Source organism: Pseudomonas sp. X10 (genome assembly GCF_054889225.1).
The window spans coordinates 4542297-4654925 of sequence record NZ_CM142677.1 but is presented as its reverse complement, the minus strand read 5'-3'; the positions used below and the strand labels follow the sequence as shown (position 1 = coordinate 4654925).

Below are 112629 nucleotides of genomic sequence, written 5' to 3'. Positions count from 1 at the left end.
TACGCCGAGCGCGCCGGGGCCGTGGCGGCGCCGACCGCTGGGTTGCACTTCGATGAGGCGCTGCTGGAGCAGATCGCCGTCAAGGGTGTGGAGCGCGCCTTCGTCACCTTGCATGTGGGGGCTGGCACCTTCCAGCCGGTACGGGTCGAGCGCATCGAAGACCACCATATGCATAAAGAGTGGCTGGAGGTCGGCCAGGACGTGGTCGACGCCGTGGCGGCCTGTCGGGCTCGCGGCGGACGGGTGGTCGCTGTGGGGACCACCAGCGTGCGCTCGCTGGAGAGCGCAGCGCGCGATGGCGAGCTCAAGGCGTTCAGCGGCGACACGGATATCTTCATTTACCCGGGCCGGCCCTTCCACGTGGTCGATGCCCTGGTCACCAACTTCCACCTGCCGGAGTCCACGCTGTTGATGCTGGTCTCGGCTTTCGCTGGCTACCCGCAGACCATGGCCGCCTACGCGGCGGCAGTCGAGCACGGGTACCGCTTCTTCAGTTACGGTGATGCCATGTTCATCACCCGCAATCCGGCGCCACGCGGCCCCGAGGATCAAGCATGAGTCGCACCTGTCGTATGTCCTTCGAACTGCTGGCCACCGATGGCAAGGCCCGTCGCGGCCGCCTGACTTTCCCCCGTGGCGTGGTCGAGACCCCGGCCTTCATGCCGGTCGGCACCTATGGCACGGTCAAGGGCATGCTGCCGCGGGATATCGAGGCCATTGGCGCGCAGATCATCCTCGGCAACACCTTCCACTTGTGGCTGCGTCCCGGTACCGAGGTGATCAAGGCTCATGGTGGCCTGCATGATTTCATGCAGTGGAAGGGGCCAATCCTCACTGATTCCGGTGGTTTCCAGGTGTTCAGCTTGGGCGCCATGCGCAAGATCAAGGAGGAGGGCGTAACCTTCGCTTCGCCGGTGGACGGCTCCAGGGTGTTCATGGGGCCGGAAGAGTCGATGCAGGTCCAGCGCGACCTGGGCTCGGACATCGTGATGATTTTCGACGAATGCACGCCATATCCGGCCGACGAGGACGTAGCCCGGGTGTCGATGGAGTTGTCGCTGCGTTGGGCACAGCGCTCCAAGAATGCCCATGGTGACAACACGGCGGCGCTGTTCGGCATCGTCCAGGGTGGCATGCACCAGGACCTGCGCATGCGCTCGCTGGAGGGCCTGGACAAGATCGGCTTCGATGGCCTGGCCATTGGCGGCCTATCGGTGGGCGAGCCCAAGCACGAGATGATCAAGGTGCTGGACTACCTGCCCGGGCAGATGCCGGCTGACAAACCTCGTTACCTTATGGGGGTAGGCAAACCGGAAGATCTCGTCGAGGGTGTGCGCCGCGGCGTCGACATGTTCGATTGCGTGATGCCTACGCGTAACGCGCGCAACGGCCATCTGTTCATCGACACCGGTGTGATCAAGATCCGCAACGCGTTCCATCGCCATGATGATTCGCCGCTGGATCCGACCTGCGATTGCTATACCTGCCAGAACTTCTCCCGCGCTTATCTGCATCACTTGGACAAGTGCGGCGAAATGTTGAGCAGCATGTTGAATACGATCCATAACTTGCGGCATTACCAGCGTTTGATGGCTGGTTTGCGCGAGGCTATTCAACAAGGTAAATTGGCCGCCTTCGTCGACGCCTTCTACGCCAAGCGCGGGCTGCCTGTGCCGCCCTTGGACTGAGTTCTTTCGAATACAGCAAACAATAACTTTGCGACTTTGCAACTGGAGTGCCAAATGAGCTTTCTGATTCCCGCCGCGTACGCGGACGCTGCTGCACCTGCTGCTGGCCCTGCTGGCACTGGCTTCGAGTGGATCTTCCTGGTCGGCTTCCTGGTCATCTTCTACCTGATGATCTGGCGCCCACAGGCCAAACGTGCCAAAGAGCAGAAGAATCTGCTGAGCAACCTGCAAAAAGGCGACGAAGTGGTGACCAATGGCGGTATCGCCGGCAAGATCACCAAGGTCACCGACGATTTCGTGGTCCTGGAGGTTTCCGACACTGTCGAGCTGAAGTTCCAGAAGGGCGCTGTTGCCGCGACCCTGCCAAAAGGTACGCTCAAAGCGATCTGAGTTACCGGTTTTCTACCATCGTCGGGGCGCGCAACGCGCCCCGCGTCTTGAACGGGCGGCGTGATGCTGAACAAATACCCTCTGTGGAAATACCTGCTGATCCTGGCTGTGCTGGCGATCGGTTTTATTTATTCCGCTCCCAACCTCTACCCTGACGATCCAGCGGTGCAGATCAGCGGTGCCAGCACGGCGCTGCAGGTCAACCAGACTGACCTGGACCGCGTCAGCAAAGCGCTGACCGAGGCCGGCATCACCGTCAAGGGCGCTGACCTGGGCGAGCAGGGCAAGGGTGCGCTGGTGCGTCTGGCGCATCAGGAAGACCAGCTTCCAGCCAAGGATGTGGCGCGCAAGGCGCTGGGCGATGATTACGTCGTGGCCCTGAACCTGGCCCCGACTACCCCGCAATGGTTGCGCAATCTCGGCGCCAGCCCGATGAAGCTGGGCCTGGACCTCTCCGGCGGTGTGCACTTCCTGCTGGAAGTGGACATGGACAAAGCCATGAGCGCCCGCCTCAAGGTCTACGAAGGTGAAGTGAAGACCCTGCTGCGCAAGGAGCGTATCCGCTACCGCAGCCTGCCTCAGCAGGATGGCGGCATCATGCTGGGCTTCTCCGACGACGCTTCCCGCGAACAGGCCCGCAGCCTGATCCGCAAGAATTTCAGTGATTTCGACCTGACCACCACCGAGCGTAACGACCTGGCGGTATTGCGCCTGGCCATCACTCCGGCGAAGGTCGCGGAAATCCGCGAGTACTCGATCAAGCAGAACCTGACCACCGTGCGTAACCGGGTCAACGAGCTGGGTGTCGCCGAGCCGCTGGTGCAGCGTCAGGGCGCCAACCGCATCGTGGTCGAGCTACCAGGCGTGCAGGATACCGCCGAAGCCAAGCGTATCCTCGGCAAGACCGCTAACCTGGAGTTCCGTTTCGGTGCCGAGCCGGGCGCGTCCCGGGCCACCACGGAGGTCTTCGAGTTCCGTGATGGTGGCCGCTCCGCTGCAGTCGAGCGCGGCCTGATCATCACCGGTGACCAGGTCACCGACGCCCAGGCCAGCTACGACGAGCACGGCCGCCCACAGGTCAACATCCGCCTGGATGGCCATGGCGGCGAGCTGATGAGCCGTGCTACCCGCAGCAACGTGGGGCGCAGCATGGCAGTGATCTTCATCGAGCAGAAGCCGGTGACCCGCTACGAGAAGCAGGTGGTCGACGGCGTCGAGAAGGATGTCCCGATACAGACCTTCAAGGAAGAGAAGCAGATCATCAGCCTGGCGACCATCCAGTCGCCATTGGGCAGTCAGTTCCGCATCACCGGCCTGAACGGCCAGGGCGAGTCCTCCGAGCTGGCCCTGCTGCTGCGCGCCGGTGGTCTGGCCGCGCCGATGTACTTCGCTGAAGAGCGCACCATTGGCCCGAGCCTGGGTGCCGACAACATCACCAAGGGTATCGATGCGTCGCTGTGGGGGATGCTGTTCGTCTCGCTGTTCATCATCGCCATCTACCGTGCCTTTGGCGTGATCGCCACTGTTGCCCTGGCGGGCAACATGGTGCTGCTGCTGGCGCTGATGTCGCTGCTGGGCGCGACACTGACCTTGCCAGGTATTGCCGGTATCGTCCTGACCATGGGTATGGCGGTGGACGCCAACGTGCTGATCTTCTCGCGTATCCGTGAAGAGATGAAAGGCGGCATGTCGGTGCAGCGCGCCATTCACGAAGGCTTCAACCGCGCGTACACGGCGATCATCGATGCCAACCTGACCAGCCTGCTGGTCGGCGGCATTCTCTTCGCCATGGGCACCGGCCCGGTGAAGGGCTTCGCCGTCACCATGTCCCTCGGGATTTTCACCTCGATGTTCACCGCCGTCATGGTGACCCGCGCAATGGTCAACCTGACCTGTGGTGGGCGTGACATCAAGAAGCTGTGGGTTTAAGGGGCTGCCATGTTACGTACCATCAACTTCATGGGCGTGCGCAATGTCGCGTTCGCCATCACCATGCTGCTCACCGTGCTGGCTCTGTTCAGTTGGTGGCAGAAGGGCTTGAACTTTGGCCTGGACTTCACCGGCGGTACGCTCATCGAGCTGACCTACGAGCGTCCGGCCGACCTGCAGAAGGTCCGCGGTGAGCTGCAAGCGTCCGGTTTCGAGGATGCCGTGGTGCAGAGCTTCGGCGCGACCACCGACCTGCTGGTACGCATGCCGGGTGATGACCCGCTGCTGGGCAACCGGGTGGCCGAAGCGCTGCAAAAGGCCGGTGGCGACAACCCCGCCGTGGTCAAGCGCGTCGAGTTCGTCGGCCCGCAAGTGGGTGAGGAGCTGCGTGACCGTGGTGGTCTGGGTATGCTCCTGGCCCTGGGTGGCATCCTTATCTACTTGGCCTTCCGCTTTCAGTGGAAGTTCGCTGTCGGCGCCATCGTCTCGCTGGTGCACGACGTGGTGGTGACGCTGGGTATCCTGTCGTTCTTCCAGATCACCTTCGACCTGACCGTGCTGGCGTCGGTGCTGGCGATCATCGGTTACTCGCTCAACGACACCATCGTCGTGTTCGACCGGGTACGTGAGAACTTCCGGGTCATGCGCAAGGCTTCCCTGATCGAGAACATCAACGTCTCGACCACCCAGACCCTGCTGCGCACCATCGCCACCTCGGTGTCGACCCTGCTGGCGATCGCCGCGCTGCTGTTCTTCGGCGGCGACAACCTGTTCGGCTTCTCCCTGGCGCTGTTCATCGGTGTCATGGCCGGTACCTACTCGTCGATCTATATCGCCAACGTGGTACTGATCTGGCTGAACCTGAGCAGTGAAGACCTGATTCCGACGGTCAAGGCCGAAGGTGTGGACGATCGTCCGTAAGTAGTTTTCCTACACCGTTTAGGGCAAAGAAAGGCGCGAGATTGAACTCGCGCCTTTTTTTTCGCTCCAAGGCTGGGAGAAGCGCGGGCACGAACCCGCAGGTACGATCAGGAGGTTCACGTGAACAAATCAATGCTGGTGGGTGCGGTACTGGGTGCTGTCGGTGTGACCGCCGGAGGTGCTGTGGCGACCTACAGCTTGGTGAACAAGGGGCCTGAATACGCCCAGGTCACGGATGTGCAACCCATCAAAGAGACCGTCAAGACGCCGCGTGAAGTGTGCAAGGACGTCACCGTGACCCGTCAGGCTCCGGTGAAGGACCAGCATCAGATCGCCGGTACCGTGCTCGGTGCCGTGGCTGGCGGCCTGCTGGGCAACCAGGTTGGTGGTGGCAGCGGCAAGAAGATTGCCACCGTAGCTGGTGCGGTAGGTGGTGGCTATGCCGGCAACAAGGTGCAGGAAGGCATGCAGCAGCGTGATACCTACACCACCACGCAAACCCGCTGCAACACGGTTAATGACCTAAGCGAGAAAGTGGTGGGCTATAACGTCAAGTACTCCATCGGTGACCAGGTAGGTCAGGTGAAGATGGATCGTGATCCGGGCTCGACCATTCCGCTGGACAAGAATGGCAAGCTGATCCTGACCCAGGCGCAGCCAGGGCAGTGATGGGATTGTCTCGATGATTGGGCTTGCGCCGCTCCTGATAGGTGCTGCGCTAGCCTTTGTCGTTATGCAAAGCCCAATAAAAAAGCACCCGGAGGGTGCTTTTTTATGCCTGGCAATCCGCGCTTAGCGCTTCATGTGCTCAGGCACGTGCGGCTGGATGGCGGTCAGCACGGCCTTGAAGCACTTGATGTTGCCGGCGACGATGTGGCCTTTCTCAAGGAAGTCGTGGCCACCGGTGAAGTCGCTCACCAGGCCACCAGCTTCCTGAATCAGCAGCACGCCTGCGGCCATGTCCCACTCGGACAGGCCCGATTCCCAGAAGGCGTCGAAACGGCCGGCGGCAACGTAGGCCAGGTCCAGGCTGGCGGAGCCGGCGCGGCGGATGCCGGCGGTTTGGCCTGTCAGGGCACGGAACATGCCCAGGTAGTTGTCTAGGTCGGCCATCTGGCTGTCGCGGAAAGGGAAGCCCGTGCCCAGCAGGGCGCCGTCGAGGCTGCTGCGGGAGCTGACGCGCAGGCGACGGCCGTTGAGCTGGGCGCCGCGGCCACGGCTGGCGGTGAATTCTTCCTGGCGGACCGGGTCGACGATCACGGCATGCTCGAGGCGGCCGCGGTACTTGCAGGCGATGCTGACAGCGAAGTGCGGGATGCCGCGCAGGAAGTTGGTGGTGCCGTCCAGTGGGTCGATGATCCACAGGTAGTCCTTGCCTTCTTCGCCGGAGCCAGCGTGCAGGCCGGTCTCCTCACCCTGGATGGAGTGGTTCGGGTAGGCTTTGCGCAGGGCGTTGACGATGGTCTGCTCGGCGGCGCGATCGACCTCGGAGACGTAGTCCTTGGCCTCTTTTTCGTCAACCTTGATGCTATCCAGGCGTTCGATTGAGCGGAAAATCAGTTCACTGGCGCTGCGGGCGGCGCGCAGCGCGATATTCAGCATGGGCTGCATGGACGTTTCACCTGGGTCGTTAAAGAAAGCCGGACATTCTAGCAGAAATCTCAGCGCGCAGAAGGGTGTCATTTGCTTTCGTGGCGTTACGCCTGTCGCTTCTGTAAGATTCAGTCCCCCCTTACTGCATCTGTGAGCACTTCACCTTGCTGCAAAATATTCGTGTTGTTCTGGTCAATACCAGCCACCCCGGCAATATCGGCGGCGCTGCGCGTGCCATGAAAAACATGGGCTTGTCGCGCCTGGTGCTGGTCGACCCACAGGATTTCCCCGCTCCGGACGCGACTGCCCGTGCCTCTGGTGCCGATGACGTGCTGGCCAATGCCCAGGTGGTGGCCACGCTCGAGGACGCGCTGGTGGGTTGCAGCCTGGTGCTTGGCACCAGTGCGCGTGACCGGCGTATCCCCTGGCCCTTGCTCGACCCCCGCGAATGCGGCACCAAGGTCATCGAGCACGCAGGGCTTGGTGAGGAAATCGCCCTGGTGTTCGGCCGTGAGCATGCCGGTCTGACCAACGAAGAGCTGCAGCGATGTCATTTCCACGTGCATATCCCTTCGAACCCTGACTTCAGCTCGCTGAACCTGGGGGCCGCCGTGCAGGTGCTCGCCTATGAGGTGCGCATGGCCTGGTTGGCCGCCGCTGGCGAGCCGTCGAAGGTCGAGAAGTTCGAGGCTACTTCGCTGCGTAGTAGCGAGGTGGCGACCATGGACGAGATGGAGCTGTTCTATGAACACCTGGAGAAGACCCTGGTGGAGATCGGTTTCCTTGACCCCGAGAAGCCCAAGCACCTGATGCCGCGCATGCGCCGGCTGTTCGGGCGCAGCGCGGTCAATCGTTCGGAAATGAGCATTTTGCGCGGCATCCTCACGGAAACCCAGAAAGTGGCCCGTGGCGAGCCGCATAAGCGGAAGGACCAATAGATGTTCGAGCGTCTGCGTGAAGATATCCAGAGTGTTTTCCATCGTGACCCGGCGGCGCGTAACGCCTTCGAGGTGCTGACCTGCTATCCCGGCATGCACGCCATATGGCTGCACCGTGCCGCCCATGCCCTGTGGGCGCGTGACTTCAAGTGGCTGGCCCGGCTGGTCTCGAACTTCGGTCGCTGGCTGACCGGTATCGAGATTCACCCCGGCGCCAAGGTCGGCCGGCGCTTCTTCATCGACCACGGCATGGGGGTCGTGATCGGCGAGACGGCGGAGATCGGCGACGATGTGACCCTCTATCAGGGCGTGACCCTGGGCGGCACCAGCTGGAACAAGGGCAAGCGCCACCCAACGCTGGAGGATGGCGTGGTGGTCGGTGCTGGGGCCAAGGTGCTCGGGCCGTTCACCGTCGGTGCCGGGGCGAAGATCGGTTCCAACGCGGTGGTGACCAAGGCGGTGCCGGCGGGCGCCACGGCGGTGGGGATCCCCGGCCGGATCATCGTCAAGTCCGAGGACAGCGAGGTGGAGGCCAAGCGCAAGGCGATGGCCGAGAAGATCGGCTTCGATGCCTATGGCGTCAGTGGCGACATGCCCGACCCCGTGGCCCGTGCCATCGGCCAGTTGCTCGACCACCTGCAGGCGGTGGATGGCCGCTTGGAAGATATGTGCGGCGAGCTGACCAAGCTTGACAGCAACTATCGCGCCAAGGAGCTGCCGGCCCTGCGTGACGAAGATTTTGCCGAGGTCAAGGCGGCGGCGCAGAGCGACACGCCGTCGCATTGACACGCATTGATAGAAGGGGCGTGTGCTCACGCCCCGTTCTTGCTATCATGCTGCCGCCTTTCAGGCGCAAACCCGACTAAAGCACTAGGTCTTATAGTTGACTTAAACGCTCGGGAATAGCATACTCGCACACACTCTGTAATTCCCGTGGTACCTACTAGCCATGCGACTGACTACCAAAGGCCGATACGCCGTGACCGCCATGCTTGATCTGGCGTTGCACGCGCAGCAGGGTCCCGTGTCTCTGGCCGACATTTCCGAGCGCCAGGGCATTTCCCTCTCTTATCTGGAGCAGCTGTTCGCCAAGCTGCGCCGCAGCAGTCTGGTTTCCAGCGTGCGCGGCCCAGGCGGTGGATATCAACTGTCGCGCGGAATGGAAACCATCCAGGTGGCCCAGGTCATCGACGCGGTCAACGAATCGGTCGATGCCACCCGTTGCCAGGGCTTGGGAGATTGCCACGCCGGTGATACCTGCCTGACCCACCACCTGTGGTGCGACCTCAGCCAGCAGATCCATGAATTCCTCAGCGGCATCAGCCTGGCCGACCTCGTCACCCGTCGTGAGGTGCAAGAAGTCGCCCAGCGCCAGGACCTGCGTCGTGTCGCAGGCCGGACTACGCAGCTGGACAAGATTGAGACGTCCGCCGTCGAATGACCGTTTCGACGAGCGGCGCGACCGCCTGATAGGAGATATTCAATGAAGTTGCCGATCTACCTCGATTACTCCGCGACCACCCCGGTCGATCCACGTGTCGCCCAGAAGATGAGCGAATGCCTGCTGGTCGACGGGAACTTCGGTAACCCGGCGTCGCGCTCCCACGTCTTCGGCTGGAAGGCCGAGGAATCGGTCGAGAACGCCCGTCGCCAGGTCGCCGACCTGGTCAACGCCGATCCGCGGGAGATTGTCTGGACCAGCGGTGCCACCGAGTCCGATAACCTGGCAATCAAAGGTGTCGCGCACTTCTACCACACCAAGGGCAAGCACATCATCACTAGCAAGATCGAGCACAAGGCGGTGTTGGATACCACCCGCCAGCTCGAGCGCGAAGGCTTCGAGGTCACCTACATCGAGCCCGGTGAAGATGGCCTGATCACCCCGGCCATGGTCGAGGCGTCCCTGCGTGAAGACACCATCCTGGTGTCGGTCATGCACGTGAACAACGAAATCGGTACCATTAACGACATCGCAGCGATCGGTGAACTGACCCGTTCGCGTGGCGTCCTGTTCCACGTCGACGCCGCCCAGTCCACTGGCAAGGTGGAGATCGACCTGCAGAAGCTCAAGGTCGACCTGATGTCCTTCTCGGCCCACAAGACCTACGGGCCAAAAGGTATCGGCGCACTGTACGTCAGCCGCAAGCCACGCGTGCGCCTGGAAGCCATCATGCATGGCGGTGGCCACGAGCGCGGCATGCGTTCCGGCACCCTGGCGACCCACCAGATCGTCGGCATGGGCGAGGCCTTCGCCATCGCCAAGGAGCTGATGGCTAGCGAGAATGCACGCATCAAGGCTCTGAGCGACCGCTTCTTCAAGCAGGTCCAAGGCCTGGAAGAACTGTACGTTAACGGCAGTCTGACTGCCCGCGTGCCGCACAACCTGAACCTGAGCTTCAACTATGTCGAAGGCGAGTCGCTGATCATGGCGCTCAAGGACCTGGCTGTCTCGTCCGGTTCGGCCTGTACGTCGGCGTCCCTGGAACCGTCCTATGTCCTGCGCGCCCTGGGCCGCAACGACGAATTGGCGCACAGCTCGATCCGCTTCACCTTCGGCCGCTTCACTACCGAGGAAGAAGTCGACTACGCCGCGCAGAAAGTCTGCGAGGCCGTGAACAAGCTGCGTGAGCTGTCGCCACTGTGGGACATGTTCAAAGACGGCGTTGATATCTCCAAGATCGAGTGGGCCGCCCACTAAGCAGTCGCCGGCAAGAGCGGCTCCCTGATGAGGAAGGAATTGCACCATGGCATATAGCGAAAAGGTCATCGACCACTACGAAAACCCGCGCAACGTCGGCAAGATGAATGCCGAGGACCCGGATGTCGGTACCGGCATGGTCGGCGCCCCGGCCTGCGGTGACGTGATGCGCCTGCAGATCAAGGTCAACGAGCAGGGCGTCATCGAAGACGCCAAGTTCAAGACCTACGGCTGTGGTTCGGCCATCGCCTCCAGCTCCCTCGCCACCGAGTGGATGAAGGGCAAGACCCTGGACGAAGCAGAGACCATCAAGAACACCCAGCTGGCCGAGGAACTTGCCCTGCCACCGGTCAAGATCCACTGCTCGGTACTCGCCGAGGACGCCATCAAGGCGGCCGTGCGCGATTACAAGCAGAAGAAAGGTTTGCTCTAAGTCGCCTGTCGCAGGTAAGGAGTCTCGATGGCTATCAGCATGACAGAAGCCGCCGCCAACCATGTGCGGCGCTCTCTCGAAGGACGCGGCAAGGGTGATGGCATCCGCCTGGGCGTCCGCACCACTGGCTGCTCGGGCCTGGCCTACGTGCTGGAGTTCGTCGACGAGCCGGGCGCCGAGGACCAGGTCTTCGAAAGTCATGGCGTGAAGGTGATCATCGACCCGAAGAGCCTGGTCTACCTGGACGGCACCGAGCTGGACTTCGTCAAGGAAGGGTTGAACGAGGGCTTCAAGTTCAACAACCCCAACGTGCGCGGTGAGTGTGGCTGCGGCGAAAGCTTCAACGTCTGAGGCCGCGCGTGGGTACTCCTTGTCATTTCGCCTTGTTTGACCTTCAGCCCGGTTTCCGCCTGGACCTCGACAAGCTGGCAACGCGTTATCGCGAGCTGGCCCGCGAGGTTCATCCGGACCGCTTCGCCGACGCTTCCGAACGTGAACAGCGCCTGGCGCTGGAGCAGTCGGCAGCCCTCAACGAGGCCTACCAGACCCTTCGCAGCGCGCCGCGGCGTGCCCGTTATCTGCTGGCCATCAGTGGCCACGAAGTGCCCCAGGAAGTCACGGTCCATGATCCGGAATTCCTGTTGCAGCAGATGCAGTGGCGCGAGGAGCTCGAAGACCTGCAGGACAGCGCCGACCTTGACGGTGTCGCCGTCTTCAAGAAGCGCCTGAAGCTTGCCCAGGAAGCGCTGAACGAGGAGTTCGCCGCCTGCTGGGACGATGCTGCGCAGCGTGACAGGGCCGAGCGCCTGATGCGCCGCATGCAGTTCCTCGACAAGCTCGCCCATGAAGTGCGCCAACTCGAAGAGCGCCTCGACGATTAACCCGGTGTCGCCTGTGGCGGCGCCTTTGGTATTCAGATAAGCATGGCCCTACTGCAGATCGCCGAACCCGGTCAGAGCCCCCAGCCGCATCAGCGCCGCCTGGCGGTGGGAATCGACCTTGGCACCACCAATTCGCTGGTCGCTGCCGTACGCAGCGGTCGCAGCGAGCCCCTGCCCGACACCCAGGGCAACGTCATCCTGCCATCCGCCGTGCGCTACCTCGATGACCGCATCGAGGTCGGCCTGTCCGCGCGCGACGCGGCCTCTTCCGATCCCTTGAACACCATCCTCTCGGTCAAGCGTCTGATGGGGCGCGGCCTGGCGGACGTCAAGCAACTGGGCGAGCAACTGCCGTACCGCTTCATTGGCGGTGAGTCGCATATGCCGTTCATCGATACGGTCCAGGGCGCCAAGAGCCCGGTCGAGGTCTCGGCCGATATCCTCAAGGTGCTGCGCCAGCGCGCCGAGGAAACCCTTGGCGGTGAACTGGTGGGGGCGGTGATCACCGTACCGGCCTATTTCGACGACGCCCAGCGTCAAGCCACAAAGGATGCCGCGCGCCTTGCCGGCCTCAACGTGTTGCGCCTACTCAACGAGCCGACCGCCGCCGCAGTGGCCTACGGCCTGGACCAGAATGCCGAAGGCTTGGTGGCCATCTATGACCTGGGTGGCGGTACCTTCGACATTTCCATCCTGCGCCTGACTGGCGGGGTCTTCGAGGTGCTTGCCACTGGTGGTGACAGCGCCTTGGGTGGTGACGATTTCGACCATGCTATCGCTGGCTGGATCATCGAGCAGGCCGGGCTGTCCGCCGATCTTGATCCGGCTGCCCAGCGCCAACTGTTGCAGACGGCCTGTGCGGCCAAGGAAGCCCTGACCGATGCCGATACCGTCGGTGTCCGCCACGGCGACTGGCAGGGCGAGTTGAGCCGTGCCGCCTTCGAAGCCCTGATCGAGCCGTTGGTCGCCCGCAGCCTCAAGGCCTGCCGCCGTGCCGTGCGCGACAGTGGTGTAGAGATCGAGGAAGTCGGCGCAGTGGTCATGGTAGGCGGCTCGACCCGCGTGCCTCGGGTACGTGAGGCGGTGGGCGCGCTGTTTGGCCGCACCCCGCTGACCGAGATCGATCCGGACCAGGTGGTGGCCATCGGCGCCGCTGTCCAGGCCGATACCCTGGCTGGCAACCGCCGTGATGGTGGCGAACTACTGTTGCTCGACGTGATTCCGCTGTCCCTGGGGCTGGAAACCATGGGCGGGTTGATGGAGAAGGTGATTCCGCGCAACACCACCATCCCGGTCGCCCGTGCCCAGGAGTTCACCACCTACAAGGATGGCCAGTCGGCCATGATGATCCATGTCCTGCAGGGCGAGCGTGAGCTGGTCAGCGATTGCCGCTCCCTGGCGCGCTTCGAGCTGCGCGGTATTCCGGCCATGGTTGCCGGTGCGGCGAAGATCCGCGTGACCTTCCAGGTCGATGCCGATGGCCTGCTCAGCGTCTCGGCCCGCGAAATGGGCTCGGGCATTGAATCGAGCATTCAGGTCAAGCCGTCCTACGGGCTGACCGATGGCGAAATCGCCCGGATGCTCAAGGACTCCTTCGAGCATGCCGGCTTCGACAAGCAGGCGCGCCAGCTGCGGGAACACCAAGTCGATGCCGAGCGCCTGCTCGAAGCGGTGCAGGGCGCCCTGGACGCCGATGGCGAGCGCCTGCTGGACGCCGAAGAGCGCCTGGCCATCGAGCACCAGATGCAAGAATTGCGTGATTTGCTCAACGGCACCGATGGCCCGGCCATCGAGCAACAGACCAAGCGTCTGTCGCAGGTGACCGATGCTTTTGCCGCCCGTCGCCTTGATTCGACGGTCAAAGCCGCACTGGCCGGGCGCAACCTGAATGAGATCGAGGAGTAACCGATGCCCCAGGTGATTTTCCTGCCCCACGAAAAATTCTGCCCGGATGGGCTGGTCGTGGAGGTGGAGCCGGGTACCAACATCCTGGAGCTGGCCCACGAGCACCACATCGAGATGGAAAGTGCCTGCGGCGGTGTCTGCGCCTGCACCACCTGCCATTGCGTCATCCGTGAGGGCTTCGACTCGCTGGAAGAGGCCGACGAGCTCGAAGAAGACATGTTGGACAAGGCCTGGGGCCTGGAGGCGCAGTCGCGCCTGGCCTGCCAGGTCATCGTCGGTGAGGAAGACCTGACGATCGAGATTCCCAAGTATTCGCTCAACCACGCTGCTGAAGCGCCGCATTGAGGAGTCGATCATGAGTCTGAAATGGGTTGATGTACTTGAGATCGCCATCCAGCTTGCGGAAAGCAAGCCGGAAGTCGATCCTCGTTATGTGAATTTCGTCGATCTGCACCGCTGGGTGCTGGCTTTGCCAGAATTCAACGACGATCCGCAACGTGGCGGTGAGAAGGTGCTCGAGGCCATCCAGGCGGCCTGGATCGAAGAAGCCGACTGAGCGTGTCTTGCAGGTTAGGCAATCCCCTGGAACCCGCGTATAATTCGCGGGTTTAATTTTTCGCAACACTCATTTTTCTGGAGTTATCCATGGCTGTTCAACGTACTTTCTCCATCATCAAGCCAGACGCCGTTGCCAAGAACGTCATCGGCGAGATCACCACTCGTTTCGAGAAGGCTGGTCTGCGCGTCGTCGCTTCGAAGATGGTCCAACTGTCCGAGCGCGAAGCTGCCGGTTTCTACGCTGAGCACAGCGAGCGTGGCTTCTTCAAGGACCTGGTTGCTTTCATGACTTCCGGCCCGGTCATCGTCCAGGTCCTGGAAGGTGAGAACGCTGTTGCCCTGAACCGCGAACTGATGGGCGCCACCAACCCGAAAGAAGCCGCTGCCGGCACCATCCGCGCCGATTTCGCCGTTTCCATCGACGAAAACGCCGTTCACGGTTCCGACTCCGAAGCCTCCGCTGCCCGCGAAATCGCTTACTTCTTCTCCGCAACCGAAGTTTGCGCTCGCATTCGCTAAGCGAAGGAGCAAGGTGAAGCCATGACAGCATCGACTGGCAAAGTAAACCTGTTGGGTCTGACCCAGCCGGAAATGGAAAAATTCTTCGACTCGATCGGGGAGAAGCGTTTTCGTGCCGGTCAGGTAATGAAGTGGATTCACCACTTTGGCGTCGATGATTTCGACGCCATGACGAATGTCGGCAAGGCCTTGCGCGAAAAGCTCAAGGCCGTTGCCGAGATTCGCGGTCCGGAAGTGGTCAGCGAGGACATCTCCAGCGACGGCACCCGCAAGTGGGTGGTGCGCGTGGCGTCCGGCAGCTGCGTCGAGACCGTGTACATTCCCCAGGGCAAGCGTGGCACCCTGTGTGTCTCGTCCCAGGCCGGTTGCGCCCTGGACTGCAGTTTCTGCTCCACCGGCAAGCAAGGATTCAACAGCAACCTCACTGCCGCCGAAGTCATCGGCCAGGTGTGGATTGCCAACAAGTCGTTCGGCAGCGTGCCGGCGACGATCGATCGCGCCATCACCAACGTGGTGATGATGGGCATGGGCGAGCCGCTGCTGAACTTCGACAACGTGGTCGCCGCCATGCACCTGATGATGGACGACCTCGGCTATGGTATCTCCAAGCGTCGGGTGACGTTGTCCACCTCCGGCGTGGTACCGATGATCGACGAGCTGGCCAAGCACATCGACGTGTCCCTGGCTCTCTCGCTTCACGCGCCGAACGATCCGCTGCGTAACGAGCTGGTGCCGATCAACAAGAAGTACCCGCTCAAGGTCGTGCTCGACTCGTGCATGCGCTACATGTCGGCGCTGGGCGAGAAGCGCGTGCTGACCATCGAATACACCCTGCTCAAGGACGTCAACGACCAGCTGCAGCATGCCGAAGAAATGGCCCTGCTGCTCAAGGACGTCCCGTGCAAGATCAACCTGATCCCGTTCAACCCGTTCCCGCACTCCGGCTACGAGCGGCCGAGCAACAATGCTATCCGCCGCTTCCAGGACTACTTGCACCACGCTGGCTTCAACGTGACGGTGCGCACCACCCGCGGTGAGGACATCGATGCGGCCTGCGGCCAGCTGGTCGGCCAGGTCATGGACCGTACCCGCCGCAGCGAGCGCTACATTGCCGTGCGTCAGGTGAACGCCGACGGTGACCTGCAAGACAGCGCCGTGCGCAACTGACGAGAGCCAGGCCCATGACCTTGCGCGCCGCGCTGTCGATCCTGTCGCTTTCGCTGCTGGCCGGCTGCGTGTCCAGTGGCGGGACCGACCCACTGGCCAGCCGCCAGGGACGGGAAGAGGCTGGGCGGGCGTATGTGCAACTGGGGCTGGGTTATTTGCAACAAGGTTTGACCGAGCGTGCCAAGGCTCCCCTGGGGCGCGCCTTGACCCTCGATGCGCGCAATGCCGACGCCCATGGGGCATTGGCCCTGGTGTTCCAGGCCGAAGGTGAACCCCGTCTGGCTGACGAGCACTTCCGCAAGGCCTTGGCCGAGCGCCCGGGTGACACGCGGATTCGTAACAATTACGGAAGTTTCCTATATGCTCAGGGGCAATATCTCCAGGCTAAGCAGATGTTTCGCCAAGCTGCAGCCGATACCCTGTATCCTGAGCGCTCGCGAGTATACGAAAACCTTGGCCTGACTGCCCTGCAGCTGGACCGTCGCGCACAGGCGCGAGAGCACCTCGAAAAGGCCCTGCAGCTCAACCAGCGGCAACCCCGCGCGTTGCTGGAAATGGCTGAGTTATCCTTTGAAGACAGGCATTATGTGCCAGCCAGGGACTACTACGATCGTTTCAGCCAACTGAGCGACCAGAGTGCCCGTAGCCTGTTGCTGGGCAGTCGGTTGGCCCGGGTCTTTGACGAACGCAGCACCGTGGCCGAGCTTGGCCAGCAATTACAACGACTTTATCCCGGTACGCCGGAATATCAGCAATACCTGTCGGAGCAATGATGAAAGCCGCGCACCCCGAAGTAGCAGCAGCGACTCGCCAGAATCCCGGTGAGGTCTTGCGCCAGGCCCGCGAAAGCCGGGACTGGTCGCAAGCCGAGGTGGCACGCAAGCTCAACCTTACCGTGAGTTCCCTGAACAACCTGGAAACCGGCGCCTTCGACAAGCTTCCCGGGCATACCTTCTCCCGTGGCTACATCCGGGCCTATGCCAAGCTGCTGGACATGGACCAGGCGCCGTTGGTCCAGGCTTTCGACCAGTACACCGGCACCCATGCCCAAGGCAGCGAAGTACACTCGCTCGGGCGCATCGAAGAACCGGTGCGCCTGTCGCACAACATTCTGCGCGTGGTCAGCCTGCTGCTACTGGTGGTGGTCATCGGTGGCGGCTTCTTCTGGTGGCAGGACCAGAGCAGCCAGCGTGGCAAGGACCTGGGCAGGATCGCCCTGGAACACGTCGAGGTCGAAAGCGCCGACGGCACGACCCAGATCCATCCGCTGGATGAACTGGAAGACCAAGCTGTCAGCGCGGCTCAGCAACCTCAAAGCGCACCCTTGTCCTTGGGCCAGGCCCAGGACGAGTCGGCCGAGGCCTCGGCCACCGACGTCGAGCTTGCGCCAGTCGCTCCCGTTGAGTCGGTGGTACCGCCGGTGGCCAGCAGCACGCCTGCCCAGGCCCCGAGCGCCGCCCCTGCACCCGTTGCCCCAGCGCCCGAGGCGCCGGCCACCCCTGTTGCGCCAGAAACTGCTGAGGCCCAGCCCGCCGCCCCGGCACCCGCTGGCAGCGGTCAATTGCACATTCAATTCACTGCCGATTGCTGGACGTCGGTTACCGACGGCAACGGCAAGGTGCTGTTTAGTGCCATCAAGCGCAAGGGCGACAGCCTGGAGCTGACCGGCAAGCCGCCATTCGCGGTGCGCCTGGGCTTTGCCCGGGGCGCGCAGGTCACCTACAACGGCCAGGCCGTCGACGTTGCCCCGTTTAGCAGTGGCGAGACCGCTCGCCTGAAGTTGGGACAGTAACTCATGCACGGCGAATCTCCGATCAAGCGTCGCGAATCCCGGAAAATCTGGGTCGGCAATGTGCCTGTCGGTGGGGATGCCCCCATCGCGGTGCAGAGCATGACCAACACCGATACCAACGACGTCGCCGCTACCGTGGCGCAGATCAACCGCCTGGTCGACGCTGGCGTCGACATCGTCCGCGTCTCTGTACCGGACATGGACGCCGCCGAAGCCTTCGGCCGTATCAAGCAGCAGGTCAGCGTACCGCTGGTCGCCGATATTCACTTCGACTACCGCATCGCCCTGCGTGTGGCCGAGTTGGGCGTCGATTGCCTGCGCATCAACCCCGGCAACATCGGTCGTGAAGACCGTGTGCGCGCCGTGGTCGATGCCGCTCGCGACCGTGGCATCCCGATCCGCATCGGCGTCAACGCCGGTTCCCTGGAGAAGGACCTGCAGAAGAAATATGGCGAACCGACCCCGGCAGCGCTGGTAGAGTCGGCGCTGCGCCACGTCGAGCACCTCGACCGCCTGGATTTCCAGGACTTCAAGGTGAGCGTCAAGGCCTCCGATGTGTTCATGGCCGTGGAGGCCTACCGTCAACTGGCCAGGCAGATTGTCCAGCCGCTGCACCTGGGCATCACCGAAGCCGGTGGCCTGCGTTCGGGAACAGTGAAATCCGCCGTCGGCCTCGGTATGCTGCTGGCCGAAGGCATTGGCGATACCATCCGCATCTCCCTGGCCGCCGACCCGGTCGAGGAAGTGAAGGTTGGCTACGACATCCTCAAGTCGCTGCACCTGCGTTCCCGTGGCATCAACTTCATCGCCTGCCCGAGCTGCTCGCGGCAGAACTTCGATGTGGTCAAGACCATGAACGAACTGGAAGGACGTCTGGAGGACCTGTTGGTACCTATGGACGTGGCTGTGATCGGCTGCGTGGTCAATGGCCCGGGCGAAGCCAAGGAGTCCCATGTCGGTCTCACCGGCGGTACGCCTAACCTGGTCTACATCGATGGCAAGCCTTCGCAGAAACTGACCAATGACAACCTGGTCGATGAGCTGGAAAAGCTCATCCGCCAGAAAGCGGCCGAGAAGGTCGAGGCCGACGCGGCACTGATCGCCCGTGGCTGACTACACAGAATCGTAAGGATTTTCCGTGAGCAAAACGCTGCAAGCCATTCGTGGCATGAACGACATCCTGCCCGAGCAGACTCCCCTGTGGCGCTATTTCGAAAGCACCGTGGCCGGGCTGCTGGACACCTACGGCTATAGCCAGATCCGTACGCCGATCGTCGAGTTCACCGAACTGTTCAAGCGTTCGATCGGTGAAGTCACCGATATCGTCGAAAAAGAGATGTACACCTTCGAGGACCGCAACGGCGACTCCCTGACCCTGCGTCCGGAAGGCACCGCAGCGTGCGTGCGTGCTGTGCTCGAGCACGGCATCAGCGGCAATGGCCAGGTGCAGAAGCTGTGGTACATCGGCCAGATGTTCCGTCACGAGCGTCCGCAGAAGGGCCGTTACAGGCAGTTTCACCAGATCGGCGTGGAGGTGTTCAACCTCGACGGTCCGGACATCGACGCCGAACTGATCATGCTGACTTGGCGCCTCTGGGGCCTGCTGGGTATCCGTGACGCGGTCAAGCTCGAGCTCAACAGCCTGGGCACCAGCGAAGCTCGTGCGCGCTACCGCGAGGCGCTGGTCGAGTTCCTGTCGGCACGCCTGGATCAACTGGACGAAGACAGCCAGCGCCGCCTGAAGAGCAACCCGCTGCGCATCCTCGACAGCAAGGATCCGAACACCCAAGCGGTGCTGGTCGAGGCACCGAAACTGGAAGACTACCTGGACGAGGAGTCGCGACTGCACTTCGAGGGCCTCAAGGCCCGTCTGGACGCCGCGGGCATCCCGTTCGTGATCAACACCAAGCTGGTGCGTGGCCTGGACTACTACAGCAAGACCGTTTTCGAATGGGTGACCGACAAGCTCGGCGCCCAGGGCACCGTCTGTGCCGGTGGTCGCTATGATGGCCTGGTCGAGCAGATGGGCGGCAAGCCGACGACGGGCGTGGGCTTCGCCATGGGGATCGAGCGCCTGATCCTGCTGCTGGAAACCCTGCAGCAGGTTCCGGAATCGATCAGCCGCCAGATCGATGTCTACCTGTGCGCCTTCGGCGAACAGGCGGAGTTGGCTGGCCTGGCCCTGAGCGAGCGCCTGCGGGATCGCTTGCCGGGCCTGCGCCTGCAGGTCAATGCCGGTGCTGGCAGCTTCAAGAGCCAATTCAAGAAGGCCGACAAGAGCGGGGCGCTGTTCGCCTTGATCCTCGGGGACGACGAGCTGGCGCAACAAGTGATAGGTTTCAAGCCCCTGCGTGGTCAGGGTGAACAACAGAACATTGCCTGGGATGCTCTTGCCGAGCACCTGGATGCTGCTCTCGCCCAGGCGTGAAGCGGGTCAACGGCCGAATTGCTGAAAAGGAGTATTGGGGTGTCGAGTACCGATGATGAACAACTGGTCGCGGTCAAGGACTGGTGGGATCGCAATGGCAAGCCACTGCTGACCGGTGCCCTGTTGGCAGCGGTGGTGGTGTTGGGCTGGCAGGGCTGGCAGAAGTACCAGACCAACCAGTCGCAAGGTGCCTCGAACCTGTACCAGGCCCTGCTGGAAACCACGCTGACACCGAGCGGCCAGCCTGACACGGCCAAGGTCGCTGAGCTGGCCGGCAAGCTGAAGAGCGAGTTCGGCGGTACGGCATATGCCCAATATGCCAGCCTGTTCGTAGCCAAGGTCGCGGTCGACAGCGGCAAGCTGGACGACGCCGCAGCCGAGCTCAAGGGCGTGATGGACAAGCCGGCGGACGCCACCCTGGGTGAGATCGCCCGCCAGCGCCTGGCACGTGTCCTGGCTGCCCAGGACAAGGCCGAAGAGGCCTTGAAGCTGCTCGAAGGTGATGCCGACAAGGCCTTCCTGGCAAGCCGCGAAGAGCTCAAGGGCGACCTGCTGGTCCAGCTGGGCCGTGGCGACGACGCTCACAGTGCTTATGAAAAAGCCAAGGCCGCGTTGTCCGACGACGCCGCGGTCGGTGGCCTGCAACTCAAGCTGGATGACCTGGCCAAAGGGGATGCCTGACGTGATCGGTTGGAAACATGCAGCAGTGTTGGCCCTGGCCGTTCTGGCCGCGGGTTGCAGCAGCAACAGCAAGAAGGAACTACCCCCGGCCGAGCTGACCAAGTTCACCGAAGAGGTGGTGCTGAAGAAGCAGTGGAGCCGCTCGATCGGTGATGGTCAGGGCGAGACCTTCAACATGCTGGTACCGGCCATCGAGAACGACCGCATCTACGCCTCTGATGTCACCGGGATCGTGATGGCCCTGGACCGCAACAACGGTGACGTGGTCTGGAAGCAGGACCTGGAGCTGCCTGTTTCCGGCGCTGTGGGCGTCGGTTATGGCCTGGTCATGCTTGGCACCCTCAAGGGCGATGTCATTGCCCTGGATGCCAGTACCGGTGAAGAGCGCTGGCGCTCGCGGGTGACCAGCGAAGTGCTGGCACCGCCTGCGACCAACGGTGATGTGGTAGTGGTGCAGACCCAGGACGACCGCGTGATCGGCCTGGATGCCGCGACCGGTGATCGCCGCTGGATCTACGAGAGCACCCCGGCTGTCCTGACCCTGCGTGGCACCGGCGCGCCGATCGTGACCAATCGCCTGGCCATCGCCGGCCTGTCCACTGGCAAGGTGGTTGCCGTGGATACCCAGAACGGTGTGCCGGTCTGGGAGTCGCGCGTGGCCATTCCGCAAGGCCGCTCCGAGCTGGAGCGGGTGGTGGATATCGACGGTGGTCTGTTGCTGTCCGGCGGTATTATCTATGTCGCAAGCTACCAGGGGCGTGTTGCCGGCCTGGACCTGGAAAGCGGCCGTGTGCTCTGGCAGCGCGACGCCTCCAGCTACGCTGGCGTGGCCCAAGGGTTTGGCAACGTCTACGTGAGCCTGGCTTCAGGCACCGTGGAAGGTATCGACGAGCGTTCTTCCAGTGCCCTGTGGAGCAATGACGCCCTGGCCCGCCGCCAGTTGTCGGCGCCGGAAGTGTTCTCCAGCTACGTGGCCGTGGGTGATCTGGAGGGCTACCTCCACCTGCTGAGCCAGGTCGATGGCCGCTTCGTCGGCCGTGAGCGTATCGACAGCGATGGCCTGCGTGCCCGGCCCTTGGTGGCCGGCGACACCATCTATGTCTTTGGCAACAGCGGCAAGCTCGAGGCGCTGACCATCCGCTGAGGCTATGCTTGAGGCCGTGCAGGCCTCGGGCAACGGCACTTCGGGTGCCGACCGAACTCCGGCCGCTGCAGTGCAGCGGCCTTTGTATTTTTCGAATTCAAGCAGTGGAGAGCCGCATGGTTCCCGTAATCGCCCTGGTGGGCCGGCCGAACGTCGGTAAATCCACCATGTTCAACCGCCTGACCAAGACCCGAGATGCCATCGTCGGTGACTTGTCCGGCCTGACCCGTGACCGCCAGTATGGTGAAGCGCGCTGGCAGGGCCGTTCCTTCATCCTGATCGACACCGGTGGTCTCACCGGTGACGAAGTGGGGATGGACGAGAAGATGGCCGAGCAGTCGCTGATGGCCATCGAAGAAGCCGACTATGTGCTGTTTCTGGTCGATGCTCGTGCTGGCATGACCGCCGCCGACCAGATGATCGCCGAGCACCTGCGCAAGCGGAACAAGCAGTCGTACTTGGTTGCCAACAAGATCGACAACATCGATCCGGACAACGCGCGCGCCGAGTTCTCGCCGCTGGGCATGGGCAACGCCATCCCGGTGGCAGGTTCCCAGGGCCGTGGCATCAATGCTCTGATGGAGATCGTCCTAGGCGAGGTGCCACGCGACAAGGAAGAGGAAGCCCTCGACGAGGACGTCGCCGAAGGCGAGGAAGCGGTACGCATCCCGGGCCCGAGCGAGAAGGATGGCATCAAGATCGCCATCATCGGCCGTCCGAATGTCGGCAAGTCGACCCTGGTCAACCGCATGCTCGGCGAAGAGCGCGTGGTGGTCTACGATCAGCCAGGCACGACCCGCGACAGTATCTACATTCCGTTCGAGCGGGATGAAGAGAAGTACACGTTGATCGACACTGCGGGTGTGCGTAAGCGCGGCAAGATCCACGAGGAAGTCGAGAAGTTCTCGGTGGTGAAGACGCTGCAGGCGATCAAGGATGCCAACGTGGTGATCTTCGTCATGGACGCCCGCGAAGGTGTGGTCGACCATGACCTGAACCTGCTTGGCTTCGCCCTGGAAGCCGGCCGTGCCATCGTCATCGCCCTGAACAAGTGGGATGGCATGCAGCCGAGCGAGCGCGACTATGTGAAGACCGAGCTGGAACGCCGGTTGTTCTTTGTCGATTTCGCCGATATCCACTTCATTTCCGCCTTGCATGGCACCGGGGTCGGCAACCTGTACAAGTCGGTGCAGGCTTCGTTCAGGTCGGCGGTGACCCGCTGGCCGACCAGCCGCCTGACCCAGATCCTCGAAGACGCGGTCAGTGAGCACCAACCGCCGATGGTCAACGGCCGCCGCATCAAGCTGCGTTATGCCCACCTGGGGGGCGCCAACCCGCCAATCATCGTGATTCACGGCAACCAGGTCGACAAGGTGCCGCGTTCCTACTCGCGCTACTTGGAGAATACCTATCGTCGGGTGCTCAAACTGGTCGGCACGCCGATCCGCATCGAGTACAAGGGCAGCGAGAACCCGTACGAGGGCAACAAGAACCAACTGACCGACCGCCAGGTCAACAAGAAGCGCCGGCTGATGTCGCACCACAAGAAGGCTGAGAAGAAGCGCAAAGACAAGCGCAAATAAAGCGGCAGGCTGCAAGCTGCAAGAAAAAGCTGATCGAGGTACGACCAGCTTTGTCTTGTAGCTTGTGGCCCCATCCTTTTTCCTGACCAGTCAATCCGCTATGCTCGGATTCCGTCCCGTGCCGCTGCGAGCCGGACGTACAGTGCAGGAAAGAGGGCTCCATGATCAGTAGCAAGTTGCCGAACGTCGGCACGACCATCTTCACCACGATGTCCCAGCTCGCCGTGCAGACCGGCGCCTTGAACCTCTCCCAGGGGTTTCCCGATTTCAACGGCCCTCAGGCATTGCTCGATGCGGTAGGCCGGCACGTTGCCGCCGGGCACAATCAGTATTCGCCGATGACCGGGTTGCCGGCCCTGCGTCAGCAGGTAGCGGCGAAGATCGCCAGGACCTACGGCGTGGCGGTGGACGCCGATCACGAGGTGACTATCACTCCAGGGGCGACCGAGGGCATTTTCTGCGCCATCCAGGCAGTGATCCAGGCCGGTGACGAGGTCATCGTCTTCGACCCGTGCTATGACAGCTACGAACCTTCCGTGGTGCTGGCCGGCGGCCGCTGTGTGCATGTGCAACTCAGCGATGGTGATTTCAGCATCGATTGGCAGAGGTTCAGCGATGCGCTTTGCCCGCGTACCCGGATGATCATCCTCAATTCGCCGCATAATCCCAGCGGCGCATTGATCAGCCGCGCCGATCTGGACAAGCTGGCGCTGCTGATTGCCGACCGCGATATCTACCTGGTCAGCGACGAGGTCTACGAGCACCTGGTGTACGACGGCGTCGAGCATGCCAGCGTACTGGCCCACGAGGCGTTGTATCCGCGGGCCTTCGTGGTCAGTTCTTTCGGCAAGACTTATCACGTCACCGGCTGGAAAACCGGCTATGTGGTGGCGCCACCGGCCTTGAGCGCGGAGCTACGTAAGGTCCATCAATACGTCAATTTTTGCGGCGTGACGCCGCTGCAGTGTGCCTTGGCCGATTTCATGGCCGAGCACCCGGAGCACGTCGAAGAACTGCCAGCCTTCTACCAGGCCAAGCGCGATCTGTTCTGCGACCTGCTGCAAGGGTCGCGTTTCACGTTCACCCGCACCGCCGGCACCTATTTCCAACTGGTCGACTATTCGCAGATCCGCCCGGACCTGAACGACGTCGACATGTCTCTGTGGCTGACTCGCGAGCATGGCGTTGCGACCATTCCGGTGTCGGTGTTCTACCAGCAACCGATCCCTGAACAGCGCTTGGTGCGCTTGTGCTTTGCCAAACGCGAGGAGACGCTGCGTCAGGCAGCGGAGAAACTATGCGCGATCTGAATGAACTGCCTAACCTGAAAATCGCCCTGGTTCAGACCACCCTGGCTTGGCATGACCGCTTGGCCAACTACGAGCATTTCGAGCAATTGTTGGCGCAAGTGGGCGACGTTGATCTGGTGATTCTGCCGGAGATGTTCACCACTGGTTTCTCCATGGATTCGGAAAGCCTCGCCGAGCCGGAAAACGGGCCGACCTACAAGTGGCTCAAGGGGCAGGCGAAGAAACACGGAACCGTTATCACTGGCAGCGTGATCATCCAGGCGGCCGATGGCAGCCACCGCAATCGCCTGCTGTGGGCGCGCCCTGACGGCGAGACCTTGCATTACGACAAGCGCCACCTGTTCCGCATGGCTGGTGAGCACAAGCACTACACCCCAGGCGAACGCCAGGTGCAGTTCGAGCTCAAGGGCTGGCGGATCCGCCCGCTGATCTGCTACGACCTGCGTTTCCCGGTGTGGAGCCGCGACGCCCAAGACACTGATCTGCTGCTGTACACGGCGAACTGGCCGGCAGCGCGCCGCCAGCATTGGAATCGGCTGCTGCCGGCGCGGGGGATCGAGAACCTGTGCTACGTGGCTGCGGTGAACCGGGTTGGCACCGATGGCAAGGGGTTCGCCTATTCAGGCGACAGCCAAGTCCTGGACTTCCAAGGCGAAAGCCTGCTCAGTGCCGGCGAGGCCGACGGCGTGTTCACCGTGGTGTTGAACGCGGCGGACTTGGCGGCGTATCGCGCGCGCTTCCCGGCGAACCTGGATGCCGACACTTTCGAGTTGCACTGAGGCACCTCGTGCCAGCACACAGTCGGTAGGAGCCAGCGTCAGCTGAAGCTGGCTCCTACCTGGTTTGTGTAACCGGCAATTCAGTACACGTCCCGCCGGTAGCGCCCGTCCTCGATGAGTTGCTGGACACCTTCGGCTCCTAGCACCTCTGCGAGCACCGCATCCACCCCTGACGCCATGCCCTGCAAGCTGCCGCAAATGTAGAGGCAGGCACCTTCGTCCAGCCAGCGGCGCAACTCGGCGGCCTGTTGGCGTAAAACATCCTGTACATAGACCTTTTCTGCCTGGTCCCGGGAGAAGGCCAGGTCCAGCCGCGCCAAGTCGCCGCTGGCCAGCCAGGTCTGCAACTCATCGGCGCAATGGAAGTCGTGAGCACGATTGCGTTCGCCGAACAGCAGCCAATTGCGCTGTTCCCCGGCGTTGATCCGTGCCTTGAGCAGGCTGCGCAGACCGGCCAGGCCAGTACCGTTGCCGATCAGGATCATCGGGGCTGGGGCGGAGGGCAGATGGAAGCCGCTGTTGCGGCGCAGGCGCAGGCGTAGGCTGCCTTGCAGTGGCAGGTGCTCGGTCAGCCAGCCGGAGCCCAGGCCCAGGCTGCCGTCATTGTGGCGCTCCTGACGCACGATCAGCTCCAGCACGCCATCACTGGCGATGGAGGCAATCGAGTATTCACGGGCGGCGATCGGGATCAGCGCATCGACCAGGGCCTGGGCCTGCAGGGCGATCAGATGTTCGCGGCTGCTGGGCAATTGGCGGCTGGCCAAGGCTTGGGCCAGGGTTTCAGCGAGCCCATCGAGTTGAACCTGTGTGCTGGCATCCAGGCCGAGCCCGGCAAGGAAGGTGTCGACCACGGCTTGGCTATTGCGTGGCAGGATTTCCACCAGGTCCCCGGCCTCCCAACTGGCCGGCTGGTCCGACTGGAGGCCGAGCAGGTAGACCGCCGAGCCCTGGCTGCCAGGGTTGAGCAGTTCGCGCTGGCGCAGGGTCCAGTTGCCATAGCTCGGTGGCTGCCAGGCGGCCACTGGTTGGCTGCCGGTCAGTTGTGCCAGCTCTTGTTGCCACAGGCGCAGGGCGGCCGGGTCGGCGCTGTCCACTTCGACTGGGCTGAAGGCGCAGGTCGCGCCACGTTCGCCCAGCCAGGCCTGCAGGCGCCGGGCAAAGCCGCAGAAATGCGGATACTGGCGATCACCGAGGGCAAGCAGCGCATAGTTCAGGTTGTCCAGAACCCAGGGTTGGCCAAGCACCTTGCGTTCGAACACGCGGGCGCTGTCCGGTGCTTCGCCATCGCCGAAGGTGCTGACTACGAACAGCGCGCGCTGTGCCTGGCGCAGGTCGTCCTGGCTCAGTTCGGCCAATGGGCGCACTTGCACTGGCAGTCCGGCGGACTGCAGTTGACCGGCGCTCTGCCAGGCCAGTTGCTCGGCAAAGCCACTCTGGCTGGCAAAGCCGATCAGCCAACTGCCGGCTTGCCCGTCCGTGCTGCTGACAGTACCTCGGGCGGCGCGGACCTGGCGCTTCTTACGCCGACGGTCGAGGTACAGCAGCCAGCCGGTGACGAAGAACACCGGCATGCTCAGGCTGGCAAGGGTCATCAGGATGCGCCCGGTGAGGCCGAAATAGCTGCCGACGTGCAAGGCATAGACACTGGCCAGCAGTTGCGCCTTGAACGACTTATCGTTGTACACCTCATGGCGGCGCACCTGGCCAGTGGCCGGGTCCAGTGTCAGGGTGTTGAACGCGCGTACGTGGGCGGCGTTGTCCAGCAGATAGAAGAGGGTCGCGGGTTGGCCGCCAGACGGGGGCAAGCGCAGGTTGTAGGCGGCAAGACCCGGGCCAGCGGCCTTTTGCAGGCTGCTCCAGACCGCCTCGTAGTCCACCTTCAAGGGGGGCGCGTCCTTGTCCACCTGTTGGGGGCCATGACGGCCCCGTTTTTGTTGCTGGCCTGCGGAAGGCGTGTCGGCCAGCAGTTTGTTCAGCCCGTCACGGTACCACTCGTAGGACCAGAACAGCCCGGTCAGGGCAAACAGCAGGTAGAACAACAGGCACCAGGTGCCGACCACGGCATGCAAGTCCCAGTTGAAAGCACGGCCTTTCTTGGCCCAGTCCAGGGTCAGCCAGGCGCGCCAGTTCAGGGCCTGACGCGGCCAGCGCAGGTACAACCCAGAGAGGCAGAAGAAAATCAGCATCAGGGTGCAGGCGCCGGTGATCTGCCGACCGGTGTCGCCCATGGCCAGGAAGCGGTGCAACTGCAGCATCAGGTTGAAGAAGTCCTGGCCGGCCACATCGCCTTTGAGTTCGCCGGTGTAAGGGTCGGCATAGCGCAACTGGCCACGCCGTTCGCCCGGTGGCGGGGTGAAGAACACCCTGGCGGCGTTGTCGCTGCGGGTATCGACCCAGAGCATGGAGACCTTGTCACCCTGCGCGGCCTCGACGCGGCGCACCAGTTCGGCCGGCGGCAATACGCCTTCCTGGCGTACCTCGACCTTCAGCACATCGGCATTGAACAGGCGCAGAAGCTCTTCCTGGAACGACCAGATGGCTCCGGTAATCCCCATCAGCGCCAGCACCAGGCCAGCGGTGATGCCAAAGAACCAGTGCAATTGGAACAACGACTTCTTCACCACATTGATCACCTTGTCTTGCCGCAGGTACTGGCGCGGCGTGCATTATGCCTTGATACGCGAAAGCCCCGCTCACCTAGGTGGGCGGGGCCTGTCGATCACTTGCCTCAGAAGTGGAAGTTCGCGCTCATCAAGGCGGTACGGCCTGCTGCCACGTGGGCATAGTGCGTCGAGAACACCTGATCGAAGTAGCGCTTGTCGGTCAGGTTCTGCAGGTTCAACTGCAAGTCCACGTTCTTGGTCAGGCGATAGGTGGCCATCGCATCGTAGCGCCAGTAGGACGGCACCTCGACCGAGTTGTCTTCGTTGCCGAAGCGCGAGTCGACGAAGGTGGCGCCGGCACCGATGGTCAATTGTGGGATCACGTCATAGGTCGACCAGAAGGTGAAGTTGTTACGCGGTGTGCTCGGCATATGGTTGCCTTCGTTGGCCGCGTTGCTGGTCTTGACGATCTCGCTTTCCATGTAGGTGTAACCGCCGTAGACCTTCCATTTCTTGGTCAGGTTGCCTGCGTAGGTCAGCTCCAGGCCTTCTACGCGCTGCTCACCGTCGAGTACCTGGTAGGTCGCATTATCCGGGTCGGTGATGCGGGCGTTGGTTTTGTCGGTACGGAAGAGGGCAGCAGTCAGCGACAGGTTCTCGTCGAAGAAGTCCCACTTGGTGCCAATCTCGTAGTTGCGGTTGCGTTCCGGATCGAGGTTGCTGTTGTTGTCGGCTAGCTCCAGGCCGCCGTTGCCACTGGTTTCGCCCGACGGGTTGCTGGAAGTCGACCAGGCGGCATAGATGCTGCCGTTCGGCAACGGTTTGTAGACCACGCCCACTTGGTAGTTCCACAGATGGGCATTGTTCTCGCGGGAGAAGTCACCTGCCGCCGAACCGCGTCCACCGGTGCTGTAGCCGCTGGATTTGGTCTGGTAATCGTCATAGCGCAGGCCCAGGTTCAGCGACCACTGGTCGTTGAAAGTCAGGGTGTCGAAAACATAGGCGGCGCTGGTCTTGGTGTCGGTATCGGTATAGGCCGCGCTGTCGGTGATGCTGCCGGACCAACTGTCGTTCGGCGAAGGGTCGTGGAGGCTAGTGCAGTCACCCGAAGCCAGCAGTGCCGGGTTGCAGGTGGAAGCATTGCCAGCATCGGAAGTGATCACATAGCCGCGGTTGTGGGTATCGCTGTAGGTGAACTCCAGGCCGGTGACCAAGTTGTGCTGGACGAAGCCCGTATTGAACTTGGCGCTCAGGTCGGTCTGGTTGACCCAACCCTTGGATGTCGAGTTACGGTTCTTGGTCGAGCGGTAGACCGTGCCGTTGGCGACGTTGCCCTTGCTGTCGTCAGGGTTGGTGACGATGTAGTCCAGGGTCGAACGCGACATGCGGAAGCTGTTGGACAGGGTCAGGTTGTCGTTCAGGTCGTGCTCGATTCTGATGGTGCCGCTGTCATTGCTGGTTTTGCGGTAATCGCGCCCATTCAGGCCATAGAAGTTGTCACGGTCGACATGGACTGGCTTGTCGACGTTGTACTTGCTGCGGTCGGCGCTGCGGGCCAACGGGATACCGTAGTCCGGCATATCGTCGGTCTTGAGGTGGTAGTAGCCGACGGTCACCCGGGTGTCGGTTCCCAAACCGAAAGCGAAGGACGGTGCAACGCCCCAGCGGCTGACATCCACGCCGTCGCGGCCGGCCACATTGGCCTCATGCTTCATCAGGTTGAGGCGGAATGCGGAGGTGTCGGTCAGTTGCTTGAGAAGCGAGCAAGCGTGGTGAACTGACAGCAGATGGCACGTATTGACGCGGCATGATGGGCCCTTCCCCAAGGATTGAAGGCCGCGGAATATAATGTAATCAAATGTTACGTACAATTGAGACTCGTTACTATTCGAGATTAATTTACAATCTTTACATCTTTTCTTGACGGTTTCTTCACTTCGGAGCGCCCGCTGGCCGGATGGGGGCTTGTGAGAAGTAAAAGGTAATCAATATCATTGGCGCCTCTTTCCGTTGCCAGGTCCCGCCGCCATGCTGCTACACATCCCAAGGCTGTTTAATGCCGATGAGATCTCGCGTATCCGCGAGGCCCTGGAGCAGGCCGACTGGGCCGATGGCAAGGTCACGGCGGGCTACCAGTCGGCCAAGGCCAAGCACAACCTGCAATTGCCCGAAGGTCATCCGCTGGCCAAGGAAATCGGTACGGCGCTGATCGAGCGGCTGTGGAGCAATCCGCAGTTCATGTCGGCGGCGTTGCCGCACAAGGTCTTCCCGCCGCTGATCAATTGCTACCGCGAAGGTGGCAACTTCGGCTTTCATATCGACAATGCCTTGCGCCAGCCACGGGGCAGCCATGAGCGGGTGCGTACAGACCTGTCCTCGACCCTGTTCCTCAGTGACCCTGACAGCTACGACGGTGGCGAGCTTGTGATCCAGGACACCTACGGTGTGCAACAGGTCAAGCTGCCGGCGGGTGACTTGGTGCTCTATCCCGGCACCAGTCTGCACAAGGTCAATGCGGTCACCCGTGGGGTACGTTATGCGGCGTTCTTCTGGACCCAGAGCCTTGTCCGTGAGGATAGCCAGCGTGCGCTGCTGTTCGAGATGGACAATGCCATCCAACAACTGAGTGCCGATGTGCCGGAGCATCCAGCCCTGCTGCAACTGACAGGGACCTACCACAACCTGTTGCGTCGCTGGGTCGAGGTTTGAGTCGTGAGTTTCAGTTTGCGCCGTGAAGAAGTGGTGAATGTCGAGCAACTGCGCGCGATGTTAGCGCAAAGCCCGGGTAAGGCGGCCCAGGCCATCCTGGCCGCGGCAGGGCAGGGGATCGTCGAAGCGCAGTTGCTGCTTGGGCAGATTCTGCTGGATGGGCGTGGCATCGAGCGTGACCCGCGTCTGGCCCGGCAATGGTTCGCCATCGCCACCACGGGCGGTAGCGCCATGGCCCACAACATGCTCGGTCGCTGTCTGGAGCATGGCTGGGGCGGTGAGCAGGATCTCGGCCAGGCTGCCACCCACTACCGCCGCGCGGCCGAGGCCGGGCTGGACTGGGGCCTTTACAATTACGCCAACATGCTGGGTACCGGCAGGGGTGTGGCGATGGACCAGCCAGCCGCCCTTGCAGCCTATCGGCAGGCGGCCGAGAGTGGTCATGCGAAGTCGATGAACCTGCTGGGGCGTTATCTGGAGCTGGGCATTGCCTGCGAGGCCAACCCCACACGGGCGCGCCGCTGGTACCGGCGTTCGGCCGAGGCAGGGGATTTTCGCGGGCAGTTCAGCCATGCGGCCGTGTTGGCCGAGCAGGGAGATGTCGATGAGGCGCTGGGTTGGTTGCGGCGGGCCTTGAGCCTGGGCAATGCCAACTTCCTGCGCAGCAGCATTCCGAGCCTGGAACAGGCGCCTGATCCGCGCATCCGGGCGCTGATTCCGCTGTACCGTGAGCGCTTGCTGCAGTTGCAGGCCTGACGTACCACGACAGTTCAGGAGGGCGTTGCTCTCTGGCGGTTGCCCCGGCTATTACCTTCTAAGGCATTTGGGGGCCACTGCGCGGCCCATCGCGGACAAGTCGGGATCGCGTGAATCTGAAGCACATTCAGCTCCAGCGCCGCTAACCGAGGCTGTTACCAAAACGGGGCCTTGCGGCCCCGTTCTGCATTACAGGTAGTAAGCCTTCAGCGGTGGGAAACCGTTGAATTCCACAGCGCTGTAGCTGGTGGTGTAGGCACCGGTCGACAGCCAGTACATACGGTCGCCGATGGCCAGGTTCAGCGGCAGGCCATATTTGTAGTGTTCGTACATGATGTCGGCGCTGTCGCAGGTTGGGCCGGCGATCACCACTTCTTCCATCTCGCCTTTCTTCTCGGTCCAGATCGGGAACTTGATGGCCTCGTCCATGGTTTCGATCAAGCCGGAGAACTTGCCGACGTCGGTGTACACCCAGCGCTCCACGGCAGTGCGCGACTTGCGTGCCACCAGCACTACTTCACTGACCAGGATGCCGGCGTTGGCGATCAGCGAGCGGCCTGGTTCGAGGATGATTTCCGGCAGGTCGTCGCCGAAGTCTTCCTTGAGGAAGCGGATGATCTCTTCGGCATAGGTTTCCAGGCTGTTGGTGCGGGTGATGTAGTTGGCCGGGAAGCCGCCGCCCATGTTGATCATCTTGAGCTCGATGCCGTCTTCTTCCTTCAGGCGCTCGAAGATCACCTTGACCTTGGCGATGGCCGCGTCCCAGACGCTGATGTCACGCTGCTGCGAGCCGACATGGAAGGACACGCCGTAAGGTACCAGGCCCAGATCGCGGGCGAGGATCAGCAGGTCCATGGCCATGTCGGTCTGGCAGCCGAACTTGCGCGACAGCGGCCAGTCGGCGGTGGTGGAGCCTTCGGTGAGGATGCGCACGTACACTTTCGAGCCCGGCGCGGCCTTGGCGATGTTGCGCAGGTCGGCTTCGGAGTCGGTGGCGAACAGGCGCACGCCCTTCTCGTAGAAGTAGCGGATGTCCTTGGACTTCTTGATGGTGTTGCCGTAGCTGATGCGGTCGGCGCTGACACCCTGGTTCATCACCTTGTCCAGTTCGTAGATCGAGGCGATGTCGAAGTTCGACCCTTTGTCTTTCAACAGGTCGATGATCTCGACCGCAGGGTTGGCCTTGACCGCGTAGTAGACCTTGGCGAATTCGAAACCGGCGCGCAGGTCGTCATAGGCCTGGCTGATTATCTGGGTGTCGATGAGTACGAATGGGGTTTCTTGCTTGTCGGCGAACGCCTTCATCTTCTGGAAGGTTTCGCGCGCGAAATAGTCTTCGACTTGGATCGACATGCTCAGGGACTCCATGGGCAAACTGAAAAATTAAGTGGCTGCAACTGAACGTCCTCCGTATCCCCACTTTGGTTCGCCTACTTCCCAAGGCATGTCGCCGAAAGCAAAAAGGCCAACCGTGCCCGTGAAGCGGAGCGGCGGGTGACCTTGCTGTCTCGTCGTCAGTACTTGAGCCGGATGGATCGTTTCCAGCATGGACGTTCGGCGCGCACTTTAGGGCGTGAAGAAAGCAAGATCAACAGGCAATCCCGGCGTGTTCGTCGTGGATTGACGGCCAGTCACTTGAATAACTGACCCATATGACCGGCAGATGCTCCCGAACAGGCCGCAAGCGTAAAAAATTGTGGAATAGACCGGGTCGCCGCCTGCTCGGGTACGTCTGTTCCCGCACGGACTGTCCGCCCCTGTGTGAGCGGGCTTGCCCGCGAAGACGTCTGTGCAAACCCCGGGTGACCGTTTATCGATCATTGCCCGCAGGAGGTATTTCCCTGAAGGGTGTTCATATTTATGGCCACATATTTTGTATGGCTTCCCTGCTGAAATTCGCCATAAATTTTTTGTTACCGAGGCATCTGGGAGTGCCCTTGGTCGGGCTGCTAAAACGCCGATTGCCGTCGTTGATGAGAAGAATTACTATTCGCGGCCTCATCCTGCCTCCCTGACGAGCCCGACCGTGTCCGGACACAAAGGCTTCCTCGACCACTACCATGAGCTGATCGGCACCTGGACGCGCAAGTTGCGCAGTCGCCAGCAGGCCGAGGACCTCACGCACGATGCTTTCGTGCGGGTCTTGGAGAATGCCCGTGAGCGGGTCGACCAGCCCCGTGCCTACCTGCACCAGACGGCGCGCAATATCGCGGTAGATGGTTTTCGGCGCGAGGACCGGCGCCAGGCCCTGGAGCAGGAGGCCTTTGACGAAGGGCCTGGGAGTAGCGGCGATCCGGAAGCCTACGTTCACGCGCTGGAGTTGGCTGACAGCGTCGAACGGGCCCTGGCCGAGCTACCGGTCAACTGCCGGCGGGTATTCGTCTGGCAGAAGCTCGAAGGCCTGACCCAGGCCGAAATTGCCGAGCGCATGGGTTTGACCAAGAACATGGTCGAAAAGTATATGATTCGCACGCTCCGACATCTGCGTGAGCACCTGGATGTGTCGCCGTGATGAATCAGGAGAAGCTCTACATGAAGCAACAGGCCTGCCCGTGCGGCGCCGAGACGGTACGTGAGCAGGCCGCCCAATGGTTTGCCCGCGCGCAGGATGCGTCTCTGGATCCCGACCAGCAGGCGCAGTTGCGGCAATGGCTGGACCAGCACCCTCTGCATCGCCAGGAGTACGACCTGCTTGACCAGCTGTGGCGCGCCGCCGAGCGGGTGCCGCGCCAGCGCCTGGAAGCCCTCTGCCAGCCCGAACCTGTACGGCAGTTGCCCCGGCGGCGTTTTCTGCGCCAGGCCTTGGCCGCCAGCGTGGCGGTGGTGGCTCTCGGCGCGGGTTGGGTGGGTTGGCAGCACCAGCGCCTCAATTACCAGGATCAGTTGCAGACCGGGCTGGGCGAGCGTCGCCAGCTCGAACTGCCGGATGGTTCGCACCTTTATTTGAACGGCCATACGCGGCTGAAGGTCGATTTCAGCCCCGAACAGCGGCATATCGAGCTGAGCGCCGGGGAAGTGATGTTCAGCGTGGCCCATGACACGGGTCGCCCTTTTGTGGTCAGCACCGGCCAAGGCACTGTCACGGTGACCGGCACCCGCTTCGATGTGCGGCTGGACCCGGCACAGACCCGCGTGGCCGTTGAGCAGGGCTCGGTACGGGTACAGGGCGCAGGTGCCTCCCTGGCTTTGCTCACGGCAGGACAGGGCTCGCACATCGACGCGCAGGGCCAGGTGGCGCCGGCTTATGTCGTGGACGCCGCCGCTCTGACGGCCTGGCGCCAGGGCAAGCTGGTGTTCAACGACGTGCCGCTCAGCGAAGTGGTTGCGGAGGTTTCGCGCTACCGGGCCCAGCCATTGCGTGTCAGCCCTGGCAAGGTCGCGGCCTTGCGCCTGAGCAGCACCTTCAGTGCCGATGACACCGATGCACTGCTGCGCGCCTTGCCGAGCATCCTGCCGGTGGCGATCAAGACCCATCCGGACGGCTCCAGCGAAATAATCGCGAAATAAATTCAGGTTTTTTTCCAGTTGTTCGTCTTCCTCGCCAGCTGCAACTGCCAAGCATTTCCATTTGCATGCAGTTGGCGTTTATCCGTACCTACAGGATTTCTCGACGACGTGAACAACAACAAGCTTTCTCCGCGTTCCGCCTCCCGCTCCCGCTGGTTGCCCCTGGCCCTGGCCCTTGCTGTCAGTGGCGCTGCCGCCAGCAGCTATGCCGACCAGGCGCCGATCAGCATCCAGATCCAGGCCCAGCCGCTGGCATCGGCCTTGAGCCAGCTCGGTCAACAGACTTCGTTGCAGCTGTTCTTCAGCCCCGAGTTGGTCGCGGGCAAGCAGGCGCCAGCGGTATCCGGCAACCTGGCCCCGGAACAGGCCTTGCAACAATTGCTGCAAGGCAGCGGCCTGACCTATGAGATCTCCCAGGGCACGGTGGTGGTCAAGCCAGCGCAGCCGGCCGGGACCCTGAGCACCGGCAGCCTTGAACTGGCACCCACTGACATCAAGGTGGTCGGTGACTGGCTGGGCGATGCCGACCAGAGCGTAGTGCAGAACCATCCGGGTGCACGCACCGTGGTGCGGCGTGAGGCGATGGTGGAAAAGGGCGCGATGAGCGTGCGGGATGTGCTGCGCGGGATCCCCGGTGTACAGGTGCAGGACTCCAACGGAACAGGGGGCAGCGACCTGTCCCTCAACGTCGGCGTGCGCGGCCTGACCTCACGCCTGTCGCCACGCTCCACCGTGCTCATCGACGGCATTCCTGCGGCTTTCGCGCCCTATGGCCAGCCGCAGTTGTCCATGGCGCCGATATCATCCGGCAACCTGGACAGCATCGACGTGGTCCGTGGTGCCGGCTCGGTACGCTATGGTCCGCAGAACGTCGGCGGGGTGATCAACTTCGTGACCCGAGCCATTCCGGAAAAAGCCACCGGCGAGTTGTCCACCACCCTGGAAACCTCCCGCCATGGTGGTTGGAAGCACACCGAGTCGGCCTTCATCGGCGGTACCGCCGACAATGGCTTCGGCGCGGCACTGTTGTACTCCGGCGTCAACGGCCACGGCTACCGCAGCAGCAACAATGGCAACGACATCGATGACGTACTGCTCAAGACCCACTGGGCCGTTACCGACAGCGATGAGTTCTGGCTCAACTTCCATTACTACGATGGCCGCGCCGACATGCCGGGCGGCTTGACCCAGGCCCAGTTCGACAACGACCCGTACCAGTCCGACCGCGATTACGACTATTTCGCCGGTCGCCGCAAGGACGTGTCGTTCAAGTACTTGCGGCAGATCGATGACGCCACCCAGCTTGAAGTGCAGACCTACTACACCGACAGCTTCCGTGGCAGCAGCATTGCAGCACGTGACCAGCAGACCCTGTCGTCGTATCCGCGCAACTACTACACCTTTGCCGTCGAGCCTCGTGTGTCGCGGATCTTCTTTGCCGGCCCGACCACCCAGGAAGTCAGCGTCGGCTACCGCTACCTGAAAGAGGCCATGCGGGAGCAGTCGACCCGTCTGGCCCTGATCGACAATGTGCCGACCGTGACCCCGACGTCCGACGGCCATGTATTCCAGGATCGCAGCGGCGGCACCGAGGCCAGTGCCTACTACATCGATGACAAGATCGATGTCGGCAACTGGACCATCACGCCGGGCATTCGCTTCGAGCACATCAATACCGACTGGCGTGACCGCCCGGTGCTCGACGCCAACGGCAGGCCGGTGCCGGAGAAAAAGCGCAGCGTGACCAGCAACGAGCCGCTGCCGGCACTGAGTGTGATGTACCACCTGTCCGACGCCTGGAAGCTGTTCGCCAACTACGAGACTTCCTTTGGCAGCTTGCAGTACTTCCAACTGGGCCAGGGCGGCGTGGGCAACGAAACCGCCAACGGCCTGGAAGCCGAGAAGGCCAAGACCTACGAGATCGGTACCCGTTATGACGATGGCACCTTCGCCGGCGAGCTGACGGCGTTCTACATCGACTTCGATGACGAGCTGCAATACATCAGCAATGACGTCGGCTGGACCAACCTCGGCGCCACCAAGCACCAGGGTATCGAAGCCTCGATGCGCTACGACTTGTCCGGGCTCGATCCGCGCCTGCAAGGTTTGAGTGCCAATGCCGGGTTCACCTACACCCGCGCCACTTATGAAGGCGATATTCCTAACTTCAAGGGCCGCGACCTGCCGTTCTACTCGCGCCAGGTGGTCACTGCCGGCCTGCGCTACCAGGTCGACCGCTGGACCTGGAACCTGGATGCCTATGCCCAGTCCAAGCAGCGCGCACCGGGCACCGCCGGCCTGAACAGCGACTACATCACCGAACCCAGCGCCGATGGCCAGTTCGGCGACATCCCGGGCTACGTGACCTGGGCGGCACGCGGTGGCTATGACTTCGGCACGGAGCTGTCGAACCTGAAGCTGGCGGCTGGGGTGAAGAACATCTTCGACAAGCAGTACTACACCCGTTCCAGCGACAACAACTCGGGCATCTACCTGGGTGAGCCGCGCACGTTCTATGTGCAGGCCAGCGTAGGCTTCTGATCCATCTTGGGCTGCTTTGCAGCCCTGGGCAGTAAGCTCTGCAGTGGGTAGGAGTCAGCGTCAGCTGACGCTGACTCCTACCCGTGCATATCCGGCTGGTTCAGGAGGCCACTGCCTCGGCTGGCGAGACGATGCTGGTCTTGCCCCCACGCGAACGCCCTGAGCTCAGATAGGCGGCGATCGATTCCTGGGTCACCTCGCCGAGGAACACCTGCTCGGCATCCAGCACTGGTAGCCAGGCGCGGTTGAACTCGTACATCCGCGATAGCAGGATGCGCAGGTGTTCATCGTGGGCGGCGGTGGCATTGAAGGTGCGCAGGAAGTCACCACAGCTGCCTTGCTGACGGTGCAGGTCACGGCGGCGGACATACCCCAGCGCCTTGTTCTGCTCGTCGGTGACCACCACGTAGCGGCGGTCATGCTCGTCCATCAGTTCCAAGGCATCGCCGACCGCCGTGCCGGGGCTGACCGATGGCGCGTTGTCAGCCGCATCCTCGGCACGCACCAGCAGCAGGCGTTTGAGGGTGCTGTCCTGGCCGACGAAGTTGCTGACGAAGTCATCGGCCGGGTGGGCCAGCAGGGTATCTGGGTGGTCGAGCTGGATCAGCTTGCCCGCACGGAAGATAGCGATCTTGTCACCCAGCTTGATGGCTTCGTCGATGTCATGGCTGACCATGATCACGGTCTTGTTCAGCGCCCGCTGCATCTCGAAGAACTCGTTCTGGATCATCTCGCGGTTGATCGGGTCGACCGCGCCGAACGGCTCATCCATCAGCAACACCGGCGCATCGGCGGCCAGGGCGCGGATCACGCCGATCCGTTGCTGCTGGCCACCGGACAGCTCCCGCGGGTAGCGCTGCAGGTACTGCTTGGGTTCGAGCTTGATCATGCTCATCAGTTCGCGGGCACGTTCGTGGCACTTCTGCTTGTCCCAGCCGAGCAGGCGCGGGACCACCGTGATGTTCTCTTCGATGGTCATGTTGGGGAACAGGCCGATCTGCTGGATCACATAGCCGATATGGCGGCGCAGGGTCACCTCGTCCAATCCGGTGGTGTCCTCGCCGTTGATCAATACCTTGCCCGAGGTGGGGGTGATCAGGCGGTTGATCATCTTCAGGGTGGTGCTCTTGCCGCAGCCGGAAGGACCGAGGAACACGCAGATCTCGCCTTCGTTGACAGTCAGGCTCACCGAGTCGACGGCTTTGACGTCCTTGCCGTTGACGTTAAAGGTCTTACTGAGGTTCTGAAGTTCGATCATTTGCGCAGTCCTTCTGGAGTCAGGGTACGTTGCAGGCATTGCAGCAGCAGGTCGGCGATGATCGCCAGGAGGCTGACCAGCACTGCGCCGACCAGCAACATCGACATGTCGCTGCGGCTGATGGACGTGAGGATGAGTACGCCAAGTCCACCGGCACCGATGGTCGCGGCGATGGTCATGACGCCGATGTTCATGACCACGGCGGTGCGCACACCGGCGAGGATTACCGGCACGGCGATGGGCAGTTCGACCATGCGCAGGCGCTGGCCGAACGTCATGCCGATGCCGCGCGCGGCTTCACGGATGCCCGGCTCGACATTGGTCAGGGCCAGGTAGGTGTTACGCAGGATCGGCAGCAGTGAATAAAGGAATACCGCCGTGATCGCCGGCAATGGCCCCAGGCCCTGGCCGAACTTGGAGTAGAACGGCAGCAGCAGGCCGAACAGGGCGATCGAGGGGATGGTCAGCAGCACCGTGGCACTGGCTTGCAAGGGGCCGGCGAGGGACGGGAAGCGGGTCATCAGGATGCCCAGCGGCACACCGATGACAATCGCCAGGCCGACAGCGATGCCGACCAGGGTGATGTGCTGCCCGGTCAGTTGCAGGACTTGGGCCCAGTCCAGGTGGGCGAAGGTGTCGAGCATGCTCATGGCTGTACCTCGCTGATCGGGTGCTGGCGGAGGAACTCGGCAGCCACCTTGGTCGGGCTCTGGTGTTCCACGTCGACCTTGGCGTTGAGCTGGCGCATGGTTTCGTCGTCAAGCTGTTCGGCCAGCGGCTTGAGCAGGGCGACGAGTTTCGGATGAGCGTCGAGCACCGACTTGCGCACTACCGGGGCGGCGGTGTAGTCGGGGAAATAGTGCTTGTCGTCTTCCAGCAAGGTCAGGTCGAAGGCGCTCAGGCGGCCGTCCGTGGTGTAGACGAGGCCTGTGAACACCTGGTTGTTGCGCAGGGCGGTGTAGACCAATCCGGCATCCATCTGGCGAATGTTGGGACGGCCGACCTGCAGGTCGTACATCTCTTTGAGGCCATCGAGACCGTCAGGGCGATTGGCGAACTCAGTGTCGAGGGCGACCAGATGGTTACGCGCCTGCTCGTCACGCAGCACCTGGTTGAGCTGGGTGATGTTGCGCACCTGCGGGTATTGTTCGGCGACCTTGCGTGGCAGGGCCAGGGCGTAGGTGTTGCTGAACTTCGATGGGGTCAGCCAGATTAGGCCTTTCTTTGCGTCGAGCTCCTTGACCTTGGCATAGGTGGCCTCGGCGCTCGGCATGCGCTCGTCGATATGGTTGTAGGAAACCAGCGAGACACCGGTGTATTCCCACATCAGATCGAGCTGGCCGGTTTCTTGGGCCTGGCGCGCCAGGCTGCTGCCCAGGCCGCCGGTAATGCGTACATCGAAGCCATTGGTGCGCAGGTATTGCGCAGTGATTTCGGCGAGCACGGTCTGTTCGGTGAACACCCGCGCGCCGATGCGGATCAGCGGTTTGTTGGCCGCCTGGGCAAATCCTGCGAATAGCAGGACCGCGCCCAGGAGCAAGGCGATTCTTTTCATGGGGTTCCCTCGTTTACTGGGCCAGGCCGCGTTCGAGCCAGCGACGGCTGGAGAAGCTCACCAGGGCGTCGAGCAGCAGTGCCAGCAACGCTGTGCAGGCGGCTCCCAGCAGCAGCTGCGGCTGGTTGTTCAGGGCGATGCCGGGGAAGATCAGGCTGCCCAGGCTGTTGGCGCCGATCAGGAAGGCCAGAGGCGCGGTGCCGACGTTCAGCGCCAGGGCGACGCGCACACCGCCGACGATGATCGGCACAGCGTTCGGCAGTTCGACCTGCCACAGGCGCTGGCGCGGCGTCATGCCGATGCCGGTAGCGGCTTCCTTGAGTGAGTCGGGAACGTTTTTCAGGCCTTCGTAGGTGTTGCGCACGATCGGCAGGAGGGAGGCGAGGAACAGCGCGAAGATTGCGGGACCAGCGCCGATGCCCAGGATACTCAGGGCAATGGCCAGTACGGCCAGGGGAGGGATGGTGTTGCCAACATTGAAAAACTGCATGAAGCGTTCGGCTTTGTCGACCCTGTGCGGTCGACTCAATGCAATGCCAGCAGGGATGCCCACGGCCAGCGCCGCCGCCATCGAAGCCAGCACCAGTACCAGGTGCGCTTGCAGGTAGAACCACAGATCGTCGCGATAGCGCGCGATCGTATCGATGCCGATCCAGTGGATCAGCAGGGCCAGGATGATGAGCATGGCGCCCCATCCCAATAGCCCTTTGCCATAGCGTTCAGCCACAGGCGGACTCCTTTTTTGTCGGCGGGCACACTCCCGTGGCAGCCACCATTCCAGGCGGCAGGCAGTGTGCTCGCGAGTAGCAGCGCGCGGCCCGCAAAAGGGAGCGCAGCACGCCATAAGCCAAGCCCCGTCAGGCTCGTGTTGCCGGTCAAACCAGCCCTGAAACCGCGGGACTTTGCCATCGGGGAACAGGGGAGTGGACGTCTCCAGGGGCGTAAAGGTTCCCATCTGAAGCGGCATTTGGCCAGTGTTAATCCCTGGGGTGTGTGAAATTACGCACGATAAAAAAGCGCTTTTCTGAGCTGAAGGCGTTGAAATACCTGCTGTGCCGCCATTTGTCATGACCTTCGACATTGCTCGCGGAATTTCATGATGGTCGCGGTAGGGAATATTCCTTTTGGGGTATTTACGGGCATGGCCAGTCAGGCTCTTTTCGAAAGTCGAAAAACGCAGTGACATACTGATCTCCACCCTGCGCAGCTATGTGGAGGTGCTGGGTGGAACGCTCGACTGGCGGCTGGGGATCAGACTTTGGTCCCTAGCCAAGTTCAGGTATGATATCGCCCCTTTTTCAATCCCCAGTCAGGCGATTTCCCATGACCAACCAGGCCGCCGAAGTCGCGAAGCGCCGCACTTTCGCCATTATTTCCCACCCGGATGCGGGTAAGACCACCATCACCGAAAAGCTGTTGCTGATGGGCAAGGCGATCGCCGTCGCCGGTACGGTCAAGTCGCGCAAGTCCGACCGCCATGCCACTTCCGACTGGATGGAAATGGAGAAACAACGTGGTATTTCCATCACCACCTCGGTGATGCAGTTCCCCTACCGCGAGCACATGATCAACCTGCTCGACACCCCGGGCCACGAAGACTTCTCCGAAGACACCTACCGCACCCTGACCGCGGTGGACTCGGCGCTGATGGTGCTCGACGGCGGTAAGGGCGTCGAGCCGCGGACCATCGCCCTGATGGACGTTTGCCGCCTGCGTGACACGCCGATCGTCAGCTTCATCAACAAACTCGACCGTGACATCCGCGACCCGATCGAACTGCTCGACGAGATCGAGGCCGTGCTGAAGATCAAGGCTGCGCCCATCACCTGGCCGATCGGTTGCTACAAGGACTTCAAGGGCGTCTATCACCTGTCGGGCGACTACATCGTGGTCTACACCCCGGGCCATGGCCATGAGCGCACCGAAGCCAGGATCATCGAGAACCTCGATTCCGACGAGGCCCGCGAGCATCTGGGTGACCAGTACGAATCGTTCGTCGAGCAACTGGAGCTGGTCCAGGGCGCCTGCCACGAGTTCAACCAGGACGAGTTCATCAATGGCCAGTTGACTCCGGTGTTCTTCGGCACCGCGCTGGGCAACTTCGGTGTCGACCATGTGCTCGATGCCGTGGTGGACTGGGCCCCGCGCCCGCTGGCCCGCGTGGCCCACGAGCGTACCGTGGAGCCGGTCGAGGAGAAGTTCAGCGGCTTCGTGTTCAAGATCCAGGCGAACATGGACCCCAAGCACCGCGACCGCATCGCTTTCATGCGCATCTGCTCGGGCAAGTACGAGAAGGGCATGAAGATGCGCCACGTGCGCACCGGCAAGGACCTGCGCATCGGCGACGCGCTGACCTTCTTCTCCTCCGAGCGTGAGCAACTGGAAGAGGCCTATGCCGGCGACATCATCGGCCTGCACAACCACGGCACCATCCAGATCGGTGACACCTTCAGCGAAGGCGAGGCCTTGGGTTTCACCGGCATCCCGCACTTCGCCCCGGAACTGTTCCGCCGCGTGCGCCTGAAGGACCCGCTCAAGTCCAAGCAACTGCGCCAGGGGCTGCAGCAGTTGGCCGAAGAAGGCGCGACCCAGGTGTTCTTCCCCGAGCGCAGCAACGACATCATCCTCGGCGCGGTCGGTGTACTGCAGTTCGACGTAGTCGCCAGCCGCCTGAAGGAAGAATACAAGGTCGAGTGCGCCTATGAGCCGATCACTGTCTGGTCGGCGCGTTGGATCAACTGTGACGATAAGAAGAAACTCGAAGACTTCAAGAACAAGGCCATGGAAAACCTGGCCATCGACGGCGGTGGTCACCTGACCTACCTGGCGCCGACCCGGGTCAATCTGTCGCTGATGGAAGAGCGCTGGCCGGATGTGAAGTTCCGCGCGACCCGCGAACACCATTGATCCCGCTGTTGACTGAAATCTTGTAGCGGCGTTTCGGCGCCCTGACTTGCCCGCGATAGCGAGGGTGAACTCACCGACGCTTCGCGGGCAAGTCAGGACGCTGAACCGCCGTTCCTACAGGTAGGTGTGAACCGCCTAGTTTCCTGCTTTGATGCTGGTCCAGATCCGCGTTCTGATCCGGTCGATCTTCGCCGGCATCGCCTCCAGGGCATAGAGCTTGCCCATCACGTCTTCGCTCGGGTAGATCATGGTGTTGCCCTTCATGGCAGGATCGACCAGCTCGTCAGCCTTGAGGTTGCCATTGGCGTACTGCACATGGTTGCTGATGTTGGCCATCACCTCTGGCTGCAGCAGGTAGTTCATGTAGGCGTAGCCGGCCTTTTCGTCAGGCGCGTCGGCGGGCATGGCGACCATGTCGAACCACATGGGTGCGCCTTCCTTTGGGATCGAATACCCCACCTTCACTCCGTTCTTCGCTTCCTCGGCACGGTTCCTCGCCTGCAGCACGTCCCCGGAGAACCCTACTACCACGCATACGTCGCCATTGGCCAGGTCGCCGGTGTACTTGGACGAATGGAAGTAGCTGATGTAGGGCCGCGCTTGCATCAGTAACGCCTTGGCCTTGTCGTAGTCGGCCGGGTTCTGGCTGTGGTGTGGCAGGCCCAGGTAGTGCAGGGCGATGGGCAAGAGTTCGGGACCGTTGTCCAGCACCGCCACGCCGCAGCTCTTGAGCTTGCTGATGTACTCGGGTTTGAAGATCAGGTCCCAGGAGTCCACCGGGGCGTTGTCGCCGAGCACGGCCTTGACCTTGTCGATGTTGTAGCCGATGCCGGTACTGCCCCATAGGTAGGGGAAGCCGTATTGGTTGCCTGGGTCATTGGTTTCCAGGGCCTTGAGCAGCACCGGGTTGAGGTTCTGCCAGTTGGGCAACTGGCTCTTGTCGAGTTTCTTCAGTGCCTTGCCCTGGATCTGCCGTGCCATGAAGTGATTGGAAGGAAACACCACGTCATAGCCGGAGTTGCCGGTCATCAGCTTGCCGTCGAGGGTCTCGTTGCTGTCGAACACGTCGTAGGTGGGCACGATGCCGCTGGCCTGCTGAAAGTTTTTCAGGGTGTCCGGGGCGATGTAGCTGGACCAGTTGTAGATCTTCACCGACTCGGCGGCATTGGCCACGCAGGCGGCCAGCATCAAGGGTGCGAAAAGGAGAGTACGCATGTCCGGTTTCCTTGCTTTGTCTGTTGTTATCGAAGGCGGCAGGCGATCAACTGATCAGAAAATCAACACGTAGGTCTTGCGCACGGTCTCTTGGATATCCCAAGTGCCAGTGCTGTTGGCCGGCAGCATCAGGGCATCGCCGGCTTCTATATGGATGGGCTCGCCACTCTCGGGGGTGAAGGTGCAGCGGCCCTTGATGAAATGGCAGAACTCCTGTTGCACGATCTGCCGCCGCCAGCGCCCTGGGGTGCACTCCCAGATGCCGGTTTCCACGCCGTCGCTGCGTTCGACGCAAGTGACCGAGGTCACGGCGACCGGTTCGCCAAGTGGCACGGCAACCGGATTGGAGTACTCCAGGATGGCGCTGTCGGTGTGTTTGAACTGGGTGATGCTCATACCGGTGGGTCCTGTGATGGGTGAACTCGTGGTCAGTGCATGAAGCCCTCCATGAAGTCCGCCACGCGACTGGCCAGGCGGCGGCGCCAGGGGGCGCTGGCCGGGTTGGCAAGGGTGCGGTCTTCATGGACGAAGCTCTGGATGATCGCGTTGTATCCCAGCCAACGGCAGGGCTCCGGTGGCCAGCTGGCCAGGCTCGACAGCGGGCGGTTGTCGTGTACCCAGGGTTGGGCGGTCAGTTCGTTTTGCTGGCCGAGGATCAGTGCCGCCAGGGTGCGTCCGCCCAGGTTGGTGGCGCCGACCCCTTCGCCGCCATAGCCGCCGGAGAGAGCGATGCTACGTTGGCGATCGCAGAGCATATGCGGCTGGAAACGACGGGCCATGCCCAGGTTGCCGCCCCAGGAATGGGTGATGCGCACGTTCTTCAGGTGTGGGAAGAGTTCGCCGAACAGGTAACGGCGCAGTTCGATCTCGGCCTCATCGAGGTTGAAGTCCTCGCGCAGGCGGCCACCGAAGCGGTAGCCGCCGCGGGCGCCGAAGACCAAGCGGTTGTCGGTGGTGCGTTGGCCATAGGTGACCTGGCGGCTGCCTTCGCTGAAGGCCTGGCCCTGGTCCAGGCCGATCTGCTCCCAGGCGGATTCCGGCAGCGGCTCGGTGGCCACCAGCAGGCTTTGCACCGGTAATTGGTGGCGCCCCAGCGGTGGCAGGCTGGCGGCATAGCCTTCCACCGCTGGCACGACCCACTGGCAGCGTACCGTCGCTTGCGGTGTGCGCACCTCGCCCGGACGCCAGTCGATGGCCGGGGTGCGCTCATGGATCGGCACGCCCATGCCTTCGACCACCCGGGCCAAGCCACGGACCAGCTTGGCAGGTTGGATGGTGGCGACATTGGGGCTGAAGATCGCCCCATAGGCATTGCTGACCCGTAGCTGTCCGGCCAGTTGTTCTGGCTTCAGCCAGCGATAGTCGTCTTCGTTCATGCCCTGGCGGTAGAGGTCGTCCAGGTAGGCGCGCAGGCTACGCTCCTGCTCCGGATAGCGGGCGGCGCAGTAGATCACGCCACCCTTACGGTAGTCGCAGTCGATCCCTTCGCGTTGCAGCACGGTCTGGACTTCGTCAGGGATCGCATGCAGGAGGTCGATGCTGTCCCGGCGCTGCCGGGGAGAAAGAGTGGCGAGCAGGCGGTCCTCGCCGAGCAGGTTGCCCATCAGCCAGCCGCCATTGCGTCCGGAGGCACCGAAACCGGCGATGTTGGCCTCAAGGATGGCAATGCGCAGGTGCGGTGCCTGGCGCTTGAGGTAGTAGGCGGTCCAAAGGCCGGTGTAGCCGGCGCCGATGATGCACACATCGACGTCTAGGTCCTGCCCGAGGGCAGGGCGTGCCTCGAGTGGCTCGTCGAGCTGGTCCATCCACAGGCTGATCGTGCGCCAAGCTTGCATCGGGTACTGCTCCCACATCTGTTCAATGGCTGGGAGCGATGCTAGTGGGCTGTTGGGCTGGCTGTCTTACGTGCGTGCACGCAGAGAAATCTGCTTTACATAGGCTTTGGGCGAGAGCCCGGTGTGTTCGCGGAAACACTTATAGAAGGCCGACAGCGAGTTGAAACCGGCATCGAAAGCCAGCTCGTCGATGGGCGCGCTGGCGCTGCTGGTGTCCAGCCCGGCCAGAAGATGCTGCAAGCGTGCCTGGTTGACGTAGCGGTAGAAGCTCTGGCCGAGCACCTGATTGAGCAGGTAGGAAATCTGGTTGCGGCTGTAGCCGCTCTCTTTGGCGACCCGTTGCAGGTCCAGCTCGGGGTCGAGGTAGGGGCGCTGGCGCTGGAAGTAGTGCTCCAGGTCTTGGGCCATGGTGCTCAGCTGCCGTGGTGACAGGCCCAGGCGGCTGGTGGCTGGGCGCAGGCTGGATTGCCGGTTGCCTGGGCTGCCTTGGCGTACCAGGGTGGCGTATTCCTTGACTCGCCAGACCAGGCTGTCCTTTACGGTGATGGCTTCACTGGATTCGAAGGCCGCCAGCCCGTCACCGCCTTGGACCGTGACTTGGTACTGGATGAAGGCGGTGCAACCATCGACGCGGATGCGGTCGTTGTGAACGATGTCCTCGCCGGCTACATGGGGCAGGCAAGCGCGCACGTACTCGCGCAACTGGTCATAGCCGAGCACGCGGTTCTGGAAAAAATCGTGGTACTGGATATCCGGATGGTACAGCGCCATCACCCCGTCCAGGTCGCGATGCTTCCAGCACAGGTGATAGCGCAGCACGGTGTCGGCGGTGGCCGGGGTCTGTTCCGGGCCGTCGGGGAGGAGGATCGGGCTCATGGCACTGATAGTGCCTTGGCCCGGTCTGTGGTGACAAGGTTGAGGATGGCTCGCTGCTGACCCTATCGCAGGCAAGCCTGCGCCTACAGATTGTGGATTTGTAGGCGCGGGCTTGTCTGCTATGGCGGCTACAGCGATCTAGAGAAACTGCTCCGCATAGTGACACGCCACCTGCCGTGTACTCACCTGCCGCAACGCTGGTACTTCCTTGGTGCAGCGCTCGGTGGCATAGGGGCAGCGCTTGTGGAAGGCGCAGCCATCCGGTGGGCTGAGCGGGTTAGGCAGTTCACCGGTGATGCGGATCTTCGGCTTCAGCGGGTCCGGGTGGATCGCCGGGGTCGCCGAGAGCAGCGCTTGGGTGTATGGGTGCAGGGGTTTTTCGTAGATATCTTCCTTCGGCCCCATCTCCGCCGGGCGACCTAGGTACATCACCAGCACATGATCGGCAACGTGGCGTACCACGGCCAGGTTGTGGGAGATGAACACGTAGGCTGTGTTGAACTCCTTCTGCAGGTCCATGAACAGGTTGAGCACCTGGGCCTGGATCGATACGTCCAGGGCCGAGGTCGGCTCGTCCGCCACCAGTACCTTCGGTTGCAGCATCATCGCCCGGGCCAGGGCGATGCGCTGGCGCTGGCCGCCGGAGAACATGTGCGGGTAGCGCTGGTAGTGCTCGGGGCGCAGGCCGACCTGCTGCATCATCTTCTGCACCTTGTCACGGCGCTCGGCCTTGCTCAGCGAGGTGTTGATCAGCAGCGGCTCAGCCAGCTGGTCACCGATCTTCTGTCGGGGATTGAGGGAGGCATAGGGGCTTTGGAATACCATCTGCACATCGCGGCGCAACTGCTTGCGCTGGGCCTTGTCGGCACCCTTGACCTCCTGGCCAGCGATTTGCAAAGAGCCCGAAGATGGCTCCTCGATCAGGGTCAGGGCGCGGGCCAGGGTGGACTTGCCGCAGCCGGACTCGCCGACCACGGCGAGGGTCTTGCCGGCCTCCAGTTCGAACGACACGCCATTGAGGGCGCGCACCAGTGCATGGCCCTTGAACAGGCCGCGGGAGACTTCGTAATGGCGGGTCAGTTCACGGGCGGAAAGAACGACAGTCATCACGCCACCTCCTGGTTCAACGGGTAGAAGCAACGCACCAGGCCATGGGCCTGGGGATCTAGGGGCGGACGCTGGCGGCGACAGTTGTCCTGGACATACGGGCAGCGCGGCGACAGCAGGCAGCCCTCGGGCCGGTCGTAGCGGCCGGGGACGATGCCGGGCAGGGTGGCCAGGCGCTCGGCGCCGATGCTGTGTTCCGGGATCGCCGCGAGCAAGGCTTCGCTGTAAGGATGGGCGGGTACATCGAACAGTTCCGGCACCTGGCCGACCTCCACGGCCTGCCCGGCGTACATCACGCACACCCGTTTGGCCGTCTCGGCCACCACGGCCAGGTCATGGGTGATCAGGATCAGGGCCATGTTCTGCTCTTTCTGCAGGTTGACCAGCAATTCCATGATCTGCGCCTGGATGGTCACGTCCAGGGCAGTGGTGGGTTCGTCAGCGATCAGCAGCTTGGGCTCGCCGGCAATGGCCATGGCAATGGCCACGCGCTGGCTCATACCGCCGGAGAGTTGGTGCGGATAGGCGTCCAGGCGGCTTTCGGGGGCTGGGATCTCGACCTTCTTCAGCAGCTCCAGGGCCCGCTGGCGTGCAGCCTTGCCCTTCAGGCCCAGGTGCTGGCGCAGCACTTCCTCGATCTGGTAGCCCACGGTGTAGCTGGGGTTGAGCGCGGTCATCGGGTCCTGGAAGACCATGGCGATGTCCTTGCCCACCACCTTGCGGCGTTGGCGGCCGCTGAGCTTGAGCATGTCGATGCCATCGAAGGCCAGGGTATCGGCGGTGATGCGCCCAGGGGCGTCGATCAGGCCCATCAGGGCCATCATGGTGACCGATTTGCCCGAGCCGGATTCGCCGACGATCGCCAGGATCTCGCCCGCGTCGACGGCCAGGTCCAGGCCGTCGACCACAGGGACGGCGTTGGCGTCGCCAAAGCGCACATTCAGGTTGTTGATCTGCAACAGTGACATGGCGGTCTCCTCAGGCGGCGTTCTTGAGTTTCGGGTCCAGCGCATCGCGCAGCCCGTCGCCCATCAGGTTGATTGCCAGCACGCTGAGCAAAATGGTCAGGCCGGGCAGGCTCACCACCCACCAGGCGCGTTCGATGTAGTCACGGGCCGAGGCCAGCATGGTGCCCCACTCGGGGGTCGGCGGTTGGACGCCGAGGCCGAGGAAGCCCAGGGCCGCGGCGTCGAGGATCGCCGAGGAGAAGCTCAGGGTCGCCTGGACGATCAACGGCGCCATGCAGTTGGGTAGCACGGTAACGAACATCAGGCGGGGCAGGCTGGCACCGGCCAGGCGCGCAGCGGTGACGTAGTCGCGGTTCAGCTCGCCCATCACTGCGGCGCGGGTCAGGCGCACGTAGGACGGCAGCGAGACGATGGCGATGGCGATCACGGTGTTGATCAGGCCTGGGCCGAGGATGGCCACGATGGCCACGGCCAGCAGCAGCGATGGCAGGGCGAGCATCACGTCCATCAGGCGCATGATCGAGGGGCCGAGGATGCGCGGGAAGAAACCGGCCAGCAGGCCCAGCAGGATCCCTGGGATCAGCGACATCACCACCGACGACAGGCCGATCAGCAGTGACAGGCGGGCTCCCTGGATCAGCCGTGACAGCAGATCGCGGCCAAGCTCGTCGGTACCGAGGATGAATTGCCAGTTACCGCCTTCCAGCCAGACCGGCGGGGTCAGCAGGAATTCGCGGTACTGCTCGCTGGGGTCGTGGGGCGCGACCCAGGGGGCGAACAGCGCGCAGAAGACCACCAGGCACATGAACAACAGGCCGGCCACGGCACCCTTGTTGCGCGAGAAGGCCTGCCAGAACTCCTTGTACGGCGAGGGGTAGAGCAGGCTCTGGTCGACAGGGTTGGCTGGGGTGGCCGAGGTTACGGTATTTGGAATCGGGCTAGTCATGGCGAGGACCTCAGCGCTGGTGACGGATGCGTGGGTTGGCCAGGCCGTAGAGGATGTCCACGACGAAGTTGACCAGGATCACCAGGCAGGCAATCAGCAAGATGCCGTTCTGTACCACGGGGTAGTCGCGGGCACCGATGGCTTCGATCAGCCACTTGCCGATGCCCGGCCAGGAAAAGATGGTTTCGGTCAGCACGGCACCGGCCAGCAGGGTGCCGACCTGCAGGCCGAACACCGTCAGCACCGGGATCAGCGCGTTGCGCAGGCCGTGGATGAAGACTACGCGGGCGGGCGACAGGCCCTTGGCACGAGCGGTGCGGATGTAGTCTTCGCGCAGTACCTCGAGCATCGAGGAGCGGGTCATGCGTGCGATTACCGCCAAGGGGATAGTGCCCAGCACGATGGCCGGCAGGATCAGGTGCATCACTGCGTCCTTGAAGGCGCCTTCCTCATCGCTGAGCAGGGTGTCGATGAGCATCAGGCCGGTCTTCGGCTCGATGTCGTAGAGCAGGTCGATCCGCCCGGAGACGGGGGTCCAGCCCAGGCTCACCGAGAAGAACATGATCAGGATCAGACCCCACCAGAAGATCGGCATGGAGTACCCGGCCAGGGATATGCCCATCAACCCCGTGGTCGAACAGCGATCCGCGCTTGAGCGCGGCGATCACACCGGCCAGCAGGCCGACCACACCGGCGAACAGCAGCGCGGCCAAGGCCAACTCCAGGGTGGCGGGGAACAGGGTGAGAAACTCGTTCCAGACGCTTTCGCGTGTGCGCAGGGATTCGCCGAGGTCGCCTTGGGCGAGCTTGCCGACGTAGTCCAGGTACTGTTGTGGCAGGGGCTTGTTCAGGCCCAGGCGCTCCATGGCCTGGGCGTGCATTTCCGGGTCGACCCTGCGTTCGCCCATCATCACTTCCACCGGGTCACCCGGGATCAGCCGTATGAGCGCAAAGGTCAGCAAGGTGATGCCGAAGAATGTCGGGATCAACAATCCCAAGCGCCGGGCAATAAAACTAAACATCGTCTGGTGTACCTCATCAGCCGGTCAAGGCAATGCCGCCGGGGCCTTCGTGGGCTCCGGCGATCGTTCTTGTTCTACTTCACCCGGGTAGTGGCGAAGTTGTTATTGGTCAGAGGGTTGATGTGATAACCCTCCACGTTCTCGCGCATGGCCGTGAACATTTTCGGATGGGCCATGCTGATCCAGGGTTGGTCGTCATCGTACACCGCCAGAGCCTCGCTATAGAGCCTTGCGCGCTCGTCGTTGTCGATGACCTGACGGGCCTGGGTGATCAGTGCCTGGAATTTCGGGTTGCACCAGCGCGCATAGTTCTCGCCGCTCTTGGCCGCATCGCAACTGAGCAGCGGACTGAGGAAGTTGTCCGGGTCGCCGTTGTCGCCGGCCCAGCCGGTGGAGACCATGTCGGCCTCGCCGTTCTTGGCGCGGCGCAGCATCTCGGCCCATTCCATGATGCGGATATCCAGCTTCAGGCCGATCTGCCGCAGGTCGGCCTGGAGCATCTCTGCGCTGAGCCGTGGGTTGGGGTTGGTCGGGCCGCCCCCGTTGCGGGTGAACAGGGTCAGCACCGCGCCTTCCGGCACCCCGGCTTCCTTGAGCAGGGCACGGGCCTTGTCCAAGTCGCGGGGCGGGTTCTTGTTCTCGGTGTTGAAGCCGATCATGGTCGGTGGATAGGGATTGACGCCAACCAGGGCATTGCCCTTGCCGAATAGCTGGTCGACGTGGGTCTGGCGGTCGAAGGCCATGTTGATCGCCTTGCGCACGCGAACATCGCTCAGGTACTTGTGCTCGGTGTTGAAGGCGATGTAGCCGGTGACCAGGGCTTCCATTTCGGCGACCTTGAGCTTGGGGTCGGCCTTGATGGCCGGTACGTCGTCGGGCTTGGGATAGAGGGCGATCTGGCATTCGTTGGCGCGCAGCTTTTGCAGGCGCACGTTGTTGTCGGTGGAGATGGCGAAGATCAGCGCATCGGCTGGCGGCTTGCCGCGGAAGTAGTCCGGGTTGGGCTTGTAGCGGACTTGGGCGTCCTTGTTGTAGCGCTGGAAGATGAACGGGCCGGTGCCGATAGGCTTGCTGTTGAGTTGGGCAGTCTTGCCAGCCTTGAGCAACTGGTCGCCGTACTCGGCGGAATAGATCGAGGTGAAGGCCATGGCCAGGTCACGTAGGAAGGGCGCTTCCGGACGGGTCAGGGTGAACACTACGGTGTGGTCGTCGAGCTTCTCGACTGACTTGAGCAGGTCCTTGAAGGCCATGCTTTCGAAATAGGGGTAGCCGACGCTGGTCTTGTCATGCCAGGGGTGGTTCGGGTCCAGTTGACGGCGGAAGCTCCACAGAACGTCGTCGGCATTCAGCTCGCGGGTTGGGGTGAAGTAGTCGGTGGTGTGGAACTTCACGCCTTCGCGTAGGTGAAAGGTGTAGGTCAGGCCGTCGGGGCTGATGTCCCAGCGTTCGGCCAGGGCCGGCTGGATTTCAGTGGTGCCGGGCTTGAAGTCGACCAGGCGGTTGAACAGGGTTTCGGCCGCGGCATCGGCGGTCACCGCAGTGGTGTACTGGACGATGTCGAAGCCTTCAGGGCTGGCTTCGGTGCAGACCACCAGCGGCTTGGCCGAAAGGCCTGCCGCCGAGCTCAACAACAGGGCTGCCAGGGCAGCCCGTAGCGGTAGCGATTTCATGGAACCTCCCTGCTGTCGGTTTCACCAGCGTAGCTGCCACGGCCGGCGAGGGCTGGCCGTGGCGCACGCGGGTCAGAGGATGTTGAACGGAATGGTGGTGACGATACGCAGTTCGTCGAGGCTGCCATCAGCCTGCGCCTTGCTCGCCCGGTGGGCGGTGTAGGTGGCGCGGATGCTGGTGTCTCTCAACGGGCCGCTCTGCACCGCATAGCTGGTGCCGATGCCCCACTCGTAGTGGGTCTCGCCGTCCATGCCACTGACGTCGTAGGCGGTGCCGCGATAGTGGGTGCCGTCGATGCCCCAGCCGCGAGCGTTGTAGAGGTTGAACTTCAGGCCTGGCACACCGTATGGCGCCATGTTCAGCACGTAGGAAATCTGCAGGGATTTCTCGTTGGGGCCGTTGAAGTCCGACAGCAGCGAGTTGGCCAGGTAGATGCCGTTGGTCTCGTGCAGGTAGTCGAAGTACTCGTTACCGTTGACCTGCTGCCAGGAGGCGGTCAGCGAGTGGGCCTGGTGGGTCAGGCCGAACGACAGGCTGTAGGTATCGTTGTCGATATTGCCCATCTTCTTGCTGCCTTCGTCCACGGTCTTGTAGTAGTTCAGGCCCGTGGTCAGGCTCAGTACCGCGCTGTCACCCAGCACGTGGTTGGCGCCGAAGTAATACTGGTTCCAGAAGTCCTCGACCTTGGTGGCGTACAGGCTGGTGGTCAGGCTTTTGAGCGGTTGGTAGTTGACCCCGACGGTACTGGCTCGGTCGGTTTCCACGCCGGTGGCGCCGTATTCGCTGCGGAACTTGCTCAGACTCTGTTCGGTACGCGGCGAGACACGGTCGAAGGTGCCCAGGTCGAACGACAGGTTGTCGAACTCGGCGCTGTGCAGGCTCACGCCCTGGAAGCTAGAGGGCAGGGCGCGGTTGCCGATGTAGGCGATCATCGGCGTGTCGAGGGACTGGCGGCCGACGGTCAGGGTGGTGTTGGAGATACGTGCCTTGATGTTGGCCAGGCCCGCCTTGCTCCACTGGCCGACCGGATCGCCGTCACTGTGGGTCAGGGTGCGGTTGTTGGGGCCGGCGATCGCGGCGCGGCCTTGTTCCAGGGCGATGGCGTTGTAGGCGGCGACTTCAGTGGCGAAGCCGATCGTGCCTTCGGTGAAGCCCGAGCTGTAGTTGAGGATGGTGCCCTGTACCCAGTTGTCACGGCTATGGGTGTCGTGACGGCTGCCGTCGCTCTTGTAGTACTTCCAGAGCGGCGCGCGGGTGGCGCGTTCGCGGGCGTACCAGTTGCGCGTCGACCCCGACAGGCTCTGGCCTTCGAAGAAGCCCTGGGCCTCGTCCTGGGCACTGCCTGACTTGACCGTGAGCGGAACGAAGTCCTGGCTGGCGGGTTCGGCCAGGGCCAGGGTGGACAATCCACTGAGGGATAAAGCCAATACTGCGGTTTTGGTTCGTCTCAAGATAAAAGCTCCCTTTCTTTTTTCTAGTTATCGCCAGGCCTTGTGGGCTTAGACGTGTTGCTGGTGACACAGGTTTTGCAAACGTTTGCCTCGGGGCTTGCGGGCAAATTCGGCCTGCACGGGGCTGCGGGAGTGGGGTGCACTCCCGGTCTCACGGGGCAGGGTTAGTCGGTGCTGACGCCGGAGAAGTTGTTACGCCCGAAGGGGCTCACCTTGAAACCCTCGACCTTGGCACTGAGCGGTTGGTTGACCGTCGAGTGGGCGACCGGGGTGATCGGCACCTGCTGCTTGAGCCGCTGTTGGGCCTGTTGATAGAGCTGGGTACGCTGCTCGCGGTCGGTGACGGTCTTGGCTTTCTTGACCAGGGCGTCGTACTGCGGGTCGCACCACAGGGCATAGTTGTTGCTGCCAATGGCGTCGCAGTTGTAGAGCGTGCCCAGCCAGTTGTCCGGGTCGCCGTTGTCGCCAGTCCAGCCAATCAGGGCGATGTCATGTTCGCCGTCTTTCATGCGCTTGAGGTATTCCCCCCACTCGTAGCTGACGATCCGGACCTTGAGGCCGAGCTTGCTCCAGTCGGATTGCAGCATCTCGGCCATCAGCTTGGCGTTGGGGTTATAGGGGCGCTGTACCGGCATGGCCCACAGGGTGACCTCGGTGCCTTCCTTGACCCCGGCGGACTTGAGTAGTTGGCGTGCCTTGTCCGGGTCGTAGCCGGCGTCCTTGATGCTGTCGTCGTAGGACCACTGGGTCGGAGGCATGGCATTGACGGCCAATTGCCCGGACTCCTGATAGACCGCCTGGATGATCGCCTGCTTGTTCACTGCCATGTCCATGGCCTGACGCACCTGCAATTGGTCAAAGGGTGCGTGCTGGGTGTTGTAGGCGATGTAGCCGAGGTTGAATCCGGGCTGTTCCATCACCTGGATCTTCGGGTCCTTCTTGAGCGCCGGTACGTCGGCCGGACGCGGATGCAGGGTGACCTGGCATTCGTTCTTGCGCAGCTTCTGGATACGCACGGAAGGGTCGGTGTTGATCGAGAAAATCAGGTTGTCGATCTTCACCTGCTCGGGGGCCCAGTAGTCCTTGTTGCCCTTGAAGCGGACCTGCGAATCCTTCTGGTAGCGCTGGAACACGAACGGGCCGGTGCCGATGGGCTTCTGGTTGATGTCGCTAGGGCGGCCGCTGGTCATCAGGTAGTCGGCATACTCGGCCGAGAGGATGGAGGCGAAGCTCATGGCCAGGTTCTGGATGAAGGCAGCATCGATGCTGTTGAGGGTGAAGACCACGGTCAGCGGGCCGGTCTTTTCCACGCGGGCGATGTTCTTGTCCAAGCCCATGCTGATGAAGTAAGGGAACTCGGTGGGGTAGGCCTGGCGGAACGGGTGGCCCTTGTCGAGCATGCGCTGGAAGGTGAACAACACGTCGTCGGCATTGAAGTCGCGGCTGGGGGTGAAGTCCTTGTTGGCGTGGAATTTGACCCCTTCACGCAGCTGGAAGGTGTAGCTCAGGCCGTCATCGGAGACTTGCCAGTCCGTCGCCAGGGCCGGCAGCACGGTGGTGCCGCCGCGCTCGAATTCCACCAGGCGGTTATAGATCGGTTCGGCGACGTCGTTGTCGGTGGCGCTGGTGTATTGCGCGGTATCGAAACCCGCCGGGCTGCCTTCGGAGCAGAACACCAGGTTCTTGGCCAGGCTGTGAGGGACTTGGGCCAGCAGGCCGAGCCCGAGTAGAGCGGAAAGTACGGTGGTGTGGCGCATAACGTGTCCTTGTGGTGAGAGCCATTGGCGCACAGCCATACGAATTGCGCCGACAGTGTCAGGCCCCGACGGTACGAGCGCCGGGAGAACACCGATAGGTACAATTTCTTCTGGTTGTGCAGGGTTGATCTGTCGATCGAGAAGGAAATTTCCTCACGTCCTACAGACCATCAGGGCATGCCGCCGCCCCGTCGTGCCATACAGGCCCTCGGGGCGGTAGGCCGAGTCCTTATTTGCTCACGCTCACGCCGTAGAAAGAGTTCAGGCCAAAGGGGCTGATCTTGAAGTCCTGCACGGACTTGCTCATCGGCTGATAGACCGTGGAGTGGGCGATGGGGGTCATCGGCACCTGGTCCTTGAGGATGTGTTGAGCCTGTTTATACAGCTCGGTGCGTTTGGCCTGGTCCGGGGTGGCCTTGGCTTGCTGGATCAGGTCGTCGAACGGCTTGTAGCACCATTTGGAGAAGTTGTTGCCGGCAATGGCATCACAGCCGAACAGGGTGCCTAGCCAGTTGTCCGGGTCACCATTGTCGCCGCTCCAGCCGATCAGCATGGCGCCGTTCTCGCCGCCTTTGGAGCGCTTGATGTATTCGCCCCATTCGTAGCTGACGATCTTGGCCTTGATGCCGATCTTGGCCCAGTCGGACTGCAGCATCTCGGCCATCAGCTTGGCATTGGGGTTGTAGGGGCGTTGTACCGGCATGGCCCAGAGGGTGATCTCGGTGCCTTCCTTGACGCCGGCCTCCTTGAGCAAGGCTTTGGCCTTTTCGGGATCGTAGGCCGTATCCTTGATGGTCTCGTCATAGGACCACTGGGTCGGTGGCATGGCGTTGACTGCCAACTGGCCGGCACCCTGGTAGACCGAGTCGATGATCTGCTGTTTGTTCACCGCCATGTCCAGCGCCTGGCGTACCTTCAGATCGGCCATGGGGTTGGGTTCATTGCTGTCTTTGATCTTGTCCATCACGTTGTAGGCGATGTAGCCGAGGTTGAAGCCGGGCTGGTCAGGCATCTTCAGCTTCGGGTCGGCCTTCAGCGGCTTGATGTCGGCCGGACGTGGGAACAGGGTGACCTGGCACTCGTTCTTCTTCAGCTTCTGCATGCGCACAGAGGCATCGGTGGTGATGGCGAAGATCAGGTTGTCGATCTTCACGTCCTCGGGTTTCCAGTAGTCCTTGTTGCCTTTGTAGCGGATCTGCGCGTCCTTCTGGTACTTGCTGAACACGAACGGTCCGGTACCGATCGGCTTCTGGTTGATATCGGCGGGCTTGCCCTGCTTGAGCAACTGCTCGGCGTATTCGGCGGACTGGATGGAGGCGAAGCTCATGGCCATGTTCTGGATGAACGCAGCGTCGACGCCCTTGAGGGTGAACTTGACCGTGTGCTCGTCGACTTTCTCGATCTTGGCGATGTTCTTGTCCATGCCCATGTCGGTGAAATACGGGAACTCGGTCGGGTACGCCTTACGGAACGGCATGTCCTTGTCGAGCATCCGGTTGAAGGTGAACAGGACGTCGTCGGCGTTGAATTCGCGGGTGGGCTTGAAGAAGTCGGTGGTATGGAACTTGACGCCTTCACGAAGGTGGAAAGTGTAGGTCAGGCCATCCTCGGAAACGTCCCAGCTGGTCGCCAGGCCCGGGGTAACTGCGGTGCCGCCACGCTCGAACTGGCTCAGGCGGTTGAAGATCGTCTCGGCTGAGGCATCGAAGTCTGTTCCGGTGGTGTACTGGCCTGGGTCGAAGCCGGCGGGACTGCCTTCCGAGCAGAACACCAGGTTGGTGGCGGCTAAGGCGGAAGGAGCGCTGGCGAGCAAACCTGCGCCGAGCAGGAACGGAATGACTGCGTGTTTGAGCATGGTGGCCTCATTTTTGTCATTTTTTGATTGAGGGCGGCCTTTTGAGCCGACCTGCGGATACTAATGCAGGGGCCGTTCCCAATGCAACAGTCAGGAGGATATCTGGCGTCAAAATTGTGGTACTGACGTACATGGATGTCGCATCTTTGTAACTTTTTTAGAAGTTGAACGTTTGCGACCAGCTAAAATGCGCTATTTCGGGGATATTCAGCGGCGGGGAAAGAGGGCGGATGCACGGAAATGGTGCGTGGGAAAAGTCGCAAAGCATGGTCAGCGAGAGCTGACCATGCAGGTGTAGCCGATCAGGGCATCTGCACTTCGATCAGGCCGTCGGCATTCATGCTGACTTCGCTGGTGCCGGCTTCGATGTCCGGAGCCGGGGCTGCCTCGTCGGCTCCCATGGCTTTCATGGCCATTGGGGCGCTGCGCAGGTAAGGACGTGGATAGCCGCTGCTGTTGAGGTTCAGGCTGACTACTTTGTAGCCCTTGCCACCCAGGGCCTCGGTTGCCAATTGGGCGCGTGCCTTGAAGGCATTGACCGCGTCCTTGAGCAGCTCATCTTCGCTGGCCTTGCGCGTGGTCGGGGCGATGGAAAAGTTCATGCCGCCCATTTTCAGGTCCTGCAGCAACTCGCCAGTCAGCTTGGACAGGGCCGGGAAGTCGGCGCTTTCCAGGCGCAGTTCGGCGCGCTCCCGCCAGCCAGTGATCTTCTGGCCCTTGCTGTCATAGATCGGATAGCTGTTGCGGCTGCCTTGGCTGATCTTCACGTCCTGGACCTGGCGTGCCTGCTGCACGGCCTTGTTCATGGTTTCGGTGATCTGCTTGGCGAGTTTGCCCGGGTCGGTATTCTGCGCTTCGCTGTACAGGGTCACGACCATCAGGTCGCGCGCGACCTCCTTGCTGACTTCGGCACGCAGTGACACCTGGTTGTAGCGTGGCTCGTCGGCTGCCTGCGCGGGCAGGCTGGCCAGCAGGCCACAGGACAGGATCACGGCAGCGCTGTGACGGGGGATTTGCATGTATGGCTCCTTGGCGATGGGGCGTGGAGACAGGCCATCCCTTCCACGCATGGCCCATAAGACCGGCACAGTGTAGCTGGGTTCAAAAAGGCCATCATGGACGTGCAAGAAAGTGTGGCGCTTTGCCGCATCGCTGCAGTGATGCCTATAGCTTCGGTATACTCCGGTCGATCTCTGGAGCACTCATCAGGAGAGCTCATGCTCGCCGCTGAACATCCGCTGTCCGCTACTCGCCAGAATCTCTGGCGCCTGACCTTCATTCGCATCTTGGTTCTGGCCGCCCAGGCCGGCTCGGTGGGAGTGGCCTACTGGACCGAACTGCTGCCGCTGCCCTGGCTCGCCTTGGTGCTGACCCTGGTGCTGTCTTCGCTGCTGTGCGCCTTTACGGCCCTGCGCCTGCGCCTGTCGTTGCCGGTCACCGAACTGGAATATGCCTTCCAGCTGGCCTGCGACCTGTTGATCCACAGCGCCTTGCTGTACTACTCGGGCGGCTCGACCAACCCCTTCGTGTCCTATTACCTGGTGCCGCTGGCGATTGCCGCAGTGACGTTGCCCTGGGTCTATTCCCTGGTGTTGTCGGGCATTGCCCTGGCCGCCTATAGCCTGCTGCTGGTGCAGTTCTACCCGCTCGAGGCCCTGCCCATGGCCCGGGACAAGATGCAGGTCTACGGCATGTGGCTGAGTATCGCCCTGGCGGCTGCCGTGATCACGTTCTTTGCTGCACGCATGGCCGAGGAGTTGCGGCGTCAGGAGCAACTACGCGCCGAGCGCCGGGAGGAGGGGTTGCGTGACGAGCAGTTGCTGGCCGTGGCCACCCAGGCCGCCGGTGCTGCCCATGAGCTGGGTACGCCGCTGGCGACCATGAGCGTGCTGCTCAATGAGATGCGTAGCGAGCATACCGACCCGCAGTTGCAGGAGGACCTGGCGGTGCTCCAGGATCAGGTCAAGCTGTGCAAGGAAACCCTGCAGCAACTGGTGCGTGCCGCCGAGGCGAACCGGCGCATGGCGGTGCTGGAGCAGGATGTCACCGCCTGGCTCGACGAAGCGCTCAACCGCTGGCACTTGATGCGTCCGGAAACCAGCTACCGTTTCCAGCGCTTGGGGCAGGGCACGGTGCCGCGCCTGGCGCCGCCGCCGGACCTCACCCAGGCCCTGTTGAACTTGCTGAACAACGCCGCCGATGCCTGTCCTGACGATTTGGAGGTACGCCTGGACTGGGACGACCAGGACATCGTCATCAGTATCCGCGATCATGGCCCCGGTGTGCCGGTGGCCATCGCCGAGTCGATCGGCAAACCCTTCTTTACCACCAAGGGCAAAGGCTTCGGCCTGGGCCTTTTCCTGAGCAAGGCCAGCGTGACCCGTGCAGGTGGTTCGGTGAAACTCTATAGTCATGAGCAGGGTGGCACCCTGACCGAACTGCGCCTGCCCCACGGCTCGCGAGGAGATGAACGATGAGCGAAGAAAACCAGGTCGAAAGCGAAGAGCTGCCGCATCTGTTGCTGGTGGACGATGACGCCACCTTTACCCGGGTCATGGCCCGGGCCATGAGCCGACGCGGCTTCCGCGTCAGCACGGCTTCTTCCGCCGAGGAGGGGTTGGTGCTGGCCCAGCAGGATGTGCCGGACTACGCCACCCTCGACCTGAAGATGGAGGGTGATTCAGGCCTGGTCCTGCTGCCCAAGCTGCTGGAGCTGGACCCGGAGATGCGCGTGGTGATCCTCACCGGTTACTCGAGCATCGCCACCGCTGTCGAGGCGATCAAGCGAGGCGCCTGCAACTACCTGTGCAAGCCGGCCGATGCCGACGACGTACTGGCGGCGCTGTTCTCCGAACACGCCGACCTGGACAGCCTGGTGCCGGAAAACCCCATGTCGGTGGATCGCCTGCAGTGGGAGCACATCCAGCGCGTGCTGGCCGAGCATGAAGGCAATATTTCTGCCACCGCGCGGGCGCTGGGCATGCATCGGCGGACCTTGCAGCGCAAATTGCAGAAGCGGCCAGTGCGGCGCTGAGGCGGTTCGAAGGTCTCTACAGTTGGGTCTGCTACGCAGCCCATCGCGACACAAGGCCGTTCCTACATGGGTTTTGGGCGCGGCCTTGTGTCGCGCTAGGGCGCGCAGCGGCTCCAAACCAAATAAGTGAACAGCATTACTGAGCGGGCTTGCCCGATCCTGCAGTATCATTAGCGCCCTAACGGCAACTTCGGATCGCGTGTAATGCTCGCCCTGCTCATCCAGACACTGAACATCACGGCACCAGTCTTCGCCATGCTGTTCATGGGCGTATTGCTCAAGCGCATCAGGTTGATCGACGACGGTTTCATCCATGTCGCGTCATCGCTGGTGTTCAACGTCTGCATGCCGGCCCTGCTATTTCTCGGCATCTACCACGCCGACCTTTCCGCCGCGGTCAAGCCCGGCGTCATCCTGTACTTCATCGTTGCCACGCTGCTGGGCTTCGTCATGGCCTGGGGTTTCGCCATCTGGCGTTGCCCGCCTGAGGACCGTGGCATCTATACCCAGGGCGGTTTTCGCGGCAACAACGGCGTGATCGGCCTGGCCCTGGCGGCAAGCCTGTACGGTGACTACGGCATTTCCCTGGGGGCGGTGCTGGCCGGGCTGGTGATCCTGATGTACAACTCGCTCTCGGTGGTGGTCCTGGCGGTGTACAGCCCGAACCTGAAGTCCGACCCCTGGAGCATCTGCAAGAGTATCCTGAGCAACCCGCTGATCATCAGCGTGTTGGTGGCCACTCCCCTGGCTTATGGGCAGGTGCCGTTGCCCAACTGGCTGCTCACCTCCAGCGATTACCTGGCGCAGATGACGTTGCCGCTGGCGCTGATCTGCATTGGTGGCACCCTGTCCCTGGCCGCATTGCGGGACAGCGGGCGCCTGGCAATCAGCGCGAGCCTGGTGAAGATGGTCTGGCTGCCGCTGCTGGGCACGCTGGGGGCCTGGCTCTGTGGGTTCCGTGGAGCGGAGCTGGGCATTCTATTCCTGTACATCGGCAGCCCGACGGCAGCGGCCAGCTATGTCATGGCCCGTGCAGCCAATGGCAACCATGAGTTGGCGGCTTCGATCATTGTCATCACCACGTTGGCGGCAGCGATCACCACGAATATCGGAATCTTCTTCTTGCAGTGGGGCGGATGGATCTAGATCCTCACTGCAAACAACACTGTCTCCTGACTTAAGGACACTTCATGCAAGACCAGAGCACGCCCGAGCGCTTGCAGCGCGGGTTGAAAAACCGCCACATCCAGCTCATCGCGCTAGGTGGGGCCATCGGCACCGGGCTGTTCCTGGGGATCGCCCAGACCATCCAACTGGCGGGGCCGGCGGTATTGCTGGGCTATGCCGTTGCTGGCCTGATGGCTTTCTTTATCATGCGCCAGCTAGGCGAAATGGTGGTCGAGGAGCCGGTCGCCGGCAGTTTCAGTCACTTCGCCCACCGCTACTGGAGCGAATTCGCCGGCTTCGTCTCGGGTTGGAACTACTGGGTGGTCTACGTGCTGGTGGGCATGGCCGAGCTGACGGCCGTGGGCATCTATGTGCAGTACTGGTGGCCAGACTTCCCGACCTGGGCCACAGCGGCGATCTTCTTCGTGGCGATCAACCTGATCAACCTCACTCAGGTGAAAGTCTATGGCGAGCTGGAGTTCTGGTTCGCCCTGGTCAAGGTGGTCGCCATCGTCAGCATGATCGGTTTTGGCGCCTATCTGCTGGCCAGCGGCAGCGGTGGTCCTGACGCCGATATCGCCAACCTCTGGCAGTTCGGTGGTTTCTTCCCCAACGGTATCACCGGCTTGGTAATGGCCATGGCGGTGATCATGTTCTCCTTCGGTGGCCTGGAGCTGGTGGGCATTACCGCAGCCGAAGCGGACAACCCGCGCAAGAGCATTCCACGGGCGACCAACCAGGTGGTCTACCGGATCCTGATCTTCTACATCGGCGCGCTGGCCGTACTGCTGTCGCTCTATCCCTGGCAGAAGGTGGTGCAGGGCGGCAGCCCCTTCGTCATGATCTTCCACAACCTGGACAGCAACCTGGTGGCCACCGTGCTCAATGTCGTGGTGCTGACGGCGGCGCTGTCGGTGTACAACAGCTGCGTGTATTGCAACAGCCGCATGCTGTTCGGCCTGGCCAGCCAGGGCGATGCGCCCAGGAAGCTGCTCAAGGTCAGTCGCCGCGGCGTGCCGCTGGTGGCCCTGGGTGTATCGGCCCTGGCGACCGGGTTGTGCGTGGTGATCAACTACCTGATGCCCGGCGAGGCCTTCGGACTGTTGATGGCCCTGGCGGTGTCGGCGCTGGTCATCAACTGGGCAAGCATCAGCATTACTCACCTGAAGTTCCGCCGTGCCAAGATGGCGGAGGGGCAGGTCCCGTTCTACCGCAGTTGGGGCCACCCGGTTACCAATTACCTGTGCCTGGCCTTCATCTGCTTGATCCTGGTGGTGATGTACCTGACCCCACCGGTGCGTATTTCCGTGATGCTCATTCCAGTCTGGATCGCCGCGCTGGGCGTGGCGTTCTGGCTGAAGAAGAAAGGCAAGGCAGCGGCGGCCGTCAGCAACTGACGGCCGCGTTGCGGGAGGTGAGCGTTCAGCCCTGGTAGCTGTCGATCACTTCCTGGGCGGCACGGAAGGCGTCGATCGCCGCTGGTACCCCGGCATAGACCGCGCAGTGCAGCAGCGCTTCGCGGATCTCCTCGACCGTGCAACCGTTGTTCAGAGCACCGCGCACGTGGCCCTTGAGCTCTTGTGGGCACTTGAGCGCGGTCAATGCTGCCAGGGTGATCAGGCTGCGGGTTTTCAACGGCAAGCCCTCGCGGCTCCAGACACTGCCCCAGGCGTGCTCGTTGACGAAGTCCTGCAGTGGCTGGCTGAACTCGGTGGCGTTGTTCAGTGCCCGGTCGACGAAGGTGTCGCCCATGACCTGACGACGTACCTGTTCGCCAGTTTTCGTTGTATTGCCCATCTCGTTCCTCCTTATTGTTGGCGTCGCCAGGCACGCAGGGTCGTATAGAGCAGCAGTGCCCCGAGCACTGGCAGTGCGTAGAACAGCATGAGTCTTTCCAGGCGGCCGGCCAGAGGCATGCCGGTGGTGAACGCGACCACGTGCAGACCATAGGCCAGGTACAGGCAGAGGAACACCAGACCTTCGGCGCGGGTGACACGGTAGCCGGAATAGAACACGGGTAGGCTGAGGATGGCCACGCCAAGCATCACCGGCAGGTCGAAGTCCAGGGCGTTGGGCGAGATCGACAACGGCTCTGGTGCAACTAGCGCAGTCAGCCCTAGCACCGCCAGCAGGTTGAACAGGTTGCTGCCGATCACTGTGCCAACGGCGACTTCTCGCTCACCACGCAGGGCTGCGATCAGGGCCGCCGCCAATTCTGGCAGCGAGGTGCAGACGGCAACCACGGTCAGGCCGATGATGCGTTCCGAGAGGCCAAGGTCTGTGGCCACTTCCACGGCGGCCTCCAGCAGCAGGTGCCCACCCAGGCTCAGCAGGCCGAGGCCAAGCAGGACTTGGAGCGCTGCGCCGAACCAGAAGCGCCCGGCCCGAACGGTGACCGGCTCGGGGGCAGGGTAGGTGCGTGCATAGTGGCGTGACTGGTGCCAGAGGATTGCCAGGTAGCCCAGCAGCCCGAGTAACAGCAGTGCGCCCTCCAGGCGTCCCAGGTGGCCGGTGAAGGCCAGCAGGTAGACCAAGGCGCTGGCCAGGATCATCAAGGGGATGTCCAGCCGCACCAGTTGCCGTGATACGCGCAAGGGGATGATCAGCGCGGCCAGGCCGAGGATCACCAGTACATTGAAGATATTGCTGCCGATCACACTGCCGACGGCCACGTCGGGTGCCCCCTGGTAGGCCGCCTGCAGGCTGACGGTCAGTTGCGGCGCGGTGCTGCCGAAGGCCACCAGGCTCAGGCCGATGATCAGCGGCCGGACGTGCAAGCGCAGGGCCAGGCGCAAGGCGGCGCGCACCAGTAATTCGGCGCCGCCGATCAGCAACAGTAGGCCGAAAGCCAGTTGCAGGAGGCTGAAGGTGGGGAGGGTGGCCAGGTCGAAAATGATTGTCGCTCCGAGTCAGGGTCAGTCGCTCAGACCTTGTACCCGGACGCGCGCCGTTCCGCTACGGATCATGCCGATTTTTTCCGCTGCGGCACGTGACAGGTCGATCAGGCGACCACGGGTGTGGGGGCCGCGGTCATTGATGCGTACCACTACGCTGCGCTGGTTGCCCAGGTTGGTCACTAGCACCCGGCTGCCGAACGGCAGGCTGCGGTGGGCGGCGGTCAGGGCGTTCTGGTTGAAGCGCTCGCCGCTGGCGGTGCGTTTGCCATGATGGCGGGAACCGTACCAGGAGGCGGTGCCGGTCGCGTTGTAGCCGCGGGGGTCGATATCGTGGCTGGCGCAACCGGCCAGCAGGGTGAGAAGCGCCACGGCGCTGAGGAGACGCCACATCGAATCAGTTGCTCCTGAGTGGATTTGTCGCGGGGCGGCAAGCCCTAATGCCAGTCGATTGAGGCCGCTGCGCGGTCCATTCGCTGGCAAGCCAGCGCCCACCTCGGTTCTGTGTTCGACGCAGAACCTTGTGGGAGCCGGCATGCCCCGCGATTACCCTTCGAGCTTGGCCTTGAGCAATTGGTTCACTTGCTGCGGGTTAGCCTTGCCCTTGGAGGCCTTCATCGCCTGGCCGACGAAGAAGCCGAACATCTTGCCGCGCTTGGCCTCGTCGGCGGCGCGGTACTGCTCGACCTGCTCGGCGTTGGCGGCCAGCACTTCGTCCAGCACCTTCTCGATCGCGCCGGTATCAGTGACCTGCTTCAGGCCACGGCTCTCGATAATGCTGTCGGCATCACCCTCGCCGGCGGCCATAGCCTCGAAGACCACCTTGGCGATCTTGCCGCTGATGGTGTTGTCGCGGATGCGCAGCAGCATGCCACCGAGCTGCTCGGCGCTGACCGGCGCTTGGTCGATCTCGATGCCCAGCTTGTTGAGCAGGCTGCCCAGCTCGACCATGACCCAGTTGGCGGCCAGCTTGGCATCGCCGCCGATGCTGGCGACCTGCTCGAAGTAGTCCGCCTGTTCACGGCTGGAGGCCAGGACGTTGGCGTCATAGGCCGACAGGCCGTACTGGCGCTGGAAGCGTTCGACCTTCTGTGGCGGCAGTTCCGGCAGGCTGGCGCGGGTGGCTTCGAGGAACGCGTCCTCGATGACCACCGGCAGCAGGTCGGGATCGGGGAAGTAACGGTAGTCGTTGGCTTCCTCCTTGCTGCGCATGGAGCGGGTCTCGTCCTTGTTCGGATCGTACAGGCGGGTTTCCTGGATGACCTTGCCACCGTCCTCGATCAGGTCGATCTGGCGCTGGATTTCGCTGTTGATCGCACGTTCGATGAAGCGGAACGAGTTGACGTTCTTGATCTCGCAGCGGGTGCCGAACTCGGTCTGGCCCTTTGGCCGGATCGAGACGTTGCAGTCGCAGCGCAGCGAACCTTCGGCCATGTTGCCGTCGCAGATGCCCAGGTAGCGCACCAGGGCATGGATGGCCTTGACGTAGGCCACCGCTTCCTTGGCGCTGCGCATGTCCGGTTCGGAGACGATTTCCAGCAGTGGGGTACCGGCGCGGTTCAGGTCGATGCCGGTGGAGCCACTGAAGTCTTCATGCAGGCTCTTGCCGGCGTCTTCTTCCAGGTGCGCGCGGGTGATGCCGACGCGCTTGATGGTGCCGTCTTCCAGGGCGATGTCCAGGTGGCCCTTGCCGACGATCGGCAGCTCCATCTGGCTGATCTGGTAGCCCTTGGGCAGGTCGGGGTAGAAGTAGTTCTTGCGTGCGAACACGTTGTGCTGGCCGATCTCGGCGTTGACCGCCAGGCCGAACATGCAGGCCATGCGCACGGCTTCCTGGTTGAGCACCGGCAGCACGCCAGGCATGCCCAGGTCGACCAGGCTGGCCTGGGTGTTCGGTTCGGAGCCGAAGGTGGTGGCGCTGCCAGAGAAAATCTTCGACTGGGTGGCGAGCTGGGTATGAATCTCCAGCCCGATCACAACTTCCCATTGCATGTGTGAATTCCTCAGAAGCCGTTGGGGGCGCGGGTGTGCCAGTCGGTTACTTGCTGGTAGCGGTGCGCGACATTGAGCAGGCGGCCTTCCTGGAAGTACGGGGCGAGCAGTTGCACGCCGACCGGCAGGCCTTCGACGAAACCAGCCGGCATCGACAGGCCCGGCAGGCCCGCCAGGTTGGCGGTGATGGTGTAGACGTCTTCCAGGTAGGCGGCGACCGGGTCGTTGTTCTTGGCGCCGAGCTTCCAGGCCGGGTTCGGCGTGGTCGGGCCGAGGATCAGGTCGACCTGGTCGAAGGCGGCCATGAAGTCGTTCTTGATCAGGCGGCGGATCTTCTGCGCCTGCAGGTAGTAGGCGTCGTAGTAGCCGGCCGACAGGGCGTAAGTACCGACCATGATGCGGCGTTGCACCTCGGTGCCGAAGCCTTCGCCACGGGAGCGCTTGTACAGGTCGGTGAGGTCCTTGGGGTTCTCGCAGCGGTAGCCGAAGCGCACACCGTCGAAACGCGACAGGTTCGAGGAGGCTTCCGCCGGGGCGATGACGTAGTAGGCCGGGATCGCGTGCTGCATATTCGGCAGGCTGATTTCCTTGACCACGGCGCCGAGCTTTTCCAGCTCCTTGACGCTGGCCTGGACCAGGTCGGCGATGCGCGGGTCGAGGCCGGCACCGAAGTATTCCTTCGGCAGGCCGATGCGCAGACCTTCGAGCGAGGCGTTCAGGTTGGCGCTGTAGTCGGCCACCGGCTCGTCGATGCAGGTGGAGTCCTTGGCGTCGAAGCCGGCCATGCCTTGCAGGAGCAGGGCGCAGTCTTCGGCGGTACGGGCCATCGGGCCACCCTGGTCGAGGCTCGAGGCGTAGGCGATCATGCCCCAGCGCGAAACGCGGCCGTAGGTCGGCTTGAGGCCGGTGAGGTTGGTCAGTGCCGCTGGCTGGCGGATCGAGCCGCCGGTGTCGGTGCCGGTAGCGGCCGGCAACAGGCGCGCGGCCACGGCGGCGGCGGAACCGCCGGACGAGCCGCCCGGGACGTGCTCCAGGTTCCACGGGTTCTTCACGGGGCCGTAGTGGCTGGACTCGTTGGCCGAGCCCATAGCGAACTCGTCCATGTTGGTCTTGCCCAGGGTGACCATGCCGGCTTCGGCCAGGCGCGCAACCACGGTGGCGTCATAGGGCGCCTTGAAGTTGTCGAGCATCTTCGAGCCGCAGCTGGTGCGCACGCCTTGGGTGCAGAACAGGTCCTTGTGGGCGATCGGCGCACCCAGCAGCGCACCGGTCTCGCCAGCGGCACGGCGGGCGTCGGCGGCGCGGGCCTGGTCCAGGGCCAGTTCTTCGGTGACGCTGATGAAACTGTTGATCTGTGGGTCGAGTTGCTGGATGCGCGCCAGCAGGGCGCGGGTCAGCTCCTCGGAGGAAAACGACTTGTCGGCGAGTCCGCGGGCGATCTCGGCCAGGGTCAATTGATGCATGGCAGTCTCTATCCCTTACTCGATGACTTTCGGAACCAGGTACAGACCGTTCTCGGTCGCTGGGGCGATGGCCTGGTAGGCGTCGCGCTGGTTGCTTTCGGTGACCACGTCCGCGCGCAGGCGCTGGCTGGCCTCCAGGGGGTGGGCCAGGGGTTCGATACCGCTGGTGTCGACGGCCTGCATCTGGTCGACCAGCCCGAGAATACTGTTCAAGGCATCGGTAATGCGTGGCAAGTCGCTTTCATCCAGGCCCAGTCGGGCCAGATGGGCGATCTTTTCCACGTCGCAGCGTTGAAGCGCCATGGGGATCTCCAGGGGAAACAAAACGGAATGGGTCCGCGATGAGGAACATGCCAGCGTTCTGGCGGTCATACGGCCGCGATCATCTGCTGGCGTGCTCGGAAAAACTGCCAATTTAACATATTGGCGCCTTGCCCAAAATCCCCGCCATTGTTAGAGTTTGCCGCACTTTTTTACCCACGCGTTGCCTAGGGTCACTTTCCCATGTTCAAGAAACTGCGTGGCATGTTTTCCAGCGATCTTTCCATCGACCTGGGGACTGCCAACACCCTTATTTACGTGCGTGAGCGCGGTATCGTCCTGAATGAGCCCTCGGTTGTTGCCATCCGTACCCACGGCAACCAGAAAAGCGTCGTTGCAGTCGGTACCGAAGCCAAGCGTATGCTGGGCCGTACGCCCGGCAACATTGCTGCCATTCGTCCGATGAAGGACGGCGTGATCGCCGACTTCAGCGTTTGTGAAAAAATGTTGCAGTACTTCATCAACAAGGTACACGAAAACAGCTTCCTGCAGCCCAGCCCTCGTGTGCTGATCTGCGTGCCGTGCAAGTCGACCCAGGTCGAACGCCGAGCCATCCGTGAGTCGGCGCTGGGCGCCGGTGCCCGCGAAGTGTTCCTGATCGAAGAACCGATGGCCGCCGCCATCGGTGCCGGCCTGCCGGTCGAAGAGGCCCGCGGCTCGATGGTCGTCGATATCGGTGGCGGCACCACCGAGATCGCCCTGATCTCCTTGAACGGCGTGGTCTATGCCGAGTCCGTGCGGGTCGGTGGCGACCGTTTCGACGAAGCCATCGTCACCTACGTGCGCCGTAACTACGGCAGCCTGATCGGTGAGTCCACCGCCGAGCGCATCAAGCAGGAAATCGGTACCGCCTACCCGGGCGGCGAAGTTCGCGAAGTCGATGTCCGTGGCCGTAACCTGGCCGAGGGCGTGCCGCGTGCCTTCACCCTGAACTCCAACGAAGTGCTCGAAGCCCTGCAGGAGTCCCTGGCAACTATCGTCCAGGCGGTCAAGAGCGCCTTGGAGCAGTCGCCGCCGGAACTGGCCTCGGACATCGCCGAGCGTGGCCTGGTGCTGACCGGTGGTGGCGCGCTGCTGCGTGACTTGGACAAGCTGCTGGCCCAGGAAACCGGCCTGCCGGTGATCGTCGCCGAAGACCCGCTGACCTGCGTTGCCCGTGGCGGCGGTCGTGCGCTGGAAATGATGGACAAGCACGCCATGGACCTGCTCTCCAGCGAGTAAGCTGGCAAGCTGTCCGTTGGTCGCCCGGTTTACAGGTAGCACGCACAGTGCTACCTGTATGCGTTGGGCTGGCGTCCGTACGGGCGTCGTTTCCGTCAACCCGCAAGCAGGCCGGTACGTTGCAGTAATGTCCAATGACCTCCTGAATCGTCGTCCACGAGGAACGGCCCATTAAACCGCTTTTCACCAAGGGCCCTTCACTGGGCGTTCGTGTGCTCGTATTGGTCGTGCTGTCGATTGCCCTGATGGTGGTCGATGCGCGCTTTGCCGTGCTCAAACCGGTGCGCAGCCAGATGGGGCTGGTGCTGATGGAATCCTATCTGGTGACCGATTTGCCGCAGCGCCTGTGGCAAGGGGTGGCCAGCCAGTTCGGCAGTCGTACCGAACTGATCGCCGAGAACGAGAAACTCAAGACCGAAGCCTTGCTCCTGCAGGGGCGCCTGCAGAAGCTGGCGGCCCTGACCGAGCAGAACGTGCGCCTGCGTGAACTGCTCAACTCCTCGGCGCTGGTCAACGAGAAGGTCGAGGTGGCCGAGCTGATCGGCGTTGACCCCAATCCCTTCACCCACCGCATCCTGATCAACAAGGGCGAGCGCGATGGCGTGGTCCTTGGCCAGCCCGTGCTCGATGCGCGTGGCCTGATGGGCCAGGTGGTCGAACTGATGCCCTATACCTCGCGGGTGCTGCTGCTTACCGATACCACCCACAGCATCCCGGTGCAGGTCAACCGCAACGGCCTGCGCGCCATCGCCAGCGGCACCGGCAACCCCGAGCGCCTGGAGTTGCGCCATGTGGCTGACACCGCCGACATCAAGGAAGGCGACCTGCTGGTCAGTTCCGGCCTCGGCCAGCGTTTCCCGGCCGGTTATCCGGTAGCCACGGTCAATGAAGTGATCCATGACTCCGGCCAGCCATTCGCCATTGTCCGGGCTATCCCCACTGCCGCGCTCAATCGCAGCCGTTATCTGCTGCTGGTGTTCAGCGACAGCCGTACCCCCGAGCAACGCGCCACCGACGCGGCAATTGCCCAAGAAGAAGCCGATCGCGAAGAGGGGGCGGGCAATGCCGCACCAGCCACCAGTCAGGCCCCCGCAACTGGAGAGCAGGCCGCTCCGGCAAGTGCCCCGGCAGCACCGACAACCAACACGCCTGGCGCACCCGCCGCCGCTCCCGCAACGCCTGCTGCCAGTGGCTCGGCGCCCGCCAACCCGGCACCGGCGCCCGCAGCGCCGGCCCAACCCCGGAGAGACTGATGGCTAGCACACGCAGCAGAAACGGCTGGGCCATCTGGCTGACCTTCATCATCGGCTTGTTGCTCAGCGTTTCCCCCATGCCGCAGTTCATGGAAGTGTTCCGTCCCATGTGGCTGGCCCTGCTGCTGGCTTTCTGGACCTTGACCGTACCGCACAAGGTCGGCATGACCACGGCATTCCTGCTGGGGCTGGCCGAGGATGTGCTGTATGGCACCTTGCTGGGGCAGAACGCCCTGATCCTGACCCTGATCACCTTCTTGGTGCTGTCGCTGCAACAGCGCTTGCGCATGTTCCCGATGTGGCAGCAGAGCTTGGTGATCCTAGTGATCTTCGGCATCGCCCAGCTAGTACAGCTGTGGCTCAGTGCCTTGACCGGCAACCGCTTGCCGACACTGGCGCTGGTCTGGTCCGCAGTGATCAGCGCCTTGCTCTGGCCCTGGATCAGTTTCGCCTTGCGCGACCTGTGCAGGCGCCTGCGCATTCATTGAAGGCTTCGCCGATACTGACAGGGAGACGTCCACATGACCCCGCTGTTCCTGGCTTCCGGCTCACCACGCCGACGTGAATTGCTGGCCCAGATCGGCGTGCCGTTCACATCTGTCGTTGCGCCTGTCGACGAAACCCCGCTGCCAGGCGAAAGCGCGCCAGCCTATGTCGAGCGTCTGGCCCGCGCCAAGGCGCAGGCAGGACTGGCCGGTTTGGCGCGGCCAGCTGTGGTCCTGGGTGCCGATACAGCCGTAGTACTCGACGGTAGGATCCTCGGCAAGCCCGAGGGCCGGGGCCACGCCTTGGCCATGCTGGCCGAGCTCGCAGGCCGCGAGCACCAGGTGCTGACTGCGGTCGCTCTGACCGATGGCCAGCGCTGCTTGAGCCAGTGTGTCGCCAGCGAAGTGCGCTTGCGCCCCATCAGCCCTGATGAAGCCCAGCGCTACTGGGCCACTGGCGAGCCGCTGGACAAGGCAGGTGGCTACGCCATCCAGGGTTTGGGCGCCATCTTCGTTACCGGGCTGCAGGGCAGTTACTCTGCCGTGGTCGGCCTGCCCCTGAGTGAAACGGCCGAACTGCTTGGCCAGTTCGGCATCGCCTGCTGGCAACCCCGGCCATTCGACGCAGAGGATGTGCAACAACGGTAGCCAGCCACCCGCCAGCGATCCATCATTACCGAAGACCTTTGACGAGAGCCTGCCATGAGCGAAGAGATTCTGATCAATATCACCCCGATGGAATCACGCGTGGCGGTCGTGGAGAACGGCGTCCTGCAGGAAGTGCATGTCGAACGCACCCAGCGCCGTGGCATCGTGGGCAACATCTACAAGGGCAAGGTGGCGCGAGTGCTGCCTGGCATGCAGGCGGCGTTCGTCGATATCGGCCTGGAGCGAGCGGCCTTCATCCATGCCTCGGAGATTTCCCAGCGCGAAGGGTCGGCGGTCGAGAGCATCAGCGCCCTGGTTCATGAGGGCCAAAGCCTGGTGGTGCAGGTCACCAAGGACCCGATCGGTACCAAGGGCGCGCGGCTGACTACCCAGCTGTCGATCCCATCGCGCTACTTGGTCTACATGCCGCGCACCAGCCATGTGGGCATCTCGCTGAAGATCGAGGATGAGGCGGAACGTGAGCGTCTCAAGCAGGTGGTCAGCGACTGCATGGATCAGGAAAACATCAAGGATGCCGGTGGCTTCATCCTGCGCACTGCTGCCGAAGGTGCGCGCGCCGAAGAAATTCTCATGGACATCCGCTACCTGCGAAGGCTTTGGGAGCAGATCGGCACGCAGATCAAGACCGTCGGTGCTCCGACCGAGATCTACGAGGATCTGGGCCTGGCGCTGCGTACCCTGCGCGATCTGGTCAACCCGAAGATAGAGAAGATCCGCATCGACTCCCGGGAAACCTTCCAGAAAACCACGCAGTTCGTGGTCGAACTCATGCCGGAAATCGCAGACCGCCTGGAACACTATCCGGGCGAGCGGCCGATATTCGACCTCTATGGCGTCGAGGATGAGATCCAGCGGGCGCTGGAGCGCAAGGTGCCGCTCAAGTCCGGTGGCTACCTGGTGGTGGATCCGGCCGAGGCGATGACTACCATCGACGTCAACACCGGTGCTTTCGTCGGTCACCGCAACCTCGAGGAAACCATCTTCAAGACCAACCTCGAGGCTGCCACCGCCATTGCCAGGCAACTGCGCCTGCGTAATATCGGTGGGATCATCATCATCGACTTCATCGACATGGAAGACGAGGATCACCAGCGCCAGGTGTTGCGCACCCTGGAAAAACAGCTGGAGCGCGACCACGCCAAGACCAACATCATCGGCATCACCGAGCTGGGCCTGGTGCAGATGACCCGCAAGCGCACCCGTGAAAGCCTCGAGCAGGTGCTCTGCGAGCCGTGCGCCTGCTGCCAGGGGCGCGGCAAGCTGAAAACTCCTGAAACCGTCTGTTACGAAATCTTCCGGGAAATCCTTCGTGAGGCACGCGCCTATCAGGCCGAGGGTTACCGGGTGCTGGCCAACCAGAAGGTGGTCGACCGGCTGCTGGACGAGGAGTCGGGTAACGTGGCGGAACTGGAAGCCTTCATCGGCCGAACCATTCGTTTCCAGGTCGAGTCCATGTATTCCCAGGAACAATACGATGTGGTGCTCCTCTGACGTGTTTTGAACAGTTTTGCCGGGGCTGCAGGCTGGCAAAGCCGGCGCTTCGGACCATAGTTAGGGTCTGCTGCTGTTTCACTCGCGGCGGTGTCGCTGCGGGGCGCTTCCCCCGGCCGGCCGCCGGGGAAAGCGCCAATGAAACGGCAACACGTCTTGAGGCACGACTTGGAGGGCCATGGCCATGGAGCGTCTGATACGCGTTCTGGGCGCCTTGACCCGCTGGGGGCTGGGGTTCTGCGCCCTGCTGGCGGTGCTGGTGGCGCTGTATGTCAGCCTTGGCCGGCAATTGGTCCCCCTGGTTGCCGAGTACCGTGCCGACGCGCAGGTCAAGGCCGAACAGGCGTTGGGCCTGCCGGTGCATATTGGTGCCCTGGAGGGCAGTTGGAGCGGCCTCGCACCGGTGCTGAGGGTGCGTGACGTACAGGTGGGTGAAGGGGGCGATGCCCTGCGCCTGGATGATGTCAAGGTTGTGCCGGACCTCTGGGCCAGCCTGCTGGCCCGCGAGGTCCGGCTGGCGCGAGTGCAGCTGGGTGGGCTGCAACTGAACCTGCGAGAGGACGAGCAGGGGGGCTGGATGCTCGAAGGCCTGCCGAAGCGGGATGACGAGCCCCTGGACCCGGAACACTTGTTGCAGCGTCTGGAGAGCTTGGGGCGCATCGATGTGTTCGATAGCCAGGTCACGCTCGAACCCTGGCAGCGCGATCCGCTGACTCTCACTTATGTCAGCCTCGGCTTGCAGGGCAGCAGCTCGCGTCAGCGCCTGGACCTGCGCCTGACATTGCCTGATGGTCAGCCCGTGGCCCTGGACCTGCGCGGTCGAGTCAACCCCAAGGTTTGGCGTGACGGTCGTGTCGAGGCCTACTTGAGTTTGCCGCAAAGCGACTGGGCACGTTGGTTGCCGCCGCGTTTGCTGGGGCAGTGGCAGGCCAACCAGTTGCAGGCTGGCGGTGAGTTCTGGCTCGACTGGAACAAGGGACAGTTACAGCAGGCGGCCGTACGCTTCAATGCCCCGCAATTGCAAGGCGCCTACACTGGCCGCAAGCCGGTTAGCCTCGACAACCTGGCCCTTGCCGCTTGGTTCCAGCGTGATGACAAGGGGTTCGATGTGGTGGTCGACTCATTGGCCGCGAGCATCGGCAAGACCCGCTGGGAAACGCATCTGCAGGTGCAGCAGCGGCCGGGTGAGGACCCGACCCAAGAATCCTGGCAGGTTCAGGCCGACCGCCTGGACCTTACGCCGCTGACACCACTGATCGACGGGTTGGCCCCCTTGCCCGAGAACGTCATGACGGTGGTCGATGCCCTTCAGGTGACAGGCGCGCTGCGCAATGTGCGCCTGGACATCCGGCCTAAGGCCGAGGGCGACCAGCGCTTGCAGTTCGCCGCCAACCTGGAAAAGATCGGTTTCGATGCCTATCACGGCGCCCCGGCGGCCGGGAATGTCAACGGCAGTATCAGCGGCGACCTGGGGCAGGGCGAATTGCACCTGGATACTGACGCCTTCATGCTGCACCTGTACCCGATCTTCGCCAAACCCTGGTATTACCAGAAGGCCAACGCACGCCTGACCTGGCACCTGGATAAGGAAGGCTTTACCCTGACCGCCCCCTACCTAAAGGTGCTGGGCGAAGAGGGCAAGATCGCCGGCGACTTCCTTATCCGCCTGCTGTTCGAGGAAGGGCGTGAAGACTACATGGACCTGCGTGTCGGTCTGACCGAAGGGGATGGACGTTATACCGCCAAGTACCTGCCAGAGGTACTCAGCCCGGCACTGGACGAATGGCTGCGCAGCGCCATCGTCAAGGGCACGGTCGACGAGGGTTACTTCCAGTACCAGGGCTCGCTGAACCATGACGCTCCGGACCATGCCCGCAGCATCAGCCTGTTCTTCAAGGTCCGCGATGCCGCGCTGGACTTCCAGCCCGGCTGGCCCCAAGTGCAGCAGGTCGATGGCGATGTGTACATCGATGATGCAGGTGTACGTATCAAAGCCCAGCGCGGGATGTTGTTGAATACGCGGGTCAGTGATGTCAGCGTCGACATTCCCCACGTCGACAGTGGCCAGCACAGCCACCTGCATCTGAACGGTACATTCGATGGCAGCCTGGGCGATGGGCTGAAGATTCTCCAGCAGGCACCCATCGGCACAGGCGAGATCTTCGCCGGCTGGGAAGGCGAGGGGCCGTTGCGGGGCAAGCTGAAGCTGGATATCCCCTTGGAACATGGCGCTCGGCCAAAGGTTTTGGTGGATTTCTCGACAGCCGATGCGCGCCTGAAGATCACGCCGCCTACCTTGGACCTGACCCAGCTCAAGGGGGATTTCAGCTTCGATTTCGACAAGGGGCTCAGTGGCAAGGGGATCAGCCTGCGGGCATTCGGCAAACCGGTCAGTGCTCAGATCATCGCGCAAGGCAAAGCGGGGGAGATGCAGACCCGTATCAATGCCACCGGCCAAATAGCGGTCAAAACCTTGGCTGATTGGCTGCAATACAAGGACGCGCTTCCTGCCACAGGCGAGTTGCCCTACCAACTGCAGGTCAGCCTGGGTAGCCGTGAAAACAGGCTGAGCGTTGACTCATCACTGAAGGGCCTGGCCATCGACCTGCCGGCGCCGTTCGGCAAGGCGGCGGCCGAGACCCTCACGAGCCGCTTCAGCATGAACTTGCAGGGCGCCGACCGGCGCTTCGATGTCAGTTATGCCAATATCGCCCGCTTCGCCTATGCCGCACCTGCCGACAAGCTGGACCAAGGCCGTGGTGAACTGTTGCTCGGCAGCGGTCAGGCACTGTTGCCCCCTGGCCGGGGCCTGCGCGTGCGGGGGCGTCTCGAGAGGCTGGACTTGGAGCCTTGGCAGCAGCAGGTGGAGCGCTTTGCCGGCAACGACCCTGGCGGTAGCGCCAGGCAGACCCTGCAAAGCATGGATGTCAGCATCGGTCAGCTCAAGGGCTTCGGGATGGACTTGAACCAGGCGGTGGTGCGTCTGGACCGGGCAGACAGTGGTTGGTCCCTACGCCTGGACAGCCGGGAAGTCATTGGCAATGCGCGGGTACCAGATGCCAAGGCCGCGCCAATGGTCGTCAACCTGAGGACCTTGCGCCTGCCTGCACCCGATCCGGCATCGATCCATGATGAGAACGCGCCGGACCCGCTGGGCAAATTCGACCCACGCAAGGTGCCGGCCCTCGACCTGACTATCGACAGGCTGTACTGGGGCGACGACCTGTTGGGCAGTTGGGCGATGAAACTGCGCCCGACGGCACGTGGCGTCGCGCTCAACGACATCGGCCTGGACCTCAGAGGCCTGCGCATCAATGGCAGTGGTGGCTGGGAAGGCGCGCCTGGCGCCAGCAGCAGTTGGTACAAGGGGCGCCTGGAGGGCAAGAACCTGGCTGATGTGCTCAAGGCCTGGGACTTTGCCCCGACCGTCACCAGCCGTGACTTCCGACTCGACGTGGATGGTCGCTGGCCTGGGTCGCCGGCTTGGGTTGCCCTCAAACGCTTCTCTGGCAGCCTCGATGCTGCCTTGCGCCAGGGTCAGTTCGTCGAGGTCGAAGGTGGTGCCCAGGCCCTGCGGGTCTTCGGTCTTCTCAACTTCAACTCCATTGGCCGACGCCTGCGCCTGGATTTCTCCGACTTGCTCGACAAGGGCTTGGCCTACGACCGGGTCAAGGGTTTGCTGCAAGCCAGCGAGGGCGTCTATGTCACCCGTATGCCGATTACCCTGACCGGGCCGTCCAGCAACCTCGAGCTGGACGGCACCCTGGACATGGTTCGCGATCGGGTCGATGCCAACCTGCAGGTGACCTTGCCGCTAACCAACAACCTGCCTTTGGCGGCGCTGATCGTCGGCGCTCCGGCGATTGGCGGCGCGTTGTTTCTGGTCGACCGCCTGATCGGTGACCGTGTGGCGCGGTACGCCAGTGTGCATTACCGCGTCGAGGGACCATGGAAAGAGCCTAGAATCACCTTTGTGAAACCTTTCGAGAAATCGCGCTAGGAGCCGTATGAAGTCAGCCGTGATCCAGATGGTCAGCCAGGACGATGTGCTGGCCAACCTGCAACGTGCCGGCGCTTTGCTGGAGCAGGCGGCCCAGGGCGGTGCGCGGCTTGCGGTGCTGCCGGAAAACTTTGCCGCCATGGGCCGGCGTGACGCCGCGGCCATCGGCCGGGCCGAGGCGTTTGGCGAGGGGCCGATCCTGCCATGGTTGAAACGCACCGCCCGCGACCTCAGGTTATGGATTGTCGCCGGCACTTTGCCGTTGCCACCGGTTGGCCAGCCCGATGCCAAGGCTCATGCCTGCTCGCTGCTGATCGATGAGCATGGCGAGTTGGCGGCGCGTTATGACAAGTTGCACCTGTTCGATGTGGATGTGGCGGACAACCGAGGGCGATACCGTGAGTCCGACGATTACGCCCACGGTACCCAAGTGGTGGTGGCCGATACCCCGGTGGGGCGTTTGGGCTTGAGCGTGTGTTATGACCTGCGCTTTCCCGAGTTGTACAGCGCGTTGCGCGCTGCCGGGGCGGAACTGATCAGCGCGCCCTCGGCCTTCACGGCGGTCACCGGTGCCGCCCACTGGGAAGTATTGATCCGCGCGCGGGCTATCGAGACCCAGTGCTATGTCCTGGCGGCCGCCCAGGGCGGCCGCCATCCAGGTCCACGGGAAACCCATGGCCATGCGGCGGTCGTCGACCCTTGGGGGCGCATCATCGCCGAACAGGCCAGTGGCGAAGGCGTATTGCTGGCCGAACGCGACAGCAGCGAACAGGCGTCCATCAGGGCGCGAATGCCGGTGGCCTCGCACCGGCGCTTTTTCTCGCAGGACGCCTTGCGGCCTGCGCACACCTCGGAGTGACTATGAGCCAGATGTTATCCACCGTCAGCGAGCAGCTCCTGGCCCCAGGCGGACTGACCTTGGACAGCCTGCAGGCTGTACTGGGCGAGTTGGCCGGGCCCGGCATCGATGCCGCCGACCTGTACTTCCAGGGGCAGATCTCGGAAACCTGGGCCCTTGAAGACGGTATCGTCAAGGAAGGCAGCTTCAACCTCGACCAGGGTGTTGGCGTGCGCGCCCAATCCGGTGAGAAGACCGGATTCGCCTACAGCAACGCGATCACCCTCGAAGCCCTGAACTCGGCGGCCCGGGCTGCCCGCTCGATTTCCCGTGCCGGTCAGGATGGCCGCGTGCAAGCCTTTCGCAGCCAGGATGTCGTGGCGTTGTACGCGCCTGAAAATCCTCTGGATGTGTTGAGCCGTGCCGAGAAGGTCGACCTGCTCAAGCGGGTCGATGCCGCTACCCGCGCGCTCGATCCCCGTATCCAGCAGGTCAGCGTCAGTATGGCTGGCGTCTGGGAGCGTATCCTGATCGCCGCTGCCGATGGCAGCCTGGCCGCTGATGTGCGGCCGTTGGTGCGTTTCAATGTCAGCGTCATCGTCGAGCACAACGGTCGGCGTGAACGCGGCGGGCAGGGCGGGGGAGGGCGCACCGACTACCGCTTCTTCACCGAGGAGCGGGTCATGGGCTATGCCCGCGAGGCGCTGCGCCAGGCATTGGTCAACCTGGAGGCGATGCCGGCCCCGGCCGGGACCCTGCCTGTGGTGCTTGGCCCGGGTTGGTCCGGGGTGTTGCTGCACGAAGCGGTCGGCCATGGCCTGGAGGGCGACTTCAACCGCAAAGGCAGCTCGGCCTACAGCGGGCGGATGGGCGAACAGGTAGCCTCGAAGCTGTGCACCATTGTCGACGACGGGACCCTGGAGGGGCGCCGTGGCTCCCTGAGTGTCGACGACGAAGGTACGCCGACCGAATGCACCACCCTGATCGAGAACGGCATCCTGACCGGCTACATGCAGGACAAGCTCAATGCGCGCCTGATGGGCATGGCGGTGACTGGCAACGGCCGCCGCGAATCCTACGCGCACCTGCCGATGCCGCGCATGACCAACACCTACATGCGCGCTGGCGACAGCGACCCGGCCGAAATCATTGCCTCGGTGAAGAAAGGCCTGTACTGCGCCAACCTTGGCGGCGGTCAGGTCGATATCACCAGCGGCAAGTTCGTGTTCTCCACCAGCGAGGCCTACCTGATCGAGGACGGCAAGATCACCGCGCCAGTCAAGGGGGCCACGCTGATCGGCAATGGGCCTGAGGCCATGAGCCGGGTGTCGATGGTCGGCAACGACCTGTCGCTGGACAGCGGTGTCGGAACCTGTGGCAAGGATGGGCAGTCGGTGCCGGTGGGCGTTGGCCAGCCGACCCTGAAGATCGATGCGATCACTGTGGGCGGTACCGGCGCGTGACCAGGCTCGGGCAGGCGGGTGCCTGCCCGGCGCCGGGGCTTAGCGCAGGCCGCGCTGGGTCTCGTCGAGGTCGCGAATGTACTTGAAGATCTTGCGCGAGGCGGTCGGCGGTTTGTTCCGCACCTTCTCGTGCTGGGCCTGGCGGATCAGCGAGCGCAGTTGCTGGCGGTCGGCCTCGGCATATTCGCTGACGAAGCGCTCCAGGTCCTCGTCGGTGCCGTCGATCAGCCGGTCACGCCAGCGTTCGAGGTTGTGGAAGCGTTCGTTGTACTGGCGCGTGGAGGCGTCCAGTTGGTCGATCACCGCGGTGATGGCCTCGATGTCCTGGTCGCGCATCAGCTTGCCGATGAACGACAGGTGACGTTTGCGGGCGATGTGCGCGGTGTGCTTGCTGGCATCGGCGATTGCCCGGCGCAAGGCGTCGGTCAGCGGCAGGCGCGCCAGGGTATCCGGCTTGAGTGTCGTCAGGCGCTCGCCGAGATCGACCAGCGCATGCAGCTCGCGCTTGATCTGGGTTTTGCTTTTTTCGCCTTCGTAGGCGTCGTCGTAATCAACCATGGTGGCAGTCCGCTGGAAAACGCCGCCATGATAACCAGTCGGGGGCCGCTTGTCCGGCCCGGTCGTACAATGACCCTAGCCGAACGCAGAATTTGAGTGGAGAGAACCATGAGTGCAGTCCAGAGCGTAGGCCCCCAGGCCCTGCCGGCGTTGCAGGAGCAAGTCGAGCAGATCATCGCCGAAGCGCGTCGCCAGGGCGCCAGCGCCTGCGAAGTGGCGGTGTCGCTGGAGCAGGGGTTGTCGACCACGGTGCGTCAGCGCGAGGTCGAGACAGTCGAGTTCAACCGCGACCAAGGCTTTGGTATCACCCTCTATGTGGGGCAGCGCAAGGGCTCGGCCAGCACCTCGGCCAGCGGCAGCGAGGCCATTCGGGAAACCGTGGCCGCAGCCTTGGCTATCGCCAAGCACACCTCTGAGGACGACTGCTCGGGATTGGCCGACCCAGCCTTGATGGCGCGGGAAATCACCGATTTTGATTTGTACCATTTGTGGGACATCAGCCCGGAGCAGGCCATTGAGAAGGCCTTGGCGTGCGAGGCCGCGGCCTTCGATGCCGACACGCGCATCCGCAATGCCGATGGCACCACCCTTAGCACCCACCAAGGCTGCCGGGTCTATGGCAACAGCCACGGCTTCATTGGCGGTTATGCTTCCACGCGGCACAGCTTGAGTTGCGTGATGATCGCCGAAGGCGACGGGCAGATGCAGCGTGACTACTGGTACGACATCAATCGCCAGGGGAACCTACTGGCTGACCCGAACAGCATTGGCCAGCGTGCTGCGCAACGAGCCGCCAGCCGCTTGGGCGCACGGCCGGTGCCGACCTGCGAAGTGCCGGTGCTGTTCTCCGCAGAGCTGGCAGGTGGGTTGTTCGGCAGCTTCCTTTCGGCCATTTCCGGCGGCAACCTGTACCGCAAGTCATCCTTCCTCGATGGCGCCATCGGCCAACGCCTGTTCCCCTCCTGGCTGACCATCGACGAGCGCCCGCACCTGCCACGTGCCTTGGGCAGCGCGGCCTTCGATGGTGATGGCCTGGCCACCTATGCCAAGCCGTTCGTCGAGAAGGGCGAACTGGTGTCCTATATCCTGGGCACCTATTCGGGGCGCAAGCTGGGGCTGCCGAGCACGGCCAACGCCGGTGGCGTCCACAACCTGTTCGTCACCCATGGCGTGGAAGACCAGGCCGCCTTGATCCGTCGTATGGGGCGTGGCCTGCTGGTGACCGAGCTGATGGGCCACGGCCTGAACATGGTGACCGGCGACTATTCCCGCGGCGCGGCTGGTTTCTGGGTCGAAAACGGCGAGATCCAGTTCCCGGTCCAGGAAGTGACCATCGCCGGGAATATGAAAGATATGTTCCAGCAGATTGTAGCGATCGGCAGTGATCTCGAGACGCGCAGCAACATCCACACCGGCTCGGTGTTGATTGAGCGCATGACAGTGGCGGGTAGCTGAGTCGCCTGTACGCCCCCCAAGATCGAATATCTACAGGACAAGACCCGGCCGCTGTGCCGGGTTTTTTGTTTATCGCTTTTCACTTGAAGTGATTCTACTTATCACTTAATAATGAATATCATTATCCAGAAACCCAGCGATGATGTTCATGAAACCCGTCCTCCATGAGTTGCCCTACCTGGAAAACTGGCGCTGGCTGAGCCGGCGCATCCGCTGTGCCTTCGAGCCGGACGAACCCCGGCTGATCGAGCATTACCTGGCTGAAGGCCGTTACTTGGTGTGCTGTACCGAGACCTCGGCGTGGACCGTGGCCTTGACCTCTTTCCGCTTGCTTCTGGATACCGCGTGCGACCGCATGCTGCCTTGGCATTGGCGCTGCCTGTGCCTGGATCAGGCCTGGCGCCCGCTGCTCGACCTGCGCAACCTCGACCGCCGCGAACAGAACCAACGCTGGCAGCCCTACGCCTTGCAACTGGCGAACTGCGTGCTGCTGCCTTCGATTTCTCCCGCTGAACTGATGCAAGGACTTGATGATGAGTAATACCCGTATCGAGCGTGACAGCATGGGCGAGCTGCAGGTGCCGGCCCAGGCCCTGTACGGCGCCCAGACCCAGCGCGCGGTGAACAACTTCCCGATCAGCCAGCAACGCATGCCGCGCCAGTTCATTCGCGCGCTCTTGTTGGCGAAGGCCGCGGCGGCCAAGGCCAACGTCGAACTCGAGCAACTGACCCCGGAGCAGGGCGCGGCCATCGTCAAGGCGGTGGAGCAACTGCTGGCCGAGGACTTCATGCAACATTTCCCGGTGGATATCTTCCAGACGGGTTCTGGCACCAGCTCGAACATGAATGCCAATGAAGTGATCGCGACCCTGGCCAGCCGCGTCCTGGGCGACAATGTCAGCCCCAACGACCACGTCAACTGCGGCCAGAGCAGTAACGACATCATCCCCACTACCATCCACGTCAGTGCTGCACTGGCCTTGCATGAGCAATTGCTGCCGGCCCTGCGCCACCTGATTCAGGTGACCGAGGCCAAGGCCGAGCAGGTGCATCCGTTCGTCAAGACCGGGCGTACCCACCTGATGGACGCGATGCCGGTGCGCATGAGCCAGGTGCTGGGTGGCTGGGTCGCACAGATCAAGGGCGCTCTGGCGCATCTGGAGGCTACCTTGCCGAGCCTGCAGGCACTGGCACAAGGTGGTACTGCAGTCGGTACCGGGATCAATGCCCATCCACAGTTCGCTGCCGGTTTTGCCCGCCAGCTCAGCGGCCTAACTGATGTCGAGTTCGTCCCAGGTCAGAATCTGTTCGCCCTGATCGGCTCTCAGGACACGGCGGTTGCTCTATCTGGTCAGCTCAAGACCACGGCCGTGGCCCTGATGAAGATTGCCAATGATCTGCGCTGGATGAACTCGGGCCCGCTGGCCGGCCTCGGCGAGATCGAGCTGGAGGGCCTGCAGCCCGGGTCTTCGATCATGCCTGGCAAGGTCAACCCGGTAATCCCCGAGGCCACCGCCATGGTCGCGGCCCAGGTCATCGGCAACGACGCGACCATCGCGGTGGCCGGCCAGTCGGGCAACTTCGAGCTGAACGTGATGCTGCCGATCATCGCTCAGAACCTGCTCAGCAGCGTCGAGCTGATGGCCAACGCCAGCCGCTTACTGGCTGACAAAGCCATCGCCAGCTTCAAGGTCAACGAGCCCAAGCTCAAGGAAGCGCTGTCGCGCAACCCAATCCTGGTCACTGCGCTGAACCCGATCATCGGCTACCTGAAGGCTGCGGAAATCGCCAAGACCGCCTACAAGCAGGGCCGCCCGATTATCGACGTGGCGCTGGAGCATACCGAGCTGACGCGCAGCCAGTTGGAGGCCTTGCTCGATCCGGAAAAACTCACCGCGGGTGGCATCTAACGGCCATCTGATGGCGTCCATCGCTCTGGAGGTTTGTCATGCAGCACTGGAAACGCACCACGGAAATCGCCAACCGTCTGTTCGATCAAGGCGAGTGGGTCGATGCCCGCGAACATTATCTGCAGGCGCTCGCCCTGGCCCAGGTGTTGTTCGAACGCTGGCATGACGTCGACGAAGCGGTGGCCGCTTTTGTCATTGCCCATCACAACCTGGCCGACCTGCACGTGCGGCTGAACCAGCCCCATGAAAGCGCCGACTATCTGTGCGCGGCGCATCAGCGGCTGCTCCAGGCCAGCCAGGAACAACGCCTGCCCCAGGCGTTACGCGAAGCAGCGCTGCGACACAGCTCCAGGACCTACACCGAGCTGCTGAGCTTCATCGGCGAATACGGCCAGTACCCTCGCACCGAGCGCTTGCTTAATCGCCATGGGCCACAAGCCAGCGAGCTGGCCGCTCAGCCGAATGCCACCCCTCGAACCCACGTCTACGGAATCCATTGACATGCCCTATACCTTGCCTGCGTTGCCTTATGCCTACGATGCGCTGGAACCGCACATCGATACCCAGACCATGGAGATTCACCACACCAAGCACCACCAGACCTACATCAACAACCTCAATGCCGCAGTGGAAGGGACGCAGTGGGCTGAGTGGCCGGTTGAAAAACTGGTGGCCAGCGTCAAGCAGTTGCCTGAAAACCTGCAGGGCGCGGTGATCAACCAAGGGGGCGGCCATGCCAACCACACCCTGTTCTGGACCGTGATGTCGCCCAAGGGGGGCGGCCAGCCCCAGGGCAAGGTGGCCAAGGCCATCGATGAGCAACTGGGTGGTTTCGACGCTTTCAAGGACGCCTTCACCAAGGCCGCGCTGAGCCGCTTCGGCAGTGGCTGGGCCTGGCTCAGCGTGACCCCGGCCAAGACCCTGGTGGTGGAAAGCAGCGGTAACCAGGACAGTCCGTTGATGAATGGCAATACCCCCATTCTCGGGCTGGATGTCTGGGAGCATGCGTATTATCTGAAGTACCAAAACCGACGTCCGGAATACATCGGCGCCTTCTATAACGTGATCGACTGGTCCGAGGTGGAGCGTCGATATGTAGAAGCCCTGGCGTGAGTCGTTCCGGTATGCGTTCGGAGGTGATGTCTGTCAGCAGCGTGCGCTTGTTCCGACTGGCGCTGGGGACCTTGTTGTTGCTGGTCGGTACCGCGCTGCTGGTCGTGCGCGGCATCGCCTGGCTGGACCTGGAGCCACGCATGTTGCGGGCCCTCGAGGGCGGTGCGCTGTGTGCCTTGGGTACAGCGTTGGGCGCAGTACCGGTACTGGTGATCCGCAACATGCCGGTGGCCTTGGCTGATACCTTGCTGGGTTTTGGGGCGGGCGTGATGCTGGCCGCGACCGCGTTCTCGCTGATCATCCCTGGCCTTGGCGCTGCCCAGGCCATCGGTTTCAGCCCGTGGGGCGCGGGCGGCCTGATCAGTTTCGGCCTGCTGTTCGGTGCCCTGTGCCTGTTCCTGGTGGATCTCAAGGTGTCCGGGGCATCGCCCGAGGCGCTGGTGGGAACAGGTCAGCAACCCGTGATAGCCGCGCGGATCTGGCTGTTCGTGATTGCAATCATTGCTCACAACATCCCAGAGGGCATGGCTATTGGCGTCTCGGCGGGCGGTGGTATGCCCGACGCCGACAGCCTGGCGATGGGCATTGCCTTGCAGGATGTACCTGAAGGCCTGGTCATTGCCTTGGTGCTGGCAGGCGCAGGGATGCCACGGTTCAAGGCCTTCCTGATCGGGGCAGCCTCTGGCTTGGTCGAGCCGCTGGCGGCAGTGATCTGTGCCTGGCTGGTGAATATTGCCGAATTGCTGTTGCCATTGGGCCTGGCCTGCGCGGCGGGGGCGATGTTGCTGGTGGTGACCCAGGAGATCATCCCGGAGTCACGCAGCAATGGCCATCACCGCTTGGCCAGTCTTGGCTTGTGCGTTGGCTTCTGTTTGATGATGGTGATGGACACGGCGATGTCGTGAGCTTTCGCTGCAAGACAAAGGGCGCCATTCGGCGCCCTTTGTCTTTTCGGTGGGGTCATTCGCCCTCGTCGAACCTGTTGTTGATCAGCTCGACCAGCGCGTTCAGCGCTGCATCGTCCTGCTCGCCTTCGGTGTGCAGGTGTACCTGGGTGCCCTTTCCAGCGGCGAGCATCATCACGGCCATGATGCTCTTGCCGTCGACCAGTTTGTCCGGTGCGCGACCCACCTTGACCTGGCAAGGGAAGCGCCCGGCAACGCCGACGAACTTTGCCGCCGCCCGGGCATGCAGCCCCAGCTTGTTGATGATGGTGATTTCACGGGCGGGCATTGTAGGGGCGGGTCCTTGGGCTAGAGGTCGCGATGGCGGACCTGGACGTTTTTCAGGGATTGCTGCAGCAGTTGACCGAGACGCTCGGTCAGGTACACCGAGCGATGGTGCCCGCCAGTGCAGCCGATGGCAATGGTTACGTACGCGCGGTTGCTGGCGGCAAAGCGGGGCAACCACTTGAGCAGGTAGGTGGATATGTCCTGGAACATATCCTCCACATCCGGCTGGGCTGCCAGGTAATCGATAACGGGCTGCTCCAGGCCGGAATGCTCGCGTAGCTCAGGCTTCCAGTACGGGTTGGGCAGGCAGCGTACGTCGAACACCAGGTCGGCATCGACTGGCATGCCGCGCTTGAAACCGAAGGATTCGACCAGGAAGGCCGTACCGGGCTCAGGTTGGTTGAGCAGGCGCAGCTTGATCGAGTCACGCAACTGATAGAGGTTCAGGCGGGTGGTGTCGATCTTCAGGTCGGCCAGGTCGGCGATCGGTCCGAGCAGTTCGCTTTCGACGCGGATAGCCTCGGCAAGCGAACGGTTCGAGTTGGTCAGCGGGTGGCGGCGGCGAGTTTCAGAGAAGCGCTTGAGGAGGGTTTCCTCGTCGGCATCCAAGTACAACACATCGCACTGGATATGACGGCTACGGGCCTCCTCCAACAGCTCAGGAAAGCGCGACAGGTGGCTGGGCAGGTTGCGTGCGTCGATGGATACCGCGACTTTCGGCTGCAGCAGCTCGGTATTGATCAGTGCATTTTCCGCCAGCTGTGGCAGTAAGCCCGCTGGCAGGTTGTCGATGCAGTAGTAGCCGTTGTCCTCCAGCACGTCGAGGGCGGTACTCTTGCCGGAGCCAGACCGGCCGCTGACGATGATCAGGCGCATGCTCAGTGCTCGTTCTGTGCGTCCAGGACAACCTGGTACAGGGCCTCGCTGCTGTTTGCGGCCCGCAGTCGATCCCGAACCTCCTTGCGATCGAGCATGCTGGCGATCTGGCGCAGCAGTTCCAGATGGGCGTCGGTAGCGGCTTCGGGGACCAGCAGCACGAACAGCAGGTCGACCGGCGCACCGTCGATGGCATCATAGTCGATGGGGGTGGCCAGTTGAATCAGGGCGCTGACCGGTGAGGTGCATGCTTCGAGGCGGCAGTGGGGAATGGCAATGCCATTGCCGAAGCCGGTGGAGCCCAGTTTCTCGCGGGCGACCAGTTTCTCGAAGATGTCTTCCATCTCCAGTTCTGGCACTTCCCGGGCGATCAGGGTGGCGGTTTCCTGGAGTACGCGCTTTTTACTGCCGCCCGGCACGTTCGCGAGCGAACGGCCGGGGGTCAGGATGGTTTCAAGTAGGATCATGGATGAGAGGGATCAGCGGGCGGCTGCACCTTGCAGCAGGCTTTGCTGTTTTTCCTTGTGTTTTTTCAGTTGGCGGTCGAGCTTGTCGGTCAGGGCGTCGATCGCTGCATACATGTCTTCGTGTTCCGCGTTGGCAACCACTTCACCGCCGGGAATCTGCAGGGTCGCTTCGACCTTCTGCTGCAACTTCTCGACCTTCATGATGACCGTCCCGTTGGTGATCTTGTCGAAGTGACCCTCCAGCCGTTTCAGCTTCTGCTCGACATACTCGCGCAGCGGTGGGGTGACTTCTACATGCTGTCCACTGATGTTGACTTGCATACAGCTTCTCCTTTGTTGCCCGTGCATAAAGAGGCAGGTATTGCACCTGCCACTGAACTGCTGTGGCACATCCGGGGGCTACATCAGTCGCTTGCGCTCGCTCGACGGTGCGATACCGAGGGACTCGCGATACTTGGCGACGGTGCGACGGGCTACCTGGATGCCTTGTGCCTCCAGTAAACCAGCGATCTTGCTGTCACTCAATGGCTTTTTCTGATTTTCCGCCGCAACCAGTTTTTTGATGATCGCGCGGATCGCCGTGGACGAGCATTCGCCGCCTTCGGCGGTGCTCACGTGGCTGGAGAAAAAGTACTTCAGCTCGTAGATGCCGCGCGGAGTGTGCATGTATTTCTGGGTAGTGACCCGGGAAATGGTTGACTCATGCATGCCCACGGCCTCGGCAATGTCATGCAGGACCAACGGTTTCATCGCTTCGTCGCCATGGTCGAGGAAGCCTCGCTGGTGCTCGACGATCTGTGTGGCGACCTTCATCAGGGTTTCGTTGCGGCTCTGCAGGCTCTTGATGAACCAGCGCGCTTCCTGGAGCTGGTTGCGCATGAAGGTATTGTCGGCGCTGGTGTCTGCACGCCGGACGAAGCCAGCGTATTGTGGGTTGACCCGCAGCCGTGGGACCGCCTCCTGGTTCAGCTCCACCAACCAGCGCTCGTTGTCCTTGCGCACAATGACGTCAGGCACCACGTACTCAGGTTCGCTGGATTCGATCTGCGAGCCTGGACGCGGATTGAGGCTCTGTACCAGTTCAATGACCTGGCGCAGTTCGTCTTCCTTGAGCTTCATGCGGCGCATGAGCTGGCTGTAGTCGCGGCTGCCGAGCAGGTCGATATAGTCGCTGACCAGGCGCTGGGCCTCGGCCATCCAGGGCGCGTTGGCGGGCAACTGGCGCAGTTGTAACAGGAGGCATTCACTCAGGTTGCGTGCGCCAATGCCCGCAGGTTCGAACTGCTGGATACGGTGCAGCACCGCTTCGACTTCATCGAGCTCGATGTCCAGCTCAGGATCGAAGGAGGCGCAGACTTCCTCAAGGGACTCTTCCAAATAGCCCTGGGCGTTGATGCAGTCAATCAGGGTCACTGCGATCAGTCGGTCGGTGTCGGACATGGGCGCCAGGTTCAACTGCCAGAGCAGGTGGCTCTGCAGGCTTTCTCCGACGGAGGTACGGGTGGTGAAGTCCCACTCGTCATCGTCGTTGCTGGGCAGGCTGCTGGCGCTGGTCTGGTAAATGTCTTCCCAGGCCGTGTCGACGGGGAGTTCGTTGGGGATGCGCTCGCCCCATTCGCCTTCTTCGAGGTTTTCGGCGCTAGGGGTGCTTTCCTGGAAGTTGTTGTCCTGGGCTTCGGCAGTCGGCTTGTTCTCGGCGTTGTCGGCCATCGGGTCGCTGTTGTCGAAGTCCTCGCCGTCTTCCTGACGTTCGAGCATCGGATTGGACTCCAGCGCTTCCTGGATTTCCTGCTGAAGGTCCAGGGTCGAGAGCTGAAGCAGACGGATGGCCTGTTGCAACTGCGGGGTCATCGTCAGTTGCTGGCCCATTTTTAGGACGAGCGATGGTTTCATGGCAGGGGCTTAACACCTTATTCGCCGGCGCACATGCGCCATCCACTACACAGGGGCGCCGAGGCGCCAATTTTAAGCAAATTATATGCCTGAAATTGTAGCGTTTGCCTAGAGCACTGTAACAATTAAGCCATTATCAGGCAGAGTTGTCAGTGCTCGGGCAGCGCCAGATACCCAGGGTCTAGAGACGGAACTCGTGGCCCAGGTAAACCTCCTTGACCAGATCGTTGGCCAGGATGGTCTCAGCATCGCCTTCGGCGATCAGTTGGCCATCGTTGACGATATAGGCGGTCTCGCAGATATCCAGGGTCTCGCGGACGTTGTGGTCGGTGATCAGTACGCCGATGCCCTTGGCCTTGAGGTGGTGGATGATCTGCTTGATGTCGCCGACAGAGATCGGGTCGACCCCGGCGAAGGGTTCGTCGAGCAGGATGAACTTCGGCGCGGTCGCCAAGGCACGGGCGATCTCGACGCGGCGCCGTTCGCCGCCCGAGAGGCTCATGCCCAGGTTGTCACGGATGTGGCTGATGTGGAACTCCTGGAGCAGGCCTTCCAGCTCCTTGCGCCGTCCTTCGCGGTCGAGGTCCTTGCGGGTCTCGAGAATGGCCATGATATTGTCAGCCACCGAGAGTTTGCGGAAGATCGAGGCTTCCTGGGGGAGGTAGCCGATGCCGGCACGAGCGCGGCCGTGCATCGGTTGGTGGCTGACGTCCAGGTTGTCGATCAGTACACGACCCTGGTCGGCCTGGACCAGGCCGACAATCATGTAGAAGCAGGTGGTCTTGCCGGCGCCGTTGGGGCCGAGCAGGCCGACGATCTGGCCGCTGTCGATAGACAGGCTGACATCGCGGACGACTTGCCGGCTTTTGTAGCTCTTGGCCAGGTGCTGGGCTTTGAGGGTTGCCATTTACTCGGCCTTCTTCTTCGGCTGGATCACCATGTCGATGCGCTGGCGTGGCGTAGTCACGTTGCTGCCACGGCCGGCGGTCGCCACCTGGGTCTGGGTGTTGTAGACGATTTTCTCGCCTTCGGTGGTGTTGCCTTCGTTTTCCACCTTGGCGCGGTCAGTCAGCACCACCAGGTCTTTTTGCGACTGGTACTGGATGGTGACGGCCCATCCCTTCATCTTGTCCGGCTTGGCGGCGCTCTGTTGCTGCTCGAAATAGGCCAGGTTGCCCACGGAGGTGACTACGTCGATGTCACCATTGGCAGCACGGGTGATGGTCACGGTGTTGCCTTTGATCATCATCGAGCCCTGGGTGATGATGACGTCGCCCTTGTAGGTGGCAACGCCCTTCTTGTCATCCAGGTGAGCGTCGTCGGCCTGGATGCGAATAGGTTGGTCACGGTCGGTCGGCAGGGCCCAGGCGTTCGCGCTTCCCAGTGCTGCGCTCAGGCTGAGCAAAAGGGGGAGGGTTTTAACGAGCCTCATACTGTCCTCTTACGTTGGACAGCAGGTCCATCCTGCCGTCTTTCAAATACGCTTTCATTCCTGTGCCTGTGGTCGTGCCACCGGCGCCGTCGATTCTAACGGCTTGCTCGGTTTGCGCATATTGCTTCTGCGGGAATACGGTCATGCGGGTTGTGGTGATGATGGTGTCACGCTGTTTTTCATCGGTGCGGGCTACCCGGACCGAATCGATCAGCTCTACCTCGGTGCCGTCCGGATTGACCTCGGCGCGTTCGCTTTGGACGTGCCAGGGGAACTGCGTGCCACGGTAGAGGTGCAGGTCGGGCTTGGTCACCAGGGTGACTTCGCTGGCCTTGAGGTGTTCCACTTTGTCGGCGGTCATCTCGTATTGCAGTTTGCCATCGGGCAGGAACTGCAGGCTGTGGGCATTGATCGCGTAGTAGTCGATGGCGCTCTCGTCGACCTGAGCCACCGGCTTGTCGAGGAAGCTCTCAGGGCTGATGTTCCAGTAGCCGACCGCCGCCAGCAAGGCGGCGATCACGCTGAACAGCGCGATGTTGCGGATTTTCTTGCTGAACATGTATGGCTCTACAGGTAGTTGGCGTTGGCGGCATCCAGGTTGCCCTGGGCCTGCAGGATCAGCTCGCAGAATTCACGTGCGGCACCCTCGCCGCCACGTGCCTGGGTGACGCCGTGGGCATGTTGGCGGACGAATGAGGCGGCATTGGCCACGGCCATGCCCAAGCCTACCCGGCGGATGACTGGCAGGTCCGGCAGGTCGTCGCCGAGGTAGGCGACTTGTTCATAGCTTAGATCGAGTTGAGCGAGAAGTCCGTCCAGCACCACCAGTTTATCCTCGCGGCCTTGGTACAGGTGGGGGATGCCGAGGTTCTTCGCCCGGCGTTCGACCACTGGGGTCTTGCGCCCGCTGATGATTGCCGTGGTCACGCCGGAGGCCATCAGCATCTTGATGCCCTGGCCGTCGAGGGTGTTGAAAGTCTTGAATTCGCTGCCGTCCTCGAGGAAATACAGGCGTCCGTCGGTCAGCACGCCATCGACATCGAAGACGGCCAGCCTGATCGGCTTGCCGCGTTGCATCAGTTCGTCGTTCATCACATCACTCCGGCGCGCAGCAAGTCGTGCATGTTCAAGGCGCCAATCGGGCGGTCATCCTTGTCGACCACCACCAGCGCGTTGATCTTATGGTCTTCCATGATCTTCAGGGCCTCGGCGGCGAGCATATCGGCGCGTGCGGTCTTGCCGTGAACGGTCATCGCTTCTTCGATACGGGTTTTATGTACGTTGATGTTGCGGTCCAGGCTGCGGCGCAGGTCGCCATCCGTGAAGATGCCAGCCAGCCGTCCGTCGGTTTCGGTGATGACGGTCATTCCTAAACCTTTGCGAGACATTTCAAGGAGAGCGTCCTTGAGCAGGGTGCCGCGTTGCACCTGGGGCAGAGCGTCGCCGGAGTGCATGACATTCTCGACTTTCAGCAGCAGGCGACGGCCAAGAGCGCCTCCGGGATGCGAAAAGGCGAAGTCCTCGGCAGTGAAGCCCCGGGCCTCGAGCAGGGCGATGGCCAGGGCGTCGCCCAGCGCCAGAGCTGCAGTGGTCGAGGAGGTCGGCGCCAGGTTCAGGGGGCAGGCCTCCTGGGCTACACGTGCATCGAGGTTGACCTCGGCGGCATGGGCCAATGGTGAGTCCGGGTTGCCGGTGAGGCTGATCAGTTGGATGCCCAGGCGCTTGATCAGCGGCAGCAGGGTGATGATCTCGGCGGTGCTGCCGGAGTTGGACAGGGCCAGGATGACGTCATCGCGGGTGATCATGCCCATGTCGCCATGGCTGGCCTCGGCCGGATGGACAAAGAAGGCTGGAGTGCCGGTGCTGGCCAGGGTGGCGGCGATCTTGTTGCCGATATGCCCCGACTTGCCCATGCCAAGCACGACTACCCGTCCCTTGCTGGCCAGGATCAGTTCGCAGGCTTTGACGAAGCTGGCATCGATACGGGCCAGCAGGTCTTCTATGGCCTTGAGCTCCAGGCGCAAGGTGCGCTGGGCGGATTGGATCAGCTCGCTGGATTGGCTCATGTCGAAAACGGAATGCCTGATGAAAGGCGCCGATTATAGCGGCAATGTGCGAAACCCTCATCCTGTGATTGTCATACGGTAGTCGCAGAAGCCTGTCGCTGCGCTGAACGAGTGCGGGGATGGCCTTGGGGGCGCCTGCCTGCGGTGCTATAGTTCGCCGCTGTCCGGCCCGCTCGGGGCGTGTGTGCCCTCATGATGGGGGCAGGCGTCCAGTTGACGAGGCTGCATCGCAAGGAGTCTAGATGAGTGTGGATAGCGCCTACGCGGTCGAGTTGAAGGGCGTCACCTTCAAGCGCGGTTCGCGCAGCATTTTCAACAATGTCGACATACGCATTCCCCGCGGCAAGGTCACCGGTATCATGGGGCCTTCCGGATGCGGCAAGACCACGCTGCTGCGCCTGATGGGCGCTCAGCTGCGCCCCTTCAGCGGCGAGGTCTGGGTCGCCGGTCAGAATCTGCCGACATTGTCGCGGGGCGATCTGTTCGACGCCCGCAAGCAGATGGGCGTGCTGTTCCAGAGCGGCGCCCTGTTTACCGACCTCGATGTCTTCGAGAACGTCGCTTTTCCGTTGCGCGTGCACACTCAGCTGTCCGACGAGATGATCCGCGACATCGTGCTCATGAAGCTGCAAGCGGTGGGCTTGCGTGGCGCCATCGAGCTGATGCCCGACGAGTTGTCCGGAGGTATGAAGCGCCGCGTGGCGTTGGCCCGGGCAATCGCCCTGGACCCGCAGATACTCATGTACGACGAGCCGTTCGTCGGCCAGGACCCGATCGCCATGGGCGTATTGGTGCGCCTGATCCGTCTGCTCAACGATGCCCTGGGCATCACCAGTATCGTGGTCTCCCATGACCTGGCCGAAACTGCCAGCATCGCCGACTACATCTATGTGGTAGGCGATGGCCAGGTACTGGGGCAGGGAACTCCCGATGAATTGATGGGGTCGGACAACCCACGTATCCGTCAATTCATGAAGGGCGACCCGGATGGCCCGGTGCCTTTCCACTTTCCCGCGCCTGACTACCGCGCCGATCTGCTGGGGGCGCGTTGATGCGCAGAAAATCCTTACTCGAACGTATTCGCCTGTTCGGTCGCTCGGCCATCGACATCCTGGCCGTGCTGGGCCGTTCCTGCTTGTTCCTCGGTCATGCGCTGATCGGTCGTGGTGGCATCGGCGGCAGCTTCCAGTTGCTGGTCAAGCAGCTCTACTCGGTCGGTGTGCTGTCGCTGGCGATCATCGTGGTGTCGGGCGTCTTCATCGGCATGGTGCTGGCGCTGCAGGGGTACAGCATCCTCACCAAGTACGGCTCCGAGCAGGCGGTGGGGCAGATGGTCGCCCTGACGCTGTTGCGCGAGCTGGGGCCGGTGGTCACCGCCTTGCTATTCGCCGGGCGCGCAGGTTCGGCGCTGACCGCCGAGATCGGCAACATGAAGTCCACTGAACAATTGTCGAGCCTGGAAATGATCGGCGTCGACCCGCTCAAGTACATTGTCGCCCCGCGCCTGTGGGCTGGTTTCATCTCCCTGCCGATGCTGGCGCTGATCTTCAGCGTGGTCGGTATCTGGGGTGGTTCCTGGGTGGCGGTGGACTGGCTGGGTGTCTACGAGGGGTCGTTCTGGGCGAACATGCAGAACAGTGTTTCCTTCACCGACGATGTGCTCAACGGGTTGATCAAGAGCCTGGTCTTTGCCTTCGTCGTCACCTGGATCGCCGTATTCCAGGGGTACGACTGCGAACCCACCTCAGAGGGGATCAGCCGTGCCACCACCAAGACCGTGGTCTATGCCTCGTTGGCAGTCCTGGGTCTGGACTTTATTCTGACCGCCTTGATGTTTGGAGATTTCTGATGCAAAACCGCACCCTGGAAATCGGTGTCGGCCTTTTCCTCCTGGCCGGGATCCTGGCGTTGCTCCTGCTGGCCCTGCGTGTCAGTGGCCTGTCCGCCAGCCCGAGCAGCGATACCTATAAAGTTTATGCTTACTTCGACAATATCGCCGGTTTGACGGTCAGAGCTAAGGTGACCATGGCCGGCGTGACCATCGGCAAAGTCACGGCCATCGATCTGGATCGCGACTCCTACACCGGTCGGGTGACCTTGCAACTGGACAAGAGCGTCGACAACCTGCCGACCGACTCCACTGCCTCGATCCTGACTGCCGGGTTGCTCGGCGAGAAGTACATCGGCATCAGCGTGGGCGGCGAAGACGCGTTGCTCAAGGATGGCAGCACCATTCACGACACTCAGTCCGCCCTGGTGCTGGAAGATCTGATTGGCAAGTTCCTGCTCAATTCTGTTGGCAAAGAAGCTAAATAAGGAGTTCCCATGATCTCTATCCTGCGACGTGGGCTGCTGGTCCTGCTGGCGGCTCTGCCTTTGGTTGCCGGTGCAGCACCGGCCTCGCCCAAAGACGTGATCCAGAACACGACTGATCAACTGCTGGCCGACCTGACGGCCAACAAGGAGCAGTACAAGACGAACCCGAGCGCTTTCTATGATGCGCTCAATGCCAACCTCGGCCCCGTGGTCGACGCCGATGGCATTTCGAAGAGCATCATGACAGTCAAGTATTCACGCAACGCGACCCCGGAGCAGATGCAGCGCTTCCAGGAAAACTTCAAGCGCAGCCTGATGCAGTTCTACGGCAACGCTCTGCTGGAATACAACAACCAGGGTATTACCGTTGGCAATGCCAGGCAGGATGGTGATGACCGTGCCAGTGTCGACATGACCGTCAAGGGTAACAACGGGGCCGTCTATCCGGTGTCCTACACCCTGACCAAGATCGGCGGCGAGTGGAAGGTGCGCAACGTCATCGTCAACGGCATCAACATCGGCAAACTGTTCCGCGATCAGTTCGCAGACGCCATGCAGCGCAACGGCAACGACCTGGACAAGACCATCGACGGTTGGGCTGGCGAAGTGGCCAAGGCTAAGGAAACCGCCGAGCAGGAAGCGCAATGAACGACACAGGCGTGAGCATGGCTGAGCCAGGCGTCCTGCGCCTCGCCGGGGTACTGGACTACCGCAGTGGCCCGGCCCTGCGCAAGGATGGCAAGGCGCTGATCGCTGCCTGCCGCGAGCCCCGCCTGGTTCTGGACTGTACGGCGGTGGAGAAGTCCTCCAGCGTCGGTCTGTCGCTGTTGCTGGCGTTCATGCGCGATGCCCAGGCGGCGGGAAAGGCTTGCGAGCTGCGTGGCATGCCGCAGGACATGCAGGAAATCGCCGAGGTCTATGACCTGGATGAGGTGCTGGCGGGCTGATGGCCCGCCGCCAGTGGACGGCCCCTCGGTCAGCGCACCCGTTCTTGGGGTTCGCAGGCGAGGGGCTTTTTTGTATGATGGCCGACCCGCGCGCACAGGGCGCCGATTGAGGTTGAGCATGCAGGCCGTAGAAGTTAAAAGCTTCCTTGAAGAAAAATTGCCGGGAACCCGGGTCGAAGTTGAGGGCGAAGGCTGCAACTTCCAGTTGAACGTGATCAGCGACGAACTGGCCGGCCAGAGCCCGGTTAAGCGCCAGCAGGCGATCTATGCTCATCTGAACCCGTGGATCGCCAATGGCAGCATTCACGCGGTAACCATGAAATTTTTCAGCAGCGCAGCCTGGGCTGAGCGCACCTGAGCCAACTTGGCGGCGAGACTTTAATGGACAAACTGATTATTACTGGTGGCGTTCGCCTCGATGGCGAAATCCGCATTTCCGGGGCGAAGAACGCCGCCCTGCCGATCCTTTCCGCAACTCTGCTGGCCGATGGCCCGGTCACGGTTGGCAACCTGCCGCACCTGCACGACATCACCACCATGATCGAGCTGTTCGGCCGCATGGGCATCGAGCCGGTGATCGATGAGAAGCTGGCGGTCGAAATCGACCCGCGCACCATCAAGACCCTGGTCGCGCCTTACGAACTGGTCAAGACCATGCGTGCCTCGATCCTGGTGCTGGGGCCGATGGTCGCCCGCTTCGGCAAGGCCGAAGTCGCCCTTCCGGGTGGTTGCGCCATCGGTTCGCGTCCGGTCGACCTGCACATCCGCGGCCTGGAAGCCATGGGCGCGAAGATCGAGGTCGAAGGCGGCTACATCAAGGCCCAGGCGCCTGAAGGCGGCCTGCGCGGAGCGCACTTCTTCTTCGACACCGTCAGCGTGACCGGTACCGAGAACATCATGATGGCTGCCGCCCTGGCCAAGGGCCGCAGCGTGCTGCAGAACGCCGCGCGCGAGCCTGAAGTGGTCGACCTGGCCAACTTCCTCATCGCCATGGGCGCGAAGATCCAGGGCGCGGGCACCGACACTATCACCATCGATGGCGTCGAGCGCTTGCATTCGGCCAACTACCGCGTGATGCCCGACCGTATCGAGACCGGTACCTACCTGGTGGCAGCCGCCGTGACCGGTGGCCGCGTCAAGGTCAAGGACACCGATCCGACCATCCTCGAAGCGGTCCTTGAGAAGCTCAAGGAAGCTGGCGCCGACATTACCACCGGCGAAGACTGGATCGAACTGGACATGCACGGTAAGCGGCCGAAAGCCGTCAACCTGCGTACCGCGCCGTACCCGGCGTTTCCGACCGACATGCAGGCGCAGTTCATCTCGCTCAACGCCATTGCCGAAGGCACCGGCGCCGTGATCGAGACCATCTTCGAAAACCGCTTCATGCACGTCTACGAGATGCATCGTATGGGCGCGCAGATCCAGGTCGAGGGCAATACCGCTATCGTTACCGGCACCAAGACCCTCAAGGGCGCGCCAGTCATGGCTACCGACCTGCGGGCTTCGGCCAGCCTGGTGCTATCGGCCCTAGTGGCCGAAGGCGATACGCTGATCGACCGCATCTACCACATAGACCGTGGTTACGAGTGCATCGAGGAAAAACTGCAGATGCTGGGCGCGAAGATCCGTCGCGTACCGGGCTAGTCTGTGACCGGCGCAGGGACGCGCCAGCCGAACCGAATGCGGTCGGGCCTGTGGCCCGGCCAGCTGTAGCCGCTTAAGGACCGACGTTTCCCATGTTGACCATCGCGCTATCCAAGGGCCGTATTCTCGACGATACCCTGCCATTGTTGGCAGAGGCCGGTATCGTGCCAACCGAGAATCCGGACAAGAGCCGCAAGCTGATCATCCCCACGACCCAGGACGATGTGCGCCTGCTCATCGTGCGCGCCACCGACGTGCCGACCTATGTCGAGCATGGCGCCGCCGACCTCGGGGTGGCTGGCAAGGACGTGCTGATGGAGTATGGCGGCCAGGGCCTGTACGAGCCCCTGGACCTGCAGATCGCCCGTTGCAAGCTGATGACCGCCGGTGCGGTCGGTGCGCCAGAACCCAAGGGGCGCCTGCGCGTGGCCACCAAGTTCGTCAATGTCGCCAAGCGCTACTACGCCGAACAGGGGCGTCAGGTCGATATCATCAAGCTCTACGGCTCGATGGAGCTGGCACCGCTGATCGGTCTGGCCGACAAAATCATCGACGTCGTCGACACTGGCAACACCTTGCGTGCCAATGGCCTGGAGCCCCAGGAACTGATCGCGACCATCAGTTCGCGCCTGGTGGTCAACAAGGCGTCCATGAAAATGCAGCATGCCCGTATCCAGAGTCTGATCGACACCCTGCGCCAGGCTGTCGAATCGCGACACCGCGGCTGACCCGAACGCGCGACCATCGCTGTCGCGCCCGTCTATCCGCGTCATAGCCATTATTCTCGGGTGCCCGCGCGGATGGACTGGTAGCCTAGGGCGCCTGAGCATTCGCTAATAATCGAGGCCCTCGCCATGACCGTGTCCACTGCAATCGCCCGTCTCAATGCCGCCGACCCGGATTTCGCCCGACATCTGGATCATCTGCTGAGCTGGGAAAGTGTGTCCGACGACGGGGTCAACCAGCGTGTGTTGGACATCATCAAGGCCGTGCGCGAGCGCGGCGATGCGGCGCTGATGGAGTTCACCCAGCGCTTCGACGGTGTTGAGGCGGCCAGTATGAGCGACCTGATCCTTGGTCGTGAACGCCTTGAGCTGGCCTTGACCCGTATCACCCCAGCCCAGCGTGAAGCCCTGGAAAAGGCCGCGGACCGCGTGCGCAGCTACCACGAGCGGCAGAAGCAGGATTCTTGGCAGTACACCGAGGCCGATGGCACCGTGCTGGGCCAAAAGGTCACGCCGCTCGACCGTGCTGGCTTGTATGTACCGGGCGGCAAGGCTTCCTACCCCTCGTCGGTGCTGATGAACGCGATTCCGGCCAAGGTGGCGGGTGTCGGCGAAGTGGTGATGGTGGTGCCGACCCCGCGCGGCGAGGTCAACGAACTGGTGCTGGCGGCGGCGTGCATCGCCGGCGTCGACCGTGTGTTCACCATCGGTGGCGCCCAGGCCGTCGCGGCCCTGGCCTACGGTACCGAGAGTGTGCCCCAGGTGGACAAGGTCGTCGGCCCTGGCAACATCTACGTGGCCACCGCCAAGCGCCATGTATTCGGCCAGGTCGGTATCGACATGATCGCCGGCCCTTCGGAGATCCTGGTGGTGTGTGACGGTCAGACCGACCCGGACTGGATCGCCATGGACCTGTTCTCCCAGGCCGAGCATGATGAAGATGCCCAGGCCATCCTCGTCAGCCCGGATGGCGAATTCCTCGACCGAGTCGCTGCCAGCATCGACAAGCTGCTGCCAACCATGGAGCGTGCCGAGATCATTCGTACCTCGATCAACGGGCGTGGCGCGCTGATCCAGGTGCGTGACATGCAGCAAGCCATGGAAGTGGCCAACCGCATCGCCCCCGAGCACCTGGAGTTATCGGTGGCTGATCCGCAGGCCTGGTTGCCGCACATCCGCCATGCCGGCGCGATCTTCATGGGCCGCCACACTAGCGAAGCCCTCGGCGACTACTGCGCAGGCCCGAACCACGTGCTGCCGACGTCCGGCACTGCGCGGTTTTCCTCTCCACTGGGGGTCTATGACTTCCAGAAGCGCTCGTCGATCATCTTCTGCTCCGAGCAAGGTGCGTCCGAGCTGGGGCAGACCGCCTCGGTCCTGGCCCGTGGCGAGTCGCTGACCGCTCACGCCCGCAGCGCTGAATACCGCATCCTCACCGAGAAGAAGGGGAACTGAGCATGAGTCGATTCTGGAGCCCTTTCGTCAAGGATCTGGTGCCTTACGTACCGGGCGAACAACCCAAGCTGGCCCGCCTGGTCAAGCTCAACACTAACGAGAACCCCTATGGCCCGTCGCCCAAGGCGCTGGAGGCCATGCGCGGTGAGTTGAACGATAACCTGCGTCTGTATCCCGACCCGAACAGCGACCTGCTCAAGCAGGCGGTGGCCGGCTACTACGGCGTGCAGTCGAAGCAGGTGTTTCTCGGCAACGGCTCGGATGAGGTGCTGGCGCACATCTTCCACGGCCTGTTCCAGCACGGGGCGCCGCTGCTGTTTCCGGATATCAGCTACAGCTTCTATCCGGTCTACTGCGGCCTCTATGGCATTCCGTTCGAGGCGGTGCCGCTGGACGAACAGTTCCAGATCCGCATCGACGACTATCGCAAGGCCAACGCCGGGATCATCTTCCCCAACCCCAACGCGCCTACTGGCTGCCTGTTGCCGCTGGAGGCGGTCGAGCAGCTGCTGCAGTCCAACCGGGATTCGGTGGTGGTGGTCGACGAAGCCTACATCGATTTCGGTGGTCAGACGGCCATCAGCCTGGTGGACCGCTATGACAACCTTCTGGTCACCCAGACCCTGTCCAAATCGCGTTCGCTGGCGGGGTTGCGGGTTGGCCTGGCGGTTGGTCATCCAGATCTGATCGAGGCCCTGGAGCGGATCAAGAACAGCTTCAACTCCTACCCGCTCGACCGTATGGCGATCGTCGGTGCGGCGGCGGCGTTCGAGGATCGTGAGTATTTCGAGCAGACTTGCCGCAAGGTAATCGACAGCCGTGAGCTGCTGGTCAAGGAACTGACTGCGCGGGGCTTCGAAGTGCTGCCGTCGGCGGCCAACTTCATTTTCGCCCGTCACCCTCAGCAGGATGCCGGTGAGCTGGCGGCGCGCTTGCGCGAGCAGGGTGTAATTGTGCGGCACTTCAAGCAGGTGCGTATCGCTCAGTTCCTGCGGATTACCATTGGCACGCCAGAGATGAACCAGGCATTGCTCGACGCCCTGGACGGGTAACGCCGTAGCCTTGGGCGCAGCTCATTTCGGCATGCCCAATTCTTTCGGTTGACGCTGAGCTCGAGGTAGGGGCCTGCGTCGACCGCGAGAATTGAGGCGAAGATTAGGTATTGCGCCTTGCTCAGCGACGTATTCCACGGTTATCTTCCCTTTCTCAAATTCATCCGATGACTGGATGTAAGTATGACTCTATTGATCAAGCGCTCCCTGGTCGAGCAGGCCGTTGAACAATTGCGTGAGCGCATTGCTGGCGGCGCCTGGGCCGTTGGTCAGCGGCTGCCTACCGAACCTGAACTGGCCACGGAGCTGGGCATCAGCCGCAATACCGTGCGCGAAGCCATGCGGGTGCTGGCGTTCAGCGGCCTGGTGGAAATCCGTCAGGGCGATGGCAGTTACCTGCGCACAGCCCTGGATCCCTTGACGGCCGTTCAGGCGCTCTCGCAGTGCACCCCTGAGCAGGCCCGGGAGACTCGCCATATCCTCGAGGCCGAGGCCATCGGTCTGGCCGCTCTGCGACGTACGGAAGAGGACCTGCGAGGCCTGCGCGAAGCACTTAGGCGCAGCGCGGGGCATTTTCATGGTGACCTCGATGCATACATCGAATGCGACCTCATGTTCCACCAGCGCCTGATCGATGCTGCCCACAACCCGGCCCTGAGCGAGCTGTACCGATATTTTTCCGGGGTGGTGGCCGCTGCACTGCAACGCAACATGAGCACCGTGCCGCGATGCCAGGCGGTGTTCGACCTGCATGAGCAGATCCTCGACGCCGTCGAGCAACGCGACCCGGAGAGGGCCAAGGCCTTGAGCCGGACCCTCATCGAATCCTGAACAACGAGATGGCCATGGCTGAAGAACTGACCCGCAACACAGCTCCGCGCGAGGCGGAGCTCGATGAGCTGCTGATCGATGCCGAGGCGGATGACGAGCAGGTGCAACAGCAGCCAGTGCTGCTGCATAGACCCTGGTTGCTGCTGCTGGGCCTGGTGTTGGTGGCGTTGAACCTGCGTCCGGCGCTGTCGAGCATGGCGCCGGTGTTAGGCCAGGTGTCATCTAGCCTCGGCCTAAGCGCTTCCCAGGCCGGCCTGCTGACGACCCTGCCGGTACTTTGCCTGGGGCTGTTCGCACCACTGGCGCCGGTGTTGGCGCGGCGGTTCGGCAGCGAGCGGGTAATTTTGGGCATTCTCCTGACCCTGGCGGCGGGCATGGTCGTGCGCAGCGCCTTTGGCATTCCTGGGGTATTCCTCGGCAGCATCCTGGCCGGCGCGAGCATCGGTGTGATCGGCGTGCTGCTGCCGGGTATCGTCAAGCGTGATTTTCCGCAGCACGCTGGCACACTCACTGGCGTCTACACCATGGCCCTGTGCCTGGGCGCCGCCATGGCAGCCGGGGCGACCGTACCGCTTGCCCAAAAGCTGGGCGACAGTTGGGCGCTGGGCCTCGGCTTCTGGGCAGTACCGGCATTGCTGGCGATGCTGGTCTGGCTGCCCCAGGCACGGCAGGGCCATGGCGCACATCGGGTGGCCTACCGGGTGCGCGGCTTGCTGCGTGACCCGCTGGCCTGGCAGGTAACCCTGTACATGGGGCTGCAATCGTCGTTGGCCTACATCGTCTTCGGCTGGCTGCCCTCGATCCTCATCGGCCGTGGACTGAGCCCGACCGAAGCGGGATTGGTGCTGTCCGGTTCAGTGATCGTGCAGTTGATCAGCTCGCTCAGCGCACCTTGGTTGGCGACTCGTGGCAAGGACCAGCGCCTGGCCATCGTTATCGTCATGCTGATCACCCTGGCGGGGCTGTTCGGCTGCCTCTACGCGCCCCTGGATGGGCTGTGGGGCTGGGCGATCCTGCTTGGCCTGGGGCAGGGCGGGACCTTTGCCCTGGCCTTGACCCTGATCGTACTGCGTTCCAAGGATGCCCATGTCGCTGCCAACCTTTCCAGCATGGCCCAAGGGGTGGGCTACACCCTGGCGTCGATGGGCCCCTTCGCCGTGGGGCTGGTGCATGACCTCACTGGGGGTTGGGAGGCCGTCGGCTGGATCTTCGCTGTGTTGGGCAGCGGCGCCATCCTGTTCGGGCTCAAGGCCGGGCGGGCACTGCATGTGCAGGTGGTCAGCGAGCGGGTTTGAGCGCCTGCCTTGCGAGCGTCGATATTCATTTGATCTATAAATATGGCAGCGGACTGTGACGCGGATTATCGTGCAGGACACCCACCCGCCGGACGGAACAGCCTATGAGTGATACCAACCACGCCTTGATCACCCGCTTCTACCAGGCGTTCCAGCGCCTGGACGCCGAGGCCATGGTGGCCTGCTATAGCGACGACATCGTGTTCAGCGACCCGGCCTTCGGCACTTTACGCGGTAAGGATGTGGGTGACATGTGGCGCATGCTGGCGACGCGGGCGAAGAGCTTCTCCCTGACCTTCGACAACGTCCGCGCCGACGAGCAAAGCGGTGGCGCGCACTGGGTGGCGACCTACCTGTTCAGCCAGACTGGACGCACCGTGGTCAATGATATCCAGGCCCGCTTCGTGATCCGAGACGGGCTTGTCTGCGAACACCACGACAGTTTCGACCTGTGGCGCTGGTCTCGTCAGGCTTTGGGCATGCCGGGGCTGCTGCTGGGGTGGTCGCCGATCGTACGGAGCAAGGTGCGCCAGCAGGCACTTAAGGGGCTGCGTACATTTCAGGCGGGCCGCTGAGGCGGTAAGCTGTCGCCTTCTTTTGCCGTGCTGAAGCTGCCCGTGAGCGAAACACCTACTCCCAGCCCCGATAAACCCTGGTATGTCTACTTGGTGCGCGCCGCTAACGGCTCGCTGTACTGCGGTATCAGCGACGATCCGCAGCGGCGGTTCCTGGCGCATCAGAAGGGTCGCGGAGCACGTTACTTCAAGACCAGTCCGGCGCAGGCATTGGTGTATGTCGAGCAGTGGCCGGACAAGGCCGAGGCGCTGCGCCAGGAACGTTTGGTGAAGAAGCTGCGCAAGGCGGCGAAGGAGGCGCTGGTGGCCTCCTGGCAGGGGATCAGTCCTTGCGGCGTTTGAGCTGATCAATCAACTGGGTCGGCAGACCCTTGATGATCAGGGTGCCGGCTTCTTCGTCATACTCCACCTTGGACCCCAGCAAGTGGGCCTCGAAGCTGATCGACAGACCTTCGGCGCGCCCGGTGAAGCGGCGGAACTGGTTGAGGGTGCGCTTGTCGGCGGGGATTTCCGGCGACAGGCCGTAGTCCTTGTTGCGGATATGGTCGTAGAAGGCCCGCGGGCGCTCTTCGTCGATCAGGCCAGACAGCTCTTCCAAGGTGACCGGCTCGCCTGCCTTGGTCTGGCTGGTGGCGTACTCGACCAGGGTCTGGGTCTTCTCGCGTGCGGCTTCTTCGGGCAGGTCTTCGCTTTCCACGAAGTCGCTGAAGGCCTTTAGCAGAGTCCGGGTTTCGCCTGGGCCGTCGACGCCTTCCTGACAGCCGATGAAGTCGCGGAAGTAATCCGAGACCTTCTTGCCATTCTTGCCTTTGATGAATGAAATGTACTGTTTCGAGTTCTGGTTGTTCTTCCACTCGGACAGGTTGATGCGCGCAGCCAGGTGCAGTTGGCCAAGGTCCAGATGGCGCGAAGGGGTGACATCGAGCTCGGCGTTCACCGCCACGCCTTCGCTGTGGTGCAGCAGGGCGATGGCCAGGTACTCGGTCATGCCTTGCTGGTAATGGGCGAACAGCACGTGGCCACCGGTGGAAAGATTGGACTCTTCCATCAACTTCTGCAGGTGCTCGACCGCGACGCGGCTGAACGCGGTGAAGTCCTTTTCTTCCTCCAGGTACTGCTTTAGCCAGCCGCTGAAGGGATGGGCGCCGGACTCGGCGTGGAAGAAACCCCAGGCCTTGCCCTGTTTGGCGTTGTAACTGTCGTTGAGGTCGGCCAGGAGGTTTTCGATGGCATCCGACTCATTCAGTTCGGAGTCGCGGGCATGGAGCACGGCAGGGCTGCCATCGGGTTTCTTGTCGATCAGGTGAACGATGCAATGACGGATCGGCATGGGATTCTCGGCTGAAAAAGGGCGGTGCTGGGCCGCGCTGCAAAGTCGCCCAGTTTACCCCAGGGCGGGGATGATGCAGTGGTCAGATGTTGGCGGAAATGGCGGTTGTTCTTTTTTTGTTCAGTTTTCTGCGTTTTTTGTGTTTAACCCCCGAAAAACCTGCACAAAAGCGTTGTGGGAAGCGGATATTTATCCATTCCTGTGGTAGTTTTGCCCGGTCTTGTGCCTCTGTGTGGCGCATTGCTGGCAGATCGCTCGCGTCGGGTCGAACCAAACGCCGATTTTCGTATCTACATACGCGATTGACGAGGCCCGTCGGATTTTTGCAGGCCGGCCCGATGACCGACGTAGCACGCTGCTTATCTACTGAATTTGATAGGGAAGGAACACCACCATGGCATTGACCAAAGACCAACTGATTGCCGATATCGCCGAAGCTATCGATGCACCGAAGACCACCGCGCGCAACGCCCTGGAGCAACTGGGCCAGATCGTCGCCGACCAACTGGAAAACGGCGCTGAAATCACCCTGCCAGGCATCGGCAAGCTGAAAGTCACCGAGCGTCCTGCCCGTACTGGCCGCAACCCTTCGACTGGCGCTGCCATCGAAATCGCTGCCAAGAAAGTCGTTAAGTTCGTGCCTGCCAAGGTCCTGAACGACGCAGTCAACAAGTAATTGTTGAAGCTTTGCTGAAACCGCGCCCGGCTTGCCCGGACGCGGTTTTTTCATGCCTGGGATTTGCCCAGGCGGCGGAGGTGCCACGTCTGGCGTGCGGCGCTGTCGTGGAAGCTCCAGGCGACCATACGGCTCTGTTTCTGGCCTTGGCCCATCTCTACCACGCGCTGTGCTTGTACCCCGGCCTTCTTCAGGGCCGCTTCGATACCGGGCAGGTTGTTGACCTTGGACACCAGGCTGGTGAACCACAACACCTGATGGGCAAGCTGGGCGCTCTCTCCGATCAGTTGGGTGACGAAGCGAATCTCGCCACCTTCGCACCAGAGTTCATTGTTCTGCCCACCAAAATTCAGCACCGGCAGCTTGCGCTTGGGGTCGGCCTTGCCTAGTGCACGCCACTTGCGTTGGCTGCCCCGGGTTGCCTCTTCGCGGGAGGAGTGGAAGGGGGGATTGCACAGGGTCAGGTCGAACAGTTCGCCGTCCTTGAGCAAGCCCAAAAGGATGTGCTTGCGGTTTTCTTGTTGGCGCAGGCTGATGACCTTGCCCAGGCCGTTGGCTTGGATGATCGCCTTGGCCGAGGCCAGGGCCACCGGGTCGATGTCCGAGCCCAGGAAGCGCCAGCGGTAGTCGCTGTGTCCCAGCAACGGGTAGATACAGTTAGCGCCGACGCCGACGTCCAGGGCACGTACCTGGGCGCCTCGGGGAATCTCGCCAGCGTTCTCTTCGGCCAGCAGGTCCGCCAGCACATGCATATAGTCGGCGCGGCCGGGAATCGGCGGACAGAGGTAGTCGGCTGGAATGTCCCAGTGCTGGATGCCGTACTGAGCCTTGAGCAAGGCACGGTTGAATACGCGCACCGCCTCGGGGTTGGCGAAATCGATACTGGGTTTGCCGTGAGGGTTGGTGATCATGAAGCGGCCCAACTCCGGGCTGCTCTTGATCAGGCTGGGGAAGTCGTAACGGCCCTGGTGGCGGTTGCGCGGGTGCAGGGTGGGTTTGTTTTGGGTCATGGCAGACTCCGGTAAAGCGCCGTGAGCTGGTTGGGACCGCTGTGCGGCCCTATCGCGGCACAAGGCCGCTTCCATAGGGACTGCGTCGTTAGCCAGAATTTCTGGTCGACGCAAATCCCTTGTGGGGGCGGCCTTGTGTCGGGATCGACCGGGGGCGCGCACGTCGGCGTTGCCCTCGGCCTCCATTTCAGCGATGTCGGGTTACAGCGCAGCGATCCGCGCGTGCTGCTCGGTGAAGTTGGTCAGGGCCTGTTCGGCTTCGGCCAGCTTGGCGCGTTCCTTCTCGATCACCGCAGGCGGAGCCTTGTCGACGAAGGCAGCGTTGGACAGCTTGCCGCCGACCCGTTGCACTTCGCCTTGCAGACGCTGGATTTCCTTGTTCAGGCGGGCCAGCTCGGCATCCTTGTCGATCAAACCGGCCATTGGCACCAGCACCTGCAGGTCGCCGACCAGCGCGGTGGCGCTCAGCGGCGCTTCGTCCTGTTCGGCAAGTACAGTGAAGGACTCGATCTTCGCCAACTTTTTAAGCAGCGCTTCGTTTTCTTGCAGGCGGCGCTGGTCATCGGCGCTGGCGTTCTTCAGGAACAGCGGCAGCGGCTTGCCTGGGCCGATGTTCATTTCTGCACGGATGTTGCGCAGGCCAACCATCAACTGCTGCAGCCATTCGATATCGCCTTCGGCGGCGGTGTCGATGCGGCTCTCGTTGGCCACCGGCCAAGGTTGCAACATGATGGTCTTGCCTTGGATGCCGGCCAGTGGCGCCAGGCGCTGCCAGATTTCTTCGGTGATGAACGGCATGAACGGGTGGGCCAGGCGCAGGGCCACTTCCAGTACCCGTACCAGGGTGCGGCGGGTGCCACGGGCGCGCTCGACCGGGGCGTTTTCGTCCCACAGCACAGGCTTGGACAGCTCCAGGTACCAGTCGCAATACTGGTTCCAGATGAACTCGTAGAGGGCCTGGGCAGCCAGGTCGAAGCGGAACTGCTCCAACTGGCGGGTGACTTCGGCCTCGGTACGCTGCAACTGCGAGATGATCCAGCGGTCAGCCAGCGACAGTTCGTAGGCTTCGCCGTTCTGGCCGCAGTCCTCGCCCTTGTCCAGCACGTAGCGGGCGGCGTTCCAGATCTTGTTGCAGAAGTTGCGGTAGCCTTCGACACGGCCCATGTCGAACTTGATGTCGCGGCCGGTGGAGGCCAGCGAGCAGAAGGTGAAGCGCAGGGCGTCGGTGCCGTAGCTGGCGATGCCTTCCGGGAACTCGGCCTTGGTCTGCTTGGCGATCTTCTCGGCGAGCTTGGGCTGCATCATGCCGCTGGTGCGTTTTTCCAGCAGGGCGTCGAGGGTGATGCCGTCGACGATGTCCAGTGGGTCGAGGACGTTGCCCTTGGACTTGGACATCTTCTGGCCCTGGCCATCGCGCACCAGACCGTGGACGTAGACGGTCTTGAACGGTACCTGCGGGGTGCCGTCCTCGTTCTTCACCAGGTGCATGGTCAGCATGATCATCCGGGCGACCCAGAAGAAGATGATGTCGAAGCCGGTGACCAGCACGTCGGTGGAGTGGAAGGTCTTGAGGAGCTCGGTCTGCTGCGGCCAGCCCAGAGTAGAGAAGGTCCACAGGCCGGAGCTGAACCAGGTGTCGAGCACGTCGTCGTCCTGGCGCAGGACCATGTCGGCACCCAGGTTGTGCTTGGCGCGGACTTCCTCTTCGCTGCGGCCGACATAGACCTGGCCGGCCTCGTCGTACCAGGCCGGGATGCGGTGGCCCCACCACAGCTGGCGGCTGATGCACCAGTCCTGGATGTCACGCATCCAGGAGAAGTACATGTTCTCGTACTGCTTGGGCACGAATTGGATGCGGCCGTCTTCGACGGCGGCGATGGCAGGCTCGGCCAGCGGCTTGGTGGAGACATACCACTGGTCGGTCAGCCAGGGTTCGATGACGGTGCCGGAGCGGTCGCCCTTCGGTACTTTCAGCGCATGGTCATCGATGCTGACCAGCAGCCCGGCGGCGTCCAGGTCGGCGACGATCTGCTTGCGCGCGACGAAGCGGTCCAGGCCTGCGTACTGCGCGGGCAGGGTGGTGTCGATTTGATCGTTGACGCTGCCGTCGAGGTTGAACGCCTGGGCGCTGGCCAGCACCAGTGCGTTCTTGTCGAAGATGTTGAGCAGCGGCAGGTTGTGGCGCTTACCGACTTCGTAGTCGTTGAAGTCGTGGGCCGGGGTGATCTTCACGCAACCGGTGCCGAACTCGGGGTCGCAGTAGTCGTCGGCGACGATCGGGATGCGGCGACCGACCAGCGGTAACTCGACGAATTTGCCGATCAGGGCCTGGTAGCGCTCGTCGTTCGGGTTGACCGCGACGGCGGCATCACCGAGCAGGGTTTCCGGACGGGTGGTGGCGACCACCAGGTGGTCCTTGCCATCGGCCGTCTTGGCGCCATCGGCCAGAGGGTAGCGCAGGTTCCACAGGTGGCCTTTCTCGTCGTGGTTTTCCACTTCCAGGTCGGAGATTGCCGTGTGCAGCTTGGTGTCCCAGTTGACCAGGCGTTTGCCACGGTAGATCAAGCCGTCTTCGTGCAGGCGAACGAAAGCTTCCTTGACTGCCTCGGACAGGCCGTCGTCCATGGTGAAGCGCTCGCGGCTCCAGTCCACCGACGAGCCCAGGCGGCGAATCTGCCGGCTGATGTTGCCACCGGACTGCTCCTTCCACTCCCAGACCTTCTCCAGGAACTTCTCGCGGCCCAGGTCATGACGGTTCTGGCCCTTGGCTTCGAGTTGGCGCTCGACCAGCATCTGGGTCGCGATACCGGCATGGTCGGTGCCTGGCTGCCACAGGGTGTTGCGGCCTTGCATGCGGCGGAAGCGGATCAGGGCGTCCATGATCGCGTTGTTGAAGCCGTGGCCCATGTGCAGGCTGCCGGTGACGTTCGGCGGCGGGATCATGATGGTGTAGGAGTCGCCTGCACCTTGCGGGGCGAAATAGTTCTCCGACTCCCAGGTGTTGTACCAGGAAGTTTCGATAGCGTGCGGCTGGTAGGTCTTATCCATGCGCGGCGGGACCCTTTGGCATTTATTCAGGAAAGCCGAGAAGTATAACGGAGCCGCAAGCCGCAAGCGACTGTAGGAGCGCCGAAACGCCGCTCCTACAGAGGTCGTGCGATGCCTGGAGAGGTCACTCGGAGGATTGCTTGAGCAAGCGCTCCAGGCGTGCATCGAGGCGGCGCTTGATCTCGTTCTCGATGTGCGGGGTGAAGTCGTTGATCACGTCTTGCATGATCAGTTGCGCGGCCGTGCGCAGTTCGCTGTCCAGGTGCAACAGGGTGTCCTGGCGACGGGCCTGTGGGTCGTCTTGTGGCTGTGGCTCGGCTGTGGCCGGCGCGTTCCCGGCTGGCTCGTCGAGCAGCAGGGGAATCTGCTCGACCGTATCGGTCAGCAAGGGCGGTTGCAGGTCGGCATCGCCCAGCAGTTGGCGGATTGACTCGAGGTCGTCGAGCAGATGCGCGGATTGGGGCAGGGGAGTGGGCTTGTCCATCGTCGTTAAAGTCGCTGTAAGCGGTGGTCTTGCAGAGCATAGCCCTGTTCACGATAGAAACGGAATCGCTCGCGGGCGGATTGGCGTATGCCGGGTTCCTCCACGACGATTTCGGCAACCCGTTCGAACTGGGCGACGAAGCCTGGCACTGTCGCGCCCAGGTTGATCAGCAGGTCATGGTGTTCGCCGGCATCGCTGCCGATGCCCAGGGCGACCGTAGCATCGGGATGGTCTTCCGCTGGGTCATGGGGTACGAAGGCTTCGCCCTTGAAGCCCCACAGGCGCTCGTTCAGCGTGGCACGCTGTTCGGCATCCTGGCAATGCAGGTAGACCCGATGGCCCAGGCGCCAGGCTTTTTCGCACAGCTTGCAGGCAAAATCCAGGCGCGCCGACAGGGAATCGGTGGGCAGGATGTAGAAGTCGACTTTGCTCATGGTCAGGTCTGCCGGCCGGCGGCGCAGGGGCACCGCCGGCACTGTGGCATCAGGCGCTGGCGCGGTCCAGCAGGTACTGGGTCAACAGCGGTACGGGGCGGCCAGTGGCGCCCTTGTCCTTGCCTCCGCTGATCCAGGCGGTGCCGGCGATGTCCAGATGCGCCCAGTTGTAGGCTTTGGCGAAGCGCGACAGGAAGCAGCCGGCAGTGATGGTGCCGGCCTTCGGGCCGCCGATATTGGCGATGTCGGCGAACGGGCTGTCCAACTGCTCCTGGTATTCGTCGAACAGAGGCAGCTGCCAGGCGCGGTCGTCGGCGCGCTTGCCGGCGTCGAGCAACTGGTCGACCAGTTCGTCATTGTTGCCCATCAGGCCTGACGTGTGGCTGCCCAAGGCAACGATGCAGGCGCCGGTCAGGGTGGCGATGTCGATCACCGCCTGCGGCTTGAAGCGTTCGGCGTAGGTCAGGGTGTCGCACAGCACCAGGCGGCCTTCGGCGTCGGTGTTGAGGATCTCCACGGTCTGCCCGCTCATGGTGGTGACGATGTCGCCCGGACGGGTGGCGCCGCCGCTGGGCATGTTCTCGGCGCAGGCCAGCAGGCACACCAGGTTGATCGGCAACTGCAGTTCCAGGACCGCGCGCAGGGTGCCGAAGACGCTGGCGGCGCCGCACATGTCGAACTTCATCTCGTCCATGCCTGCGCCCGGCTTGAGGCTGATGCCACCGGTGTCGAAGGTGATGCCCTTGCCGACCAGAACGAACGGCTTGTCGCTCTTCTTGCCGCCCTGGTAGTTGAGCACGATCAGGCGTGGCGGCTGGTCGCTGCCCTGGCCGACAGCATGGAACGCGCCCATACCCAGGTCCTTGATCTTCTTCTCGTCGAGCACCTCGACCTTGAGGCTCTTGTATTCCTTGCCCAGGCTCTTGGCTTGCTCGGCGAGGAAGCTCGGGTGGCAGAGGTTCGGCGGCAGGTTGCCCAGGTCGCGGGTGAAGCCCATGCCGGCGGCGATGGCGCTGGCATGCTTGACGGCGCGCTCGACCTCGGCTTGGCCGGCTTTGTCGGTGAGCAGGGTGACCTTCTTCAGGGTGCGTGGCTCGGCCTTCTGGCTCTTGAAGCGGTCGAACACGTACTCGCCATCGAGCAGGGTTTCAGCTAGCAGGCGGAACTTGCCGTAGTGGGCGTCACGACCGCTCACCGCGATATCGTCGAGCGCCAGCACCGCGTCGTTGCCGCCGAGGTTTTTCAGTACGCTGGCGACGCTGTTGACCAGCTTGCGCCAGCTGCGGTCGCCCAAGGTCTCGTCCTTGCCGCTGCCGACCAGCAGCACGCGCTCGGCCTTCAGGCCCGGCAGGGTGTGGATCAGCAGGGTCTGGCCGACCTTGCCGGCCAGGTCGCCGCGCTTGAGCAAGGCGCTCAGGGCGCCGCTGCTGGCCTGGTCGACGGCCTTGGCAGTGTTGCCGAGCTTACGGCCCTCGCCAATGGCCAATACCAGAGTGGCGGTTTTCAAGGATGCTGCAGCTACGCTTTTTACAACCAGTTCCATGTCAGGTTCCCCGAATGATCTGTCAGTTCGCGCTGTCTGTGCAGGCGCTCGAAGCGGCCTGGCCGCGTGGACGCGTACCAGTGGAAAAGCTG

Annotated in this window: 108 protein-coding genes and 3 pseudogenes (1 of these 111 cut by a window edge); 67 read left to right on the top strand and 44 right to left on the bottom strand. The window is 62.6% G+C overall.

What is annotated here, in order from left to right; translation table 11 throughout:
• The 6 genes from queA to ACYU03_RS21215 form a co-directional block, all read left to right on the top strand.
• Positions 1–558, top strand: the 3' portion of a protein-coding gene (queA, locus tag ACYU03_RS21240; protein ID WP_461886591.1) for a tRNA preQ1(34) S-adenosylmethionine ribosyltransferase-isomerase QueA. It extends 492 nt beyond the left edge of the window; the window shows 558 of its 1050 coding nt (coding positions 493–1050); the start codon falls outside the window, past its left edge; it ends in the stop codon at positions 556–558.
• Between the two features lie 14 nt (positions 559–572).
• Positions 573–1688 carry a tRNA guanosine(34) transglycosylase Tgt gene (gene tgt, locus ACYU03_RS21235; RefSeq protein WP_461891517.1) on the top strand — a complete coding sequence of 372 codons (1116 nt, stop codon included), beginning with the start codon at positions 573–575 and terminating at the stop codon, positions 1686–1688.
• Positions 1689–1742: 54 nt separating this feature from the next.
• A complete protein-coding gene (gene yajC / locus ACYU03_RS21230) occupies positions 1743–2078 on the top strand; it encodes a preprotein translocase subunit YajC (RefSeq protein WP_461886590.1) in 336 nt (111 codons plus the stop codon).
• Between the two features lie 63 nt (positions 2079–2141).
• Positions 2142–4007 carry a protein translocase subunit SecD gene (gene secD / locus ACYU03_RS21225; protein WP_461886589.1) on the top strand — a complete coding sequence of 622 codons (1866 nt, stop codon included), beginning with the start codon at positions 2142–2144 and terminating at the stop codon, positions 4005–4007.
• A 9-nt stretch (positions 4008–4016) separates the two neighbouring features.
• Positions 4017–4928, top strand: coding sequence for a protein translocase subunit SecF (gene secF, locus ACYU03_RS21220; protein WP_461886588.1), 912 nt, complete (start codon positions 4017–4019; stop codon positions 4926–4928).
• Positions 4929–5048: 120 nt separating this feature from the next.
• The gene (locus tag ACYU03_RS21215; protein WP_461886587.1) at positions 5049–5597 is read left to right on the top strand and encodes a glycine zipper 2TM domain-containing protein; all 549 of its coding nucleotides are present in this window, start codon (positions 5049–5051) and stop codon (positions 5595–5597) included.
• 123 nt (positions 5598–5720) lie between these two features.
• Here the strand turns inward: ACYU03_RS21215 and suhB are convergent, their stop codons facing one another.
• On the bottom strand, positions 5721–6539 hold the full coding sequence (suhB, locus tag ACYU03_RS21210) for a type III secretion system regulator SuhB (RefSeq protein WP_461886586.1): 819 nt from the start codon (positions 6537–6539) through the stop codon (positions 5721–5723).
• Positions 6540–6685: 146 nt separating this feature from the next.
• Between suhB and trmJ the strand changes: the two genes are divergently transcribed.
• The 21 genes from trmJ (at position 6686) to ACYU03_RS21105 (ending at position 25337) form a co-directional block, all read left to right on the top strand.
• Positions 6686–7459: a tRNA (cytosine(32)/uridine(32)-2'-O)-methyltransferase TrmJ gene (gene trmJ / locus ACYU03_RS21205; RefSeq protein WP_461886585.1), complete on the top strand. Its 774-nt coding sequence runs from the start codon at positions 6686–6688 to the stop codon at positions 7457–7459.
• Entirely contained in the window at positions 7460–8245 is a 786-nt protein-coding gene (gene cysE, locus ACYU03_RS21200) for a serine O-acetyltransferase (RefSeq protein WP_461886584.1), read from the top strand.
• A 163-nt stretch (positions 8246–8408) separates the two neighbouring features.
• Complete coding sequence (iscR, locus tag ACYU03_RS21195; protein ID WP_461886583.1) at positions 8409–8900, top strand: Fe-S cluster assembly transcriptional regulator IscR; 492 nt, start codon at positions 8409–8411, stop codon at positions 8898–8900.
• Positions 8901–8942: 42 nt separating this feature from the next.
• Complete coding sequence (locus ACYU03_RS21190) at positions 8943–10157, top strand: IscS subfamily cysteine desulfurase (protein ID WP_461886582.1); 1215 nt, start codon at positions 8943–8945, stop codon at positions 10155–10157.
• Between the two features lie 46 nt (positions 10158–10203).
• Positions 10204–10590, top strand: coding sequence for a Fe-S cluster assembly scaffold IscU (gene iscU / locus ACYU03_RS21185; RefSeq protein WP_002552476.1), 387 nt, complete (start codon positions 10204–10206; stop codon positions 10588–10590).
• A 27-nt stretch (positions 10591–10617) separates the two neighbouring features.
• Complete coding sequence (gene iscA / locus ACYU03_RS21180; protein ID WP_461886581.1) at positions 10618–10941, top strand: iron-sulfur cluster assembly protein IscA; 324 nt, start codon at positions 10618–10620, stop codon at positions 10939–10941.
• Positions 10942–10949: 8 nt separating this feature from the next.
• Positions 10950–11471 (top strand): co-chaperone HscB, encoded by a 522-nt coding sequence (gene hscB, locus ACYU03_RS21175; RefSeq protein WP_461886580.1) that lies wholly within the window; start codon positions 10950–10952, stop codon positions 11469–11471.
• 42 nt (positions 11472–11513) lie between these two features.
• Positions 11514–13376 (top strand): Fe-S protein assembly chaperone HscA, encoded by a 1863-nt coding sequence (gene hscA, locus ACYU03_RS21170; protein ID WP_461886579.1) that lies wholly within the window; start codon positions 11514–11516, stop codon positions 13374–13376.
• Between the two features lie 3 nt (positions 13377–13379).
• Positions 13380–13721, top strand: a complete 342-nt coding sequence (gene fdx, locus ACYU03_RS21165; RefSeq protein ID WP_461886578.1) for an ISC system 2Fe-2S type ferredoxin — start codon at positions 13380–13382, stop codon at positions 13719–13721.
• A 10-nt stretch (positions 13722–13731) separates the two neighbouring features.
• Complete coding sequence (iscX, locus tag ACYU03_RS21160; RefSeq protein ID WP_461886577.1) at positions 13732–13932, top strand: Fe-S cluster assembly protein IscX; 201 nt, start codon at positions 13732–13734, stop codon at positions 13930–13932.
• A gap of 89 nt (positions 13933–14021) precedes the next feature.
• Positions 14022–14453, top strand: a complete 432-nt coding sequence (gene ndk, locus ACYU03_RS21155; RefSeq protein ID WP_461886576.1) for a nucleoside-diphosphate kinase — start codon at positions 14022–14024, stop codon at positions 14451–14453.
• Between the two features lie 21 nt (positions 14454–14474).
• On the top strand, positions 14475–15620 hold the full coding sequence (gene rlmN, locus ACYU03_RS21150) for a dual-specificity RNA methyltransferase RlmN (RefSeq protein WP_461886575.1): 1146 nt from the start codon (positions 14475–14477) through the stop codon (positions 15618–15620).
• A gap of 14 nt (positions 15621–15634) precedes the next feature.
• A complete protein-coding gene (gene pilW / locus ACYU03_RS21145; protein ID WP_461886574.1) occupies positions 15635–16393 on the top strand; it encodes a type IV pilus biogenesis/stability protein PilW in 759 nt (252 codons plus the stop codon).
• Complete coding sequence (locus ACYU03_RS21140) at positions 16393–17412, top strand: RodZ domain-containing protein (RefSeq protein ID WP_461886573.1); 1020 nt, start codon at positions 16393–16395, stop codon at positions 17410–17412. The genes pilW and ACYU03_RS21140 overlap by 1 nt, the downstream gene beginning before the upstream one ends.
• Positions 17413–17415: 3 nt before the next feature.
• Positions 17416–18525 (top strand): flavodoxin-dependent (E)-4-hydroxy-3-methylbut-2-enyl-diphosphate synthase, encoded by a 1110-nt coding sequence (ispG, locus tag ACYU03_RS21135; RefSeq protein ID WP_461886572.1) that lies wholly within the window; start codon positions 17416–17418, stop codon positions 18523–18525.
• Between the two features lie 25 nt (positions 18526–18550).
• A complete protein-coding gene (hisS, locus tag ACYU03_RS21130; protein WP_461886571.1) occupies positions 18551–19840 on the top strand; it encodes a histidine--tRNA ligase in 1290 nt (429 codons plus the stop codon).
• A gap of 39 nt (positions 19841–19879) precedes the next feature.
• The gene (locus tag ACYU03_RS21125; protein ID WP_461886570.1) at positions 19880–20521 is read left to right on the top strand and encodes a YfgM family protein; all 642 of its coding nucleotides are present in this window, start codon (positions 19880–19882) and stop codon (positions 20519–20521) included.
• A gap of 1 nt (position 20522) precedes the next feature.
• Positions 20523–21665, top strand: coding sequence for an outer membrane protein assembly factor BamB (bamB, locus tag ACYU03_RS21120; RefSeq protein WP_461886569.1), 1143 nt, complete (start codon positions 20523–20525; stop codon positions 21663–21665).
• A gap of 116 nt (positions 21666–21781) precedes the next feature.
• Positions 21782–23248 carry a ribosome biogenesis GTPase Der gene (gene der, locus ACYU03_RS21115; RefSeq protein ID WP_461886568.1) on the top strand — a complete coding sequence of 489 codons (1467 nt, stop codon included), beginning with the start codon at positions 21782–21784 and terminating at the stop codon, positions 23246–23248.
• Positions 23249–23409: 161 nt separating this feature from the next.
• Positions 23410–24558 (top strand): pyridoxal phosphate-dependent aminotransferase, encoded by a 1149-nt coding sequence (locus ACYU03_RS21110; protein WP_461886567.1) that lies wholly within the window; start codon positions 23410–23412, stop codon positions 24556–24558.
• On the top strand, positions 24546–25337 hold the full coding sequence (locus ACYU03_RS21105; protein ID WP_461886566.1) for an amidohydrolase: 792 nt from the start codon (positions 24546–24548) through the stop codon (positions 25335–25337). The genes ACYU03_RS21110 and ACYU03_RS21105 overlap by 13 nt, the downstream gene beginning before the upstream one ends.
• An 80-nt stretch (positions 25338–25417) precedes the next feature.
• Here ACYU03_RS21105 and ACYU03_RS21100 read toward each other — a convergent pair whose 3' ends face one another.
• The gene (locus tag ACYU03_RS21100; protein ID WP_461886565.1) at positions 25418–27961 is read right to left on the bottom strand and encodes a PepSY domain-containing protein; all 2544 of its coding nucleotides are present in this window, start codon (positions 27959–27961) and stop codon (positions 25418–25420) included.
• 104 nt (positions 27962–28065) lie between these two features.
• Positions 28066–29700 (bottom strand): annotated as a pseudogene (locus tag ACYU03_RS21095) (TonB-dependent receptor); the annotation flags it as partial.
• Between the two features lie 268 nt (positions 29701–29968).
• Here ACYU03_RS21095 and ACYU03_RS21090 point away from each other — a divergent pair.
• Both ACYU03_RS21090 and ACYU03_RS21085 read left to right on the top strand, forming a co-directional pair.
• A complete protein-coding gene (locus ACYU03_RS21090; protein WP_461886564.1) occupies positions 29969–30649 on the top strand; it encodes a Fe2+-dependent dioxygenase in 681 nt (226 codons plus the stop codon).
• Positions 30650–30652: 3 nt separating this feature from the next.
• Entirely contained in the window at positions 30653–31405 is a 753-nt protein-coding gene (locus tag ACYU03_RS21085; RefSeq protein WP_461886563.1) for a tetratricopeptide repeat protein, read from the top strand.
• Between the two features lie 189 nt (positions 31406–31594).
• On the opposite strand, the gene ACYU03_RS21080 is transcribed toward ACYU03_RS21085, so the two are convergent.
• On the bottom strand, positions 31595–32758 hold the full coding sequence (locus ACYU03_RS21080; protein ID WP_461886562.1) for a type III PLP-dependent enzyme: 1164 nt from the start codon (positions 32756–32758) through the stop codon (positions 31595–31597).
• Between the two features lie 673 nt (positions 32759–33431).
• Here ACYU03_RS21080 and ACYU03_RS21075 point away from each other — a divergent pair.
• From ACYU03_RS21075 to ACYU03_RS21065, 3 genes are all read left to right on the top strand, one after another.
• On the top strand, positions 33432–33917 hold the full coding sequence (locus tag ACYU03_RS21075) for an RNA polymerase sigma factor (protein ID WP_461886561.1): 486 nt from the start codon (positions 33432–33434) through the stop codon (positions 33915–33917).
• A gap of 20 nt (positions 33918–33937) precedes the next feature.
• On the top strand, positions 33938–34912 hold the full coding sequence (locus ACYU03_RS21070) for a FecR family protein (protein WP_461886560.1): 975 nt from the start codon (positions 33938–33940) through the stop codon (positions 34910–34912).
• 108 nt (positions 34913–35020) lie between these two features.
• Entirely contained in the window at positions 35021–37453 is a 2433-nt protein-coding gene (locus tag ACYU03_RS21065) for a TonB-dependent siderophore receptor (RefSeq protein ID WP_461886559.1), read from the top strand.
• 100 nt (positions 37454–37553) lie between these two features.
• Here the strand turns inward: ACYU03_RS21065 and ACYU03_RS21060 are convergent, their stop codons facing one another.
• Genes ACYU03_RS21060 through ACYU03_RS21045 form a run of 4 tightly spaced genes read right to left on the bottom strand, consistent with a single transcriptional unit; the run spans position 37554 to position 40951 of the window.
• Positions 37554–38711, bottom strand: coding sequence for an osmoprotectant ABC transporter ATP-binding protein OsmV (locus ACYU03_RS21060; protein ID WP_461886558.1), 1158 nt, complete (start codon positions 38709–38711; stop codon positions 37554–37556).
• Entirely contained in the window at positions 38708–39361 is a 654-nt protein-coding gene (locus ACYU03_RS21055; protein ID WP_461886557.1) for an ABC transporter permease, read from the bottom strand. Before ACYU03_RS21055 ends, ACYU03_RS21060 begins: the two co-directional genes overlap by 4 nt.
• The gene (locus ACYU03_RS21050; protein ID WP_461886556.1) at positions 39358–40266 is read right to left on the bottom strand and encodes a glycine betaine ABC transporter substrate-binding protein; all 909 of its coding nucleotides are present in this window, start codon (positions 40264–40266) and stop codon (positions 39358–39360) included. The genes ACYU03_RS21055 and ACYU03_RS21050 overlap by 4 nt, the downstream gene beginning before the upstream one ends.
• 13 nt (positions 40267–40279) lie before the next feature.
• The gene (locus ACYU03_RS21045) at positions 40280–40951 is read right to left on the bottom strand and encodes an ABC transporter permease (protein WP_461891516.1); all 672 of its coding nucleotides are present in this window, start codon (positions 40949–40951) and stop codon (positions 40280–40282) included.
• Between the two features lie 475 nt (positions 40952–41426).
• Between ACYU03_RS21045 and ACYU03_RS21040 the strand changes: the two are divergent.
• Both ACYU03_RS21040 and ACYU03_RS21035 read left to right on the top strand, forming a co-directional pair.
• A pseudogene (locus ACYU03_RS21040) lies at positions 41427–41504 on the top strand (transcriptional regulator); the annotation flags it as partial.
• 85 nt (positions 41505–41589) lie between these two features.
• Positions 41590–43173, top strand: coding sequence for a peptide chain release factor 3 (locus ACYU03_RS21035; RefSeq protein ID WP_461886555.1), 1584 nt, complete (start codon positions 41590–41592; stop codon positions 43171–43173).
• A 135-nt stretch (positions 43174–43308) separates the two neighbouring features.
• Here the strand turns inward: ACYU03_RS21035 and ACYU03_RS21030 are convergent, their stop codons facing one another.
• From ACYU03_RS21030 to ACYU03_RS20970, 13 genes and pseudogenes are all read right to left on the bottom strand, one after another.
• Complete coding sequence (locus ACYU03_RS21030; protein ID WP_461886554.1) at positions 43309–44388, bottom strand: polyamine ABC transporter substrate-binding protein; 1080 nt, start codon at positions 44386–44388, stop codon at positions 43309–43311.
• Between the two features lie 54 nt (positions 44389–44442).
• Positions 44443–44784, bottom strand: coding sequence for a cupin domain-containing protein (locus tag ACYU03_RS21025; protein WP_461886553.1), 342 nt, complete (start codon positions 44782–44784; stop codon positions 44443–44445).
• A gap of 32 nt (positions 44785–44816) precedes the next feature.
• The gene (locus ACYU03_RS21020) at positions 44817–46223 is read right to left on the bottom strand and encodes an NAD(P)/FAD-dependent oxidoreductase (protein ID WP_461886552.1); all 1407 of its coding nucleotides are present in this window, start codon (positions 46221–46223) and stop codon (positions 44817–44819) included.
• Positions 46224–46289: 66 nt separating this feature from the next.
• Positions 46290–47099: an AraC family transcriptional regulator gene (locus tag ACYU03_RS21015; RefSeq protein WP_461886551.1), complete on the bottom strand. Its 810-nt coding sequence runs from the start codon at positions 47097–47099 to the stop codon at positions 46290–46292.
• A 138-nt stretch (positions 47100–47237) separates the two neighbouring features.
• Positions 47238–48206, bottom strand: coding sequence for a peptide ABC transporter ATP-binding protein (locus tag ACYU03_RS21010; protein WP_461886550.1), 969 nt, complete (start codon positions 48204–48206; stop codon positions 47238–47240).
• On the bottom strand, positions 48206–49174 hold the full coding sequence (locus tag ACYU03_RS21005) for an ABC transporter ATP-binding protein (RefSeq protein WP_461886549.1): 969 nt from the start codon (positions 49172–49174) through the stop codon (positions 48206–48208). Before ACYU03_RS21005 ends, ACYU03_RS21010 begins: the two co-directional genes overlap by 1 nt.
• A gap of 10 nt (positions 49175–49184) precedes the next feature.
• A complete protein-coding gene (locus tag ACYU03_RS21000; protein ID WP_461886548.1) occupies positions 49185–50120 on the bottom strand; it encodes an ABC transporter permease subunit in 936 nt (311 codons plus the stop codon).
• Between the two features lie 10 nt (positions 50121–50130).
• Positions 50131–51142 (bottom strand): annotated as a pseudogene (locus ACYU03_RS20995) (ABC transporter permease subunit).
• 74 nt (positions 51143–51216) lie between these two features.
• Positions 51217–52812, bottom strand: a complete 1596-nt coding sequence (locus ACYU03_RS20990; RefSeq protein WP_461886547.1) for an ABC transporter substrate-binding protein — start codon at positions 52810–52812, stop codon at positions 51217–51219.
• A 72-nt stretch (positions 52813–52884) separates the two neighbouring features.
• Positions 52885–54264 carry an OprD family porin gene (locus ACYU03_RS20985; protein ID WP_461886546.1) on the bottom strand — a complete coding sequence of 460 codons (1380 nt, stop codon included), beginning with the start codon at positions 54262–54264 and terminating at the stop codon, positions 52885–52887.
• A 164-nt stretch (positions 54265–54428) separates the two neighbouring features.
• Positions 54429–56021 (bottom strand): ABC transporter substrate-binding protein, encoded by a 1593-nt coding sequence (locus ACYU03_RS20980; RefSeq protein WP_461886545.1) that lies wholly within the window; start codon positions 56019–56021, stop codon positions 54429–54431.
• Positions 56022–56250: 229 nt separating this feature from the next.
• A complete protein-coding gene (locus ACYU03_RS20975; protein WP_461886544.1) occupies positions 56251–57876 on the bottom strand; it encodes an ABC transporter substrate-binding protein in 1626 nt (541 codons plus the stop codon).
• Positions 57877–58178: 302 nt separating this feature from the next.
• Positions 58179–58895 carry an SIMPL domain-containing protein gene (locus ACYU03_RS20970; protein WP_461886543.1) on the bottom strand — a complete coding sequence of 239 codons (717 nt, stop codon included), beginning with the start codon at positions 58893–58895 and terminating at the stop codon, positions 58179–58181.
• 198 nt (positions 58896–59093) lie between these two features.
• Here ACYU03_RS20970 and ACYU03_RS20965 point away from each other — a divergent pair, with 198 nt between their 5' ends.
• The 4 genes from ACYU03_RS20965 to ACYU03_RS20950 all read left to right on the top strand — a co-directional run bounded on the left by ACYU03_RS20965 (position 59094) and on the right by ACYU03_RS20950 (position 63474).
• Entirely contained in the window at positions 59094–60353 is a 1260-nt protein-coding gene (locus tag ACYU03_RS20965) for an ATP-binding protein (RefSeq protein ID WP_461886542.1), read from the top strand.
• Positions 60350–60910, top strand: a complete 561-nt coding sequence (locus ACYU03_RS20960) for a response regulator transcription factor (RefSeq protein ID WP_461886541.1) — start codon at positions 60350–60352, stop codon at positions 60908–60910. The genes ACYU03_RS20965 and ACYU03_RS20960 overlap by 4 nt, the downstream gene beginning before the upstream one ends.
• Before the next feature lie 204 nt (positions 60911–61114).
• On the top strand, positions 61115–62056 hold the full coding sequence (locus ACYU03_RS20955; RefSeq protein WP_461886540.1) for an AEC family transporter: 942 nt from the start codon (positions 61115–61117) through the stop codon (positions 62054–62056).
• A 44-nt stretch (positions 62057–62100) separates the two neighbouring features.
• Positions 62101–63474 (top strand): amino acid permease, encoded by a 1374-nt coding sequence (locus tag ACYU03_RS20950; RefSeq protein WP_461886539.1) that lies wholly within the window; start codon positions 62101–62103, stop codon positions 63472–63474.
• 25 nt (positions 63475–63499) lie between these two features.
• Here the strand turns inward: ACYU03_RS20950 and ACYU03_RS20945 are convergent, their stop codons facing one another.
• The 6 genes from ACYU03_RS20945 to gatC form a co-directional block, all read right to left on the bottom strand.
• Complete coding sequence (locus ACYU03_RS20945) at positions 63500–63874, bottom strand: carboxymuconolactone decarboxylase family protein (protein WP_461886538.1); 375 nt, start codon at positions 63872–63874, stop codon at positions 63500–63502.
• Positions 63875–63885: 11 nt separating this feature from the next.
• Positions 63886–64929 carry a calcium/sodium antiporter gene (locus ACYU03_RS20940; protein WP_461891515.1) on the bottom strand — a complete coding sequence of 348 codons (1044 nt, stop codon included), beginning with the start codon at positions 64927–64929 and terminating at the stop codon, positions 63886–63888.
• Between the two features lie 63 nt (positions 64930–64992).
• Positions 64993–65364 carry a septal ring lytic transglycosylase RlpA family protein gene (locus ACYU03_RS20935; RefSeq protein WP_461886537.1) on the bottom strand — a complete coding sequence of 124 codons (372 nt, stop codon included), beginning with the start codon at positions 65362–65364 and terminating at the stop codon, positions 64993–64995.
• 153 nt (positions 65365–65517) lie between these two features.
• On the bottom strand, positions 65518–66963 hold the full coding sequence (gene gatB, locus ACYU03_RS20930) for an Asp-tRNA(Asn)/Glu-tRNA(Gln) amidotransferase subunit GatB (RefSeq protein WP_461886536.1): 1446 nt from the start codon (positions 66961–66963) through the stop codon (positions 65518–65520).
• Positions 66964–66974: 11 nt separating this feature from the next.
• Positions 66975–68426 (bottom strand): Asp-tRNA(Asn)/Glu-tRNA(Gln) amidotransferase subunit GatA, encoded by a 1452-nt coding sequence (gene gatA / locus ACYU03_RS20925; protein ID WP_461886535.1) that lies wholly within the window; start codon positions 68424–68426, stop codon positions 66975–66977.
• A 15-nt stretch (positions 68427–68441) separates the two neighbouring features.
• Positions 68442–68729 carry an Asp-tRNA(Asn)/Glu-tRNA(Gln) amidotransferase subunit GatC gene (gatC, locus tag ACYU03_RS20920; RefSeq protein WP_461886534.1) on the bottom strand — a complete coding sequence of 96 codons (288 nt, stop codon included), beginning with the start codon at positions 68727–68729 and terminating at the stop codon, positions 68442–68444.
• 201 nt (positions 68730–68930) lie between these two features.
• On the opposite strand from gatC, the gene mreB reads away from it, so the two are divergent.
• The 8 genes from mreB (at position 68931) to tldD (ending at position 80167) form a co-directional block, all read left to right on the top strand.
• Complete coding sequence (gene mreB / locus ACYU03_RS20915; RefSeq protein ID WP_003255163.1) at positions 68931–69968, top strand: rod shape-determining protein MreB; 1038 nt, start codon at positions 68931–68933, stop codon at positions 69966–69968.
• Between the two features lie 170 nt (positions 69969–70138).
• Entirely contained in the window at positions 70139–71221 is a 1083-nt protein-coding gene (mreC, locus tag ACYU03_RS20910) for a rod shape-determining protein MreC (RefSeq protein ID WP_461891514.1), read from the top strand.
• Positions 71221–71709, top strand: a complete 489-nt coding sequence (gene mreD / locus ACYU03_RS20905) for a rod shape-determining protein MreD (RefSeq protein WP_461886533.1) — start codon at positions 71221–71223, stop codon at positions 71707–71709. Before mreC ends, mreD begins: the two co-directional genes overlap by 1 nt.
• A gap of 33 nt (positions 71710–71742) precedes the next feature.
• Complete coding sequence (locus ACYU03_RS20900; protein WP_461886532.1) at positions 71743–72354, top strand: Maf family protein; 612 nt, start codon at positions 71743–71745, stop codon at positions 72352–72354.
• Between the two features lie 54 nt (positions 72355–72408).
• Positions 72409–73866 (top strand): ribonuclease G, encoded by a 1458-nt coding sequence (gene rng, locus ACYU03_RS20895; protein WP_461886531.1) that lies wholly within the window; start codon positions 72409–72411, stop codon positions 73864–73866.
• A 178-nt stretch (positions 73867–74044) separates the two neighbouring features.
• Positions 74045–77866, top strand: a complete 3822-nt coding sequence (locus tag ACYU03_RS20890; protein WP_461886530.1) for a YhdP family protein — start codon at positions 74045–74047, stop codon at positions 77864–77866.
• Between the two features lie 7 nt (positions 77867–77873).
• Entirely contained in the window at positions 77874–78725 is an 852-nt protein-coding gene (locus ACYU03_RS20885; protein ID WP_461886529.1) for a carbon-nitrogen hydrolase family protein, read from the top strand.
• A 2-nt stretch (positions 78726–78727) separates the two neighbouring features.
• A complete protein-coding gene (gene tldD, locus ACYU03_RS20880; RefSeq protein ID WP_461886528.1) occupies positions 78728–80167 on the top strand; it encodes a metalloprotease TldD in 1440 nt (479 codons plus the stop codon).
• Positions 80168–80206: 39 nt separating this feature from the next.
• Here the strand turns inward: tldD and yjgA are convergent, their stop codons facing one another.
• Entirely contained in the window at positions 80207–80725 is a 519-nt protein-coding gene (gene yjgA, locus ACYU03_RS20875; RefSeq protein ID WP_461886527.1) for a ribosome biogenesis factor YjgA, read from the bottom strand.
• 108 nt (positions 80726–80833) lie between these two features.
• Between yjgA and pmbA the strand changes: the two genes are divergently transcribed.
• From pmbA to ACYU03_RS20845, 6 genes are all read left to right on the top strand, one after another.
• Entirely contained in the window at positions 80834–82180 is a 1347-nt protein-coding gene (gene pmbA, locus ACYU03_RS20870) for a metalloprotease PmbA (RefSeq protein WP_461886526.1), read from the top strand.
• Positions 82181–82319: 139 nt separating this feature from the next.
• On the top strand, positions 82320–82721 hold the full coding sequence (locus tag ACYU03_RS20865) for a FagA protein (protein WP_461886525.1): 402 nt from the start codon (positions 82320–82322) through the stop codon (positions 82719–82721).
• Positions 82714–84090, top strand: a complete 1377-nt coding sequence (locus ACYU03_RS20860; RefSeq protein WP_461886524.1) for a class II fumarate hydratase — start codon at positions 82714–82716, stop codon at positions 84088–84090. Before ACYU03_RS20865 ends, ACYU03_RS20860 begins: the two co-directional genes overlap by 8 nt.
• A 38-nt stretch (positions 84091–84128) precedes the next feature.
• A complete protein-coding gene (locus tag ACYU03_RS20855; protein ID WP_461886523.1) occupies positions 84129–84590 on the top strand; it encodes a hypothetical protein in 462 nt (153 codons plus the stop codon).
• 1 nt (position 84591) lies between these two features.
• Positions 84592–85203 (top strand): superoxide dismutase, encoded by a 612-nt coding sequence (locus ACYU03_RS20850; RefSeq protein ID WP_461886522.1) that lies wholly within the window; start codon positions 84592–84594, stop codon positions 85201–85203.
• An 11-nt stretch (positions 85204–85214) separates the two neighbouring features.
• A complete protein-coding gene (locus ACYU03_RS20845; RefSeq protein WP_461891513.1) occupies positions 85215–86108 on the top strand; it encodes a ZIP family metal transporter in 894 nt (297 codons plus the stop codon).
• Between the two features lie 55 nt (positions 86109–86163).
• Here the strand turns inward: ACYU03_RS20845 and ACYU03_RS20840 are convergent, their stop codons facing one another.
• From ACYU03_RS20840 to ACYU03_RS20795, 10 genes are all read right to left on the bottom strand, one after another.
• Positions 86164–86436: an HPr family phosphocarrier protein gene (locus tag ACYU03_RS20840; protein WP_461886521.1), complete on the bottom strand. Its 273-nt coding sequence runs from the start codon at positions 86434–86436 to the stop codon at positions 86164–86166.
• Positions 86437–86456: 20 nt separating this feature from the next.
• Positions 86457–87311 (bottom strand): RNase adapter RapZ, encoded by an 855-nt coding sequence (gene rapZ / locus ACYU03_RS20835; RefSeq protein WP_461886520.1) that lies wholly within the window; start codon positions 87309–87311, stop codon positions 86457–86459.
• 2 nt (positions 87312–87313) lie between these two features.
• The gene (gene ptsN / locus ACYU03_RS20830) at positions 87314–87778 is read right to left on the bottom strand and encodes a PTS IIA-like nitrogen regulatory protein PtsN (RefSeq protein ID WP_461886519.1); all 465 of its coding nucleotides are present in this window, start codon (positions 87776–87778) and stop codon (positions 87314–87316) included.
• Positions 87779–87790: 12 nt separating this feature from the next.
• Positions 87791–88099, bottom strand: a complete 309-nt coding sequence (gene hpf, locus ACYU03_RS20825) for a ribosome hibernation-promoting factor, HPF/YfiA family (protein WP_461886518.1) — start codon at positions 88097–88099, stop codon at positions 87791–87793.
• Positions 88100–88177: 78 nt separating this feature from the next.
• Positions 88178–89671: an RNA polymerase factor sigma-54 gene (locus ACYU03_RS20820; protein ID WP_461886517.1), complete on the bottom strand. Its 1494-nt coding sequence runs from the start codon at positions 89669–89671 to the stop codon at positions 88178–88180.
• Between the two features lie 181 nt (positions 89672–89852).
• Complete coding sequence (lptB, locus tag ACYU03_RS20815; RefSeq protein WP_461886516.1) at positions 89853–90578, bottom strand: LPS export ABC transporter ATP-binding protein; 726 nt, start codon at positions 90576–90578, stop codon at positions 89853–89855.
• Positions 90579–91103 (bottom strand): lipopolysaccharide transport periplasmic protein LptA, encoded by a 525-nt coding sequence (lptA, locus tag ACYU03_RS20810; RefSeq protein ID WP_461886515.1) that lies wholly within the window; start codon positions 91101–91103, stop codon positions 90579–90581.
• Positions 91090–91662 carry an LPS export ABC transporter periplasmic protein LptC gene (gene lptC, locus ACYU03_RS20805; protein WP_461886514.1) on the bottom strand — a complete coding sequence of 191 codons (573 nt, stop codon included), beginning with the start codon at positions 91660–91662 and terminating at the stop codon, positions 91090–91092. Before lptC ends, lptA begins: the two co-directional genes overlap by 14 nt.
• Positions 91663–91670: 8 nt before the next feature.
• On the bottom strand, positions 91671–92195 hold the full coding sequence (locus tag ACYU03_RS20800; protein WP_461886513.1) for a KdsC family phosphatase: 525 nt from the start codon (positions 92193–92195) through the stop codon (positions 91671–91673).
• On the bottom strand, positions 92195–93169 hold the full coding sequence (locus ACYU03_RS20795; RefSeq protein ID WP_461886512.1) for a KpsF/GutQ family sugar-phosphate isomerase: 975 nt from the start codon (positions 93167–93169) through the stop codon (positions 92195–92197). Before ACYU03_RS20795 ends, ACYU03_RS20800 begins: the two co-directional genes overlap by 1 nt.
• A 242-nt stretch (positions 93170–93411) precedes the next feature.
• On the opposite strand from ACYU03_RS20795, the gene ACYU03_RS20790 reads away from it, so the two are divergent.
• From ACYU03_RS20790 to ACYU03_RS20725, 14 genes are all read left to right on the top strand, one after another.
• On the top strand, positions 93412–94221 hold the full coding sequence (locus ACYU03_RS20790; RefSeq protein WP_461886511.1) for an ATP-binding cassette domain-containing protein: 810 nt from the start codon (positions 93412–93414) through the stop codon (positions 94219–94221).
• Positions 94221–95018: a lipid asymmetry maintenance ABC transporter permease subunit MlaE gene (gene mlaE / locus ACYU03_RS20785; protein ID WP_461886510.1), complete on the top strand. Its 798-nt coding sequence runs from the start codon at positions 94221–94223 to the stop codon at positions 95016–95018. The genes ACYU03_RS20790 and mlaE overlap by 1 nt, the downstream gene beginning before the upstream one ends.
• Positions 95018–95485 carry an outer membrane lipid asymmetry maintenance protein MlaD gene (gene mlaD / locus ACYU03_RS20780; protein ID WP_461886509.1) on the top strand — a complete coding sequence of 156 codons (468 nt, stop codon included), beginning with the start codon at positions 95018–95020 and terminating at the stop codon, positions 95483–95485. Before mlaE ends, mlaD begins: the two co-directional genes overlap by 1 nt.
• A 9-nt stretch (positions 95486–95494) precedes the next feature.
• Positions 95495–96133 (top strand): MlaC/ttg2D family ABC transporter substrate-binding protein, encoded by a 639-nt coding sequence (locus ACYU03_RS20775; RefSeq protein WP_461886508.1) that lies wholly within the window; start codon positions 95495–95497, stop codon positions 96131–96133.
• Positions 96130–96432: an STAS domain-containing protein gene (locus ACYU03_RS20770; RefSeq protein WP_461886507.1), complete on the top strand. Its 303-nt coding sequence runs from the start codon at positions 96130–96132 to the stop codon at positions 96430–96432. The genes ACYU03_RS20775 and ACYU03_RS20770 overlap by 4 nt, the downstream gene beginning before the upstream one ends.
• A gap of 118 nt (positions 96433–96550) precedes the next feature.
• The gene (locus ACYU03_RS20765; RefSeq protein WP_028689666.1) at positions 96551–96790 is read left to right on the top strand and encodes a BolA family protein; all 240 of its coding nucleotides are present in this window, start codon (positions 96551–96553) and stop codon (positions 96788–96790) included.
• A 23-nt stretch (positions 96791–96813) separates the two neighbouring features.
• On the top strand, positions 96814–98079 hold the full coding sequence (gene murA / locus ACYU03_RS20760; RefSeq protein ID WP_461886506.1) for a UDP-N-acetylglucosamine 1-carboxyvinyltransferase: 1266 nt from the start codon (positions 96814–96816) through the stop codon (positions 98077–98079).
• 92 nt (positions 98080–98171) lie between these two features.
• Entirely contained in the window at positions 98172–98807 is a 636-nt protein-coding gene (gene hisG, locus ACYU03_RS20755; RefSeq protein WP_043213301.1) for an ATP phosphoribosyltransferase, read from the top strand.
• 126 nt (positions 98808–98933) lie between these two features.
• Positions 98934–100259: a histidinol dehydrogenase gene (gene hisD / locus ACYU03_RS20750; protein ID WP_461886505.1), complete on the top strand. Its 1326-nt coding sequence runs from the start codon at positions 98934–98936 to the stop codon at positions 100257–100259.
• A gap of 2 nt (positions 100260–100261) precedes the next feature.
• A complete protein-coding gene (hisC, locus tag ACYU03_RS20745) occupies positions 100262–101311 on the top strand; it encodes a histidinol-phosphate transaminase (RefSeq protein ID WP_461886504.1) in 1050 nt (349 codons plus the stop codon).
• Between the two features lie 183 nt (positions 101312–101494).
• Positions 101495–102142 carry a FadR/GntR family transcriptional regulator gene (locus tag ACYU03_RS20740; protein WP_461886503.1) on the top strand — a complete coding sequence of 216 codons (648 nt, stop codon included), beginning with the start codon at positions 101495–101497 and terminating at the stop codon, positions 102140–102142.
• A 14-nt stretch (positions 102143–102156) separates the two neighbouring features.
• Positions 102157–103437 carry a CynX/NimT family MFS transporter gene (locus ACYU03_RS20735; protein WP_461886502.1) on the top strand — a complete coding sequence of 427 codons (1281 nt, stop codon included), beginning with the start codon at positions 102157–102159 and terminating at the stop codon, positions 103435–103437.
• A gap of 104 nt (positions 103438–103541) precedes the next feature.
• Positions 103542–104012: a nuclear transport factor 2 family protein gene (locus ACYU03_RS20730; protein WP_461886501.1), complete on the top strand. Its 471-nt coding sequence runs from the start codon at positions 103542–103544 to the stop codon at positions 104010–104012.
• A gap of 42 nt (positions 104013–104054) precedes the next feature.
• Positions 104055–104354: a GIY-YIG nuclease family protein gene (locus ACYU03_RS20725; protein WP_461886500.1), complete on the top strand. Its 300-nt coding sequence runs from the start codon at positions 104055–104057 to the stop codon at positions 104352–104354.
• Here the strand turns inward: ACYU03_RS20725 and yejK are convergent.
• Positions 104335–105342, bottom strand: a complete 1008-nt coding sequence (gene yejK / locus ACYU03_RS20720) for a nucleoid-associated protein YejK (RefSeq protein ID WP_461886499.1) — start codon at positions 105340–105342, stop codon at positions 104335–104337. The genes ACYU03_RS20725 and yejK overlap by 20 nt on opposite strands.
• A gap of 394 nt (positions 105343–105736) precedes the next feature.
• Between yejK and ACYU03_RS20715 the strand changes: the two genes are divergently transcribed.
• Positions 105737–106018, top strand: a complete 282-nt coding sequence (locus ACYU03_RS20715; RefSeq protein WP_461886498.1) for an HU family DNA-binding protein — start codon at positions 105737–105739, stop codon at positions 106016–106018.
• A 50-nt stretch (positions 106019–106068) separates the two neighbouring features.
• Here the strand turns inward: ACYU03_RS20715 and rlmF are convergent, their stop codons facing one another.
• The 5 genes from rlmF to ACYU03_RS20690 form a co-directional block, all read right to left on the bottom strand.
• A complete protein-coding gene (rlmF, locus tag ACYU03_RS20710) occupies positions 106069–107028 on the bottom strand; it encodes a 23S rRNA (adenine(1618)-N(6))-methyltransferase RlmF (protein ID WP_461886497.1) in 960 nt (319 codons plus the stop codon).
• A gap of 201 nt (positions 107029–107229) precedes the next feature.
• A complete protein-coding gene (locus ACYU03_RS20705) occupies positions 107230–110076 on the bottom strand; it encodes a valine--tRNA ligase (RefSeq protein WP_461886496.1) in 2847 nt (948 codons plus the stop codon).
• A 124-nt stretch (positions 110077–110200) separates the two neighbouring features.
• The gene (locus ACYU03_RS20700; protein WP_461886495.1) at positions 110201–110560 is read right to left on the bottom strand and encodes a DNA polymerase III subunit chi; all 360 of its coding nucleotides are present in this window, start codon (positions 110558–110560) and stop codon (positions 110201–110203) included.
• Between the two features lie 5 nt (positions 110561–110565).
• Complete coding sequence (locus ACYU03_RS20695; protein WP_461886494.1) at positions 110566–110994, bottom strand: DNA polymerase III subunit chi; 429 nt, start codon at positions 110992–110994, stop codon at positions 110566–110568.
• 49 nt (positions 110995–111043) lie between these two features.
• Positions 111044–112537, bottom strand: coding sequence for a leucyl aminopeptidase (locus ACYU03_RS20690; RefSeq protein ID WP_461886493.1), 1494 nt, complete (start codon positions 112535–112537; stop codon positions 111044–111046).
• Positions 112538–112629 lie beyond the last annotated feature (92 nt).

Bases quoted from the DNA above. Each gene is read 5' to 3' on its own strand.
- ACYU03_RS20935 (WP_461886537.1), bottom strand. From the start codon at position 65,364: ATGTGGCGTCTCCTCAGCGCCGTGGCGCTTCTCACCCTGCTGGCCGGT.
- ACYU03_RS20945 (WP_461886538.1), bottom strand. From the start codon at position 63,874: ATGGGCAATACAACGAAAACTGGCGAACAGGTACGTCGTCAGGTCATG.
- rlmF (WP_461886497.1), bottom strand. From the start codon at position 107,028: ATGACCCAAAACAAACCCACCCTGCACCCGCGCAACCGCCACCAGGGC.
- gatB (WP_461886536.1), bottom strand. From the start codon at position 66,963: ATGCAATGGGAAGTTGTGATCGGGCTGGAGATTCATACCCAGCTCGCC.
- ACYU03_RS20865 (WP_461886525.1), top strand. From the start codon at position 82,320: ATGATGTTCATGAAACCCGTCCTCCATGAGTTGCCCTACCTGGAAAAC.
- ACYU03_RS21015 (WP_461886551.1), bottom strand. From the start codon at position 47,099: ATGAGCCCGATCCTCCTCCCCGACGGCCCGGAACAGACCCCGGCCACC.
- hisD (WP_461886505.1), top strand. From the start codon at position 98,934: ATGACCGTGTCCACTGCAATCGCCCGTCTCAATGCCGCCGACCCGGAT.
- ACYU03_RS20705 (WP_461886496.1), bottom strand. From the start codon at position 110,076: ATGGATAAGACCTACCAGCCGCACGCTATCGAAACTTCCTGGTACAAC.
- ACYU03_RS21045 (WP_461891516.1), bottom strand. From the start codon at position 40,951: ATGCTCATCATCCTGGCCCTGCTGATCCACTGGATCGGCATCGATACG.
- rapZ (WP_461886520.1), bottom strand. From the start codon at position 87,311: ATGCGCCTGATCATCGTCAGCGGCCGGTCTGGCTCCGGCAAGAGTACC.
- ptsN (WP_461886519.1), bottom strand. From the start codon at position 87,778: ATGATCCTACTTGAAACCATCCTGACCCCCGGCCGTTCGCTCGCGAAC.
- ACYU03_RS21005 (WP_461886549.1), bottom strand. From the start codon at position 49,174: ATGTCACTGTTGCAGATCAACAACCTGAATGTGCGCTTTGGCGACGCC.
- ACYU03_RS21140 (WP_461886573.1), top strand. From the start codon at position 16,393: ATGAAAGCCGCGCACCCCGAAGTAGCAGCAGCGACTCGCCAGAATCCC.
- ACYU03_RS20695 (WP_461886494.1), bottom strand. From the start codon at position 110,994: ATGAGCAAAGTCGACTTCTACATCCTGCCCACCGATTCCCTGTCGGCG.
- ACYU03_RS20775 (WP_461886508.1), top strand. From the start codon at position 95,495: ATGATCTCTATCCTGCGACGTGGGCTGCTGGTCCTGCTGGCGGCTCTG.
- ACYU03_RS21190 (WP_461886582.1), top strand. From the start codon at position 8,943: ATGAAGTTGCCGATCTACCTCGATTACTCCGCGACCACCCCGGTCGAT.
- mreD (WP_461886533.1), top strand. From the start codon at position 71,221: ATGGCTAGCACACGCAGCAGAAACGGCTGGGCCATCTGGCTGACCTTC.
- yejK (WP_461886499.1), bottom strand. From the start codon at position 105,342: ATGCCGATCCGTCATTGCATCGTTCACCTGATCGACAAGAAACCCGAT.
- ACYU03_RS20990 (WP_461886547.1), bottom strand. From the start codon at position 52,812: ATGAAATCGCTACCGCTACGGGCTGCCCTGGCAGCCCTGTTGTTGAGC.
- ACYU03_RS20700 (WP_461886495.1), bottom strand. From the start codon at position 110,560: ATGGACAAGCCCACTCCCCTGCCCCAATCCGCGCATCTGCTCGACGAC.
- ACYU03_RS20965 (WP_461886542.1), top strand. From the start codon at position 59,094: ATGCTCGCCGCTGAACATCCGCTGTCCGCTACTCGCCAGAATCTCTGG.
- rlmN (WP_461886575.1), top strand. From the start codon at position 14,475: ATGACAGCATCGACTGGCAAAGTAAACCTGTTGGGTCTGACCCAGCCG.
- secF (WP_461886588.1), top strand. From the start codon at position 4,017: ATGTTACGTACCATCAACTTCATGGGCGTGCGCAATGTCGCGTTCGCC.
- ACYU03_RS20690 (WP_461886493.1), bottom strand. From the start codon at position 112,537: ATGGAACTGGTTGTAAAAAGCGTAGCTGCAGCATCCTTGAAAACCGCC.
- ACYU03_RS20950 (WP_461886539.1), top strand. From the start codon at position 62,101: ATGCAAGACCAGAGCACGCCCGAGCGCTTGCAGCGCGGGTTGAAAAAC.
- tldD (WP_461886528.1), top strand. From the start codon at position 78,728: ATGAGCCAGATGTTATCCACCGTCAGCGAGCAGCTCCTGGCCCCAGGC.
- ACYU03_RS21030 (WP_461886554.1), bottom strand. From the start codon at position 44,388: ATGCGTACTCTCCTTTTCGCACCCTTGATGCTGGCCGCCTGCGTGGCC.
- ACYU03_RS21035 (WP_461886555.1), top strand. From the start codon at position 41,590: ATGACCAACCAGGCCGCCGAAGTCGCGAAGCGCCGCACTTTCGCCATT.
- ACYU03_RS21000 (WP_461886548.1), bottom strand. From the start codon at position 50,120: ATGACTAGCCCGATTCCAAATACCGTAACCTCGGCCACCCCAGCCAAC.
- lptB (WP_461886516.1), bottom strand. From the start codon at position 90,578: ATGGCAACCCTCAAAGCCCAGCACCTGGCCAAGAGCTACAAAAGCCGG.
- cysE (WP_461886584.1), top strand. From the start codon at position 7,460: ATGTTCGAGCGTCTGCGTGAAGATATCCAGAGTGTTTTCCATCGTGAC.
- ACYU03_RS20860 (WP_461886524.1), top strand. From the start codon at position 82,714: ATGAGTAATACCCGTATCGAGCGTGACAGCATGGGCGAGCTGCAGGTG.
- yjgA (WP_461886527.1), bottom strand. From the start codon at position 80,725: ATGGTTGATTACGACGACGCCTACGAAGGCGAAAAAAGCAAAACCCAG.
- tgt (WP_461891517.1), top strand. From the start codon at position 573: ATGTCCTTCGAACTGCTGGCCACCGATGGCAAGGCCCGTCGCGGCCGC.
- ACYU03_RS20790 (WP_461886511.1), top strand. From the start codon at position 93,412: ATGAGTGTGGATAGCGCCTACGCGGTCGAGTTGAAGGGCGTCACCTTC.
- ACYU03_RS21105 (WP_461886566.1), top strand. From the start codon at position 24,546: ATGCGCGATCTGAATGAACTGCCTAACCTGAAAATCGCCCTGGTTCAG.
- ACYU03_RS20890 (WP_461886530.1), top strand. From the start codon at position 74,045: ATGGCCATGGAGCGTCTGATACGCGTTCTGGGCGCCTTGACCCGCTGG.
- ACYU03_RS21110 (WP_461886567.1), top strand. From the start codon at position 23,410: ATGATCAGTAGCAAGTTGCCGAACGTCGGCACGACCATCTTCACCACG.
- ACYU03_RS20960 (WP_461886541.1), top strand. From the start codon at position 60,350: ATGAGCGAAGAAAACCAGGTCGAAAGCGAAGAGCTGCCGCATCTGTTG.
- fdx (WP_461886578.1), top strand. From the start codon at position 13,380: ATGCCCCAGGTGATTTTCCTGCCCCACGAAAAATTCTGCCCGGATGGG.
- gatA (WP_461886535.1), bottom strand. From the start codon at position 68,426: ATGCATCAATTGACCCTGGCCGAGATCGCCCGCGGACTCGCCGACAAG.
- suhB (WP_461886586.1), bottom strand. From the start codon at position 6,539: ATGCAGCCCATGCTGAATATCGCGCTGCGCGCCGCCCGCAGCGCCAGT.
- gatC (WP_461886534.1), bottom strand. From the start codon at position 68,729: ATGGCGCTTCAACGCTGCGACGTGGAAAAGATCGCCCATCTGGCCCGA.
- pilW (WP_461886574.1), top strand. From the start codon at position 15,635: ATGACCTTGCGCGCCGCGCTGTCGATCCTGTCGCTTTCGCTGCTGGCC.
- iscU (WP_002552476.1), top strand. From the start codon at position 10,204: ATGGCATATAGCGAAAAGGTCATCGACCACTACGAAAACCCGCGCAAC.
- hpf (WP_461886518.1), bottom strand. From the start codon at position 88,099: ATGCAAGTCAACATCAGTGGACAGCATGTAGAAGTCACCCCACCGCTG.
- ispG (WP_461886572.1), top strand. From the start codon at position 17,416: ATGCACGGCGAATCTCCGATCAAGCGTCGCGAATCCCGGAAAATCTGG.
- hisC (WP_461886504.1), top strand. From the start codon at position 100,262: ATGAGTCGATTCTGGAGCCCTTTCGTCAAGGATCTGGTGCCTTACGTA.
- rng (WP_461886531.1), top strand. From the start codon at position 72,409: ATGAGCGAAGAGATTCTGATCAATATCACCCCGATGGAATCACGCGTG.
- der (WP_461886568.1), top strand. From the start codon at position 21,782: ATGGTTCCCGTAATCGCCCTGGTGGGCCGGCCGAACGTCGGTAAATCC.
- yajC (WP_461886590.1), top strand. From the start codon at position 1,743: ATGAGCTTTCTGATTCCCGCCGCGTACGCGGACGCTGCTGCACCTGCT.
- ACYU03_RS20975 (WP_461886544.1), bottom strand. From the start codon at position 57,876: ATGCTCAAACACGCAGTCATTCCGTTCCTGCTCGGCGCAGGTTTGCTC.
- ACYU03_RS20765 (WP_028689666.1), top strand. From the start codon at position 96,551: ATGCAGGCCGTAGAAGTTAAAAGCTTCCTTGAAGAAAAATTGCCGGGA.
- ACYU03_RS20845 (WP_461891513.1), top strand. From the start codon at position 85,215: ATGCGTTCGGAGGTGATGTCTGTCAGCAGCGTGCGCTTGTTCCGACTG.
- ACYU03_RS20820 (WP_461886517.1), bottom strand. From the start codon at position 89,671: ATGAAACCATCGCTCGTCCTAAAAATGGGCCAGCAACTGACGATGACC.
- ACYU03_RS20715 (WP_461886498.1), top strand. From the start codon at position 105,737: ATGGCATTGACCAAAGACCAACTGATTGCCGATATCGCCGAAGCTATC.
- ndk (WP_461886576.1), top strand. From the start codon at position 14,022: ATGGCTGTTCAACGTACTTTCTCCATCATCAAGCCAGACGCCGTTGCC.
- iscR (WP_461886583.1), top strand. From the start codon at position 8,409: ATGCGACTGACTACCAAAGGCCGATACGCCGTGACCGCCATGCTTGAT.
- ACYU03_RS21055 (WP_461886557.1), bottom strand. From the start codon at position 39,361: ATGAGCATGCTCGACACCTTCGCCCACCTGGACTGGGCCCAAGTCCTG.
- lptC (WP_461886514.1), bottom strand. From the start codon at position 91,662: ATGTTCAGCAAGAAAATCCGCAACATCGCGCTGTTCAGCGTGATCGCC.
- ACYU03_RS20735 (WP_461886502.1), top strand. From the start codon at position 102,157: ATGGCTGAAGAACTGACCCGCAACACAGCTCCGCGCGAGGCGGAGCTC.
- ACYU03_RS20955 (WP_461886540.1), top strand. From the start codon at position 61,115: ATGCTCGCCCTGCTCATCCAGACACTGAACATCACGGCACCAGTCTTC.
- ACYU03_RS20980 (WP_461886545.1), bottom strand. From the start codon at position 56,021: ATGCGCCACACCACCGTACTTTCCGCTCTACTCGGGCTCGGCCTGCTG.
- ACYU03_RS20770 (WP_461886507.1), top strand. From the start codon at position 96,130: ATGAACGACACAGGCGTGAGCATGGCTGAGCCAGGCGTCCTGCGCCTC.
- ACYU03_RS21050 (WP_461886556.1), bottom strand. From the start codon at position 40,266: ATGAAAAGAATCGCCTTGCTCCTGGGCGCGGTCCTGCTATTCGCAGGA.
- murA (WP_461886506.1), top strand. From the start codon at position 96,814: ATGGACAAACTGATTATTACTGGTGGCGTTCGCCTCGATGGCGAAATC.
- hscA (WP_461886579.1), top strand. From the start codon at position 11,514: ATGGCCCTACTGCAGATCGCCGAACCCGGTCAGAGCCCCCAGCCGCAT.
- ACYU03_RS20850 (WP_461886522.1), top strand. From the start codon at position 84,592: ATGCCCTATACCTTGCCTGCGTTGCCTTATGCCTACGATGCGCTGGAA.
- mreB (WP_003255163.1), top strand. From the start codon at position 68,931: ATGTTCAAGAAACTGCGTGGCATGTTTTCCAGCGATCTTTCCATCGAC.
- ACYU03_RS20730 (WP_461886501.1), top strand. From the start codon at position 103,542: ATGAGTGATACCAACCACGCCTTGATCACCCGCTTCTACCAGGCGTTC.
- ACYU03_RS20800 (WP_461886513.1), bottom strand. From the start codon at position 92,195: ATGAACGACGAACTGATGCAACGCGGCAAGCCGATCAGGCTGGCCGTC.
- ACYU03_RS21080 (WP_461886562.1), bottom strand. From the start codon at position 32,758: ATGTCGATCCAAGTCGAAGACTATTTCGCGCGCGAAACCTTCCAGAAG.
- lptA (WP_461886515.1), bottom strand. From the start codon at position 91,103: ATGAGGCTCGTTAAAACCCTCCCCCTTTTGCTCAGCCTGAGCGCAGCA.
- ACYU03_RS20840 (WP_461886521.1), bottom strand. From the start codon at position 86,436: ATGCCCGCCCGTGAAATCACCATCATCAACAAGCTGGGGCTGCATGCC.
- ACYU03_RS21025 (WP_461886553.1), bottom strand. From the start codon at position 44,784: ATGAGCATCACCCAGTTCAAACACACCGACAGCGCCATCCTGGAGTAC.
- iscX (WP_461886577.1), top strand. From the start codon at position 13,732: ATGAGTCTGAAATGGGTTGATGTACTTGAGATCGCCATCCAGCTTGCG.
- ACYU03_RS21090 (WP_461886564.1), top strand. From the start codon at position 29,969: ATGCTGCTACACATCCCAAGGCTGTTTAATGCCGATGAGATCTCGCGT.
- ACYU03_RS21060 (WP_461886558.1), bottom strand. From the start codon at position 38,711: ATGATCGAACTTCAGAACCTCAGTAAGACCTTTAACGTCAACGGCAAG.
- ACYU03_RS20795 (WP_461886512.1), bottom strand. From the start codon at position 93,169: ATGAGCCAATCCAGCGAGCTGATCCAATCCGCCCAGCGCACCTTGCGC.
- ACYU03_RS20970 (WP_461886543.1), bottom strand. From the start codon at position 58,895: ATGCAAATCCCCCGTCACAGCGCTGCCGTGATCCTGTCCTGTGGCCTG.
- pmbA (WP_461886526.1), top strand. From the start codon at position 80,834: ATGAGTGCAGTCCAGAGCGTAGGCCCCCAGGCCCTGCCGGCGTTGCAG.
- ACYU03_RS21020 (WP_461886552.1), bottom strand. From the start codon at position 46,223: ATGCAAGCTTGGCGCACGATCAGCCTGTGGATGGACCAGCTCGACGAG.
- mlaE (WP_461886510.1), top strand. From the start codon at position 94,221: ATGCGCAGAAAATCCTTACTCGAACGTATTCGCCTGTTCGGTCGCTCG.
- ACYU03_RS20885 (WP_461886529.1), top strand. From the start codon at position 77,874: ATGAAGTCAGCCGTGATCCAGATGGTCAGCCAGGACGATGTGCTGGCC.
- ACYU03_RS20855 (WP_461886523.1), top strand. From the start codon at position 84,129: ATGCAGCACTGGAAACGCACCACGGAAATCGCCAACCGTCTGTTCGAT.
- hisG (WP_043213301.1), top strand. From the start codon at position 98,172: ATGTTGACCATCGCGCTATCCAAGGGCCGTATTCTCGACGATACCCTG.
- iscA (WP_461886581.1), top strand. From the start codon at position 10,618: ATGGCTATCAGCATGACAGAAGCCGCCGCCAACCATGTGCGGCGCTCT.
- ACYU03_RS21070 (WP_461886560.1), top strand. From the start codon at position 33,938: ATGAAGCAACAGGCCTGCCCGTGCGGCGCCGAGACGGTACGTGAGCAG.
- mlaD (WP_461886509.1), top strand. From the start codon at position 95,018: ATGCAAAACCGCACCCTGGAAATCGGTGTCGGCCTTTTCCTCCTGGCC.
- ACYU03_RS20740 (WP_461886503.1), top strand. From the start codon at position 101,495: ATGACTCTATTGATCAAGCGCTCCCTGGTCGAGCAGGCCGTTGAACAA.
- ACYU03_RS21010 (WP_461886550.1), bottom strand. From the start codon at position 48,206: ATGACTGTCGTTCTTTCCGCCCGTGAACTGACCCGCCATTACGAAGTC.
- ACYU03_RS20900 (WP_461886532.1), top strand. From the start codon at position 71,743: ATGACCCCGCTGTTCCTGGCTTCCGGCTCACCACGCCGACGTGAATTG.
- secD (WP_461886589.1), top strand. From the start codon at position 2,142: ATGCTGAACAAATACCCTCTGTGGAAATACCTGCTGATCCTGGCTGTG.